Annotated in this window: 68 protein-coding genes, 1 tRNA gene and 1 pseudogene; 30 read left to right on the top strand and 40 right to left on the bottom strand. The window is 71.5% G+C overall.

Annotated features, from left to right (window positions below; all coding sequences use genetic code 11):
• The coding region (locus ABZU99_RS29415) for a hypothetical protein (RefSeq protein ID WP_356228050.1) at positions 1-346 on the top strand (346 nt) is incomplete at its 5' end.
• A gap of 235 nt (positions 347-581) precedes the next feature.
• Here ABZU99_RS29415 and ABZU99_RS29410 read toward each other — a convergent pair.
• On the bottom strand, positions 582-1,199 hold the full coding sequence (locus ABZU99_RS29410) for a hypothetical protein (protein ID WP_355955190.1): 618 nt from the start codon (positions 1,197-1,199) through the stop codon (positions 582-584).
• Between the two features lie 128 nt (positions 1,200-1,327).
• Positions 1,328-2,785 (bottom strand): adenosylhomocysteinase, encoded by a 1,458-nt coding sequence (gene ahcY / locus ABZU99_RS29405; RefSeq protein WP_356050350.1) that lies wholly within the window; start codon positions 2,783-2,785, stop codon positions 1,328-1,330.
• Between the two features lie 440 nt (positions 2,786-3,225).
• Between ahcY and ABZU99_RS29400 the strand changes: the two genes are divergently transcribed.
• On the top strand, positions 3,226-5,682 hold the full coding sequence (locus tag ABZU99_RS29400) for a fructose-specific PTS transporter subunit EIIC (protein WP_356050349.1): 2,457 nt from the start codon (positions 3,226-3,228) through the stop codon (positions 5,680-5,682).
• A 447-nt stretch (positions 5,683-6,129) separates the two neighbouring features.
• On the opposite strand, the gene ABZU99_RS29395 is transcribed toward ABZU99_RS29400, so the two are convergent.
• The 7 genes from ABZU99_RS29395 to ABZU99_RS29365 form a co-directional block, all read right to left on the bottom strand.
• Entirely contained in the window at positions 6,130-7,053 is a 924-nt protein-coding gene (locus tag ABZU99_RS29395) for a cation diffusion facilitator family transporter (RefSeq protein ID WP_355955184.1), read from the bottom strand.
• Positions 7,054-7,158: 105 nt separating this feature from the next.
• Positions 7,159-8,364 carry a mannose-6-phosphate isomerase, class I gene (gene manA / locus ABZU99_RS29390; protein ID WP_356050348.1) on the bottom strand — a complete coding sequence of 402 codons (1,206 nt, stop codon included), beginning with the start codon at positions 8,362-8,364 and terminating at the stop codon, positions 7,159-7,161.
• A gap of 107 nt (positions 8,365-8,471) precedes the next feature.
• Complete coding sequence (locus ABZU99_RS29385; protein WP_356050347.1) at positions 8,472-9,782, bottom strand: SIS domain-containing protein; 1,311 nt, start codon at positions 9,780-9,782, stop codon at positions 8,472-8,474.
• Positions 9,783-9,861: 79 nt separating this feature from the next.
• Positions 9,862-10,044 carry a Trm112 family protein gene (locus ABZU99_RS29380; protein WP_355955178.1) on the bottom strand — a complete coding sequence of 61 codons (183 nt, stop codon included), beginning with the start codon at positions 10,042-10,044 and terminating at the stop codon, positions 9,862-9,864.
• Positions 10,045-11,014: 970 nt separating this feature from the next.
• On the bottom strand, positions 11,015-12,379 hold the full coding sequence (locus ABZU99_RS29375; RefSeq protein ID WP_356050346.1) for a phosphomannomutase/phosphoglucomutase: 1,365 nt from the start codon (positions 12,377-12,379) through the stop codon (positions 11,015-11,017).
• 102 nt (positions 12,380-12,481) lie between these two features.
• The gene (locus ABZU99_RS29370) at positions 12,482-14,098 is read right to left on the bottom strand and encodes an L-lactate permease (protein WP_356050345.1); all 1,617 of its coding nucleotides are present in this window, start codon (positions 14,096-14,098) and stop codon (positions 12,482-12,484) included.
• 139 nt (positions 14,099-14,237) lie between these two features.
• Positions 14,238-14,684: a DUF3499 domain-containing protein gene (locus tag ABZU99_RS29365; protein WP_355955085.1), complete on the bottom strand. Its 447-nt coding sequence runs from the start codon at positions 14,682-14,684 to the stop codon at positions 14,238-14,240.
• Positions 14,685-15,025: 341 nt separating this feature from the next.
• On the opposite strand from ABZU99_RS29365, the gene ABZU99_RS29360 reads away from it, so the two are divergent.
• Entirely contained in the window at positions 15,026-15,436 is a 411-nt protein-coding gene (locus ABZU99_RS29360) for a metallopeptidase family protein (RefSeq protein WP_355955091.1), read from the top strand.
• Between the two features lie 44 nt (positions 15,437-15,480).
• Here the strand turns inward: ABZU99_RS29360 and ABZU99_RS29355 are convergent, their stop codons facing one another.
• From ABZU99_RS29355 to ABZU99_RS29345, 3 genes are all read right to left on the bottom strand, one after another.
• Entirely contained in the window at positions 15,481-17,022 is a 1,542-nt protein-coding gene (locus tag ABZU99_RS29355; RefSeq protein WP_356050344.1) for a DUF5719 family protein, read from the bottom strand.
• Positions 17,019-20,948 carry a glycosyltransferase family 2 protein gene (locus ABZU99_RS29350; RefSeq protein WP_356050343.1) on the bottom strand — a complete coding sequence of 1,310 codons (3,930 nt, stop codon included), beginning with the start codon at positions 20,946-20,948 and terminating at the stop codon, positions 17,019-17,021. Before ABZU99_RS29350 ends, ABZU99_RS29355 begins: the two co-directional genes overlap by 4 nt.
• Before the next feature lie 181 nt (positions 20,949-21,129).
• Positions 21,130-21,393, bottom strand: coding sequence for a WhiB family transcriptional regulator (locus ABZU99_RS29345; protein WP_004952403.1), 264 nt, complete (start codon positions 21,391-21,393; stop codon positions 21,130-21,132).
• Positions 21,394-21,945: 552 nt separating this feature from the next.
• Between ABZU99_RS29345 and ABZU99_RS29340 the strand changes: the two genes are divergently transcribed.
• Genes ABZU99_RS29340 through ABZU99_RS29330 form a run of 3 tightly spaced genes read left to right on the top strand, consistent with a single transcriptional unit; the run spans position 21,946 to position 24,951 of the window.
• Positions 21,946-22,497: a cysteine dioxygenase family protein gene (locus ABZU99_RS29340; protein WP_355955077.1), complete on the top strand. Its 552-nt coding sequence runs from the start codon at positions 21,946-21,948 to the stop codon at positions 22,495-22,497.
• 49 nt (positions 22,498-22,546) lie between these two features.
• Positions 22,547-23,533, top strand: a complete 987-nt coding sequence (cofD, locus tag ABZU99_RS29335) for a 2-phospho-L-lactate transferase (RefSeq protein ID WP_355955074.1) — start codon at positions 22,547-22,549, stop codon at positions 23,531-23,533.
• Entirely contained in the window at positions 23,530-24,951 is a 1,422-nt protein-coding gene (locus ABZU99_RS29330; RefSeq protein WP_356050342.1) for a coenzyme F420-0:L-glutamate ligase, read from the top strand. Before cofD ends, ABZU99_RS29330 begins: the two co-directional genes overlap by 4 nt.
• Positions 24,952-25,650: 699 nt before the next feature.
• On the opposite strand, the gene ABZU99_RS29325 is transcribed toward ABZU99_RS29330, so the two are convergent.
• The 3 genes from ABZU99_RS29325 to ABZU99_RS29315 form a co-directional block, all read right to left on the bottom strand.
• Positions 25,651-26,556 (bottom strand): DNA-3-methyladenine glycosylase 2 family protein, encoded by a 906-nt coding sequence (locus tag ABZU99_RS29325; protein ID WP_355955339.1) that lies wholly within the window; start codon positions 26,554-26,556, stop codon positions 25,651-25,653.
• Positions 26,557-27,447: 891 nt separating this feature from the next.
• On the bottom strand, positions 27,448-28,548 hold the full coding sequence (locus ABZU99_RS29320; protein WP_356048384.1) for an NDP-sugar synthase: 1,101 nt from the start codon (positions 28,546-28,548) through the stop codon (positions 27,448-27,450).
• A gap of 72 nt (positions 28,549-28,620) precedes the next feature.
• Positions 28,621-30,210: an N-acetylmuramoyl-L-alanine amidase gene (locus ABZU99_RS29315; protein ID WP_356048382.1), complete on the bottom strand. Its 1,590-nt coding sequence runs from the start codon at positions 30,208-30,210 to the stop codon at positions 28,621-28,623.
• 128 nt (positions 30,211-30,338) lie between these two features.
• On the opposite strand from ABZU99_RS29315, the gene ABZU99_RS29310 reads away from it, so the two are divergent.
• The 4 genes from ABZU99_RS29310 to ABZU99_RS29295 all read left to right on the top strand — a co-directional run bounded on the left by ABZU99_RS29310 (position 30,339) and on the right by ABZU99_RS29295 (position 36,168).
• Positions 30,339-31,091, top strand: a complete 753-nt coding sequence (locus ABZU99_RS29310) for a TIGR03089 family protein (RefSeq protein WP_355950517.1) — start codon at positions 30,339-30,341, stop codon at positions 31,089-31,091.
• Between the two features lie 344 nt (positions 31,092-31,435).
• Positions 31,436-32,554 (top strand): LCP family protein, encoded by a 1,119-nt coding sequence (locus ABZU99_RS29305; RefSeq protein ID WP_356048380.1) that lies wholly within the window; start codon positions 31,436-31,438, stop codon positions 32,552-32,554.
• Between the two features lie 230 nt (positions 32,555-32,784).
• Positions 32,785-34,473 carry an LCP family protein gene (locus ABZU99_RS29300; RefSeq protein WP_356048378.1) on the top strand — a complete coding sequence of 563 codons (1,689 nt, stop codon included), beginning with the start codon at positions 32,785-32,787 and terminating at the stop codon, positions 34,471-34,473.
• 117 nt (positions 34,474-34,590) lie between these two features.
• On the top strand, positions 34,591-36,168 hold the full coding sequence (locus ABZU99_RS29295) for an LCP family protein (protein ID WP_356048394.1): 1,578 nt from the start codon (positions 34,591-34,593) through the stop codon (positions 36,166-36,168).
• A gap of 61 nt (positions 36,169-36,229) precedes the next feature.
• Here the strand turns inward: ABZU99_RS29295 and ABZU99_RS29290 are convergent, their stop codons facing one another.
• On the bottom strand, positions 36,230-37,246 hold the full coding sequence (locus ABZU99_RS29290) for a glycosyltransferase family 2 protein (protein ID WP_356048376.1): 1,017 nt from the start codon (positions 37,244-37,246) through the stop codon (positions 36,230-36,232).
• A gap of 209 nt (positions 37,247-37,455) precedes the next feature.
• Here ABZU99_RS29290 and ABZU99_RS29285 point away from each other — a divergent pair, with 209 nt between their 5' ends.
• A complete protein-coding gene (locus ABZU99_RS29285) occupies positions 37,456-38,904 on the top strand; it encodes an LCP family protein (RefSeq protein WP_356048374.1) in 1,449 nt (482 codons plus the stop codon).
• On the opposite strand, the gene ABZU99_RS29280 is transcribed toward ABZU99_RS29285, so the two are convergent.
• Both ABZU99_RS29280 and ABZU99_RS29275 read right to left on the bottom strand, forming a co-directional pair.
• On the bottom strand, positions 38,876-39,406 hold the full coding sequence (locus ABZU99_RS29280; protein WP_356048372.1) for a hypothetical protein: 531 nt from the start codon (positions 39,404-39,406) through the stop codon (positions 38,876-38,878). The genes ABZU99_RS29285 and ABZU99_RS29280 overlap by 29 nt on opposite strands.
• Before the next feature lie 117 nt (positions 39,407-39,523).
• Complete coding sequence (locus tag ABZU99_RS29275) at positions 39,524-40,087, bottom strand: acyl-CoA thioesterase (RefSeq protein ID WP_355950499.1); 564 nt, start codon at positions 40,085-40,087, stop codon at positions 39,524-39,526.
• Between the two features lie 107 nt (positions 40,088-40,194).
• Between ABZU99_RS29275 and ABZU99_RS29270 the strand changes: the two genes are divergently transcribed.
• Positions 40,195-41,487: an LCP family protein gene (locus ABZU99_RS29270; RefSeq protein WP_356048370.1), complete on the top strand. Its 1,293-nt coding sequence runs from the start codon at positions 40,195-40,197 to the stop codon at positions 41,485-41,487.
• Between the two features lie 97 nt (positions 41,488-41,584).
• Here the strand turns inward: ABZU99_RS29270 and ABZU99_RS29265 are convergent, their stop codons facing one another.
• On the bottom strand, positions 41,585-42,745 hold the full coding sequence (locus ABZU99_RS29265; RefSeq protein ID WP_355950493.1) for an acyl-CoA dehydrogenase family protein: 1,161 nt from the start codon (positions 42,743-42,745) through the stop codon (positions 41,585-41,587).
• 165 nt (positions 42,746-42,910) lie between these two features.
• Between ABZU99_RS29265 and ABZU99_RS29260 the strand changes: the two genes are divergently transcribed.
• Together ABZU99_RS29260 and ABZU99_RS29255 are read left to right on the top strand one after the other, a co-directional pair.
• Positions 42,911-44,251: a UDP-glucose/GDP-mannose dehydrogenase family protein gene (locus tag ABZU99_RS29260; protein WP_355950490.1), complete on the top strand. Its 1,341-nt coding sequence runs from the start codon at positions 42,911-42,913 to the stop codon at positions 44,249-44,251.
• 59 nt (positions 44,252-44,310) lie between these two features.
• Positions 44,311-44,679, top strand: a complete 369-nt coding sequence (locus tag ABZU99_RS29255; RefSeq protein ID WP_356048368.1) for a VOC family protein — start codon at positions 44,311-44,313, stop codon at positions 44,677-44,679.
• A gap of 62 nt (positions 44,680-44,741) precedes the next feature.
• On the opposite strand, the gene ABZU99_RS29250 is transcribed toward ABZU99_RS29255, so the two are convergent.
• The 4 genes from ABZU99_RS29250 to ABZU99_RS29235 form a co-directional block, all read right to left on the bottom strand.
• Positions 44,742-46,169, bottom strand: coding sequence for an alkaline phosphatase family protein (locus ABZU99_RS29250; RefSeq protein WP_356048366.1), 1,428 nt, complete (start codon positions 46,167-46,169; stop codon positions 44,742-44,744).
• 184 nt (positions 46,170-46,353) lie between these two features.
• Positions 46,354-47,553 (bottom strand): dipeptidase, encoded by a 1,200-nt coding sequence (locus ABZU99_RS29245; RefSeq protein WP_355950481.1) that lies wholly within the window; start codon positions 47,551-47,553, stop codon positions 46,354-46,356.
• Between the two features lie 90 nt (positions 47,554-47,643).
• Positions 47,644-48,168 carry a 5-(carboxyamino)imidazole ribonucleotide mutase gene (gene purE, locus ABZU99_RS29240; RefSeq protein WP_355950479.1) on the bottom strand — a complete coding sequence of 175 codons (525 nt, stop codon included), beginning with the start codon at positions 48,166-48,168 and terminating at the stop codon, positions 47,644-47,646.
• Complete coding sequence (locus tag ABZU99_RS29235; RefSeq protein WP_355950546.1) at positions 48,165-49,355, bottom strand: 5-(carboxyamino)imidazole ribonucleotide synthase; 1,191 nt, start codon at positions 49,353-49,355, stop codon at positions 48,165-48,167. Before ABZU99_RS29235 ends, purE begins: the two co-directional genes overlap by 4 nt.
• A gap of 110 nt (positions 49,356-49,465) precedes the next feature.
• Between ABZU99_RS29235 and ABZU99_RS29230 the strand changes: the two genes are divergently transcribed.
• Positions 49,466-49,993 (top strand): GtrA family protein, encoded by a 528-nt coding sequence (locus ABZU99_RS29230; protein ID WP_356048363.1) that lies wholly within the window; start codon positions 49,466-49,468, stop codon positions 49,991-49,993.
• A 19-nt stretch (positions 49,994-50,012) separates the two neighbouring features.
• Here ABZU99_RS29230 and ABZU99_RS29225 read toward each other — a convergent pair whose 3' ends face one another.
• Positions 50,013-51,263: an ATP-binding protein gene (locus tag ABZU99_RS29225; protein ID WP_355950473.1), complete on the bottom strand. Its 1,251-nt coding sequence runs from the start codon at positions 51,261-51,263 to the stop codon at positions 50,013-50,015.
• Between the two features lie 22 nt (positions 51,264-51,285).
• Positions 51,286-51,963 (bottom strand): response regulator transcription factor, encoded by a 678-nt coding sequence (locus ABZU99_RS29220; protein ID WP_355950470.1) that lies wholly within the window; start codon positions 51,961-51,963, stop codon positions 51,286-51,288.
• 326 nt (positions 51,964-52,289) lie between these two features.
• Between ABZU99_RS29220 and ABZU99_RS29215 the strand changes: the two genes are divergently transcribed.
• A complete protein-coding gene (locus ABZU99_RS29215; RefSeq protein WP_355950467.1) occupies positions 52,290-53,819 on the top strand; it encodes an oligopeptide:H+ symporter in 1,530 nt (509 codons plus the stop codon).
• A 330-nt stretch (positions 53,820-54,149) separates the two neighbouring features.
• Here ABZU99_RS29215 and ABZU99_RS29210 read toward each other — a convergent pair.
• The 3 genes and pseudogenes from ABZU99_RS29210 to ABZU99_RS29200 form a co-directional block, all read right to left on the bottom strand.
• A pseudogene (locus tag ABZU99_RS29210) lies at positions 54,150-54,425 on the bottom strand (peptidase); the annotation flags it as partial.
• Between the two features lie 250 nt (positions 54,426-54,675).
• The gene (locus ABZU99_RS29205; protein WP_355950463.1) at positions 54,676-55,191 is read right to left on the bottom strand and encodes an ATP-binding protein; all 516 of its coding nucleotides are present in this window, start codon (positions 55,189-55,191) and stop codon (positions 54,676-54,678) included.
• Positions 55,192-55,370: 179 nt separating this feature from the next.
• Complete coding sequence (locus ABZU99_RS29200; protein ID WP_355950460.1) at positions 55,371-55,739, bottom strand: STAS domain-containing protein; 369 nt, start codon at positions 55,737-55,739, stop codon at positions 55,371-55,373.
• A gap of 261 nt (positions 55,740-56,000) precedes the next feature.
• On the opposite strand from ABZU99_RS29200, the gene ABZU99_RS29195 reads away from it, so the two are divergent.
• Complete coding sequence (locus ABZU99_RS29195; RefSeq protein ID WP_355950457.1) at positions 56,001-56,957, top strand: RNA polymerase sigma factor SigF; 957 nt, start codon at positions 56,001-56,003, stop codon at positions 56,955-56,957.
• Positions 56,958-57,139: 182 nt separating this feature from the next.
• On the opposite strand, the gene hutI is transcribed toward ABZU99_RS29195, so the two are convergent.
• From hutI to hutU, 4 genes are all read right to left on the bottom strand, one after another.
• Entirely contained in the window at positions 57,140-58,321 is a 1,182-nt protein-coding gene (gene hutI, locus ABZU99_RS29190; protein WP_356048360.1) for an imidazolonepropionase, read from the bottom strand.
• Positions 58,322-58,362: 41 nt separating this feature from the next.
• Entirely contained in the window at positions 58,363-59,694 is a 1,332-nt protein-coding gene (locus ABZU99_RS29185) for a formimidoylglutamate deiminase (RefSeq protein ID WP_355950543.1), read from the bottom strand.
• A 47-nt stretch (positions 59,695-59,741) separates the two neighbouring features.
• Positions 59,742-60,929 carry an allantoate amidohydrolase gene (locus ABZU99_RS29180; protein WP_355950540.1) on the bottom strand — a complete coding sequence of 396 codons (1,188 nt, stop codon included), beginning with the start codon at positions 60,927-60,929 and terminating at the stop codon, positions 59,742-59,744.
• A gap of 101 nt (positions 60,930-61,030) precedes the next feature.
• Positions 61,031-62,689 carry a urocanate hydratase gene (hutU, locus tag ABZU99_RS29175; RefSeq protein ID WP_356048358.1) on the bottom strand — a complete coding sequence of 553 codons (1,659 nt, stop codon included), beginning with the start codon at positions 62,687-62,689 and terminating at the stop codon, positions 61,031-61,033.
• A gap of 196 nt (positions 62,690-62,885) precedes the next feature.
• Here hutU and ABZU99_RS29170 point away from each other — a divergent pair, with 196 nt between their 5' ends.
• Complete coding sequence (locus tag ABZU99_RS29170; protein ID WP_356048391.1) at positions 62,886-63,917, top strand: NADP-dependent oxidoreductase; 1,032 nt, start codon at positions 62,886-62,888, stop codon at positions 63,915-63,917.
• 493 nt (positions 63,918-64,410) lie between these two features.
• Positions 64,411-65,766 carry a diaminopimelate decarboxylase gene (locus tag ABZU99_RS29165; RefSeq protein ID WP_356048356.1) on the top strand — a complete coding sequence of 452 codons (1,356 nt, stop codon included), beginning with the start codon at positions 64,411-64,413 and terminating at the stop codon, positions 65,764-65,766.
• Between the two features lie 291 nt (positions 65,767-66,057).
• On the opposite strand, the gene ABZU99_RS29160 is transcribed toward ABZU99_RS29165, so the two are convergent.
• The 3 genes from ABZU99_RS29160 to ABZU99_RS29150 all read right to left on the bottom strand — a co-directional run bounded on the left by ABZU99_RS29160 (position 66,058) and on the right by ABZU99_RS29150 (position 69,295).
• On the bottom strand, positions 66,058-66,645 hold the full coding sequence (locus ABZU99_RS29160) for a hypothetical protein (RefSeq protein WP_356048354.1): 588 nt from the start codon (positions 66,643-66,645) through the stop codon (positions 66,058-66,060).
• A gap of 137 nt (positions 66,646-66,782) precedes the next feature.
• Complete coding sequence (locus ABZU99_RS29155; protein ID WP_355950534.1) at positions 66,783-67,634, bottom strand: MurR/RpiR family transcriptional regulator; 852 nt, start codon at positions 67,632-67,634, stop codon at positions 66,783-66,785.
• A gap of 143 nt (positions 67,635-67,777) precedes the next feature.
• On the bottom strand, positions 67,778-69,295 hold the full coding sequence (locus ABZU99_RS29150) for an aromatic amino acid ammonia-lyase (RefSeq protein ID WP_355950444.1): 1,518 nt from the start codon (positions 69,293-69,295) through the stop codon (positions 67,778-67,780).
• Positions 69,296-69,456: 161 nt separating this feature from the next.
• On the opposite strand from ABZU99_RS29150, the gene ABZU99_RS29145 reads away from it, so the two are divergent.
• Genes ABZU99_RS29145 through ABZU99_RS29130 form a run of 4 tightly spaced genes read left to right on the top strand, consistent with a single transcriptional unit; the run spans position 69,457 to position 72,870 of the window.
• Positions 69,457-70,599 carry an ABC transporter ATP-binding protein gene (locus ABZU99_RS29145; RefSeq protein ID WP_356048388.1) on the top strand — a complete coding sequence of 381 codons (1,143 nt, stop codon included), beginning with the start codon at positions 69,457-69,459 and terminating at the stop codon, positions 70,597-70,599.
• Positions 70,596-71,237 (top strand): ABC transporter permease, encoded by a 642-nt coding sequence (locus ABZU99_RS29140; RefSeq protein ID WP_355950441.1) that lies wholly within the window; start codon positions 70,596-70,598, stop codon positions 71,235-71,237. Before ABZU99_RS29145 ends, ABZU99_RS29140 begins: the two co-directional genes overlap by 4 nt.
• Position 71,238: 1 nt before the next feature.
• Entirely contained in the window at positions 71,239-71,916 is a 678-nt protein-coding gene (locus tag ABZU99_RS29135) for an ABC transporter permease (protein ID WP_356048351.1), read from the top strand.
• A 15-nt stretch (positions 71,917-71,931) separates the two neighbouring features.
• Positions 71,932-72,870: an ABC transporter substrate-binding protein gene (locus ABZU99_RS29130; RefSeq protein ID WP_355950435.1), complete on the top strand. Its 939-nt coding sequence runs from the start codon at positions 71,932-71,934 to the stop codon at positions 72,868-72,870.
• 44 nt (positions 72,871-72,914) lie between these two features.
• On the opposite strand, the gene ABZU99_RS29125 is transcribed toward ABZU99_RS29130, so the two are convergent.
• Complete coding sequence (locus ABZU99_RS29125) at positions 72,915-74,342, bottom strand: acyl-CoA synthetase (RefSeq protein ID WP_356048349.1); 1,428 nt, start codon at positions 74,340-74,342, stop codon at positions 72,915-72,917.
• A gap of 106 nt (positions 74,343-74,448) precedes the next feature.
• Between ABZU99_RS29125 and ABZU99_RS29120 the strand changes: the two genes are divergently transcribed.
• Positions 74,449-74,889, top strand: a complete 441-nt coding sequence (locus ABZU99_RS29120) for a hypothetical protein (RefSeq protein WP_355950429.1) — start codon at positions 74,449-74,451, stop codon at positions 74,887-74,889.
• Between the two features lie 345 nt (positions 74,890-75,234).
• Here ABZU99_RS29120 and ABZU99_RS29115 read toward each other — a convergent pair whose 3' ends face one another.
• On the bottom strand, positions 75,235-76,623 hold the full coding sequence (locus ABZU99_RS29115; RefSeq protein WP_356048346.1) for a cystathionine beta-synthase: 1,389 nt from the start codon (positions 76,621-76,623) through the stop codon (positions 75,235-75,237).
• 197 nt (positions 76,624-76,820) lie between these two features.
• On the opposite strand from ABZU99_RS29115, the gene ABZU99_RS29110 reads away from it, so the two are divergent.
• The 3 genes from ABZU99_RS29110 to ABZU99_RS29100 all read left to right on the top strand — a co-directional run bounded on the left by ABZU99_RS29110 (position 76,821) and on the right by ABZU99_RS29100 (position 80,883).
• Entirely contained in the window at positions 76,821-77,846 is a 1,026-nt protein-coding gene (locus tag ABZU99_RS29110) for an SGNH/GDSL hydrolase family protein (RefSeq protein ID WP_356048344.1), read from the top strand.
• A gap of 645 nt (positions 77,847-78,491) precedes the next feature.
• On the top strand, positions 78,492-79,712 hold the full coding sequence (locus ABZU99_RS29105) for an acetyl-CoA C-acetyltransferase (protein ID WP_355950420.1): 1,221 nt from the start codon (positions 78,492-78,494) through the stop codon (positions 79,710-79,712).
• 241 nt (positions 79,713-79,953) lie between these two features.
• Positions 79,954-80,883, top strand: a complete 930-nt coding sequence (locus tag ABZU99_RS29100) for a hypothetical protein (protein ID WP_356048342.1) — start codon at positions 79,954-79,956, stop codon at positions 80,881-80,883.
• Between the two features lie 21 nt (positions 80,884-80,904).
• Here ABZU99_RS29100 and ABZU99_RS29095 read toward each other — a convergent pair whose 3' ends face one another.
• The gene (locus tag ABZU99_RS29095) at positions 80,905-81,255 is read right to left on the bottom strand and encodes a hypothetical protein (RefSeq protein ID WP_355950414.1); all 351 of its coding nucleotides are present in this window, start codon (positions 81,253-81,255) and stop codon (positions 80,905-80,907) included.
• 123 nt (positions 81,256-81,378) lie between these two features.
• Between ABZU99_RS29095 and ABZU99_RS29090 the strand changes: the two genes are divergently transcribed.
• Positions 81,379-81,609, top strand: a complete 231-nt coding sequence (locus ABZU99_RS29090) for a DUF4287 domain-containing protein (protein WP_355950411.1) — start codon at positions 81,379-81,381, stop codon at positions 81,607-81,609.
• Positions 81,610-81,767: 158 nt separating this feature from the next.
• On the opposite strand, the gene ABZU99_RS29085 is transcribed toward ABZU99_RS29090, so the two are convergent.
• Positions 81,768-82,667: a Bax inhibitor-1/YccA family protein gene (locus tag ABZU99_RS29085; RefSeq protein ID WP_355950408.1), complete on the bottom strand. Its 900-nt coding sequence runs from the start codon at positions 82,665-82,667 to the stop codon at positions 81,768-81,770.
• 398 nt (positions 82,668-83,065) lie between these two features.
• A tRNA-Leu gene (locus ABZU99_RS29080) sits at positions 83,066-83,147 on the bottom strand.
• A gap of 403 nt (positions 83,148-83,550) precedes the next feature.
• Between ABZU99_RS29080 and ABZU99_RS29075 the strand changes: the two genes are divergently transcribed.
• Both ABZU99_RS29075 and ABZU99_RS29070 read left to right on the top strand, forming a co-directional pair.
• Positions 83,551-84,342 (top strand): ABC transporter ATP-binding protein, encoded by a 792-nt coding sequence (locus tag ABZU99_RS29075; protein WP_356048339.1) that lies wholly within the window; start codon positions 83,551-83,553, stop codon positions 84,340-84,342.
• A 69-nt stretch (positions 84,343-84,411) separates the two neighbouring features.
• Positions 84,412-86,955 carry an ABC transporter permease gene (locus ABZU99_RS29070; protein ID WP_356048337.1) on the top strand — a complete coding sequence of 848 codons (2,544 nt, stop codon included), beginning with the start codon at positions 84,412-84,414 and terminating at the stop codon, positions 86,953-86,955.
• Positions 86,956-87,183: the final 228 nt, after the last annotated feature.

Here is an 87,183-nt window from a genome sequence, read left to right as displayed (position 1 = left end):
CGTTGACTTTTGGCACGCTGTTGAGTTCTCAAGGAACGGACGCTTCCTTCGAAACCGTTTCACCGGTTTCTCCGGGCGCTTCCCTTCGGTGTTTCCAACCTTACCAGATCCGTTTTCCGTTCCGTTTCCGGTTCGAATACCATTTCTGGTGGCCGCTTGGAGGGCCTTGCCTTTCGGCGTGTTTTCGACTTTAGCAGACCCGCACCTGCCGAACCTAATCGGCTTCGCGACTGTCCACGGGGGTCAAAATGCTCCGGTTGGAATTCGATTCACGACGTTCACAACCGAGCGATGCTGGATACCAACGGCTGTCGATGAGCATCTGCTGCTCATCCCCAACCGTTAAAATCTACCTCCCCACACACCCCCTGTCAAGGGGTGGCCGGGAAGGTGTACACCGTAGCAGGACGGAGAGGCCGGACGCACATCGCGCCACGCGGGGCGACGGCCCGCTCTTCCGGTGCCTGCCCACTGGGCCGGCACCCATCCACAGCGACTGTCCACTATGGACGGTATGTCCGGTTCTGTCAAGCAAGACCCTCGATCGATCGAGGGTCCGGCGCGACGAGGCCGCACTTCCCTCACGTCGCGAAGGACGACGGCGGGCTTTCCAGCTCCTCCAGCTCGATGCCGGGGGCGGCGAGCACCACGTCACCCGCGATGTGGATCGCATGCCGCTCGCCGGTGTCCAGCTCGCTGACCTGGTATTCGTCCACGGCGAGCTGTCCAGTCTCGGTGGTATGCACCGTTCTGTCAAGAAGTGCCCAGGACTGATCCAGGGTGCGGGGTGCCAGCACCGGATCGGTGAAGGCGACGAGCCGGACCCGGGTGGCGGGAGCCCCCGGCTCCAGTCGCAGCAGACGGGAGACGGCGACGAGAAAGGCCGGGGAGGCGCCGGTGAAGGAGTGGGCGCGGACGTTGCCCTCGGTCGCGTGTTGCCCGGAGGGGTCCGTACGCACCCAGGTCACACCCTCGAGCGCGGCGCCACGGACGCGCCAGCTCGCGGCGTGCAGCTCGACGCGGATGGGGCGGCCCAGCTCATCGAGGGTGAGGTCCACTGACCCCGCGTGGTCGCCCGAGGGGGCGGTGCGCTGCGCGACATAGCGCCATCCGTTGGGGCCGGGCGCGCACTGGAAGTGCTCTTCACCGAGCGGGGCGTGATCATGCGGGTCGTGTAGGGAGTAGCGGCCGCGGGGCATGGTGAGGTCCTTGACGAGCTGAGGCCCGCCCGGCCGGGTGGCGCGGACGGGCCCGGGGTCCTTGGCCCGCACGGGCCGAGGACGGTTACCCGCGCCGCCGGCCGGTGGGGCCGGCGGCGCCGATGCGATCAGTAGCGGTAGTGGTCGGGCTTGTACGGGCCCTCGGCCGGGACGCCGATGTACGCCGCCTGCTCCGGCCGGAGCGTCGTCAGCTTGGCGCCGAGGGCGTCCAGGTGCAGCCGGGCGACCTTCTCGTCCAGGTGCTTGGGGAGCACATAGACGTCCGTCGGATAGGACTCCGGCTTGGTGAAGAGCTCGATCTGCGCGATGGTCTGGTTCGCGAACGAGTTGGACATCACGAACGACGGATGACCGGTGGCGTTGCCCAGGTTCAGCAGTCGGCCCTCGGAGAGCACGATGATCTTCTTGCCGTCGGGGAAGGTCCAGGTGTGGACCTGCGGCTTGACCTCGTCCTTCACGATGCCCGGGATGGCGGCGAGACCGGCCATGTCGATCTCGTTGTCGAAGTGGCCGATGTTTCCGACGATCGCCTGGTGCTTCATCTTGGCCATGTCGGCGGCCAGGATGATGTCCTTGTTGCCGGTCGTGGTGATGAAGATGTCGGCGGTGTCCACCACGTCCTCAAGGGTGGCGACCTGGTAGCCGTCCATCGCCGCCTGGAGCGCGCAGATCGGGTCGATCTCGGTGACGATGACCCGGGCGCCCTGGCCGCGAAGCGACTCGGCACAGCCCTTGCCCACGTCGCCGTAGCCGCAGACGACCGCGACCTTGCCGCCGATCAGCACGTCGGTGGCGCGGTTGATGCCGTCGATCAGTGAGTGGCGGCAGCCGTACTTGTTGTCGAACTTCGACTTGGTCACCGCGTCATTGACGTTGATCGCCGGGAAGAGCAGCGAGCCGTCCCGCTGCATCTCGTAGAGGCGGTGGACGCCGGTGGTGGTCTCCTCGGTGACCCCGCGGATCTCGGAGGCCAGCTGCGTCCACTTCCGCGGGTTCTCCGCGATGGTGCGGTTCAGCAGCTCGAGGATGACGCGGTGCTCGTCGTTCTCGGCGGTGGCGACGTCAGGGGCGGCACCGGCCTTCTCGTACTCGACACCCTTGTGGACGAGGAGGGTGGCGTCGCCACCGTCGTCCAGAATCATGTTCGGTCCGCCGGTGGCGGTGCCCGGCCAGGTCAGCGCCTGCTCCGTGCACCACCAGTACTCCTCGAGGGTCTCGCCCTTCCAGGCGAAGACCGGGGTGCCCTGCGGGTTCTCCGGGGTGCCGTTCGGGCCGACGGCGATCGCCGCGGCCGCGTGGTCCTGGGTGGAGAAGATGTTGCAGGACGCCCACCGGACCTGGGCACCGAGGGAGACCAGGGTCTCGATCAGGACCGCGGTCTGCACCGTCATGTGCAGCGAGCCGGTGATACGAGCGCCGGCCAGCGGCTGCGAAGCGGCGAACTCCTTACGGATCGCCATCAGGCCGGGCATCTCGTGCTCGGCGAGGGTGATCTCCTTGCGGCCGAAGGCGGCCAGGGAGAGGTCCGCGACCTTGAAGTCCTGGCCGGAGACGGCTGTCGTCATGGGTGCTGCTCCTCATCGATCGTGTTGCGAGCGAGAGTGGTTTCGGCTGGGCATGCGATTCAAACGGAGCAGGTCATACCGGCCAGCGGATACATACCGGCCGGCGGGCGCACCTGTCCCGTCCTCGCACTGCGCAGTCCGTCCGGGGCCCTCTCTCCCTCGGCCGGTCCACGGGGCGGACCGCCCGACCGCCATCAGCAGCGACGTCTGGCTCGGTCACGAATCTACACCGATCGGCGCAGTGAGCCCCAGCCCGGATGGGCCCTCTTCGGCCGCGATCGGGCGCGAGCGCAGGACGAGACGGTGTGCCGGCTCCTGGTACCGGTCGCTTTGATCCCGTCCACATCTATCGCAGGATGCCGCATCTATTGCAGGATGCCGCGAGCGCGGGGACGCTTGCACACTCCCGCGCCCGCTCAACGCGTTGTAAGGAGAACCACATGACCAGTCCAGCCGAATCCCCGGGTGGTGCCGGGGCCGGCGGAGCCGGGATCGAAGCCGGGCCCGGAGCCGTGCTCAAGCTGCTCGCGGTGACCGCCTGTCCCACAGGGATCGCTCACACCTATATGGCCGCCGAGAAGCTCTCCCAGGCCGCGGAGTCGCTCGGCCACAGCATGAAGGTGGAGACACAAGGCTCGATCGGGGCTGAGAATGTGCTGTCTGACAACGATGTCAGGCAGGCCGACGGCATCATCATCGCCGCCGACAAGGACGTCGACCGCAGCCGGTTCCTCGGCAAGAAGGTGCTTGTCGTCGGGGTCGCCGAGGGCATCCACCACCCCGAGCGGCTGATCGAGCAGGTGCGGGGCGCGCCGGTGTACGAGGGCGACGGCGACTCCGGCCGGGGCGCCGCCGCGGCGGTCTCCGGTGGCGGCAGAGGCGGCGGTAAGGGGCGCAGCGTCACCTATAAGGCGCTCATGAACGGCGTCTCGTACATGATCCCGTTCGTCGTGGTCGGCGGTCTGCTGATCGCCGTCTCGCTCGCCCTGGGGGGCGATACGACGTCCAAGGGAATCGTCATCCCCGACGGCTCCTTCTGGAAGACGGTCAACGACATCGGCAGCATCGGCTTCCAGCTGATGATCCCGGCGCTGTCCGGCTATATTGCCTACGCGATCGCCGACCGGCCCGCGTTGGTGCCCGGCATGGTGGGCGGCTGGATCGCGGCCCATGGCGAGCTGTACGACAGCGAGGCGGGCGCCGGGTTCATCGGCGCGATCGTCACCGGCTTCCTGGCCGGCTATCTGGTCCTGGGGATCAAGAAGATCAAGGTCCCGAAGTTCGTGCAGCCGATCATGCCGATCATCGTGATCCCGATCGTGGCGACCTCGGCTCTCGGTCTCTTCTTCATCTCAGTGCTCGGCAAGCCCATCTCCTGGGTGTTCGAGCACCTCACCGACTGGCTCGGCGGACTGACCGGCACCAGTGCGGCGCTGCTCGGCATCGTCCTCGGGCTGATGATCGCCTTCGACATGGGCGGTCCGGTCAACAAGACGGCGTTCCTCTTCGGCGCCGGGTTGGTGTCCAAGAACCCGGAGGTCATGGGGGCGTGCGCGGCGGCCATTCCGGTCCCGCCGCTGGGCCAGGGGCTGGCCACGCTCATCCGCCGCCGGATGTTCGACGAGCAGGAGCGGGAGACCGGGCTAGCGGCTCTGTTCATGGGCTTCTTCGGGATCACCGAGGGTGCGATTCCGTTCGCCGCGGCGCGCCCGGCCCGGGTCATCCCGGCGAACATGCTCGGCGGCGCGGTCGCCGGTGCGATAGCGGGGCTGGCGTCGGTCGAGGACAGCGTGCCGCACGGCGGGCCGATCGTCGCCGTGCTCGGGGCGGTCAACGGCGTGCCGATGTTCTTCGTCGCCGTGGTCGTCGGTACGGCGGTGACAGGGCTGGTGACGGTCGCGCTGATGTCGGCCGGCGGTGGCCGTGGCGAGACCCCGGCCGGCTCGGGCGCGGGGGCGGGGGCGGCTTTGGCGGGGGCGGGCGCGGGAGCGGGCTCTGTGCCCGCCCCCGCGCCCGAGCCGGCCCTGGCCGGAGTGGCGAGCGGCGGGGCGGGTGCGGGTGCGCCGGCGCTTCGCGGCGCGGGTACGGACGGTGACGCGGGCCGCGGCCCTGGCGGGGCCGCGGCCGCGCCGACGGCGAGGCGTACGGCCACTCCCGGGACGGGGGCCGGGACGGCGCGCGAAGCCGAGGCGGGGGCCGCCTCCGTACCCGAGGGCGCGGAGGCGGGGGCCGCCTCCGTATCCGAGGGCGCGACCAAGCCCGCCGCCGCGGCTGAGGGCGGGACCGCGACCGGGACGGCGCCCGAGGCCGGGGCAGAGGCTGCCGTCGCGACGACCGTCCGCGCGAACGGGATCGGGGCCGAGGCCGAGGCTGAGTCCGACGCCGACGCCGAGGCCGACGCCAAGGGCGCGGCCGACGCCGAGGGCGCGGCCGGGCCGGGCGAGGTGCTGTCCGGTCATCTCACCGGGCAGACCGTCAAGGAGCAGCTGGCGTCGGCCGACAAGGACGCCGCCATCCGGGAGATGGCCGAGCTCCTGGCCACGACCGGCAAGGTCGCGGACGCGGCGGAGCTGGTGCGGGCCGCGCTCGCCCGGGAGGACCTGGGCACCACCGGGCTGGGCGAGGAGATCGCGATTCCGCACGCCAAGACGGACGCGGTGACCGCCCCGGTCGTCGGCTTCGCACGTTCCGCCGAGGGCATCGAGTGGGGCGCGCCGGACGGGACCAAGGCGCGGCTGATCTTCATGATCTCGGTGCCGGAGGCCGCCTCGGGCGATGAGCATCTGCGGATCCTGGCGCTGCTGTCGCGCAAGCTGATGTCCGCCGAGTTCCGGGAGCGGCTGCTGAACGCCGAGGACACGGCGGGGATCCTGCGGGTACTGGGCGAGATCGCCTAAGCGGTTACGGCGAAGTCAAGTGCTGATCCTTCTTGGCGTCCAAGCCCTCGGCCAGGCCGAACGGCGAGGGATCAGCGGCGAACTTCACCGCATCCGCTTAGCGCCCGTCAGGGCGGCGGTCAGGGGGTCAGCCCACGACGTCGGATGCGGCTCTCCGCGGCACCAGCGCCGCGGAGGTCTGCCGAGCCCTCACGGCGGAGGTCTGCCGAGCCCCCGCGGCGGAGGTCTGCCGAGCCCTCACGGCGGAGGTCTGCCGAGCCCCCGCGGCGGAGGTCTGCCGAGCCCCCGCGGCGGAGGTCTGCCGAGCCCCCGCGGCGGAGCCGCAGGGGGTATGGGCCGCAGGCGGACGTCCGGCCCGTGAAGATGGCCCGGCCGAGCATGCCCCCGAGACGGCGTCGGCCCCTCGCCTCCGACTGTGCGGAGCGAGGAGCCGACGCCGGCTTCGCATCAGGCCGAGGAGGACGTCCGGAGGATGTCCGGCTCCAGGTAGATCACCCGGGCGATCGGCACCGCCTCGCGGATCCGCGACTCCGCCGCGTCGATCGCGCGGGCGACCTCCGCCGCCGTGTCGTCGTGCTGCACCGCGACCTTGGCGGCGACCAGCAGCTCCTCGGGGCCGAGGTGGAGCGTCCGCATGTGGATGAGATCGGTGACCGTCTCGCCGTCCACGAGGGCCTCACGGATCTTGGCGACCTGCTCCGCGTCCGCCGCCTCGCCCAGCAGCAGCGACTTCGTCTCCGACGCCAGCACCAGCGCGATCACCACCAGCAGCACACCGATGCAGACGGTGCCGATGCCGTCCCAGACGCCGTTTCCGGTCAGCAGCGCCAGGCCGACGCCGCCGAGCGCGAGCACCAGGCCGACGAGGGCGCCGAAGTCCTCCAGGAGGACGACGGGCAGCTCGGGGGCCTTGGCCCGGCGGACGAACTGCGGCCAGCTCAGCTTGCCGCGGATCTCGTTGGACTCCTTGATGGCCGTCCGGAACGAGAAGCCCTCGGCAATGATCGCGAAGACCAGCACACCGACCGGCCAGTACCAGTGCTCCAGCTCATGCGGGTGCTTGATCTTCTCGTAGCCCTCGTAGAGCGCGAAGACGCCACCGATGGTGAACAGCACGATGGAGACGAGGAAGCCGTAGATATAGCGCTCACGGCCGTAGCCGAAGGGGTGCTGAGGGGTCGCGTCGCGCTGGGCCTTCTTGCCGCCGAGCAGCAGCAGCCCCTGGTTGCCGGAGTCGGCCAGCGAGTGCACGCCCTCGGCGAGCATCGACGAGGAGCCGCTGAAGGCGAACGCCACGAACTTGGCCGCGGCGATGGCCAGGTTCGCGCCCAGTGCGGCAACGATCGCCTTGGTTCCGCCTGATGCACTCATATGTGCCGGATGTCCCTTCCGCTTGCTGGCAGCTTTGCTTGTGCTTTACCGCGCACGGCGGGTCATTGTTCCAGCCCGGTTCCAGCGGTTCGAACGGGCCGTACGTCAGGCGACCAATGTGGCCCTGAACACCGTGCCCTCACCGGTCACCTCGACGTCCTCGCCCGCTGGTACGAAGGCCGACTCCCCGCGGGCCAGCCGCAGTACCCCACCGTCGTCCCCGGCGCCGCGCAGCGCGACCGCGCCCGAGGCGCACAGCAGGATCTGCGGGGTGGCGGAGGGCAGCGTGCGCGGTGCGGCGCCCTCGGCCAGCACGTAGCGCGAGAGCCGGAACTCATCGATCGGGGTGGCGTAGAGCTCCTCCCCGGAGGCGTCCGCCTCCGGCCGTAGTACGGCGGGCGCCTCGGACTCGAAGCGGACGACGCGCAGCAGCTCGGGGACGTCCACATGCTTGGGGGTCAGACCGCAGCGCAGCACGTTGTCGGAGTTGGCCATGATCTCGACACCCAGCCCGTCGAGGTAGGCATGCGGGACGCCGGCGCCCAGGTAGAGCGCCTCACCGGGCTGCAGCGTGACGAAGTTGAGCAGCATCGCCGCGATCACTCCGGGGTCGCCCGGGTAGTGCCGTGCGATGGAGGCGTACGCCGCGTACGCCGGGGCGTACGGGCCGTCGAGCGCGCCGAGCCGTTCGGCGGCGGCAGCGGCCTGATGCACGGTCTCGGCCATGGGCTCGGGGTCCGCCGTCAGGACCGCGGTCAGTACCTCGCGCAGGGCGTGCGACTCGGGATGCGCGTGCAGGATGTCGACGTACGGCTTGAGCGAGTCCACCTCAAGGGCCGCCAGCAGCCCGGCGGCCTCGTCCGGGTCGCGGAAGCCGCACAGCCCGTCGAACGGCGTGAGCGCGCATATCAGCTCGGGCTTGTGGTTGGCGTCCTTGTAGTTACGGTGCGGGGCGTCGGCCGGAACGCCGCGCCCCTCCTCGTCCGCGAACCCCTTCTTCGCCTGGTCCAGGTCCGGGTGCACCTGCAGCGACAGTGGCGACGCGGCGGCCAGCACCTTCAACAGGAACGGCAGCCGCGGTCCGAAGTGGCGTACGGCCCGCGGACCGAGCTCGCGCTCGGGATCGGCGGCGATCACTTCGGAGAGCGCGACGGCGCCCTCGCCCCGGTCGACCCGGGACGGTGCCCCGGGGTGCGCCCCCATCCACATCTCGGCCTGCGGCTCACCGGTCGGCCGGACACCCAGCAGCTCGGGGATGGCGGTGGTGGAGCCCCAGGCGTAGGGGCGCACGGTGTTGACGAGGCGGTCCATGCGGTGCGGTTTCCTGACTGTACGGACGGGAGCGTCTGCGTTCGCGGACGGTGGACGAGCGTCTGCCGTTAGAGCGTCTGCCGTTTGAGCGTCTGCGGTCTACGGGCTCATGTTCTATCCGCCGAAGCAAGCGCGAGGTAAACAGCGGCGAAATCCGTGATGGCGAGAAGCTCCGCCGCGCCCTCCAGGGGGCTGGTGCCCTCGGTCGGTTCCAGCTCGCTGAACGCCGTGTCATGAGCGAGCGCCAGCTCCCGGGCCGTCGGCACGGCCGAGAGCGGGCCCACCGGCTCCTCATGAAGCAGCACGATCCGGGCCCGTAGCGCCTCAGGCTCCTCCACCCGGTCACGGAAGAAATCATCCGGGTCCGCCCCGCCCGCGAACGCCCCCGTCAGCAGCGTGCCGTGGGTGGCGAGCGCCCCGGGGAGCTCGGAGACCAGCGCGGGACGCCCGGCGAGCGCCGCGAGCAGCCCCGCGGAACGCCGCCCCACCGCCGCCGCGACCGCACCCTCGGTCCACAGCAGTGGAAGCGACTCGGCGAGCTCGGCCGCGAGCGTCTTCGCGGGGTTGGTGTACGTGGCGATGGCCGGGCCGCAGCGCTCGGCCACCTGGTCGAGCCGGTCGGCCACCTGCTGCAGCGCGGTGGGCGGCGCGGAGACCAGGCCGATCCGGTCGACGAGCATCAGCAGTGGCGTGAGCAGGGCCCAGAGCGTGCCGGGCAGGGCCGGGTCGGTCACCTCGTCGGGCGCGGTGCCGGGCGGTTCGATGTGCTGGGGGGTGGGCGGGGCCGCCTCGTGGAGGGCGGAGGGCTCGTCCAGGGTGCCCTCGGTGTCGGGGTCGGTGGCGGCGTCCGCGGGTGTCGGCCGCTGGGCTGTGTACGGATGGGCGGTGTGCGGGCCTGTCCCGTACGGTGCCCCCGCTCCGTTCGGGGCCGTGGCCAGCGGGACCAGCAGACCGCGCGCCTGAGCGACCGCGCCGGTCAGCGGCGAGCTTCCCGGGGCGACCGCGACGATCGTGCAGCCCCGGCGGTACGCCTGCTCGGCCAGGAGCGGAAGCCCCGGCTCCGTACCGTCCGGCGTCACGATGACCAGCAGATCCGACGGGCCCGCCCAGCCGGGCAGAGCCCAGCGCAGCGCGCCCGGCGCGGGTGCGACGCCCGCGGGCGGGATCAGGCTGACCGGGCAGTTGCCGCCGCCGAGCGCGCCCAGCAGATCCGCCGTGCAGCTCCCGGCCGCCCCCGGGCCCGCGACCAAGACGGCCCGCGGCCGCCCGTCCGGCTTGAGATCGGCTATACCCGCCTCGGCCGCGTGCCGGGCGGCGGTACGGACCCGGGCACCGGATTCCGCGGCTCCGCGCAGCAGCCCGCGGGTATCGGCGCGGGCCAGGGCCTCAGGGGCGTCGAGGAGGGATTCGTCGAGCATGGTGCTTCGGCCTCCGATCGCCGTGGTGGGGCGGTTCGCGGTCGCGGTTCGCGGTTCGCCATTCGCGCGAGGGCGCCGGTCAGGAGGGGCGACGCGCCTCGTCGACAAGCAGCACCGGGATGCCGTCCCGGACGGGGTACGCGAGGCCGCACCCCTCGCCCGTGCACACCAGCTCGGGGGTCTCCGGGGTCTGCTCGTCGCGCAGCGGGGCGTGGCACGCCGGACAGGCGAGGATCTCCAGAAGACCGGGTTCGAGCGGCATGGGGTGTCCCTTCGGGTATGGGTCCGACCGGACATGACTCCGGCGTGGTCAGCGTACCGCCGGGGGCGGTCGGGGTGCGGGTGGCTCTGCGGACTGCGGGGGCTTGGGGGCGTACCGGTGCCGGGTGCGGGTGGCTTCGCCGGGTGCGGGTGGCTTCGGCTGGTGTGGGTGGCTTCGCCAGGTGCCGGTGGCTTCCCCAGGTGCCGGTGGCTTCCCCAGGTGCGGGTGGCTTCGGCGGGTGTGGGTGCCGGGGGCGCGCCGTGTGGGTGCCGGGGGCGGGGCCTCCGGGGCGGGGGCCCTGGACCGTATATTTACGGCGCCGTTGGCCGGAAGCGTGGGGTGGGCCGGAGATTGGCGCCACAAATACACGTCAGCGTCCAGGACCCCCACCCCTGCACCCCCGCCCCCTCCCGTCCACCCCCGGCCCGGCGGCCCGGCGGCCCCGGCCCACGATGCGATCCAGCTCAGCCCCGTGGGCGGGGGTGGGGGTGGGAGCACCCCCGCCCCCTCCCGTCCGCCCCCGGCCTCCGGCCCGCTGGCCCCGGCCCACGATGCGATCCGGCTCAGCCGCGTGGGCGGGGGTGGGGGTGGGGGTGGGGGTGGGAGCACCACGCCCCCTCCCGTCCGCCCCGGCCCGGCGGCCCGGTGGTCCCGGCCCACGATGCGGTCCGGCTCAGCCGCGTGGGCGGTTGGGGGTGGGAACACACCCAACCCCTCTCGTCCGTCCCCACCTGCGGCTCGCTGGTCCCGGCCCGCGATCCGGCCTGGCTCGGCCCGTGGGCGACGGCCGGGCGCGGGAGCACCCCCGCCCCCTCCCGTCCGCCCCCGGCCTGGCGGTTCCGGCCCGCGGTGCGTTTCCGGCTCAGACCGCATTCCAGCCCGTCCGGCGTTTGAGGACACGCCCGAAAGGCGTGCCGGGGAAGAGGCTGAGGTGGGCGTCCGGCCTTGATCGCTCCCCGCACCCCTGTTGTCAGGCGCGGACCGTGGCGAGGACCTCGTCGCGGATCCTGGCCACCGTCTCGGCGTCGCGTGCCTCCACGTTCAGGCGCAGGAGTGGTTCGGTGTTGGAGGGGCGGAGGTTGAACCACCAGTCGGCGCTGGTGACCGTGAGGCCGTCCAACTCGTCCAGTTCGATGCCCTCGGCCTTGCGGCCCTCGTACGCCGCCTTGACGGCCTGCATGCGTCCGGTCTGGTCGTCGACGGTGCTGTTGATCTCGCCGGAGGCGGCGTAGCGGTCGTACTGCTCGACCAGCTGGGAGAGCGGACCGTCCTGGCCGCCGAGGGCGGCGAGGACGTGCAGGGCGGCCAGCATGCCGGTGTCGGCGTTCCAGAAGTCGCGGAAGTAGTAGTGCGCGGAGTGCTCGCCGCCGAAGATGGCGCCGGTGCGGGCCATCTCGGCCTTGATGAAGGAGTGGCCCACGCGGGTGCGGACGGGGGTGCCGCCGTTCTCCTTGACGACCTCGGGGACAGACCAGGAAGTGATGCAGTTGTGGATGACCGTGCCGCCGGGGTGCTTGGCCAGTTCGCGGGCGGCTACCAGGGCGGTGATGGCGGAGGGGGGCACCGGCTCGCCGCGTTCGTCGACGACGAAGCAGCGGTCGGCGTCGCCGTCGAAGGCGATGCCGATGTCGGCTCCGGTCTCGCGGACGCGGGCCTGGAGGTCGACGATGTTCTTGGGGTCGAGGGGGTTGGCCTCGTGGTTGGGGAAGGTGCCGTCCAGCTCGAAGTAGAGGGGGTCCAGGTCGACGGGGAGCCCCTCGAAGACGGTCGGGACGGTGTGGCCGCCCATGCCGTTGCCCGCGTCCACGACGACCTTGAGGGGCCGGATGTCGGTGAGACCCACGAGCGAGCGCAGATGGGCGGCGTAGTCGGCGAGGGTGTCCCGCTGGGTGATGGTGCCGGAGGTGGCCGCGGGCTCGGGGGCGCCGGATTCGGACCACTCCTCGACCAGGGCTCGGATGTCGGCGAGGCCGCTGTCCTGGCCGACGGGGGCGGCGCCCGCGCGGCACATCTTGATGCCGTTGTACTGCGCGGGGTTGTGGCTGGCGGTGAACATGGCGCCGGGCAGGCCGAGGTGTCCGCTGGCGAAGTAGAGCTGGTCGGTCGAGCAGAGTCCGATCTCGGTCACGTCCACACCGAGGGCGGCCGCCCCGCGTGCGAAGGCCCGCGAGAGACCGGGTGACGAGGGGCGCATGTCATGGCCGACGACGATCGCGTCCGCGCCGGTCACCCGGGCGAAGGCGGCGCCGAACAGCTCCGAGAGCGGCTCGTCCCACTGGTCCGGGACCACACCACGCACGTCGTACGCCTTCACGATCTGCGACAAGTCGGGCACAGCCAACCCCTTCTGGAGGTCCTGGTGGTATGTGTCTACGCACCTCAAAACCTACCCGCCCGGGCTGGGCGCCAACTGTGAGGCCCGTCGCGCGGCGCGGGTTCACGGCAGCATCCAGCCGAGCAGGGAGGACGACTGCGCGACCACGATGAGACACATCACCAGCAGCAGGGCGAGGCTCCATGGCAGCACCTTGCGCAGCAGGTCTCCCTCGCGTCCCTTGAGGCCCACCGCGGCGCAGGCGATCGTGAGGTTCTGCGGGGAGATCATCTTGCCGAGGACGCCGCCGGAGCTGTTGGCGGCGGCGAGCAGCTCGGGTGAGAGGCCGGATTCGCGGGCGGCGGTCACCTGGAGGGCGCCGAAGAGGGCGTTCGCGGAGGTGTCCGAGCCGGAGACGGCGACGCCGAACCAGCCGAGCACCGGGGAGAGGAAGGCGAGTCCGGCACCGGCCGCGGCGACGAAGTGGCCGATGCTTGCGGCCTGCCCGGAGAGGTTCATGACGTAGGCGAGGGCGAGCACCGAGGTGACCGTGAGGATCGCATGGCGCAGCTCACGCACGGTGGCCGCCCACTCGCCGAGGGCGTCGCGGACGGACACCCGTAGTACGGCGGCCGTGGCGACGCCCGCGAGCAGCACCAGGGTGCCGCCCGTGACGATCAGCGGGAGGGTGAAGACGTTGGCGCCGACCGGCTTCCCGTCGGGGGCGGCGACGGCCAGGAACGGCCAGTCGAAGGTCCGGGTGGCCTTGGCCAGGAGCTCCTTGACCGGCCCGACCTGGGCGAGGGAGAAGACCGCGACGATGAGCGCGTACGGGGCGTAGGCGCGCAGCACCTCGGGGGGCGGGTCGTCATGGTCCAGGTCGTCGCTGCGGACGCCGGTGAGCACGGCGGCGCGCACCCGCTCCTCGGCGGGGCGCCGGGCGGCCGGTACGGCGACGAGGGCGGCGGCGCCGATCAGTGCCGCGGCGATGTCGGCGAGCTGGACGGAGAGGTGATTGGAGACCGCGAACTGGGCGGCGGCGAAGGCCACTCCGCAGGCGAGCGCGGGCACCCAGGTCTCGCGCAGCCCGCGCCGGCCGTCGACGAGCGCGACCAGCAGCAGGGGGACGACGAGGGCCAGCAGCGGGGTCTGCCGTCCGACGACGGAGGCGACGGAGTGCAGCGGCAGCCCGGTGACCTGAGCGAGCGTCACGACGGGCGTGGCCATGGCACCGAAGGCCACGGGCGCGGTGTTGGCGACGAGCGCGACGACGGCGGCGCGGACCGGGTCGAAGCCGAGCGCCACGAGCATGACCGAGCAGATGGCGACCGGAGCGCCGAATCCTGCGAGCGCCTCCAGGAGCGCGCCGAAGCAGAACGCGATGACGAGGGCCTGGATGCGGGGATCGTCGGAGAGCCGGCCGAAGGAGCGGCGCAGCACGTCGAAGTGTGCGGTGCGGACCGTCATCCGGTACACCCACAGGGCGTTGACGACGATCCACATGATGGGGAAGAGGCCGAAGAGCGCCCCCTGCGCGGCGCTGGACAGGGTCTGGCCGAGGGGCATTCCGTACGGCAGCCAGGCGACGAGGGCGGCGACGGCGAGGCCGAGGGGTCCCGCGTAGTGGGCGCGCATCCGCACGCCGCCGAGCAGGACGAGAACGGTGACGAGGGGAAGGGCGGCGACGAGGGCGGACAGGGAGAGTGAATCGGCGACGGGCTCCAACTGCTGCACGAACACACGGGCCTCCCGGCGTGGTCCATCCCTGGAAGATCACATCCGTGATGCGGAAACGGAGGACTCAGGGGTGCAGGAATGGTCGTGTCCCCGACAAGTTCCAGTCAATGCCCCGGCAGTAAGTGATCGGGGGAAAGTCGCCTCAGGAGTCGGGGGAGCGCAGGACACGGAGATGGCCGCGGCGGGCGACCTCGCGGGGGTCGGCCTCACGGCCGTTCTGGCCCGGGCCGGATCCATGCCCTCCCGCTGCGCCGGCCGCGCGCTCCTGGGGGCGGGCGGCCTCGCGCACGGCGTTGGCAAGCGCTTCCAGATCGTCGCTGCTGGGCCGCGCCGGTCCGGCGTCGATGGCGAGCCGTACGACCTCCCAGCCGCGCGGGGCGGTCAGCCGCTCCGAGTGCTCCGAACACAGGTCGTAGCAGTGCGGCTCGGCATAGGTGGCGAGCGGCCCCAGAACGGCGGTCGAGTCCGCGTAGACGTACGTCAGCGTCGCGACGGCGGGGCGGCCGCAGGCGGTGCGCGAACAGCGACGTACAGGGCTCACGACGTTGGACGGTACCGCACTCTTGAGCGGGCCGCGACGACTCTCCACCAGCTCACTCCGCCGTGTCGTCCTGGTTCGCCCCGTGCACCCGATACGTGAACTTCCCCGCTGACCAGCACGGACTCCCCGAAGGACGGAAAGCGCCGATGGAGATTTCGGTCAGCAGTCGAACCGAGAGGCGTCATCCTGGGCCAGGGAAGCTGCCCAAGAGACGTCCGTTTATGAGCGCAAGAGTGGCCGGAATGTTCATTTGGCGACATCGGCCACGGCTGTGCAGTAAGCGCGTGACGGTGGCCCGGCGACAGCTACCCTCGTGAGTGATGACCAAGCCCGTACCACCCCACCAGTCCGAGCCGCGCCCCCGTCGTCGCGATCGGCACGGGCGCGGTATGCGCGGCCCTGTTGCGCCACCCCAGGTCCCGCTGTCGATCAGCCGTGCGGAGTCCTTCGTGGATCTCGTCCAGGACTCCGCCGAGCGGCTGGAGAGACGCTGGCCACAGCTGTCGGGCGTGGACTTCACCGTGCTCGAGGTGCCGACGTCGGGCCACGGAGCCGCCACCGGCCCGGACGCGCACGGCGGGCCGGACGGATGGGACGGCGAGTCCGTACCGCTCGGCCGCTTCATCGCGGGCCGCGGGGACACCCCGGACCGGATCGTGATCTACCGGCGCCCAGTGGAAATCCGGGCGAAGAACCGGGATGAGCGGGCGCTGCTGGTGCACGAGGTCGTGGTCGAGCAGGTCGCCGAGCTGCTGGGGCTCGCCCCGGAGTCGGTGGACCCGCGGTACGGCCAGGAGTAGCGCGGCGCGCCCCGGCCTCCTTGGGCCGGGCCGGGGCGCTCGGGTCAGTCGCCGCTGAGCAGGGACAGGTCCTGGCCCGCCTCGGGGACCGCGACCATGCCCCGGTCGTCCGGCAGCGGCTGGATGGTGAACATCGGGATCCCACCCTGCGGCAGCGCCAGCATCCGGGAGGCGTGCACCGGGCCGCCCGACAGCCGCTCGACCGTCACCGCGTACCGGCCCTTGCCCGAGGCCGGGCGCGGCGCCGGCACGCTCATGCTCGTACCGCCCTTGACCTCATAGGTCTTGCTGACGGGGCTCCCGCCGTCGCTGCCCGCCGAGGCGGTGACCCGAACCTTCGCGGTCGCGCCCGGTGCCACCAGGGAGAGCGTCGAGCCCTTGGCGCGGTTGTCGGCCGCGGTGGCGCTGCGTTCGATCTGCCCGGTGGCGGGGATGAAGGCCGTCTCCTGGCCGCTGCCCTCGCCCCGGGTGACCCGGAGGGCCGCCACCACCGGCGTGGCCGCGCCCTCGCCGCCCTCGGGGGTGAGCAGCAGCGAGCCCGGTTCGCCCTTGGTTACGTCGCCGAGGTCGATCGCGGTGCTCATCCCGCTCTTGACGTGCAGCGACTCATGTCCGGCCGGGGTGATGGAGCTGGTCGGCCCGGCGAGTCTCACCTTGAGGTCCGCGTCGTTGGAGCCGGGCGCGAAGACGACCAGCCGCGCCGAGGTCGCGTCGGCCGGGATCCCGGGGAGCGCGACGCTGGTCGAGGGCGCGGCGGAGGCGGGCAGCCAGTCGCTGCCGAGCTTCTGGTCGACGGCCTGGACGGCGGCGCCGACCCTGCCGGTGCGGGCCGTCACATGGAGCGAGACGTTGGCGGCCCGCTGGTCGGTGAGGGTGGAGAGCAGCACGGGGACGGTGGAGCGGCCCGGGACCGTGATCGACTCGTCGGTCGCGGACTTGAGCCGGCCGCCCGTCCCGTACAGCTTGAGGTCCACCTCGGCCGCGCCGTCGTCCGGGTTGGTCAGATGGACGAAGTCCTGCCGGTCCCGGTCGGTGCTGGCGCCGGGGAACCAGAAGTCGGTGTCGGGCGCCGTGCACGCCGTGCCGAGGAGGCCGCGTCCGCTGCCCGCGTCGATCCTGGTGGTCTGCTGGACGGTCCAGCCGGGCGCCAGAGCGCCGTCGGCGGTGCCGATGAGCGCGGGGGCGCCGGAGCTGTCCGTGACGGTCGTGACGGGCTTGCCGGGCGCCTTGAGGGGCAGGACGGGCTTGTTCCCGCCCCGCGCCGCCTGGCCGCCCTTCTTGCCCTTGGCCCCCTCGTCCGTCCCCGACGTCTCGTCAGCAGAGCTCTGAGCGGGCAGGAGTTCGGCGGTCCCGCTCTTTGCGCCCGCACCGTCCCGCTTGGGCGTGTAGGCGGTGTAGGTGGTGGTGCTCACTTCCGAGGAGGACGGTGTCGGGCACAGCAGCGTGGAGCGTTGGACGGGCAGCCGGGTGGCCGCCTTCGCCGCCGAGCCCGCGTCGTCCGGCGAACCCGCGGTCAGGGATGCCACGCCGGTGATGGCGGCCAGCGCCGTGGCGGCGCCGATCAGGGACAGGGTGGTGCGGTTCATCGCTGCTGCTCGCTCCCGTCGCGGCGGTCCTCGGGGTCGGTGCCGCCGTACGTCGTGTCGCCCTGCGGGGGGTACGTGCCGTCGGGGTAGGGCCGCTGCTGGTCGTAGCCGTACGGATCGGCGTACTGCCCGCCGGCGTACGGGTCCACCGGGTACTGGCCGTCCTGGTACCCGGCCGGATAGCCGGTGCCTTGATAGCCGCCCTGGTGGTCACCGGCCGGGTACTGCCCACCGGGGTACTGGCCCGCGTACTCCCCGCCCTGGTACTGCTCGCCCTGGTAGGCGCCGCCCGGGTACTGGCCGTATCCGTCGTCGGCGTACGTCTGCGGGTCCCACTGCTGTCCGTACTGCTGTTGCTGCGGCACCGCCGCGTACGGATCGGCGCCGGCGCTCTGGTCGGCGTACGGGTCCGCCACCATGGGCGGCTCGGACGGCGGCCCGGGGATGCCCGCGCCCGTACCGTCCGCGTCGTGCGGGTCCGGGCCCGTGTCGGTGCCCGGCGTCTGCCCGGCGTCCGCTTCGGCCTGCGCGGCCTGCGCCTCGGCGGCGGCCCGCAGCCGCCGCGCCCGGCGCCCGTCGCCCGCCAGGTCCTCGGCGGTGATGGTCGCCGCGGCGGTGCCCGCGGTGCCCGCCGCGTCCGGCAGATCGTCGTCGACATGGCGGCGGCGCCCCGGCAGCGCGAGCACCAGCAGGACGACCGCGAGCAGCCCCTGCGTCCACACCCACGCGGTGTGGGCGATCGGGGTCTCGTAGGTGAGGTCCAAGCGGCCGCCGCCGGCCGGGAGCTCGAAGCCCTGTGCCCAGCCGTCGACGGTCGTGGCCTTCAGCGGCTTGCCGTCGAGCGTGGCCTGCCAGTCGGGGGCGGACCGGTCGGCGATGCGCAGTACCCGCCCCGCCGCGCCGTCCGGGACAGTGGTGTGCGCCTCGACGGGGCCGGACGCCACATGCACCGGCTTGGCCGCGGCGCCCGCCGACGCCGACCCGGACGCGGCCGGGACGATCGAGACCCGGGAGACCCGCTGGTCAACCCGCCACAGCACCCCGCCGTTCTCCCGGCTGAGCTGGGTGAGCCCCGGCGTCGCGTTCAGCACCCGCTCCGTCTCGCGGGGCGCGCCCTTCCGGACGTACACATAGCGCACCGCGTAGCCGCCGAGCTGACGGGTCTGATCGGCGCCGGAGCCCGCGATCAGATGGGCCACGACGTCGTCGAGCCGGGTGCCGTCGCCGCCCGCCGCGGCGAGTTCGCCGTCGCCGAGCCGGGCGCCGGAGCCGCGCACCAGGGCGTACTCGGCGTGGGCGCCGGTGCTGCCGCCGCCGAGCACCAGGGTGCGGGCCTGGTCCTTGGTGGCGCTCTCCGCCTCCACGAAGGCCGGAACCTGCGAGGGGTCGCGCCGCTCGACCGGCCCGTCGGCCCCGCTCGCCATCCAGCTGACGGCGGCGACCAGTGGGGCCGCCGCCGCAGCGACCGCGATGAGCAGCGCCACCGGCTGGCGCCAGCCGAAGCTCTGCGCGGCCACGCGCTCGCGCGCGCCCTCGGCGCCGACCACGGCGGCGGTCAGCAGCGCCAGGCCGTAGACGAGGGTCGCGGGCCCGGCCCAGCCGGAGCCGGCCGTGAGCGCCGCGAAGAGGAAGCCGGTGAGCGCCACGACCCAGGCCGTCCGGACCGCCAGCCGGCGCTCGCCGCGCATCAGGGCGGCGAGCGCGGCCAACACGAAGCCGAGCAGCAACAGCGTGCCGCCGCCCTTGGGGCCGCCGGGGCTGAGCGCGAGCAGTTCCAGGGCGGAGGCGGAACCGGCGCCCTTGCCGAGCCCGGCCTCCTCGAAGAGGCGGGCGGGGTCGGTGAGGAGACCGAGCGACCAGGGGGCGAGGACGACGACCGGGGTGACGAGCGCGATCAGGCACCGCAGTCCGTACCCCACCAGCTGCTCGGTGCCGCTTCGCCGGTAACGCAGCACGAGCACGCCGACGCCCAGGACGAGCGCTATCGGCCAGACGACCGGCGTGAAGGCCATGGTGAACGTGAGCAGCAACGCATACGCCCACGCCGGGCGCCAGCCCGGGAGCCGTGTGCTCCCATCGGCCCGCAAGCCCCCGGCGGCCGCCGCCGCGCGGGCCGTCAACGGCAGTAGTACGGCGAGCACGGCGGTGCCCAGACGTCCGCCCGCCAGCGCGCCGGTCGCGGCCGGCAGGAAGGCGTACGCGACGCTCCCCCACGCGCGCAGCAGCCGGGACTCCACCAGCGGCCGGGACGCGAAGTACGCGATGAACCCGGCCAGCGGCACCGAGCAGACCAGCAGCAGGGTCAGGGTGAAGCCGGTGGAGCCCAGGAAGACCGTCGACAGCGCGGCGAGGGCGGCGAGATAGGGCGGCGCGGTCTGCGTTCCGCCGGTGCCGACCGGATGCCAGCCGTCCACATAGCTCGCCCACAGATCGGACACATGGGCGGGCGCGGGCAGCAGATCGCCGCCCGCCAGCGCGCCGCTGCCGAGCAGGTCCCGGCAGGCGACCAGCGACACCAGCAGCAGGAGGGCGAAGAGCATCGGCCCCGGCTTGCGCGCGATCCGCTTGATCCGGGCGAACTGCTCGACCTCCAGGAAGTCGGCGTCCTCGTCGCCGGGCCCGGACTCCACCGCTCCGTGGCGCCCGCCGGAGGACAGCTCGGGCTCGGAGCGGCCGCCGATATTGCTGGCGACCTGCTCCACCGTCGCCCTTACGGTGGCGCCGGGCGGCGGGAAGAGCGGCCGCAGTTCGCTCGCCTCCACGGCGGGGCGGCCTCTGCGTTTGCGCGCGGCGAGGATCCGCTCGGGCCGCAGCAGCGTGCCGAACAGACCCGCGACCTCGTCCAGCGCCTGCCCCGGCACCTTGCCCACCAGATAGGCGAGGGTGCGCAGCAGCGTGCCGAGAACGAGGCGCAGCATCACATACGGCAGCAGGGCGCCGCGGGTGTTGACCAGCAGCGTGTAGACCGCTCCCGCCTTGTCGACCCGGTGCGGACTGGCCACCGAGCGCCCCACGCAGTCGATGGGCCGCCGCTCACGCGCGGACGCCTCCGCGTGCCGCAGTACGGCGTCCGGCGCGACCAGCACCTGATGGCCGGCCGCCTGGGCGCGCCAGCACAGATCGACGTCGTCGCGCATCAGGGGCAGTTTCGGGTCGAAGCCGCCCAGCTGCTCCCACACATCGCGGCGCACCAGCATGCCGGCGCTCGACACCGACAGCACCGGGCGCACCTGGTCGTGCTGGCCCTGGTCCTGTTCGCGCCGCTCAAGACCGGTCCAGCGGCGGCCGCTGCGGGCGATGCTGACGCCGACTTCGAGCAGTTGCCTTCCGTCGTACCACCCGCGCAGCTTGGGGCCGATGATCGCGGCCTGCCGATTGGCGGTCAGCTCGGCGTCGGCGACCCGCAGGAGTTCGGCGAGCGCGTCCGGCGCGGGCGCGCAGTCGTCGTGCAGCAGCCACAGCCACTGGATCGGCTCGCCGTAGGGAAGCTCCGGCATGTCGTACGCGCTGTCGCGCCAGGTGCGGTTGACGGGGTCCCAGCCGCTGGGACGCTTGAGGTACGTGAGCTCCTCGGGGCCCAGCACCGGGGCGGTGCGGACCGCCTCGGCGACGGCCGTACCGAAACCGCTGCGGCGCGCCAGGTGCAGCACCCGCTCCTCGCCCAGGGTCTCGGTGAGCAGCCGGGCGGAGTCATCGGCGCTTCCGGTGTCGGCGGCGATGACGTTCTGGACGGGGCGCTCCTGGCCGAGCAGACCGGACAGCGCGTCCGGCAGCCAGCGGGCGCCGTCGTGGGCGACCAGCACGGCGGTGACGACATGGCGCGGGTACTCAGGCGGCTCCGCGGGCGCGGACGCCGCCGGCTGAGCCTGGGCAAACGCGGCGGTGGCGGCCGGGTACTGGGCCGCCGAGTGGCTGTGCACGGACATCGAGGTACGGGCCCCGGTTCGCTGGACTGCGGTGGACGCGCGCGCCCCACGGGGGCGTTGGTGCGTCTCGGACGGGGCCCCACACTAACGGCTGCGTACGCGACCGGCCCGCCTCCCGTCGCCAAGGGGCGGAGGCGGACCGGTCGCGATGGCTCGCTCTGCCGTGAGCTGTGCGGATATGTCAGACGGCGGCTTTCTTCAGCCTGCGGCGCTCGCGCTCCGACAGACCGCCCCAGATGCCGAAGCGTTCGTCGTTGGCGAGGGCGTACTCGAGGCACTCGGAACGGACCTCACACGCAAGGCAGACCTTCTTCGCCTCACGCGTGGAACCTCCCTTTTCCGGGAAGAACGATTCGGGATCGGTCTGGGCGCACAGCGCGCGCTCCTGCCAACCGAGCTCCTCGTCCGCCTCTTCGACCAGCAGTTGCTGGAACAACTCGGTCATGTGCGCCCCTCGTCTGTCTTTACGTCCCCGTGCCTGTGCCGTCGGTCCATCGGCAGAACGACACGAGTGAAATTACAAGTGTGCCGATCCGGGCCAGTCAAGCCGAGATCTGCTATTGGGCCTCTTATTCACTCTGCGGAACCAAGGCGGCGCGGAAAGTGTTCAAATCGGCCTAAACGAGACACCTCCCCCGTCCGCCACAACCGGGCCCTTCTCTCTCTCGTCGAGGAGGACGCCATGGGCGCCGGTCCCGTTGCATGCGACGGCGGGTGGTGCGCCATCTGTCCGCCTAACGCGCGCACAAACCTTTCTGCCGGTACCGCAACCGGAAGAGGTGAAACATTGGCTCCAAAGGGGAGATCAAGTTGACAGGAAGGTGACGGCCCGGGTCTCCTTGTCCCCATGTCAGTGACCCACGCGCCTGAGCCGACCCGTGCCCACGGGTTCCGCTGCGCCGTGCAGGCTCGCTGTCGCTGTTCCAGCTGTTGATGCCCCCGAGCTCCAGCCATCTCCGCGCCATTCCCGCACCTTTTCCGCCGAGGAACCACGCACATGAACAGCGACGTCCAGATCGCCGGTGACCCGCTCGCCATCCCTCATCTGCTGCCGCCCGTACCCGCGCACCCCACCACCGTCGCCGCCTTCGCGGGCCTGGCCCGCACCCTCGCGGCCGACCGCGCCGGCTGGGCGCCCCTCGTCCAGTACGACGCCACCAGCCGCTGGTACCACCGGCTGCGCACCGGCCCCGGATACGAGGTCTGGCTGCTCAGCTGGGTGCCCGGCCAGGGCAGCGGCGCCCACGACCACGGACGCTCCTCCGGCGTCCTCACCGTGCTCCAGGGCGAGCTGACCGAGCGCGTCGTGCGCGGCGAAGCGGCGCGGGACGGCGCGCGGCGGGGCAGTGTGCGGCACGCGCTGCGCGCCGGCGCACAGCGGGTCTTCGCGCCCGGCTATGTCCACGACGTCGTCAACGAGTCACTCGAACCCGCCGTCAGCCTGCACATCTACTTCCCCGGCCTGACCGAGATGCCGCTGCACCCCACCCAGACCGCCGACCCGGCCACCGCGGAACCCCTCGGCCCCCTCGACGTCCTCGGCGGCTGAGCCGCCCCGAACGTCCTCGATGTCCGGGGCGGCTGACAGACTGTCCCTCATGCGCATTGTGGTTCTGGCAGGCGGCATCGGCGGCGCCCGTTTTCTCCGCGGTCTCAAGTCGGCGGCCCCCGACGCCGACATCACCGTCATCGGGAACACCGGCGACGACATCCACCTCTTCGGCCTCAAGGTCTGCCCCGACCTCGACACCGTGATGTACACCCTCGGCGGCGGCATTCACGAGGAACAGGGCTGGGGCCGGGTCGACGAGACCTTCGCCGTCAAGGAGGAGCTGGCGGCGTACGGCGTGGGACCGGAGTGGTTCGGCCTCGGCGATCGCGACTTCGCCACGCATATCGTCCGCACGCAGATGATCGGCGCCGGCTACCCGCTGAGCGCCGTCACCGAGGCACTGTGCGCCCGGTGGCAGCCGGGCGTACGGCTGCTGCCGATGACGGACGACCGCGTCGAGACGCACGTCCTCATCGACACTGCGGATATCAGCGGCTCCGCCGCGGGTGACGGCGACGGCCGCAAGGCCGTCCACTTCCAGGAGTACTGGGTGCGGCTGCGCGCCTCCGTCCCCGCCCACGCCGTCGTCCCCGTCGGCGCCGACCAGGCCAAGCCGGCCCCCGGCGTCCTCGAAGCCATCGCCGACGCCGACGTCGTCCTCTTCCCGCCATCCAACCCCGTCGTCAGCGTCGGCACCATCCTCGCCGTCCCCGGCATCCGCGAGGCCATCGCCGACGCCGGGGTCCCCGTCGTCGGCCTCTCCCCCATCGTCGGCGACGCGCCGGTACGCGGCATGGCCGACAAGGTCCTCGCCGCCGTCGGCGTCGAATCCACCGCCGCCGCCGTCGCCCGCCACTACGGCTCCGGGCTGCTCGACGGCTGGCTTGTCGACACCGTCGACGCGGCCTCGGTCGACGAGGTCGAGGCCGCGGGGATCCGCTGCCGGGCCATACCGCTGATGATGACCGACACCGAGGCCACGGCCCGCATGGCCACCGAGGCGCTGGCCCTGGCCGAGGAGGTACGGGCATGAGCGACGCCCCCTCGCTCCCCGCACCCTCGTCCCCCGCCCCCTCGTACCGGGTCTGGGCCCTCCCTGGCATGCCCGAGGTGCGGCCCGGCGACGACCTCGCCAAGCTCATCGCCGACGCCGCTACCTCCGGCGGGCTGCCGGGGCTCGCCGACGGTGATGTGCTGCTGGTCACCTCCAAGATCGTCAGCAAGGCCGAGGGACGCATCGTCGAGGCCACCGACCGCGAAGCCGCCATAGACGCCGAGGCGGTACGGATCGTCGCCCGGCGCGGACGGACCCGGATCGTCGAAACCCGCCACGGCCTGGTCATGGCCGCCGCCGGAGTCGACGCCTCCAACACCCCCGCCGGCACCGTGCTCCTGCTCCCCGAGGACCCCGACGCCTCGGCGCGGGCGCTGCGGGGCGGGCTGCGGGACGCGCTCGGCGTCCAGGTCGGCGTCCTCGTCACCGACACCTTCGGGCGTCCCTGGCGGACCGGCGTCACCGACGTCGCCATCGGCGCGGCGGGGGTCCGCGTCCTCGACGATCTGCGGGGCGGGATCGACGCCCACGGCAATCCGCTGAGCGCCACCATCGTCGCCACCGCCGATGAGCTGGCCGCGGCGGGTGAGCTGGTCAAGGGCAAGGCCGATGGGCTGCCGGTGGCCGTGTTGCGCGGGCTGCCGCATGTGGTGACAGCGGATGGCGAGCCGTCGGGTGCGGGCGCTGCGGGCGGGGGCGCTGCGGGCGGGGGCGCTGCGGGCGGGGGTGCTGAGGCTGACGAGGGTGCGCGGGCCCTGGTGCGCGGCGCCGCCGACGACATGTTCCGGCTGGGAACCTCCGAGGCCGTACGGGAAGCCGTCACCCTGCGCCGTACGGTGCGGGAGTTCACCGACGAGCCCGTGGACGGCGCGGCGGTCCGGCGCGCCGTCGCCGCCGCCGTCACCGCCCCGGCGCCGCACCACACGACCCCATGGCGCTTCGTGCTACTTGAATCCGCCGATGCCCGAACGCGGCTGCTCGACGCGATGCGGGATGCCTGGATCGCCGACCTGCGGGGTGACGGCTTCTCCGAGGAGAGCGTCGCCAAGCGCGTACGGCGCGGGGACGTCCTGCGCAAGGCGCCGTACCTCGTGGTGCCCTGCCTGGTCGCCGACGGCGCCCACACCTACCCGGACCCGCGGCGGAACGCGGCGGAGCGCGAGATGTTCGTGGTCGCGGCGGGGGCCGGCGTGCAGAACCTGCTCGTCGCGCTGGCGGGCGAGGGGCTGGGATCGGCGTGGGTGTCCTCGACGATGTTCTGCCGGTCGGTGGTGCGGGAGGTGCTGGGCCTGCCGGATGACTGGGACCCGATGGGCGCGGTCGCGGTAGGCCGGCCGGCGGCCCCGCCAGCGGTGCGGCCGGAGCGGGGCATGGAGGGGTTCGTGGTGGTGCGGTAGGGGTTGTGCGGGTGGGGTTGTGCGGGTGGGTTGTCCCGCGGGGGTGTGCGGGGGTGCGCGGGTGGGTTGTGCCGCGGGGGCTGTGCGGGGGGGTGCGCGGGTGGGGTGCGCGGGTGGGTTGTGCGCGCTGGATGCGGGGGCGCGCGTTGTGCGGGGTGGGGGTGCGGGATTGGGCGCGGGGGTGCGGCTTCTGTGGGTGGTGGATGCGGGTGGCTTCGGCGGGTGTGGGGGCCCGGGGGCGCGCCGTGTGGGTGCCGGGGGCGCGCCGTGTGGGTGCCGGGGGCGGGGCCTCCGGGGCGGGGGCCCTGGACCGTATATTTACGGCGCCGTTAGCCGGAAGCGTGGGGTGGGCCGGAGATTGGCGCCACAAATACACGTCAGCGTCCAGGACCCCCACCCCTGCACCCCCGCCCCCTCCCGTCCGCCCCCGGCCTCCGGCCCGGCGGCCCCGGCCCACGATGTAAGTGCTTGTGGCGGCGGGCGTGCGCGAGCGCGTCCGGGACGCGGCTGTCCTCGGAGGTGGCCGTAAGTTCCAGGCGGCTGGTCAGGTCGTACATCGTGCAGCGGCCCTTGAGCAGGTGCTGGGGCGGCCAGTGGGCCCCAGCCCGCGATCCGGCCAGGGTCACGTCACCCCTGTTGACGGTCGGCCGGAGTTGGGAACACCGCCGCCACCCCTTCGCGGTTCGGACGTGGCCAGACCTACATGGCGCGGAAATCCCTCACCGAGAAACGCGGTGCGCGGCGGGGTGGGGTGCGGCCGGATAGAAGGATCAGACGGGCCGCGCGGTGTCGCTGGCCCGCGTAGGGGGCCAAAAGTTCCAGCATCGTCTCGTCGTCCGAACCGAGCTCGCCCGTGAGCGCGTAGCCGACGATACGGGGCAGATGCAGATCGCCGACCGTGATCGCGTCTGGGGTGCCGTTGCTGCGTTGGAGGGTCTCCGCTGCCGTCCAGGGGCCTATGCCCGGGATGAGCTGGAGGCGGGCCGAGGCGGCGGCGAGATCCATGGTCGCCGCCTCCTCCAGCCGCCGGGCGGCCCGGACCGCCCGCAGGATCGTCGCTGAGCGCTTGGCGTCGACACCCGCCCGATGCCACTCCCACGAGGGAATCAGCGCCCAGGTACGAGGATCGGGCATCACCCGCATCCGCCCGGCCGGGCCCGGCGCGGGCTCGCCGTGCCGCTGAAGCAGCAACCGCCAGGCGCGGTACGCCTCGATGCTTGTGACCTTCTGTTCCAGGATCGAGGGGATGAGGGATTCCAGGACCAGGCCAGTGCGAATGAGACGAAGACCGGGGTGACGGCGGTGCGCCTCATGGACGAGGTGGTGGCGCGGGGTGAAGGCGGAGGGATCGTCTTCCGCGCCGAGGAGGGCGGGAAGCCCGTCGAGCAACCACTCCGCCCCCGGCCCCCAAGCGCGGGCCTCGATCTCGTTGCCACTGCGGGTAATACGGATAGTGCCGGGCCCGGCCGGCGTCCGGCTCGCTCGCCAAAACGCCCCGTCAGCGCCGACCTGCAACGCCGGATCCCCGGGCCCGCGCTGCAGTACGCCCAGACTGCGCACGAGGTCAAAGGGCCCGGAGGGACTCCAGGTACGGCTCACCAACACTCCGCCACCCTACGACCCAGCCCACCCGCCGGAGACCGCGGATGGACGGGCGGGTTCTCCCGCCCCCGGGCGCCGGCCACGGGCCGGCCCAGGCCAGAGGTCGGGGACGAGGCGGGAGGGGCCGGGGGTGCCCCCGGTGGAACCCGAACCCGTGAGCGACCCGGGCCGGACGCGGGAGCGGAGGGGCCGGCGCCCCGCCATCACCCGCGGGCGGAACCCGGAGCGGCGAGTGACCCGACCACCGGGCCGAAGGCCCGGCACGGACAGGAGGGGCGGGGGTACTCCCACCCCACCACCGCCCACGCGGCTGAGCCGAACCGCATCGTCGGCCGAGACCAGCGGGCCGCAGACAGGGGCGGACGGGAGGGGGCGGGGTGCTCCCACCCCCAACCGCCCACGCGGCTGAGCCGGATCGCATCGTGGGCCGGGGCCAGCGGGCCGGAGGCCGGGGGCGGACGGGAGGTGGTGGGGGTGCTCCCACCCCCACCCCCGCCCACGCGGCTGAGCCGGATCGCATCGTGGGCCGGGGCCACCGGGCCGGAGGCCGGGGGCGGACGGGAGGGGGCGGGGGTGCTCCCACCCCCGCCCACGCGGCTGAGCCGGATCGCATCGTGGGCCGGGGCCACCGGGCCGGAGGCCGGGGGCGGACGGGAGGGGGCGGGGGTGCAGGGGTGGGGGTCCTGGACGCTGACGTGTATTTGTGGCGCCAATCTCCGGCCCACCCCACGCTTCCGGCTAACGGCGCCGTAAATATACGGTCCAGGGCCCCCGCCCCGGAGGCCCCGCCCCCGGCACCCACACGGCGCGCCCCCGGGCCCCCGCACCCGCCGAAGCCACCCGCACCCGCCGAAGCCACCCGCACCCGCCGAAGCCACCCGCACCACGACCGGCCTACTGGTCAGAGGAGAACCGCACCGCCCCCGCCGGAATGTCCACCCCGCACCACACCCGCACCCCGTCCCGCAGTTCGTTGTCCGGTCCGACCAGCGCGCCGTCCCCGATCACCGCGCCCTCCAGCACGGTGCGGGCGCCAATGCGCGCGCCCGCGCCGACAAGTGAGTCGCGCACCTGCGCGCCCTCCTCCACGACGGCGCCTTCCAGCACCGTGCTGCCTTCGATGCGCGCGCCCGCGCCCACCCGGGCCTGGGGGCCGATGACGGTGCCGCCGGTCAGCTTGGCGTCGTCCGCCACGGTGGCGGTGTCGAGGACGAGGCGGTCGCCGCAGCGGCCGGGGACGGCCGGGGAGGGGGCGCGGCCCAGGACCAGGTCGGCGGAGCCGCGGACGAAGGCTTGCGGGGTGCCGAGGTCGAGCCAGTACGTGGAGTCGACCATGCCTTGCAGATGCGCACCGGCGGCGAGCAGCCCGGGGAAGGTCTCGCGTTCGACGGAGACGGGGCGGTCTGCGGGGATGGTGTCGATGATGGAGCGGTTGAAGACGTAGGCGCCCGCGTTGATTTGGTCGGTGACGATTTCCTCGGGGGTCTGCGGCTTTTCGAGGAAGGCGGTGACCCGGCCCGCCTCGTCGGTCGGCACCAGTCCGTAGGCGCGCGGGTCGGTGACCCGGGTGAGGTGGAGGGAGACGTCTGCGCCCGCCCGGCGGTGGGTGTCGATGAGGGCGGGGATGTCGAGGCCGGTGAGGATGTCGCCGTTGAAGATGAGCACCGGGTCGTCGGGGCCCGAGCGCAGCCGGGAGGCGACGTTGCGGATGGCGCCGCCCGTGCCGAGCGGTTCTTCCTCGGTCACGTACTCCAGGTGGAGTCCGAGGGCGGAGCCGTCACCGAAGTACGGTTCGAAGACCTCGGCGAGGTAGGACGTGGCGAGCACGATGTGCTCGACCCCGGCGGCGCGGGCGCGGGCGAGTTGGTGGGTCAGAAACGGAACGCCGGCCGCCGGGACCATCGGCTTGGGGGTGTGCACCGTCATCGGGCGCAGCCGGGTCCCCTTGCCGCCGACCAGGAGGATCGCTTCTGGCGTTGCTGGCGCTTTGGTCACGTATCGTCTCTGCTTCCTGCTGGGGCTCGCCGGTCGGCGGCCAGTGTAGGCAGATCCCCGGACCGCGCCTGGTCAGCGTCCCTGAAGCTTGGCGGCTGTGCTACGGATCGACTTGAGCTTGCCGTAGAGCTGCTTTCCGGGGCAGGCGGTGGCGAAGCCGTCGCGGTGTCCTGAGATCACATGGAGCTTTACCTTGGCGCCCTTTTTGTACCTGTTGCCGCCGCCGGACACCAGATGCGTGAAGCCGCGCGGATTCCGCTTGAACAGACCGAGCTTCCATGCGGTGAGCTTGGCTACGGCCTTGACCGCCTTGGCGGAGGGCTTCTTGCTGGAGTAAGTGCCGAGGACGGCGACGCCCATGCTGTTGGTGTTGAATCCCAGAGTGTGCGCCCCCCGTACGGCTTTGGTCACACCTCCCGAGCGGCCTTCGTAGATGTTTCCGCATTTGTCGATGGTGAAGTTGTAGCCGTAGTCGCGCCAGCCCATGCTCTGGACGTGGTAGCGGTAGATACTGCGCAGAACCGACGGCACCTGTGAGCAGCTGTACTTATTGCCCGTCACGGTGTGGTGGACGAAGGCGGCCTTGAGGGTCTTGCTGTAGACGTGCCCCTTCTCACGGATCTTCTCGTCGGCGCCCCAGCCGGCACGGGTGATGATGCGGGGCCGCGGGGCGGTGTGGGCGGCGGCGCTCACCATGGGCGCGTTCACCGGGGGTTCGGCCGGGGTCCGCGGCAACAAGGAGTCCGGCTGGGGTTCGCCGGACGGGTCGGGCGACGGGCTGGGTGTGCGGTCGGGCGAGGGGTGGGCGGCAGGCTTCATGGCGGGCTTGGCAGAGCCCGGCGTGGGCGTGGCCGCGGGGGTAGGGGTCGGTGCGGGGTGCGCGGGCAGGGCGCGGACGGCCGAGGCGGGGGCGGCGGCCTCGCCGGGGTCGACGAGTTCGAGCCGTAGCCCGGACGGCAGCCGCGAGGCCGCCCCGGACTCGCCGGTCGCCGTCCCGGGCACGGGCCCGGACTCACCGGTCGCGGGCACGGACACGGGCCCGGTCGCGGGCACGGACACGGACCGGTTCGCGGGCACGGACACGGACACGGGCCCGGACTCAACGGTCGCGGGCACGGACACGGGCCCGGACTCGCCGGTCGCGGGCGCAGGCCCGGGCAGGCCCGTGGTGTCGTCTGACGGGCCCGCGGCGTCGTCCGACGGATCCGGCGCCTTTGGGTGGACGCGGGCCTCGACGCCGTCGGAGGCGCCGACCCACAGCGGTGCCGTGCCACCGTGTGCCCGTTCGCCCCGGCGTTCGGGCGAGTCGGGGTCGGGGGCCTCGTCACCGTAGGGCTCCAGGTCGCGCCAGGGGGACCAGAGCCCGGTGTCGATCGCCCGGGTGCGGACCTGCACCTGGGCGCGGAGGTCGGCGGACGGGTGGTCCCAGACGACGCCGACGAGCGAGAAGGGCCGCACGCTCTGCGGCGCGCCCTCCTGGTCGCGGGCGGAGGCGACCACGCCCCGGTCGACTCCGCTGCCGAGGGGGAGCAGGGGCAGCGACTGGGTGCCGCCCCGCGAGCCGGCCGGCTCCGCGTGGGCGGGGACGGGGTTGAGGGCGAGCGGGAGGGCGAGGGCGGCGGTGCACACGACGCCGATCGATGATGCAAGGAATGCACGCATGATTACGATCGTGTGCATGTTGTGACAAAGCTGTCCATTCGGGAGGGGCCCGACAGACGGCCGCGACGATCGCGAAGGCTTGGCCCATCCCCTCCGCCGGCGGCCGTTCGCGGCGTACGCTTGCGCGGATGAACGCCACCGATCGCACCCCCGCCGACCTGCTGCGATCCGCGCTCGACGCGGACCCGGGCCGCCCGCTTGTGACCTTCTACGACGACGCGACCGGCGAGCGCGTCGAACTCTCCGTGGCCACCTTCGCCAATTGGGTGGCAAAGACGGCCAATCTGCTCCAGGACGATCTGGCCGCGGCGCCCGGCGACCGCGCCGCGCTGCTGTTGCCCGCCCACTGGCAGACCGCCGTGTGGCTGGTGGCGTGCTCGTCGGTCGGCGTCGTCGCGGACGTCGGCGGCGACCCGGCCACGGCCGATCTGGTGGTCAGCGGCCCGGACAGCCTGGAGGAGGCGCGGGTGTGCTCCGGGGAGCGCGTCGCGCTGGCGCTGCGCCCGCTGGGTGGCCGGTTCCCGCAGCTGCCGGAGGGCTTCGCGGACTACGCCGTGGATGTGCCGAGCCAGGGCGACCGCTTCGCGCCGTACTCGCCCGTGGACCCGGACGCGCCCGCGCTCGCTGTCGGCGGCCTTGAGCTGACCGGTGCGGAGCTGGTCGAGCGGGCGCGGGCCGACGCTGCCGCGCGGGGCCTGGAGCCCGGTTCCCGGTTGCTGTCCGGGGTGCCGTACGACTCCTGGGAGGGGTTGTCGTACGGGCTGTACGCCCCGCTGGCGTCCGGCGGCTCGGTGGTGCTCTGCCGCCATCTGGACCGGCTGGACGAGGAGACGCTGGCCAAGCGCAAGGAGAGCGAGCGGGTCACCGCCACCGCGCCATAAGCCATAAGCCATAAGCCACCGATAGCCCCACTGGTAGTCCCCCACTGGTAGTCCCACCGATAGCCCCACTGGCAGTCCCCCACTGGTAGTCCCACCGATAGCCCCGCTGGCAGTCCCCCACTGGTAGTCCCACCGGTAGTCCCGGCTTCCTCCAGCCTGACCCGTCCGGCGGACCCGAGGGCCGAGCCCACGAGCCCCGCCGCCGACCCCGCGCGATGATCGACGGATACGTACAACCCTGTGCGGGGTTCGCATGTCTGTCCCATTGTCGGCCCAGCACGCGCTGCCGCTCCGCCGGACCGGGCGGGGAGGGGTGGGAGGACGACGGGTGGGAGGACGTGGACGTGACGATTGACAGCCCTGAGCCGGCGCCGGGACCAAGGCGCCGCTGGCTGCGCGTGCTCGCGCTGGGCGCGGCCGTGCTGGGGCTGTCCGTCGGCGGGGCGGGGTGGTGGTTCTACGACCATCTCGACGGCAATATCCGCACCGACACCCGGACCGCGAACGAGCTGAGGAAGTACGAGGCCGAGCGGCCGGTGTCGGTGGTGCGGGACGCGCAGAACATCCTGCTGATCGGCTCCGACACCCGGGGTGGCAAGGGAAACGGCAAATACGGCAAGGACACCGGCACCCAGCGCTCGGACACCACGATCCTGCTGCACCTCCAGGCCGGGGGGAAGAGCGCGACCGCCGTCTCCATCCCGCGCGATCTGATGGTGGACGTCCCGGCCTGCGACCGGGCGGACGGCAAGCGGGGAACCGCTCGATTCGCCCAGTTCAACTCGGCGTTCGAGATCGGCGGCGCGGCCTGCGCGATCCGTACGGTCGAGAAGCTGACCGGGATCCGCGTCGACCACCATGTGATCGTGGACTTCAGCGGCTTCAAGAAGCTGGTGAACGCGGTCGGGGGCGTCGAGGTGTGCCTGAAGGAGCCGGTCGACGATGACGACGCGCATGTGAAGCTCTCCGCGGGGCGTCATGTCCTGCACGGCGAGAAGGCGCTCGGCTTTGTCCGGGCCCGGTACAGCATCGGCAACGGCAGCGATACGGAGCGTATCGGCAGGCAACAGGAGTTCATGAGCTCCCTTGTGAAGAAAGTGCAGAGCAATGGTGTGCTGCTCAATCCGGCGAAGCTGTATCCCGTGCTCAACTCGGCGACCTCGGCGCTGACCACGGATCCGGGTCTGGATTCGCTCAGGGATCTGTACAACCTGGTCCGCGGGGTGCGGAACATCCCACGGGATCAGATCCGTTTTCTTACGATTCCGCGACAGCCCTATACGTACAACAAGAACCGTGATGAGCTCGTGCAGCCCGACGCCGACCGTTTGTTCAGGCAGCTGCGGCTGGACCATCCGGTGTCGGTGTCGCGCACCGTCACGGCCACGACGGGCGAGGACCCGAAGGGCGGGACCGGCAGCCCCTACCAGGGGACGACGGCAGCACGCGACATCTGTGAATAATCGCACCAAATGGTGCGCCAAGCGACTCGTGAAGGGTCTCGAAAGGATTGGGCAGATTGCCCAGTTGTAGGGAAGTGGGATTTGTCATCGGCGTCGCCTGACGCTGAACTGGGCGGATAGTGTGAGCGATCCGGTGCGCTCTACGAGGTGGCCGCGCACTGCACAGAAGACGGATATGAGCGCCTTGAGGGGGAGGCGCCGCGTGGCACCGACGGAGGACACAGGGGACCGTGGACGCGCAAGGCCATGGGCGGGCGGGCGACATCGATCCCGCCGATCAGTGGGTGTTCGACCCGAACACCGGCAGCTATGAGCTGCGGCTGGACTCTGCCGGGACCTCGGCGGACGCCGCCGTTCCCGGCCCGGCCCCAAGATCCGCGGGGCGTCGTCGCGCGGCCGAATCCGAGCAGCGGGGGCGCCGCCGGGCGACGGGCAAGCGGGAGCCGGAGAAGCCGGCGGGCCCGGTCAGCCGCCGGAAGCCGAAGCCGCAGAAGTCAAAGACCAAGAAGGCGCTCTACTGGGGCAGCGGCACCCTGGCGTTTGTGCTGGTGGGTGGCTCGGCGGCGGCGTACTTCGTCTATCAGCACCTCAACGGCAACATCAGCAAGGTCGACGTCGGCGAGAACAACGCCGCGGTCTCCGACGGCCCGATGAACATCCTGGTCATCGGGACCGACCGGCGCGACGGCAAGGGGAACGAGGGCTACGGCGACGCGGGCAGCGTCGGCCACGCCGATACGACCCTTCTCTTCCATGTCTCCCGGGACCGTACGAACGCGACCGCGCTGTCCTTCCCGCGCGACATGATCACCGACATCCCGAACTGCCGTACGAAGCAGAAGGACGGTTCGTTCAAGAACATCCAGGGTGAGAAGGAAGTGCGCTTCAACACCAGCCTGGGACAGGAGGGGCGTGACCCCGGCTGCACCTGGCGCACGGTGGAGAAGCTGACGGGCCTGCAGATCAACCACTTCATGATGGCCGACTTCAACGCGGTCAAGGAGATGTCGTCGGCGGTCGGCGGGGTCGAGGTGTGTCTGGGCAAGGACGTCGACGACCCCAAGTCGCATCTGAAGCTCAGCAAGGGCCGGCACACGGTCAAGGGCGAGCAGGCGCTGGCCTTCGTCCGGACCCGGCACGCCGTCGGCTTCGGCGGTGACCTGGACCGGATCAAGCTCCAGCAGCAGTTCCTCAGCTCCCTGATGCGCAAGGTGAAGTCGAGCGGCTCGCTCACCAACCCGGGCAAGACCTGGGACCTGGCCCAGGCCGCCACCAAGGCGCTCACGGTGGACACCGGGATCGGCACCGTCTCCAAGCTGGCCTCGCTGGGGAAGAACCTCAGCAAGGTCGACCTGAAGAACGTCACCTTCGCGACGGTCCCGGTGGTCGACAACACCGACGGTGCGACGGTGCTGCTCGACAAGACCAAGGCCGAGCCGCTGTTCTCCATGGTCCGCCAGGATGTCTCGCTGACCGAGGTCAAGAAGAAGCAGAAGGCGGCCAAGGACAAGCAGGCAGCCCGGCTCAAGGGCCCCAAGGCGGACCCCGCGAACGTGCGGGTCCAGGTACTCAACGGCAGCGGGAAGTTCGGCGCCGCCCAGGAGACCGTCGACTGGATGCAGAACACCGAGGGGATGCTCCGCACCAGTAACGGCGGAAACGCTCCGGCAGAGCTGAAGAAGACGACGCTGGAGTACGCGCCGAACCAGGCCGACCAAGCCCGTCGGCTGGCGGACAGCATGGGACTGCCGGCTTCCGCGATGAAGGAAGGCACGAAGGACGCCGCCCCGATGGCGGAGATGACCCTGACGCTCGGCGGAGACTACAAGGGCGCCGGCGTCCCCATCTCTGCTCCGGCCAAGGCGCCGGAAGGCATCCAGAAGGTCGAGGCCGACGACAAGAACGTCTGCGCCAAGTGACCCACGCCGGCCGCCGGATCCACGCATGTCCAACGGGCCGGACCCAATCATCAGCAAACCGGGGAGGGCCCGTTGCGGCAGAGCAGCGTGCGGGGGGAGAGCGGACGGCGCGGCGCCGTGCCCGGGCCCCGCGAACACGGTGAGGGTGACAGCCCGCCGGAAGGAGATGGCCCCGCGCCGGACGGCGCGGGGCATCGCAAGGGCGGTCAACGCCGACCGAAGCGGAGCCGGGGGGTGCGCATCATGCGCTGGAGTGCCCTGACGCTCGCCGTGCTGATACTCGGCGCGGCCGGCGTCGGCTATTTCTACTACGAGCATCTGAACGGCAATCTGAAGAAGGAGGAGCTGGACCTCGGCGACAGCAAGCTCGGCAAGCCCGAGCCCAACGCGGCCGGCCAGACCCCTCTCAACATTCTTCTCATCGGCTCCGACAGCCGTAATACGGCGGAGAACGTCAAGCTGGGCGGCGCCAAGCAGGACGCCGACCGCAAGCCGCTGGCCGATGTGCAGATGCTGGTGCATGTGTCGGCCGACCGCAGCAATATGTCGGTGGTCAGCATTCCGCGGGACACCCGGGTGACCATCCCCAAGTGCACCGACCCGAAGGACGGCCACGTCTATCCGAAGACCGTGGCGGCGATCAACCAGTCGCTCCAGCACGGCGGGGCGGGGTGCACGGTCGCCACCTGGAAAGAGCTCACCGGGATCTACATCGATCACTTCATGAAGATCGACTTCTCCGGTGTGGTGACGATGGCGGACGCCGTGGGCGGCGTCCCGGTGTGCGTGGACAAGAACGTCTACTCGCACGACAAGTCGGGGCACGGCTCCGGGCTGAATCTGACCAAGGGCACCCACTCCGTCAAGGGTGTCCAGGCCCTCCAGTGGCTGCGGACGCGCTACGGCTTCGAGGACAACACCGACATCGGCCGGGCCAAGGCCCAGCACATGTACATGAGCTCGATGATCCGTCAGCTCAAGTCGGGCACCAAGCTCAGCGACCCCGGCAAGCTGATGGACCTCGCGGAGGCGGCTACCAAGGCGCTGACCGTCGACCACGGCCTCGGCACCGTCAAGAAGCTCTACGACCTGGGGAACGACCTCAAGCGGGTGCCGACCAAGCGCACCACCATGATCACCATGCCCTGGGAGTACGGGGGCGGCGGCGAGTTCGTGGTGCCCAGGCCCGGCGACGCGGAGCAGACCTTCTCACTGCTGCGCAATGACGTAGCGCTGGACGGCAAGGACAAGAAGAAGCCCGACCACACTCCGGCGCCCACCGCGCCCAAGGGCGAGGTCCCGGTGATCGTGCAGAACGGCACCGGCAGCACCGTCCTCGGGCCCGTGTCGGGCCGCGCCGGAGTCATCACCAGTGAGCTGGTACGGCTGGGCTACACCAAGGCCACCGCGAACACCGTCCTCATCTCGCAGGCCGACACCACGGTCGCGTATCCGAGCGAGGCCGAGCAGGGCGACGCGCTGGCTGTGGCCAAGGCGCTGAAGCTGCCGAAGTCCGCGGTGAAGTCGTCGAAGTCGGTCCAGGACGTCACGGTGGTCGTCGGCAACGACTGGCGCGAGGGCACGGTGTATCCGAAGGCCGCGGCGCCGGACGACGACAAGACGCCGAAGAGCGCGGACGCCCTCAACGGCGAGGAGAAGAAGTGCATGAAGGTCAACCCGGCCTACACGTTCTGAGCGGGTGACACAAGGGCCGGACCCGCCGGGTCCGGCCCCTTCGTCGTACGCGTGACGACGGCTACCGCGCCAGCACCGCCGGGCGGCGACTGGCGATGACCTTCTTGGCCAGCGACCTCGGGCTGGTCAGAAAGCCCCAGCCCCACGACATGTGCATGGTCGCGAGCGCCACCGGGATCCGAAGCCGGGCCTTCAGCGGAAGCCCCTTGCCGGCCGGCACCGAGCCGGCCACGATCGCCGCCAGATACCCGCCGGGGACCAGGAAGCCCCACGGGGTGACGGCCGCGCCCACCACGATGCCCGCCGCGATGGCCACGACGGCGGTCGGCGGGGCGAGGTAACGCAGATTGATCGAGCCCTGGTGGAAGCGGGCGACGACATGGCGCCAGCGTCCGTAGTCCTTGTACTGCTTGGCCAGCGCCCGCACGTTCGGCCGCGGCCGGTAGGAGACCTTGAGCTCGGGCGAGAACCAGATCAGCCCGCCGGCCTCGCGGATCCGGAAGTTCAGCTCCCAGTCCTGGGCGCGGATGAACTCCTCGTTGTAACCGCCCTGCCGCTCCAGCGCCTCGCGCCGGAAGACGCCCAGGTAGACGGTCTCAGCGGGGGCCGCCTCGCCACCGGTGTGGAAGGCGGCGTTGCCGACCCCTATCTTCGACGTCATGGCGGCGGCGACGGCCCGCTCCCAGTCGTTCTCGCCCTCGGCGTGCATGATCCCGCCGACGTTCTGCGCGCCGGTCTCCTCCAGGAGCCGCACGGCGGTCGCGATGTAGTCCGGGGAGAGCATGCCGTGCCCATCGACCCGGACCACCACCGGATGGCGGGATGCCTTGATCGCCGCGTTCAGCGCGGCGGGAGTGCGGCCGGTCGGGTTGGGCACCGTATGTACCCGGGAGTCCTCCGCGACCAGCTCGGCGGCAATCTCGTCCGTACGGTCCGTGGACGGGCCGAGGGCGATCACCACCTCCATCTCGCCGGCGTACTCCTGCTCCAGGATGTGCCGTACGGAATTGCGCAGATGGCGTTCCTCATTGAGCACCGGCATGATCACAGAGACGGCCGGGAGCTGATGCGGGGGCATGGCACCTCGGGGTTTTCGGGGGTCGAGCCCCCAGAAGACTGCAGTATCGGGGCCACGGTACCGCGAATGGGGGACACCGGAGCGCGCCGCCCGGGTGGCAGCGGGCGGCACGGGCGGCGTGGGGCCGCCAAGGCGATCGTCATATCGGCCTACGGTGAGGCGATTCCGCCGCGCGACCCGCCCCACCAGCCGTTACGGAGGTTCCCGGAGTGAGTGCACCGGCCCGATCGCCGCGCCCGCCGCGCCCCCGCTCACGCCGCCCCCGCTCACGCCGCCCCCGCTGGGGGCTGCGGCTCGCCACGGGAGCCGCCTGTCTGGTGCTGGTGGTCAGCGGCATCGGGCATCTGCTGGTCCGGGAGCTGGAGTCCGGCATCCACCGGGTGGATGTCTTCGGCGGTCTGGACAACCGGCCCAGGAGCGGCGGCGGGGGCATCAACTTCCTGGTGGTCGGCACGGACGGCCGGGACAAGATCACCCCGCAGGAGAAGGCGCTCTACCGGCTGGGCGGCGCCCCCTGCCACTGCACCGACACGATCATGCTGGTGCATCTGTCGGCGGACCACCGCCGGGCCAGCGTGGTCAGCCTGCCCCGCGACTCGTACGCCGACATCCCCGCGTACACGGACGCCACCGGCAAGCGCCACCCGGCGCATCCGCAGAAGCTGAACGCCGCGTACGCCGAGGGCGGGCCGAGCCTGACCGTGCGGACCGTCGAGCATCTGACCGGCATCCATATCGACCACTACCTCGAGGTCGACTTCACCAGCTTCATGAAGACCGTGGATGTGGTCGGCGGGGTCAAGATCTGTACGGCGCGGCCGCTCAAGGACGACCACACCGGGCTCGACCTGCCGGCCGGCAGCCACATCCTCAATGGCGGCCAGGCGCTGCAGTACGTCCGCTCCCGCCATATCGACGGCACCTCGGACCTGGGCAGGATCCAGCGCCAGCAGCGTTTTCTGGCCGCTGTGATCCACCAGACCACGGCCGACGGCATGCTGTTCAACCCGGTCCGGTTCAACAAGGTGGCCGGGACCCTGCTCGGCTCGGTCCGCGCCGACCACGGCTTCGGCGCGGCGGACATGGTGACGCTGGGCCGGGCGATGAACGGGCTGACCCCCGCGTCCTCGGAGTTCGCCTCGGTTCCGGTGATCCTGCCGGGCACCCCGGTCAAGGGCGTCGGCTCCACACTCCGCTGGGACCGCGCCAAGGCCGAGCGGCTGTTCACCACCCTCCGCGAGGACCGGCCGCTCACCGTCCACCATCCCAGGCGCCCCCACGCCGTCCCGGTCGATGTGGACCCCGGCCAGGTCCGGGTCCATGTGCTCAACGGCACCAGGACGGCGGGGCTCGCCCGGCGGGCGGACCGCGCCCTGCACGCCACCGGCTTCGCCACCACCGGGTCCCCCGCCGACGCCGCGACCCATGGCGCGCGGCACACGATCATCGCCTACGACCCGGTCTGGGACCGCTCGGTGCGTTCGCTGGCGGCCGCGCTGCCCGGTGCGAAGCTGCGGCCGGTGACCAAGCAGGGGGCGGTGATGCAAGTCACGATCGGCGCCGACTACAAGGGGGTTCAGCGGGTGCGGGCCGAGGAGCCGCACCCCGGCGGGAAGGGCATCGAGGCCGTCACCGGCGACGAGGTCGCCTGCCCCTAGGCGGCTGATCGGTGGGCCTGACCCGGGCAGGGCGGGCGGGCCGCTCGTCCTGCCCGGAGGCGGCGGCCTCACGGCGCCGGGTCCCGGTGAAGATCCCGATCAGTCCCGTCATCAGACCGAGGACCTGGCCGATGAAGCCGAGCCAGGCCGTCAGCAGGGCGGCCGAGTTCTCCTCGACCCGAGGCGGCTCGGCGGCCCGAAGGCCCGGGCCGAACATTCCGCTGGGGCTCGGCGTCGGCTGCGGGGCAGAGGTGGGCGGGGAGGTCGGCGGCTGGGTGGGAGTCGTCGGCGGGGGTGTCGTGGGAGGGGTCGGCGAGAGGGGTGATTCGCTGTCCGAGTCGGTGGGGTCCGGGGTGACGGTCCGCACCGGCTTCACCGTCAGCGTGGTCAGACCGCCCGCCGTGAGCAGGGTCCCGGAGACGAGCAGCCCGAGGGCTGCCAGCAGCACGGTGGCCTGGATGTGGAGAACGGCGAGAGTACCGGGTCGCGGAAGGCGGCTCATGGGGCCACTGTACGAACGCTCCGCAACTCTTCGGCCACTCCACGCTACGCCTGTCGGGGCAACGGGGCCCTATTTTTGGGGCAACGGGGCCCTGTTTTCGGGGCAACGGGGCCCTGTTTACGGGAGCCCGCCAGCCGCCTCGGCGGCTTCGGCGGCGCGGCGGGCGCGCAGTTCCTTGATGGCGCGGCGCCGGGCGAGGCGGTGGGTGCGCCGGATCTCGGCCTCCTGATAGCGCTGCTTGTCCCGGTCGGTCTCCGGTATCACCGGCGGCACGGGCCGGGGCTTGCCCTCGCCGTCGACCGCCGTGAAGACGAGATAGGCACTGCCGACCTGGGTGGCCGGCATGGATTTGTTCCACCGCTCGGCCAGTACCCGCACGCCGATCTCCATGGAGGACCGCCCGGTCCAGTTGACCTGGGCCTTCACATGGACGAGGTCGCCGACCCGGACCGGCTCCAGAAAGGCCATCTCGTCCATCGACGCGGTGACCGCCGGGCCCTCGGAGTGGCGTCCGGCGACCGCTCCGGCCGCGTCGTCCACCAGCTTCATGATCACGCCGCCATGCACGGTGCCAAGGAGGTTGGTGTCACTCTGGGTCATGATATGTGACAGCGTGGTACGTGAAGCGGAGGTGGGCTTGCCCGGAAGCTCCGCTTCCGCACCCTGGGCCTGATTGGTCATGCCGTCCACCCTATGCGGCCGGGGTTCTTATCAGGTCTGCAACAGCCATGCCCCGATCCGGCACCCGCCCTGTATAGCGACCCGTCCGACCAGGCACACTGCTGTGCATGAGCGATTGGCCCCAGGGATGGACCGGCGACCGCAGCGGCCGGTATGGACGTGGCAGCAGCAGCGCCGAGCCCGAAGGGGCCCGCGCAATGCCCCAGGTCAGGCGCGCGGCGCCGGGTGCCGGCGGCCCGCCGCACCGCGGTGAGCCGCCGCTGCCGCCGGAGCTGTCCCCGCATGGGAATGTTCCCCGGCAGCAGCCCTCACCGGGCTATGACGACTATGACGATGGTTACAACACCGGCCGGGTCTACGGCAGCGGCGGACCGGGCGGCCCCGGCGGCCCTGGGCCGCGCCCGGCGCGGCCCAGGAACTGGAAACGCCGGATAACCGTCGGCCTGGTCACCCTGCTCGTTCTGCTGCTGGCCGTCGGCATCGGCACGTACTTCTGGGCCGACTCCAAGCTCCGCCGCGAGGTCAACCTGAGCAAGGTGGAGGACCGGCCGAGCGGCGGCAAGGGCACCAATTATCTGATCGTCGGCTCCGACAGCCGCGAGGGCCTGTCGGACGCGGCCAAGAAGAAGCTGCACACCGGCTCCGCCGACGGCCGGCGCACCGACTCCATGATCATCCTGCATGTCGGTGACAACGGGAACACCATGATCAGCCTGCCGCGTGACTCCTGGGTCACCATCCCGCCCTTCACCGGCCCGGACACCGGCAAGCGGTACAACCAGACGCAGAACAAGCTGAACGCGTCCTTCTCCATGGCGGGCCCCGAGCTCCTGGTCCGCACGATCGAGTACAACACCGGTCTGAAGATCGACCACTATGCGGAGATCGGCTTCGACGGCTTCGCCAAGATCGTGGACTCGGTCGGTGGCGTCGAGATCGACGTCCCGCAGGACATGAAGGAGAAGCACGCCGGCACGGACCTGAAGAAGGGCAAGCAGACGCTGGACGGCCAGCATGCGCTCGCCTTCGTGCGGCAGCGCTACGGCTTGGCGGGCGGCGACCTGGACCGCACCAAGAACCAGCAGAAGTTCCTGTCCGCGCTCGCCAACAAGGCCGCGACCCCCAGCACGCTCCTCAACCCCTTCAAGCTCTACCCGACGATGGGCGCGGGCCTGGACTCGCTGATCGTCGACAAGGACATGAGCCTGTGGGACGTGAAGGACATGTTCTTCGCGATGAAGGGCGTCTCCAACGGCGACGGCAAGCAGATGAACATGCCCATCTCCAACCCCGGCCTCTCCACCCCCCAGGGCAGCGCGGTGCAGTGGGACATGACCAAGGTCAAGCAGCTGATGGGCGAGCTGAAGAACGACGAGAAGGTCACCTTCTCGGGCAACTGATCCGCCCAGCACGCGGCACCCACGGAAAACGACCGCTGCCGGGCCCCTCCCCTGGGGCCCGGCAGCGGTCGTTTCGCTCGATACCTCGCCCCGCGGGCTACGGCAGGTTGCGTGCCATCACGATGCGCTGGACCTGGTTCGTACCTTCATAAATCTGGGTGATCTTGGCGTCGCGCATCATCCGCTCCACCGGGTAGTCCCGGGTGTAGCCGTAGCCGCCGAGCAGCTGGACCGCGTCGGTGGTGATCTCCATCGCGGCGTCGGAGGCGTAGCACTTGGCCGCAGCGCCGAAGAAGGTCAGATCGGAATCGACCCGCTCGGACTTGGCGGCCGCCGCGTAGGTGAGCTGACGGGCGGCCTCCAGCTTCATCGCCATGTCGGCGAGCATGAACTGGACGCCCTGGAAGTCGGCGATCGCCTTGCCGAACTGCTTGCGCTCCTGGACATACCCCTTGGCGTAGTCCAGGGCGCCCTGGGCGATGCCGAGGGCCTGGGCGGCGATGGTGATGCGGGTGTGGTCGAGGGTCTTCATGGCGGTGGCGAAGCCGGTGCCCTCGGCGCCGATCATCCGGTCGGCGGGGATCCGGACGTTGTCGAGATACACCTCACGCGTCGGGGAGCCCTTGATGCCCAGCTTCTTCTCCGGGGCGCCGAAGGAGACGCCCTCGTCGGACTTCTCGACGACGAAGGCGGAGATGCCCTTGGAGCGCTTCTCGGGGTCGGTGACGGCCATCACCGTGTAGTACTCGGAAACCCCGGCGTTGGTGATCCAGCGCTTGACGCCGTTGAGGACGTAGAAGTCGCCGTCGCGCACGGCCTTGGTCTTCATGCCCGCCGCGTCCGAGCCCGCGTCCGGCTCGGAGAGGCAGTACGAGAACATCGCGTCGCCCTTGGCGAGCGGGCCCAGGTACTTCTTCTTCAGCTCCTCGGAGCCGGAGAGGACGACCGGCAGCGAACCGAGCTTGTTGACCGCGGGGATAAGGGAGGAGGAGGCGCAGACCCGGGCGACCTCCTCGATGACGATCACGGTCGCCAGCGCGTCGGCGCCGGCGCCGCCGTATGACTCGGGGACGTGCACGGCGTGCAGATCGTTGGCCACCAGGGCCTCCAACGCCTCCTGCGGGAAGCGCCCTTCTTCATCGACCTCCGCCGCGAAGGGGGCTATCTTCGCCTCGGCGAGCGAGCGGACCGAGTCGCGGAGCATGTCGTGCTCCTCGGACGGCCGGTACAGGTCGAAATCATTTACCGAGGACGCCAAGGCCTTCTCACTCCCCTGAGTGCTAACTACCGTTAAGTAACTGAATTCTAGGGGCGGCGCCTCGACAGGTACAGGTGAGCTTGCTGACAGACTCGGCGGAGCCTGCCGCGCCGTCCCTACTATGCTCAGGCTGCGCACCTGACCGAACGCCTTCTGGAGCACCGCATGGCCCTCAAGATCACCGTGATCGGCACCGGCTACCTGGGCGCCACGCACGCCGCGGCCATGGCCGAGCTGGGCTTTGAGGTGCTGGGGCTGGACATCGTGCCCGAGAAGATCGAGATGCTCTCGGCGGGCAAGGTGCCCATGTACGAACCGGGCCTGGAGGAGCTGCTGCGGCACCATGTCCGGGGCATCGAGGGCTCGACCGGGCGGCTCCGCTTCACCTCCTCCTACGAGGAGGCCGCGGAGTTCGGTGACATCCACTTCGTCTGTGTGAACACCCCGCAGAAGCACGGCGAGTACGCGTGTGACATGAGTCACGTGGACTCCGCCGTGGAAGCGCTCGCCCCGCATCTGCGCCGGCCGGCGCTGGTCGTCGGCAAGTCCACGGTGCCGGTCGGCAGCGCGGACCGGCTCGCGGCCCGGCTGGCCGAGCTGGCCCCGGTGGGGGCCGACGCCGAGCTGGCATGGAACCCGGAGTTCCTGCGCGAGGGCTTCGCCGTCCGGGACACCCTGCACCCGGACCGCATCGTGGTCGGGGTCGCCGGTGAGCGGGCCGAGAAGCTGCTGCGCGAGGTGTACGAGACGCCCATCGCCGAGGGCGCGCCCTTCGTGGTCACCGACTACCCGACCGCCGAGCTGGTGAAGACCTCGGCGAACTCCTTCCTCGCGACGAAGATCTCCTTCATCAACGCCATGGCCGAGGTCTGCGAGGCGGCGGGCGGCGATGTGGTCAAGCTCGCCGAGGCCATCGGCTACGACGAGCGGATCGGAAAGAAGTTTCTGCGGGCCGGAATCGGCTTCGGCGGCGGCTGTCTCCCCAAGGACATCCGCGCCTTCATGGCCCGCGCCGGTGAGCTCGGCGCGGACCAGGCGCTGACCTTCCTGCGCGAGGTCGACTCGATCAACATGCGGCGCCGCGGCCATATGGTCGAGCTGGCCCGCGAGGCCGTCGGCGGGAGCTTCCTCGGTAAGCGGGTCGCGGTGCTGGGCGCCACCTTCAAGCCCGACTCGGACGACGTACGGGACTCCCCCGCGCTCAATGTGGCCGGCCAGATACAGCTCCAGGGCGCCCAGGTCACCGTCTTCGACCCGAAGGGCATGGACAACGCGCGGGCCCTCTTCCCCACCCTCGCCTACGCGCAGAGCGCCCAGACCGCGGCGCGGGGCGCGCACGCGGTGCTGCATCTGACCGAGTGGCGCGAGTTCCGTGAGCTGGACCCGGCGGCCCTCAGCGACGTGGTCGCGGTGCGCCGCATCCTGGACGGGCGCAACGCACTCGACCCGGACCTCTGGCGCGAGGCGGGCTGGACCTACCGCGCCCTGGGCCGCCCGCTGGCCTGAAGGACCCGGTTCATGCCTCGCCGCACGGTCAACCCGGGACCGGACTGTGAGGAGGAGCCATGGCCGTTGCCCATGTGAAGGTCATCGTCATCGACTGCCCGGATCCCACCGCGCTCGCCCGCTTCTACCAGCAGGTGCTGGGCGGGGAGATCGAGAACGAGGGTCGGCGCTGGGTCGATCTCCATCTGCCCGACGGGGCGCGGCTGGCCTTTCAGGAGGCGCCCGGCTTCGTGCCCCCGACCTGGTCTCCGGAGCACAGCTCGCTGCAGCAGCATCTCGATCTGGGTGTGACGGACATCGAGAGCGCACAGGAACGGGTGCTGGCGCTGGGCGCCCGGCCGCTGGATCTGGATGACGACGGCGGGAAGCGGGACTTCCGCGTCTACGCCGATCCGGCGGGGCATACCTTCTGCCTCATTCGCCCCTGAGGCTTCTCCGCCCCCGCCGGAAGGCGTCCGGCGGGGGCGGAGGCGGGGCAGGGGACGGGGACTCAGCGGCGTGGGCGGGAGCCGGGCTCCTGCCGCGGCGGGGTCTGGTCCTTGCCCGGCAGGGTCGGCTCCGGGAGGGTCTCGACCTCCTTCTTCGCCTTTTCCAGCTGCTCGGCGGTGTCATCCGGCAGCCGCGGCGGCTTCGGCGCGGCCTGCGAGAAGCCGAAGGCCGAGGTGAGGTCGCCGAAGGTGCGGCGGCGCCACTGGCTGATGTTGGGCTCCTCCACTCCGGTGAGCCGCTCCAGGAACTGCAGCACCGAGGTGTGGTCGAACGCCTGGCCCGCGGCCCAGCCGCCCACGGTCCAGGGCGAGACGATGAGGCAGGGCACCCGGAAGCCGCCGCCGATGGGCAGGCCCTGGACGTACTCGTCCACGGTCCCGGGCCCCGGGACGGGCGGCGGGACGTGGTCGAACAGCCCGTCGTTCTCGTCGTAGTTGAGGATGAAGGCCGTCTTGCGCCACACCTCGGGGTTGTCGGCTATGGCCTCGATCTTGGAGGCCACGTAGTCCGCGCCGGCGGCGGGCAGATAGTCCGGGTGCTCGGACTGGGTGGAGGTCGGGATGATCCAGGAGACGGTCGGCAGCCGGTCGTTGCGGGCGTCGTCCTCGAAGGTCCCGGCGGGGCTCACGGTCATGCCGCGGTCGTACAGCGGATCGCCCGGCTTGGCGTCCCGGAACCGCTGGAACTGCTCCAGGAGGTTGCAGCCGTAGTCGTCCTCCTCCTGGTAGACCTTCCAGCTGATCCCGGCCTTCTGGAGGCGCTCGGCGTAGGTCGTCCAGCGGTACGGCTCGGGCGCGGTGTTGTCGAGGACCGGGCCGCCCCGGGCGCCGCCCGGGTCGATCGTGCCGGTCATCCAGTACAGGCGGTTGGGCCAGGTGGGCCCGAAGACCGAGCAGAAGTAGTTGTCGCAGATGGTGAATGCCTCGGCCAGCGCGAACTGGAACGGGATGTCGTCACGGGTGTGGTAGCCCATGACGTACGGACCGTTCTTGCCGTCCGCCTTGCGGTGGGCGGGCAGCCACTTGTCCATGGCCCCGTTGTTCCACGCCTCGTGCTGCACCGACCAGGCGTGGCTGGTGGAGGGGATCGCCTGGGCGCTGGTGGAGTGGGTGTCCAGGTGGAACGGCAGCAGATAGCCGTTGGGGTTCTCGGCGTCCGGCTGGTGGAAGACGGACTTGCCGGTGGAGAGGGTCAGGGCGTCCGGGTCGGCGAACCCGCGCACTCCCTTGAGGGTGCCGAAATAGTGGTCGAACGAGCGGTTCTCCTGCATGAGCAGGACCACATGCTCGATGTCGTGCAGCGAGCCCTGGCGCGGCGGCCCCGCTGCGATGGCCTGCTGCACGCTCTCCGGCAGCAGATTCAAGGCCGCGCCGGCACCGAGCGAGCCGGCGGCGGCCCCGAGGAGTCGGCGGCGGGTGAGATCGGGCATATCGCCCCTTTCCCTCTACCTACATGAGAGATCGTCAGACCGCTTACGACTCTCTCGTCACGAGGGAAAGGGGAAGAGGCGAATTGGATGAACGATGCATCAAGGCATCGCAAAGCTCTTATGCGGCGGTAAAGGAACCGTCTGGAACACCGGCACCGGCACCAGCACCGGCACCGGCACCGGGTCAGCTGTGCGCGGCCTCGTCCAGCTGGTCGATCGTCGCGATGGACGGGCCCCGGGACGCCCGCAGCCCGCGCGCCGCGTCCTCGGCGGAGCGCAGCGTACGGACCGCGTTCTGCCAGGTCAGCTTGGCCAGATCGGCCGGCGACCAGCGGCGGTCGAGCAACTCGGCGATGAGGTTGGGGTAGCCCGCGACATCCGCGAGGTCCTCGGGGGTGAAGGCGGTGCCGTCGAAGTCCCCGCCGATGCCGATGTGGTCGATGCCCGCGACCTCCCGCATATGGTCGAGGTGGTCGGCGACGGTCGCCGCGGTGGCCATGGGGCGCGGGTTGACCGCCTCGAAGGCGCGCTGGACCTTCATCGCGGCAGGGGTCATCTCCAGCGGATACAGGCCGTGGGCCCGCATGTTCTCGTCCGCCGCCGCGGTCCAGGCGACCGCCTCCGGCAGCACGAACTTCGGCACGAAGGTGACCATCGCCACGCCGCCGTTGGCGGGCAGCAGTTCCAGCACATCGTCCGGGACGTTGCGCGGATGGTCGCAGAGGGCGCGCGCACAGGAGTGCGAGAAGACGACGGGCGCCTCGGTCACCCGGAGCGCGTCGCGCATGGTGTCGGCCGAGACATGCGAAAGGTCGACGAGCATGCCGAGCCGGTTCATCTCGCGGACGACCTCCTCGCCGAAGCGGGTGAGGCCATGGGCCTTCGGCTCGTCGGTCGCCGAGTCCGCCCAGGGGACGTTGTCGTTGTGGGTGAGCGTCATATAGCGCACCCCGAGGGCGTACAGGGCGCGCAGGGTGGCCAGCGAGCTGTTGATGCTGTGGCCGCCCTCGGCGCCCATGAGGGACGCGATCCGGCCCTCGGCCCGCGCCGCCTCCATGTCGTCGGCGGTCAGCGCGGGGCTCAGCTCGTCCGCGTGGCGCTCGGTGAACCGCCGGACGACATCGATCTGCTCGAAGGTGGCGCTGACCGCCGTGTCGCCGCTGTAGTGCGAGGGGACGTAGACGGACCAGAACTGCGCCCCGACGCCGCCCGCCCGCAGCCGGGGAAGGTCGGTGTGCGTGTGCTCGCTCAGATCGGCCGCGATGTCCCGCCGGTCGAGGTCATAGCGGACCTGTTCGCGCAGGGCCCAGGGGAGGTCGTTGTGGCCGTCGACGACGGGGTGGGCGGCCAGCAGTTCACGGGCTCGGGCGAGACGATCGGTCATGGCCACATCTTGCAATGGGACATGACCGAAGTCACGCGCCGTCAGTTCACTTGCCGCTCACCCGGGCATCGCTTGCCGGTGACCCACTGATCACTTGCCGAAGCCGAAGGAGTCCGCCCCGTCGACCTTGGCGCGCAGCCGCTTGCCCTTCTCGGTGGCCTGCGCGTTCAGCTCGACCTGGAACTCCCGCATCCGCGCCTGGAGCTCGGCGTCGTGCGCGGCCAGTATCCGGGCGGCGAGCAGCCCCGCGTTACGGGCTCCGCCGATGGAGACGGTCGCCACAGGCACACCGGCGGGCATCTGGACGATCGAGAGCAGCGAGTCCATGCCGTCGAGGTACTTCAGCGGCACGGGCACGCCGATCACCGGCAGCGGAGTGACGGAGGCGAGCATGCCCGGAAGATGGGCGGCGCCGCCCGCGCCCGCGATGATCGCCTTGAGCCCGCGGGGCGCCGCGTTCTCACCGTAGGCGATCATCTCCTGCGGCATCCGGTGCGCCGAGACGACATCCACCTCGTACGGGATCTCGAACTCGTCGAGGGCCTTGGACGCTTCTTCCATGACGGGCCAGTCGGAGTCGGATCCCATGACGATGCCGATCGCAGGAGCGCTCATTCGGTGATGGTCCCTCGGAGGTAGTCGGCGGCATGGCGGCCGCGCTCGCGCACGTCGGCCAGGTCGTCGCCGTAGGTGTTGACGTGGCCGACCTTACGGCCGGGCTTCACATCCTTGCCATACATATGGATCTTGAGCGCTGGGTCGCGCGCCATGCAGTGCAGATACGCCGCGTACATATCGGGGAAGTCGCCGCCGAGGACATTGGTCATCACGGTCCACGGGACGCGCGGGCGCGGGTCGCCGAGCGGCAGATCGAGCACGGCGCGCACATGGTTGGCGAACTGCGAGGTGACGGCGCCGTCCTGGGTCCAGTGGCCGGAGTTGTGCGGGCGCATCGCCAGCTCGTTGACCAGCAGCCGCCCGTCGCGGGTCTCGAAGAGCTCGACGGCGAGATGGCCGACGACCCCCAGCTCCCCGGCGATGCGCAGCGCCAGCTCCTGTGCCTGGGCGGAGAGCTCCTCGGGCAGTCCGGGGGCCGGGGCGATGACGGTGTCGCAAACGCCGTCGACCTGGATCGACTCCACGACGGGGTAGGCGACGGCCTGGCCGTGCGGGGACCGTACGACGTTGGCGGCGAGCTCGCGCGCGAAGTCGACCATCTCCTCGGCGAGGACCGGCACTCCGGCGCGGAACGGATCGGCCGCCTCCTCCGTGCCGCGGACGACCCACACCCCCTTGCCGTCGTAACCGCCGCGCACGGTCTTGAGGACGACGGGGAACCCCTCGCCCTCGGCCGCGAATCGCCCGACGTCCTCCGGGTCCGTCACGATGCGGTGGCGAGGGCACGGCACACCGGCCTCGCGCAGCCGCTCGCGCATCACGCCCTTGTCCTGGGCGTGCAGCAGGGCCTCCACACCGGGGCGGATGACGACACCCTCCGCCTCCAGGGCGCGCAGATGCTCGGCCGGGACATGCTCGTGGTCGAAAGTGACCACATCACAGCCTTGTGCGAACGCACGAAGGGTGTCCAGGTCGCGATAGTCGCCGATGACGACATCGCTGACCACCTGGGCCGCCGAGTCCTGAGGGGTGTCACTGAGCAGCTTGAACCTGATGCCGAGGGGGATGCCCGCCTCGTGGGTCATACGGGCGAGCTGGCCGCCGCCGACCATGCCGACTACCGGGAATGTCACCCTCCCAGGGTAACGTCCGGCCCCGACCGCCCCTGACCTGCATTGGAGGATCCTCCAGTTATCCACACCACCGCGTGTCCGCGCCCTGCGAGCGGCGGGCCCGGCCGCTGGTTAGCATGGGGTGGTTGACTTTGCCGACCGGACGGGGCTGAACGATCACCATGAGTGAACGGCGCATGCTCGGCGGGCTGTCCACCCGAGTGGGGCAACTGGCCCGTGAGATCACGAAGTTCGGGGTGGTCGGGGGCGCCGGCGTCTTCGTCAATCTCGCGGTCTTCAACCTGGTCCGCGGCCTCACCGAGCTGCCCGTGGTGCGGGCCAGCATCGTGGCGACGGTGGTCGCCACCGGCTTCAACTACGTCGGATACCGGTACTTCACCTACCGGGACCGCGACAAGCAGGGGCGCACCAAGGAGCTCAGCCTCTTTCTGCTGTTCAGCGCGGTCGGCCTGGTCATCGAGAACGGGGTGCTCTACACGGCGACGTACGGCTTCGGCTGGGACAGCTCGCTGCAGAGCAACATCTTCAAGTTCCTCGGCATCGGCATCGGCACCCTCTTCCGCTTCTGGTCCTACCGGACCTGGGTGTTCCGGGCGCTGCCCGCCCGAAAGGCCGTGGAGCGTGCCGAATCCTTCCTCTCCGAGGCGCCGCCCGCCCAGGCCACCCGTAAGCAGCCGGTCAGGAAGTAGCCGGTCAGGAAGCAGCCGGTCAGGAAGGATCGGAATCCTCGCTCTCACGGCTGAGGAAGAGCGCGAAGACCGGCGGATGCCCCTGCAGCAGCTCCAGACGGCCGCCGTCGGCCTCCGCCAGATCCCGGGCGACCGCGAGTCCGAGCCCGGTGGAGTTCCGCCCGCTGACCGTCCGCTCGAAAACCCGCGCGCCGAGGTCCGACGGCACTCCCGGCCCCTCGTCGGAGACCTCGACCACCGCCTGGTTGCCGGTGACCCGGGTACGCAGCGCGACGGTGCCGTCACCGTGCATCAGCGAGTTCTCGATCAGCGTCGCGAGCACCTGGGCGACCGCGCCCGGCGTGCCGACCGCCCGCAGCCCCTTCTTCCCCGAGCGCACGATGGCGCGGCCCTCGCTGCGCGAGGCCGGGCGCCACTCCTCGATCTGCTGCTTGACCACCTCGTCCAGATCGAAGGCGACCGCGGAGCCCGAGCGGGGATCGCGCGAATTGGTCAGCAGCCGCTGGACGACATCGGTGAGCCGCTCGACCTGGCCCAGCGCGATCGTCGCCTCCTCCTTGACCGTGTTCAGATCGTCGGTGAGCGTGATCTCCTCCAGCCGCATGGACAGCGCGGTCAGCGGCGTACGGAGCTGATGCGAGGCATCGGCCGCCAGCCGCCGCTCGGCCGTGAGCATCCGGGCGATCCGCTCGGCGCTCGCGTCCAGCACATCGGCGACCCGGTCCAGCTCCGGCACCCCGTAGCGGCGGTGGCGCGGCCGCGGGTCCCCCGAGCCCAGCCGCTCGGCGGTCTCGGCCAGGTCGGTGAGCGGTGCGGAGAGCCGGTGGGCCTGGCGTACGGCGAGGAAGACCGCGGCGACCACGGCCAGCAGCGCCACCGCGAGGATGATCAGCATGGTGCGGCCGATCTCCCGGCTCACCGTGGAGCGGGACGCCTCGACCCGCACCGTCTCCCCCTGCTCGCCCGGCTCCTCGGCGGAGATGATGCTGCCGGTGGGGCGCTTGCCGATCTCCACGTCCCGGTGGTCCGGGAGCGTGATCCGGGCGTAGCGACCGGGCTCGATCTGCTCCCGCAGCACCTTGGCGGTGACTCCCTCGCCGCCCAGCAGCCTGCTGTCGACGATGCTGACCAGCCGCACCGCGTCCGAGCGCACGCTCTCCTTGGCGCTGTTCTCGATGGTCCGGGTCTCCACGATGACCAGCGACAGGCCGAAGACTGCGATGACGACGAGCACCACGGCAAGCGTGGAGTTGATCAAGCGACGGCGCATGGCCCTACCGTGTCAGCCCTCGTCAGCTTTTCTCGAATCTGAAGCCGACACCCCGCACCGTGGCGATGTACCGGGGGTTGGCCGCGTCGTCGCCGAGCTTCTTACGCAGCCAGGAGATGTGCATGTCGAGGGTCTTGGTGGAGGACCACCAGGTGGTGTCCCACACCTCGCGCATCAGCTGATCGCGGGTGACGACCCGGCCGGCGTCCCGGACCAGCACACGCAGCAGATCGAACTCCTTGGCGGTGAGCTGGAGCTCCTCCTCGCCCATCCAGGCGCGGTGCGACTCGACGTCGATCCGCACGCCGTGCGTGGCCGGCTGCTGCTGGGTCTCGACCGCGCCGCGCCGCAGCAGGGCCCGCACCCGCGCGAGCAGCTCGGCGAGCCGGAACGGCTTGGTCACGTAGTCATCGGCGCCCGCGTCCAGCCCGACCACCGTGTCCACCTCGTCCGCGCGGGCGGTGAGCACCAGCACCGGGAAGCCATGGCCCTCCGTACGGAGGCGACGGCAGACCTCCAGTCCGTCCATCCCCGGCAGGCCGAGATCGAGGACGAGCAGATCGACGCCTCCCTGCAGACCGGCGTCGAGCGCGGTGGGTCCGTCCTCCCGCACCTCGACCTCGTAACCCTCACGGCGCAGGGCGCGAGCGAGCGGCTCCGAGATGGATGCGTCATCCTCGGCGAGCAGTACTCGGGTCATGGGGTGATGGTAGTCCGCCGCGGTTGGCGCACGGGGCGCGCACGGGACCACGGACGGAGCACGAAGGAGTGCGCACGCCGTCGTGAGCTATCTCTCACTGCCTCCAAGTTTGTCAAGAGGGTGTCGTATGGTGAGACAAGGTCTGTAGCACTCCCTCCGGGACCTTTGGTGGCTGGACGCGCCGAAGGTCTCTGTCGTGTCCGGCATCGGACAGAGTCGGCAGTCGGCACCACCGGCCCGGCCCCGCCCGGCGCTCAGTCGCTCAGTCTCCCCCCGGGCGCTGCCCCGCGCGGCAGCGCACCCTGAGCACACAACAAGGAACCACCATGGTGTCCCCCCTCACGAAGGGCGCATCCGCGCAGGCAACCCCTGAGAGCGGCGGCAAGACCTTCTTCGGCCACCCCCGCGGTCTGGCCACACTCTTCATGGTCGAGATGTGGGAGCGGTTCAGCTTCTACGGCATGCGAGCGCTTCTCGTCGTCTATCTGATCTCCGGCGGCCCTGACGCCGGCAGTGGCGGCCAAGGCGGCGGGCTGGGGATGACCCAGGGCAACGCGGTGGCCATCTACTCCGTCTATCTGGCGCTGGTCTATCTGCTGGCCATGCCGGGCGGCTGGTTCGGCGACCGAGTCTGGGGGCCGCGCAAGACCGTGGTCATCGCGGCCGGCATCGTCATGGCCGGACATCTGGCGCTCGCCGTCCCCGGCCAGGCGACGTTCTTCGTCGGCCTCGCCCTGGTGGCTCTCGGCTCCGGTCTGGTGAAGGCCAACATCTCCACCATGGTCGGCCAGCTCTACGACGGTCCGCAGGACCCGCGCCGCGACGGCGGCTTCACCATCTTCTACATCGGCATCAACCTCGGTGCCTTCGCCGCGCCGCTGGTCATCGGCACCGTCGGCCAGTCCTACAACTGGCACCTGGGCTTCGCTCTGGCGGCGCTCGGCATGGCGCTGGGCCTGGTCCAGTTCCTGATCGGCACCCGCCACCTGAACCCGGAGAGCAGCGTTGTCCCCACTCCGCTGATGACCGAGGAGCGCCGCTCCTGGCTGCGCAAGGGGATGATCTGGACGATCGTCGCCGCGGTCTTCTACACCGGCGTGGTGCTCAGCGGCAGCTGGACCCTCAACTGGGTGCTGATCCCGATCACCATCCTCGGTCTGATCATCCCCACCGGGGTGCTGATCAGGATCAAGCGCGACCGGGATCTCTCGGCGGTCGAGCAGACCAAGGTCAGCGGCTACATCTGGTTCTTCGTGGCCGCCGCCGTGTTCTGGATGATCTACGACCAGGGCGGCTCGACGCTGTCGGCCTTCGCCGAGACCAAGACCGCGGGCTCGGCCTTCGGGATGCACTTCCCGTCCTCGTGGTTCCAGTCGCTGAACCCGCTGATGATCATGGCGCTGGCCCCGGTCTTCGCCTGGCTGTGGCTGTGGCTGGCGCGGCGCGACCGGGAGCCGAACACCACGTGGAAGTTCGCGATGGCCCTGGTCCTGATCGGTGCGTCGTTCTTCGTCTTCGTCCTGCCGATGGGGATGGCCCAGGACGGCACCAAGGTCAGCCCGCTGTGGCTGGTGTCGATCTACCTGATCCAGACGACGGGCGAGCTGTGCCTGTCCCCGGTCGGACTCTCGGTGACCACGAAGATGGCGCCGGCGAAGTACGCCAGCCAGATGATGGGCGTGTGGTTCCTCGCCGTGACCGCCGGTGACTGCGTTACGGGCCTGCTGTCCATCGCGGGCGTCGACCTGAGCGGTGTCGGCGTGATCGGCCTGGAGGCGGCCATGGCGGCGCTGGCGGGCTTCGCGGTCTTCATGTACCGGAAGAAGGTCGTGGCGCTCATGGCGGACGTGCACTGACGTCACTCGTCTCGCGAAGGCCCGGCGCGTCTGGCGACGCTGTTGGTCAATTCGGGCCTTGGTTGCTTCGCCCCGTCGTCATGCGGCGGGGCGAAGTGCTGCCACCGGGCTGGTGCGAGTGCGGGCGTGCGGTTTGCCGGTGAGCTGGTGCTCACCGTCCCGGACTCGGCGCCGCCGAGCTTTATGAGCGCCCTGGGGTGCACGGCGCCTTGGGGCGCATGGCGCCTTGGGGTACACGGCACCCTGGGGTACACGGCACCCTGGGGCGCACGGCACCCTGGGGTACACGGCACCCTGGGGTACACGGCACCCTGGGGCGCACGGCACCCTGGGGTACACGGCACCCATGCCGAGCTCAACGGGGCTGGACGAGACGCCTTTCGTGAAGGACATCGTGGGCTTGTAGCCGTTGCCGCTCGGGGTGCTCGTGATGTCCATGGGCCGATACGGCACCCTGCCGCCGATCGGGGTTTTGCACCGGTAGTCGACATCGACGGTGGTGGCGTGCGCCGCGGGCGCGGTGAGGAGGGCCGCGGAACCGGCCACGGCCACGGTGAGCGTGAGGGCGCCGCCACGGCCGGCCGTGCGGCGTTGGGTGTGCGACACCACGGGATTCCCGCTCGTCAAGCGCCGCAGCCGCAGGTAACTGACGGCACATCAGATCGGACGCTGACAGTACGCCGGGGACCTTGTCGAGGGAAGACAAAGAACGCGCCGGATCGGCGCGCGGCGGGTGATGGCAGGGCTCACCGGAGGGACGGCCGCGGCGGCACGGCGGATCAGCCGGCCCCTACGGGGCGGAGCACGGCCCTACGGTGTGGAGCGCACGGGGAGCGAGGGACCCCGGCCGTGCTCTTCAGCCGGGGGCGGCCAGCTCCGCCCAGACCGTCTTGCCGGATTCGTCCGCGTTCCGCACGACGCCCCAGTCGAGGCACAGCCGCTGCACGATGAACATCCCGTGCCCGCCGGGCCGCCCGGCGCGGTGCGGGGTGCGCGGCGCGGGCGTGCCGGCGCCGACGTCCACCACCTCAAGGCGGAGCACCTTCGCATTGCAGCTGACGCGCAGCTCCTCGGGGCCGTCGGCGTGCAGGCACGCGTTGGTGACGAGCTCGGAGACAACGAGCAGGACGTCCTCCGCCGCGGCCCGCTGGTCGGCGGTCGCGGCCGGAAGCCATCCCCAGTCGCGCAGCGCCTCACGTGTGAAATCCCGGGCGCGCGGCACGGCACCGCTGGCTCCGACCAGATGGAGCCTGCGGACCTGGCTGATCCGCCCGGCGGAGGGAGTGGCCGGTGGGGTGGCCGAAGCGGAGGCGGCAGGGCCGTCCGAATCCGGGCCGCGGTCGCCCGGCGGGTACGGCCGCGTGGTGCTCATCAGCGCTTCACCTCACCGATTCACCCATTCAGGGACAAGGAATCCTGATCTCAACAGTTTCAGCCTGTCTCCTGCCCGGCCAAAGCGTGAGAACACCCACTTCTTCGACCCCACTGATGTGACGCGGGCAACGCATCGGTGACCTGCCGATGACACGCCGGAAACAGGAGTGACGGATATCACTCGGCAAGCGCCGCGTCGAGCGACTCATGGACCGTGAAGACGGCCTCCGCGCCCGTGATCTCGAACACCCGGGCGACGATCGGCTGCATCCCGGCGAGGTGGACACCCCCACCCTCGGCCTCGGCCTTGAGACGGGCACCGAGGAGGACATTGAGGCCCGTGGAATCGCAGAACTCCAGCTTCGAGCAGTCCACCACCAGCCGGACACGTCCCGCCTCCACGCACTTCTCCAGCGGCTCGCGCAGCACTTCGGCGGTGTGGTGATCCAGCTCACCCGCCGGTGTGAAGACAGCACTCGACCCGTGGTGCCGAACCTCGACCTGGAGTCGGCCCTTGCTGGCACTGCCGACCATCCCGCGGTCCATCTGCGCACCTCTTTTGGTGTCTCGTTGCTTTCGATTGCGCGGATCGAACCCTAGCCTTCTACCCGCGATTCCGGTAGCCGAACATTTCGCATAGTTCGGCAAATTCGTCAAATATGGACAACGCGGACTTGCCACGCGGTAGTCAATACAGGTAGGCGTAGTAGCGACCACAACCGAACCGTACCGGCCTTGGAGGCGCCGCTCACCGGAGCAGCACGTTATGGCACCGGCAGCCATATGCCGAGAACGATGGAGGAGACTATGTCACCCCAGCTCGACGACTCGCGTACCGAACCGTCTTGGAGTACCCGGACCGCCGCATCGTCGACCCCCGTACCCGAACAGTTCGTACCCGAGGTGGACGTCCAGGCGGTGGCCGGACACTCCCTCGATGAACTGCCGGAACTGTCTGATCTGCCCGATCTGCCGGAGATTCCCCCACATGAGACGGTGGGCCCGGTAGACGCGAGGGCTCTTTCGAAGACCCTCTTCGAACGTCTCGAGGTGCTGGAGGAAGGCACCCACGAGTACGCCTACGTCCGCAACACGCTGGTCGAGCTCAACCTGGCACTCGTCAAGTTCGCCGCCTCCCGGTTCCGCTCCCGCAGCGAGCCGATGGAGGACATCGTCCAGGTCGGCACCATCGGCCTGATCAAGGCCATCGACCGCTTCGAGATGGGCCGGGGCGTCGAGTTCCCCACCTTCGCGATGCCGACGATCGTCGGCGAGATCAAGCGCTTCTTCCGGGACACCAGTTGGTCCGTGCGCGTGCCGCGGCGGCTGCAGGAGCTCCGCCTCGACCTGGCCAAGGCCGGCGACGAACTGGCGCAGCGGCTCGACCGCGCCCCCACCGTCGGTGAGTTGGCCAAGCGGCTGGGCATCACCCCCGCCGAGGTCGTCGAGGGCATGGCCGCGAGCAACGCGTACACCGCGAGCTCGCTGGACGCCCAGCCCGACGAGGACGACTCCGAGGGCGCCCTGGCCGACCGGATGGGCTATGAGGACCACGGGCTCGAAGGCATCGAGTACATCGAGTCCCTGAAGCCGCTCATCGCGGAACTGCCCCCGCGTGACCGGCAGATCCTCTCGCTGCGCTTCGTCGCGAACATGACCCAGTCGGAGATCGGCGAGGAGCTGGGCATCTCCCAGATGCACGTCTCCCGACTGCTGTCGCGCACCCTCCGTCGGCTCCGCAAGGGGCTCACGATCGAGGAGTAACGCCTCCGCAGACGGATAAGGGCCCGCCCCCACGTCGCCGGGACGGGCCCTTATTCGCGTCCCTTACCCGGTCCCTGCCGTGCTGGTCGCCGGTGCCGGGTCCACAGCCCCCGGCCAGGGCAACACCCGCTGCGGCGACACGCCTCGTCATGCTCTCATCGCCGCCCCCGTAGATCTGATGATCAGAGGAGAGTGCCGCCCTGCCAGACGGCCGAGACCAGCGGAACGCCGGGGCGATAGGCGAGATGGACATGGGACGGGGCGTCCAGCAGCGCCAGATCGGCGCGGGCGCCGGGCGCCACCTGGCCCACATCGGTGCGGCGCAGTGCCTGGGCCCCGCCGGCCGTCGCCGCCCATACGGCCTCATCGGGGGTCATCCCCATGTCCCGTACGGCCAGGGCGACGCAGAACGGCATGGAGCTGGTGAAGGACGAGCCCGGGTTGCAGTCGGGCGAGAGCGCGACCGTGACGCCCGCGTCGAGGAGACGGCGCGCGTCCGGATACCTCGCGCGGGTGGAGAACTCCGCGCCCGGCAGAAGCGTGGCCACCGTCTCGCCCTGGGCAAGGGCGTCGATGTCGTCGTCGGTCAGATGGGTGCAGTGATCGGCGGAGGCCGCGCCGAGCTCCACGGCGAGCTGCACTCCGCGGCCGTAGGAGAGCTGGTTGGCGTGGACCCGGGGGATCAGCCCGCGCGCCTTGCCCGCGGTGAGGATGGTGCGGGCCTGGTCGCCGTCGAAGGCGCCCTGCTCGCAGAAGACATCGATCCAGCGGGCGTGCGGGGCGCAGACGTCCAGCATCGGGCCGGTCACGAGATCGACATAGGCGGCGGGATCGTCGGCGAACTCGGGGGCGACGATATGCGCACCCAGGTAGGTCACCTCGTCGGTGTGGGCACCGGCGATGGTCAGGGCGCGGGCCTCGTCCTCCGAGGTGAGGCCGTAGCCGGACTTGATCTCGATCGTCGTGGTGCCCTGGCGGCGCGCCTCGGCCACATAGCGGCCGACGTTGGCGTGCAGCACATTGTTCGAGGCGGCCCGGGTGGCGGCGACGGTGGTGCGGATTCCGCCGGCGCTGTAGGGACGGCCCGACATCCGGGCGTTGAACTCCTCGGTCCGGTCGCCCGCGAAGACCAGATGGGAGTGGGAGTCCACAAACCCCGGGATGACGGCGCGGCCGCCCGCGTCGACCCGGTTGTCGGTGCCCGGGACCTTGCCGGACTCACCGACCCAGGCGATGTGGTCGCCGTCGATGACGACGGCCGCGTCCCGGACCAGCCCGAGAGGGCCTTCACCGAGGGAGGGGTCGTTGGTGACCAGGCCGGCGATATTGGTGATGGCGGTCGTCGTGGGGCTCGCGGTCGTCATCGTGGGGAGGTTCTCCTTCATTGCCCGCGGCGGACGGATGCTCAGCCATGGAGAGCTGCGATGGATTCGGTCAGCGCTTCGGGGACGCGGGGCACGAGCTGATGGGCGCCGTCCCGGACGACATGGCGGCCGCCGACCACGGTGTGCCGGACGTCGGCGTTGGTCGCCGCGAACATGGCGATCTCGGCGCCCAGCCGGGGCGGCGGCCCGGCCGTACGGACCGAGTCCAGCGCGATCGTGGTGAGGTCGGCGAGCGCACCCACGGTGATGCGGCCCGCCTCCTCGCCCCAGCCGAGCGCCGCATGGCCGTCGAGGCTGGCGGCGCGCAGCAGCTGGGGGGCCGTCCAGTGGCCGCGGGTGCGGCTCTGCAGCCGCTCGCCGAGCTCCATGGCCCGGGCCTCTTCCAGGATGTCGATCACGGCGTGGCTGTCGCTGCCCAGGGAGAGCGGGGAGCCCGCGCGCTGCAGCTCGGCGGCCGGGCCGATGCCGTCGGCCAGGTCCCGCTCGGTGGTCGGGCACATGCACACGCCCGTGGACGAGTGGCCCAGGAGCCGGATGTCGCCGGGGGTGAGATGGGTGGCGTGCACAGCGGTCGTGCGCTCGCCCAGCACCCCGTGGTCGGCCAGCACCCGGGCGGGGGTGAAGCCGTATGCCTCCACGCAGGCGTCGTTCTCGGCGGTCTGCTCGGACAGATGGACATGGAGGGGGGCCGCCCGGTCCTCGGCCCAGCCGGCGACGGTCCCCAGCTGATCGGCGGGAACGGCCCGCACCGAGTGGACCGCCGCGCCGATGCGGGTGGTGCCGTCGTCCTTCAGCGCGGAGACGCGCTCGGCCCAGTCCTCGGCGGTCCCGTCGGAGAACCGCAGCTGGTGCTGGTCGGGGCCCGCGCCGAAGCCGGAGGACAGATAGCAGGTGTCGAGCAAGGTGATCCGGATCCCTGCCTCGGCCGCGGCCGCGATCAGCGCCTCCCCCATGGCGTTGGGGTTGCTGTAGCGGGTGCCGCCGGGGCCGTGGTGGAGATAGTGGAACTCGCCGACGCAGGTGATGCCCGCCAGGGCCATCTCCGCGTAGACGGCGCGGGCCAGCTCGAAATAGCTGCCCGGGGTCAGCCGGTCGGCGACGGCGTACATCACCTTGCGCCAGGTCCAGAAGGAGTCCGGCGCCCCCGGCCCGTGGTTCCGGCCCTGCTTCGCCGCGCTTCCGGCCTGCACAAAGCCGCGCAGTGCCCGGTGGAAGGCATGGCTGTGCGCGTTGGCCAGGCCGGGGATCGTCAGACCGTGCAGGGAGACCGAGCCGGGGGGCGGTACGGGGCTCCCGGGCCGCACCGCCGTGATCCGCCCGTCGTTCGCGGCGACGATGACGACATCCGCCATCACCCGCCCCTCCAGCCACGCGTACTCCGCCCAGTAGGTCTGCGCCGCTAGTGACACGCCAGGCCCTCCAGTACATCCGCGAGTGCGGCCACACCGGCGAGGCAATCATCCTCGCCCGCCGTCTCCGCGGGTGAGTGCGAGACGCCGGTGGGGTTCCTTACAAACAGCATGGCGGTCGGAACGCAGGCGGACAAAATGCCCGCGTCGTGTCCGGCGCCGGTGGGCAGCACCGGAACCCCGCCCAGCAGGCCCGACACCTGGTCACGCAGGCCGTGGGCGAATTCGACGACCGGAGTGAAGGACTCCCGGGTGACCCGGACGTCCACCCCGTCGCGCCGCCCGCGCTCGACGGCGGCGCGCTCGATCTCGCCGACGACGGCGGCCAGCGTCTCCTCGTCGGCGGCGCGCGAGTCCAGCCAGCCGCGTACCAGGCTCGCGATGGCGTTGACCCCGTTCGGCTCGACGCTGACCTTGCCGAAGGTCGCCAGCGCCCCGGCGATCCGGGCCTTCTTACGGGCCGCGAGCACGGTGTTGGCGTAGGTGAGCATCGGATCGCGGCGGTCCTCGATCCGGGTCGTCCCGGCGTGGTTGGCCTCGCCGTGGAAGTCGAACCGCCAGCGGCCGTGCGGCCAGATCGACGAGGCGACGCCCACGGGGTCCTCGGTGTCGGCGAGGGCGCGTCCCTGTTCGATATGCAGTTCGACGAACGCGCCGATGCGGGCCAGGCGCTCCGGGTCGGGGCCGATGGCCTCCGGGTCGTACCCCGCGCGCTCCATGGCCTGCGGAAGGCTCACCCCGTCGCCGTCACGCAGCGTATGCGCCTGCTCGACGCTGAGCTGCCCGCTGGCCAGCCGGGAGCCGACGCAGGCCGGCCCGAAGCGGGCGCCCTCCTCGTCGCCGAAGTTCACGATCGCGAGCGGCTTGGCGGGGCGCGCCCCGCGGGCCCGCAGCTCGTCCAGGGCGGCGAAGGAGGAGACGACGCCGAGCGGGCCGTCGAAGGCGCCGCCGTCGGGGACCGAGTCGAGGTGCGAGCCGGTCACCACGGCGCTTCCGGCCGTGGGGTCGCCGAGCCAGGCCCATTGGTTGCCGTTGCGGTCGGTCTCGTAGGTGAGGCCGCGGGTTTCTGTCTGGGCCTTGAACCAGGCGCGGCAGTCCGCGTCGGCCTCTGTCCAGGCGTAGCGGCGGTAGCCGTTGGTCGTTGTGCTGCGGCCGATGGGGGCGAGGTCGCGCCACATCTCGTGGAACGACGGGGTTTCGTTGGCGGGTGCGGGCCGGTGGGTGTGTTGTGCCCGCCCGTCCCGCCCCGCGGGGCGATTGCCCGCGAAGCTGCCCTCGCTCACTGCGACTCCCGCATCGGGATGCGGACCTCGCGGTCCCGGGCCACCTCGTCCGCGCGGTCGTAGCCCGCGTCCAGGTGGCGGATGACGCCCATGCCCGGGTCGTTCGTCAGCACCCGGCGGATCTTCTCGCCCGCCAGCGGGGTGCCGTCGGCGACCGTGACCTGTCCCGCGTGGATCGAGCGGCCCATGCCGACGCCGCCGCCGTGGTGAAGGGAGACCCAGGAGGCGCCCGAGGCGACGTTGACCATGGCGTTGAGCAGCGGCCAGTCGGCGATCGCGTCCGAGCCGTCGAGCATGGCCTCGGTCTCGCGGTACGGAGAGGCCACCGAACCGCAGTCCAGGTGGTCCCGGCCGATGGCCAGCGGCGCGGCGAGCGTGCCGTCGGCGACCATCTCGTTGAAGCGCTCGCCCGCCTTGTCGCGCTCGCCGTAGCCCAGCCAGCAGATCCGGGCGGGCAGGCCCTGGAAGTGGACCCGCTCCCCCGCCATCTTGATCCAGCGGGCCAGTGACTCGTTCTCGGGGAAGAGGTCGAGGATGGCCTTGTCCGTGGCCGCGATGTCCTTGGGGTCGCCGGACAGCGCCGCCCAGCGGAAGGGGCCCCTGCCCTCGCAGAACAGCGGCCGGATGTAGGCGGGGACGAAACCGGGGAAGGCGAAGGCGCGCTCGTAACCCGCGAGCTTGGCCTCGCCGCGGATCGAGTTGCCGTAGTCGAAGACCTCGGCGCCCGCGTCCATGAAGCCGACCATGGCCTCGACATGCTCGGCCATGGCCTCGCGGGCCCGCTGGGTGAAGTCGGCCGGCTTCTCGGCGGCGTAGGACGCCATCTCGTCGAAGTCCACACCGATCGGCAGATACGACAGCGGGTCGTGGGCGCTGGTCTGGTCGGTGACGATGTCGATCGGGGCGTTCATGGCGAGCAGCTGCGGAACCAGCTCGGCCGCGTTCCCCAGGACGCCAATCGACAGGGGCCGCCTGGCGTCGCGCGCCTCGACGGCCAGCTGAAGAGCATGGTCCAGGCCGTCGGCCCGGACATCCAGATAGCGGTGCTCGATGCGGCGCTCGATGGCGCGCGGGTCGCAGTCGATACAGATAGCGACGCCGTCGTTCATGGTGACGGCCAGCGGCTGGGCGCCGCCCATGCCGCCGAGGCCCGCGGTGAGCGTGATCGTCCCGGCCAGGGTGCCGTTGAACTTCTTGGCCGCCACGGCCGCGAAGGTCTCATAGGTGCCCTGGAGGATGCCCTGGGTGCCGATGTAGATCCATGAGCCCGCGGTCATCTGGCCGTACATGGTCAGGCCGAGCGCCTCCAGGCGGCGGAACTCCTCCCAGTTGGCCCAGTCCCCGACCAGATTGGAGTTGGCGATCAGCACCCGCGGCGCCCACTCGTGCGTCTGCATCACGCCGACCGGACGGCCCGACTGGACCAGCATGGTCTCGTCCTGCTTCAGCGTCCGCAGCGTACGGACCATGGCGTCGAAGGAGCGCCAGTCGCGGGCCGCCTTGCCGGTGCCGCCGTAGACGACGAGCTTGTCGGGGTGCTCGGCGACCTCGGGGTCGAGGTTGTTCTGGAGCATCCGCAGGGCGGCTTCCTGCTGCCACCCCCGGGCACTGAGCTCCGTACCGCGCGGTGCCCGTACGGGTCGCGGACCTGACATGGGCCGTGCCTCCCTGCCATCGACTGGATTGAGATATTCACATCTTGACGTTCGTGAATATAGCTAGTCAATAGCGCCATGGGACGCATACACCCGGGTGGTTCACCCGCGAGCCGCGCGGAAGCGCGGCTGACACGCGGTCGCAGGACTTAGCGTCCGTGTCCGCGCCCCGACCACCAAGGAGCCGTCCATGTCCATGCCGTCCGCCGCCGGCCCCCTGCCCGCCACCCACCGGGAAGTCCGTCTCGCGGCCCTGCCCAACGGGGCGCTCGCCACCGGCCACTTCGAGGTGGTCAGCGCTCCCATGCCCCGCCCCGGCCCCGGCCAGGTGCTGGTGCGCAACCGGCTGATGAGCGTCGCCGCCGTGATGCGCCCCCTCAACCTCGCCGACCACGACGGCTCCGGCCTTTCGCAGCTGCTGAACCAGGTCGGCGACGTGATGATGGGCCCGGCCATCGGGGAGGTGATCAGCGCGCCGGGGACGAACCTGGCCCCGGGGACCCTCCTCCGCCACTACGCCGGCTGGCGGGAGTACGCGGTCCTCGAGGCCGCCGAGGCGCTGCCGCTCAACACCGCCGTGCTGGCAGACCCCGCCGCGTATCTCTCGCAGGGCTTCCCCGCCTGGCTGGGGGTGGTACGCGGCGCCGAGGTGCGGCCCGGGGACACGGTGTTCGTCACCGGCGCCGCGGGCGGAGTGGGGTCGCTGGCCGGGCAGTTCGCCCGGCTGCACGGCGCCGCACGGGTCATCGGCTCCACCGGCTCCCGGGAAAAGGCCGACCGGCTCATCGACGAGCTGGGCTACGACGCGGTCGTGATCCGCGGCGCGGGGCCGATCGAGGAACAGCTGCGCGCGGCGGCCCCCGACGGCATCGACGCCCTCTTCGACAACGTCGGCGGCGAACAGCTCCAAGCCGCCCTGGCGCTGGCCCGCCAGGGTGCCCGGTTCGCCATCGTCGGCGCACTGGCCGCCCAGATGTCCGACGACGCGATGGCCCAGACCGGCATCAGCACCCTCACCCTCATCCTCCGGGGCATCACCCTGCGCGGCATCACCCTGCTCGAACACCTGGACGCCGTGCCCGAGTACGCGCGCGAGTTCGGCCGTGCCCTGCGCGAGGGCACCATCAGCTATCCATACACCCGGCTGACAGGAATCGACCAAGCGCCGTGCGCACTGGTCGAGTTGGCCGAGGGCCGTCACTTCGGCGCGGTACTGGTGGAGCTCTGAGGGCATCGCGCGGTGGGCTCGCCGCGGCTTGTACGGTCCAGGGCCCCGCCCCGGAGGCCCCGGCCTCGCACCCCGCACCCCGCACCCGCACCCGCACCCGCACCCGGCAACGTCCTCCCGCACACCCGCACCCGCACCCCGCACCCGCACCCGCACCCGGCACCCCGCACCCCGCACCCCGCACCCCGCACCCGGCAACGTCCTCCCACGCACAGGCACCCACACCCACACCCACACCCGGCAACGTGCACCCACACCCGCACCCACACCCACACCCGCACCCACACCCACACCCACACCCGGCAACGTCCTCCGGCGCACCCACACCCGCACCCGCACTGGTCTCCCACCCACCCGGCAACGTCCTCCCCCGCACGCACACCCGGCAACGTCCTCCCGCGCATCCGCACCCCGCACCCCGCAACGTCCCCCCGCGCACCCGCACCCACACCCGCACTGGTCTCCCACCACCCCAGAATGGTTGGCTGACGGCATGACTTCGACACCGGTTGCGGCGGCCGTCCGGCGTGAGTGGGCCGTGCGGGCCGCCGTGGAGCAGGGGCTGCTCGGCCATGATCAGCCCGTCGTCGGGCTGCTGGACGTGGCCGGAATCCGCGCCGCCGCGGCCGAGCTGCGGGCGGCCTTCGACGAGGTCGTCGCGCCCGGCACCCCCGTTCTGCACGCCTTCGCGGTCAAAGCTTCCGCGCTCGTCCCCGTCCTCCGGCTGCTGGCCGACGAGGGGCTGGGCTGCGAGGTGGCCAGCCCCGGTGAGCTGGCGCTGGCCCGCGCGGCCGGGGTGGCGCCCGATCGGATCGTCCTGGACTCCCCCGCGAAGACCACCGCCGAACTGCGCGAGGCCCTGGACCTGCGGATCGCCGTCAACGCCGACAACCCGCAGGAGCTGGACCGCCTCGGTGCACTCCTCGAGGCGCGGACAGACCCGCCCGGACCGCTGGGGCTGCGGGTCAATCCGCAGGTGGGCGGGGGCAGCATCGGGATGCTCAGCACGGCCACCGCGACGTCCAAGTTCGGCGTCGCGCTCCAGGACGAGGGGGCGCGCGAATGGGTCGTACGCGCCTTCGCCGCGCGGCCGTGGCTGACCCGGCTGCATGCGCACGTCGGCTCCCAGGGCTGTCCGCTGGAGCTGATGGCGGCGGGCGTACGGGCGACGTACGAGCTGGCCGAGGAGATCAACGAGACGGTCGGACGGCAGCAGATCGAGACGCTCGACATCGGCGGCGGGCTGCCGGTGAACTTCGGCTCCGACGAGGTCACGCCGACCTACCGGGCGTACGCGCGGTTGCTCCGTGCCACCGTGCCCGGGCTCTTCGACGGCCGGTACGGGCTGGTCACCGAGTTCGGGCGGTCCTTGCTCGCCAAGGCGGGCCTCGTCCTGGCCCGGGTGGAATACGCCAAGTCGGCGGGCGGCCGTCCCATCGCCGTCACCCACGCGGGCGCCCACGTCGCCACCCGTACGGTCTTCGCGCCCGAGTCCTGGCCGCTGAGGGTCGAGACCTACGACCCCGAGGGCCGTCCCAAGGCGGCGGGAACGGACGGGCCGGTCGCCCAGGACATCGCCGGGCCGTGCTGCTTCGCAGGCGACCTGGTGGCGCGGAACCGGCCGCTGCCGGCCCTGGCCGCGGGGGATCTGGTCGGCCTGCTGGACACGGGGGCGTACTACTTCTCCAACCACTTCGCGTACAACAGCCTGCCGCGGCCGGGGGTGTACGGCTTCACGACCGCCGGGGAGGGCGAGGTGCGGTTCGCGACGGTGCGGGAGCCGCAGACGGTGGAGGAGATCGTGACGGAGAGCGGGGCCGCGCACGCGACGGGGCTCACCGGGCTGTAGCCGCCCGTCCCGTCCAGCGGCCCGCCCCGGCGGCGAGGACGCACCGACGGGCATTCGGGGGCCCAGGTGCGCACGCCGATCGCCCTGCCGCGCGACGACCCACACCGGCCCTCGGCCCAGCCGCGGAGGGGGACCGGCCGGGCCCCGCGCCGGGGCTTGAGCCCTGCCAAGGGCTCAGCTCCGCAAGAAGCCAACCCGGTCGGCGCACCCGGAGGCAGCCCCCGTCGGGCGCAGGGGCCGGCCCCGGCCCGGGGGTCGGGGCCGCCGGCCCCGGCCCGGGGGCCCGGATCCTCAGGGCGCGGCGACCGGGACCGCGCGCCCGCGCCTCGCGCCGCCCGGCCCCGCGTCACCGGCCACGATCCCCGTCGTCTGGTAGGCGCGCACCGCCTTGCCCGCGGGCCGGCCGCCCGCCACCCACTGGGTGCGTACCCACAGCAGCACCTCGTTCGCGCGCTCCCAGCGGCCCAGCCACAGCGCCTTGGCCCACAGCCCGGCGCCGGCCCCCGCCATGGCCGTCCCGGCCGCCGCCGGGACGGCGAAGGACGAGGCCACCGCGGCGACGAAGGCCACCAGGAGCCACCAGCGCAAGCCGCGCCGGCGGTTCCGCAGGGTCACGGCACGGTCCTGGAGGAAGACCGCCTTGCCCGCGCGGGAGGCCTCACGCGCGAGCTCCAGATACCGCTTGCGGCGCACCGCGAAGACCGCGACCGCCGTGATCAGGAGGAGCGCCGCCCCGGCCAGTAGGCCGATCCGCCGCCCCGTCAGACCCGGCACCAGCGCTCCGACACCGGCGGCGAGCACACCCAGCCACCACAGCCATCCCGCGGGCGCCCGCACGATCACCGCTACCCGTGCCAGCGCATACGCCCCGCGCCCCACACCGACCTCCTCGTCCCGGCGGAACCGAACCGGACTGAGCTCAACTGAACCGAACCCCCACACACTTACCGCCGTTCGGCGGGGGACTCCAGAGAGCACGCCTGAGAATTCGGTGAGACCCGCAGGGCCGGGCCCGCTCACTCCACGAAGAGCCCCCGCGCGGCGGCGTTGGCGTCGAACTCCTCCAACCGCGCCTGTGCGTCCGGCAGCGCGTCGCACATGGCTTCCAGCAACACCCGCCCGAGCAGCATCGGCGCGCAGGCCGTGTCGAAGGCGAGTGCCGTGCCGACCGCCGCGGGCAGCAGCAGATCGCTGTGGTGGGCGACCGGGGCGAAGGCGCTGTCGGCGACGGTCACGACGGTCAGGCCCGCCTGCCGGGCGTACTCCAGGCCCTGGACGACCTCTCGCGGATGGCGGGGGAGCGCGAAGCACAGCAGGGCGGTGGCGCCCGCGCGCTTCGCCGCGTCGATGCGGTCGGCGAGCATGGTGCCGCCCTCGTCGAGCAGCCGGACGTCCGGATGGACCTTGCGCGCGAAGTAGGCGAAGCCACCCGCCTGCGCGGATGCGGCGCGCAGGCCGAGGACCGCCAGCGGGCGGGACGCGGCGAGCAGCCGGCCGGCGCGTACGACGGGGGTGGGGTCGGCGAGCAGGGAGGCGAGGTGGCGCAGGTTGTCGATCTCGGCCTGCACCGCCTGCTGGTACTCGTTGACCGAGCCCTCGCCCGCCCCCCGCTCGGCGGGGGCGACCTCGCGCAGATGCTTGCGCAGAGCGGGGTAGCCGTCGAAGCCGAGGGCGACCGCGAAGCGGGTCACGGACGGCTGGCTGACGCCCGCGAGTTCGGCCAGTTCCACGCTGGACAGGAAGGGCGCGTCCGCCGCCCGCCGCACCATGCAGTGCGCGATCCGCCGCTGGGTGGGGGTGAGCCGGTGGCCCTCGAAGAGCGCCTGCAGCCGCGCGGCGGTGGAGGCGGTGGAGGCGGCCGGGGCCATCGAGGCAGTGGAGGAGGTGGTCGAGGCGGCCGAGCCCTGTGAGACGGCCGAAGCGCCGGGTACGGCGGCCCCGCCCCCCGGCGCCGCGACCGCGCCAGGCACCCCGTTGTCCGTACTCATCCCGTCCTCCTGACCCTTGTCGCTCATGACTCCGCCAGCCGGTCGAGCAGGCCCGCGGCCACCGCCACATCCTCCGTCAACGGCCGGTCCTCCATGCGCGGATCGAGCACTTCCGACGCGAGGGCGAAGGCGGCGCCCACCGGTAGCGCCGGGTCCGGTTCCAGCCCGCGCTGGCGCAGGGCCCGTACGGCGGCGACGAGTTCACAGCCCAGCACCTGCCGGTAGTGGTCGGCGACCCGGAGCGTCTGCCGGGCGCCGAGCGAGGCGAAGCTGGCCTGTTCCTCGACGCCGCGCGAGAGGACGGCGTGGCCGAGGGAGGCGGGGTGGGAGACCGCCCGCATCTCGCCGAGGGCCGCCCCGGCGGCGTACTCCAGGATCATCACGCCGGAGCTGGCGGGCGCGGCGTCGCCGAGGAAGGGGCGCAGCCGGGTGAAGTCGGGCTCGCTGAGCGCGGAGAGCCGGGCGGTGGAGAGCCGGGCGGTCTGCAGGGCGGCGAGCCGGAAGTGGTCGAGGGCGAGGGCGGTGTGTGCGGCGTAGAAGTTGCCGTGGTGGTAGGCGGCCTCGTCGGCGGCGCTGATCAGCGGGTTCTCGGCGGCCGCGTTGAGTTCGACGGTCAGCACCCGCTCCAGCGCGTCGGCGGCGTCCAGCGCCGGGCCGTGGATCTGTGGCAGACAGCGGAAGCCGTACGGGTCCTGTATGCGGCCGAGCGGAGGGGTGGGCCGGGCGGGCGCGCCGAGCAGGGTGCGCATCCGGGCGGCGGCGTGGATGGAGCCGGGGTGGGGGCGGGCGAGCTGTACGGGTTCGGCGTACGCCTCGTACGAGCCGCCGACCGCGGTCAGCGAGAGCGCGGCGACGACGAGCGAGGCGGACAGCAGCCGCCGCAGTTCGGCGAGGGCGAGCGCGGACTGGCCGAGGGTGAGGGCGTTGCTGCTGATGAGCGCGAGGGCGTCGTTGCTGTCGAGGGCGATGGGGTCGGGGGCGCGTCCGCCGGGGGCGACGTCGGTGAGGTCCCAGGGGTGTTCGCCGACGAGCGCGAGCCCGGTCTGGGCGAGCGCGGCGAGGTCGCCGGTGCCGACCGCGCCGTATTCGTTGACGACCGGGTGGGCGCCGCTGTCGAGCGCCTCGACCAGGCTGGTGACGACGGCGGGGCGCAGCCCGGCGCCGCCCGCGAGCAGCTGGTTGGCGCGGACGGCCATCATGGCGCGCACCTCACGGCCGGGCAGGGCGGCGCCGATCGCGCCGGCGTGGCTGCGCAGCAGCCGCAGCCCGTGGTCGGCGTCGGGACCGACGTCCTCGGTGCGGTTGGCTCCGACGCCGGTGCTGCGGCCGTAGACCCGTCCGGTGGCGGCGAGCCGGTCCGCGGTCTTCCAGGCACGCTCGGTGAGGGCGAGCGCCGCGGGATCGGGTGCGGTGGGCCTGCGCGTAAGGTCGGCGAGGCGCACGACCTCGGCCACGCGCAGGCTCCGGCCGTCCAGCGTGATCCGCGTTGTGGCGTCCGCGTTGTCAGCCGCCGCCGTCGAATCCACGATGTGAGACAACATCCAGGGCAACCCCTCTCGAACACACCCTTTTCGGGCAGCCGCCATGCCTTCCGTCCCATATTGCGAGCAGAAGTAACCGGTGATTAACGCAGAACTATTGACTTCTATTCACTCGACTATGACTGTGCATGACTATATGCAGGCAGGGCAAGGGGAAGCGGATGATCGGCTTCAAGCGCGTCAGCAAGCACTATCCGAACGGCACCACCGCCGTAAACGATCTCAATCTCGAGCTCCCGGAAGGGGGCATAACCGTACTTGTCGGCTCGTCGGGCTGCGGCAAGACCACCACCCTCCGGATGGTCAACCGCATGGTCGAGCCCAGCAGTGGCACGGTCAGCGTCGGCGGGCGTGACGTCCTCAAAGCGGACGCCGCCGAGCTGCGGCGCGGCATCGGCTATGTGATCCAGCAGGCCGGGCTCTTCCCGCACCGCACGATCATCGACAACATCGCGACCGTCCCGCTGCTGCTGGGCTGGGGCCGCCGCAAGGCGCGGGCGCGCGCCGCCGAGCTGCTGGAGCTGGTCGGGCTGCCCGCCGACTCCGGCAAGCGCTACCCGCACCAGCTCTCGGGCGGTCAGCAGCAGCGCGTCGGAGTCGCCCGCGCGCTGGCCGCCGATCCGCCGGTGCTGCTGATGGACGAGCCGTTCGGCGCCGTCGACCCGGTCGTCCGCCAGCAGCTCCAGAACGAGCTGCTGCGGCTGCAGAGCGAGCTGCGCAAGACGGTCGTCTTCGTCACCCATGACATCGACGAGGCGGTACGGCTCGGCGACCGCATCGCCGTCTTCCGCACCGGCGGCCACCTGGTCCAGTGCGCCCCGCCCGCCGAGCTGCTGGCCAGTCCGGCCGATGACTTCGTCGCGGGCTTCCTCGGCGCCGAGCGCGGGCTGAAGCTGCTGTCACTGTCCACGCTCGCGGACGTGCCGCAGGAGCCCGCCCCGGTCGGCGACGCGGCGGCCGGCCGCTGGCGGCTGGTCACCTCCGGGCGCGGCGAGCCGGTGGGCTGGCGCGACGGCGAGGGTCCGGACGGGGACGACGCCCCGCTGCTGCCGGTGCGCCCGCTGCGGGACGGCGACTCGCTGCTGACCGCCCTCGACGAGTCGCTCGCCTCCCCCGCCGGCCTGGTCGCCCGCGTGGACGCCGACGGCGTGCTCACCGGGGTGACCGGCCGCGAGCGGATCCATGAGCACGCGGGGCGCCGCCATGCGGAGGCGGGCCGCGCGGCCGCCGCCGTCGTCACCAAGGACGCGCCCGTCGCCGCCCTCAAGGACACCGGGGACGCCGACGCGAGCGTGACCGCATGACCATCGACTGGGGCTGGTTCCCCGAGCATCGCGACGATCTCACCACGCTCACGCTCGACCATCTCTCCACCGCCGTCCCGGCCGTCCTCTTCGGCCTGCTGATAGCCGTGCCGCTCGCCGTCGTCGCGCACCGCGTGCGGCGGCTGCGCGGACTCCTCCTCGGCATCTCGAACGTCCTGTTCACCATCCCCTCCATCGCGATCTTCGTGCTGTTGCTGCCGGTCACCGGCCTCACCCGCACCACCGCGATCACCGGACTCACCGTCTACACGCTGGTCGTGCTGCTCCGGAACACCGTCGAGGGCCTGGACAGCGTCCCCGCCAAGGCCCGCGAGGCGTCCACGGCGATGGGCGCCCGTCCGCTGCGGACCCTGCTCACCGTCGAGCTGCCGCTCGCCTTCCCAGTGATCATGGCGGGCGTACGGGTGGCCACGGTGATGGCGATCTCACTGGTCAGCGTCGCCAGCTACATCGGGTACGGCGGCCTCGGCCAGCTGTTCACCGACGGCTTCCAGCGCAACTACCCCACCCCCGTGGTCGCCGGAGTCGCCCTGTCCCTGCTGCTCGCGCTGGTCGCGGACGCCGTGCTGGTCGCCGTCCAGTGGCTGTGCACCCCGTGGCTGAGGAGGCGTGCCTGACATGATCGAACTGCTGAAGAACCTCGGCCGCTGGCTGACCAGCGGCGCCCAGTGGTCCGGTCCCGAGGGCATCGCCACCCGCCTGCTGGAGCACCTCCAGTACTCCCTGTTGGCCACCCTGGTCGCCGCCCTCATCGCCCTCCCCGTCGGGCTGTTGATCGGCCACACCGGGCGCGGCGCGTTCCTCGCCATCAACCTCTCCGGCTTCGGGCGCGCGCTGCCCACCGTCGGCCTGGTCACCCTCGTCTTCCTGGCCAGCGGGCTGAGCATGTGGCCGGTCTACATCTCGCTGGTCGCCCTCGCGATCCCGGTGATCGTCACCAACGCGTACGCGGGCATGGCGGCCGTCGACCCGGAGGTCAGGGACGCGGCACGCGGCCAGGGCATGCGCTGGTACCAGGTGCTGTTCCAGGTCGAGCTGCCGCTCGCGCTGCCCCTGATCATGACCGGGCTGCGGCTGGCCACCGTCCAGGTCGTGGCCACCGCCACCATCGCCGCGTACGTCAGCTTCGGCGGGCTCGGCCGCTACGTCTTCGACGGGCTCGCCCAGCGCGATCTGGTGCAGGTACTGGGCGGAGCGGTGCTCGTCGCCGTCCTGGCCATCGCCCTGGACCTGGCGCTGGCCGGAGTGCAACGCCTGCTGTTCCGCAACCGCCCCCCGCGCGCCCACGCCCACTGAACGAGGAGAAGACCCTTGAACCGCAGGAAACTGCTCGGCGGCCTGCTCGCCGGCGCCTCCGTGCCCGCGCTCGCCGCCTGCAGCGGCGGCATCACCTCGCTCAAGGGCGACGCCGCGGGCAGCGGCTCGGGCGGCGGCAGCAGCGCGGGCGGCCTGGTCATCGGCACGGCCAACTTCACCGAGAACCAGCTCCTCGGCTATCTCTACGCCGAGGCGCTGAACGCCGCGGGCGTCAAGACGAGCGTCCGGCCGAACCTCGGCTCGCGCGAGATCGTCATCCCCGCCCTGCGGCAGGGCGACATCGATCTCCTCCCCGAGTACCAGGGCAATCTGCTCCTCCACTTCGACGAGAAGGCCAAGCAGACCCAGGCGGGCGACCTCCAGAACGCCCTCACCGTCGCCCTCCCGAACGGTCTCGAAGCCCTTCCGTACGCCGCCGCCGAGGACAAGGACGTCTTCTGCGTCACCGGCGAGGCCGCCGACAAGCACGGCCTGCGCACCCTCGCCGATCTGAAGAAGCTGGACGGCAAGCTGGTCTTCGGCGGTCCCGCGGAGGACAAGAAGCGGGTCGTCGGACTGGTCGGGCTCGCGTCCGTCTACGGCGTCACCTTCAAGGAGTTCAAGGCCCTCGACGCCTCCGGCCCCCTGGTGAAGGGCGCGCTGAAGAAGGGCGACGTCGATGTCGCCAACCTCTTCAGCACCGACCCCGACATCGAGTCCAACGGCTGGGTGATCCTCACCGACCCCAAGGCGCTGATCCCCGCCCAGCACATCGTCCCCGTCATCCGCGGCGCCAAGGCGGACGCCACGGTCCGCAAGGCGCTGGCCCGCCTGGGCGGCGCGCTCACCACCCATGAGCTGGCCAAGCTCAACAAGCTGGTCAGCGTGGACAAGAAGGACCCGGACGACGTCGCCGCCCAGTGGTCCAAGGACCACGGCATCGCCAAGAAGTAGACGGTCAGCCGGTCAGGCCGTCAGGCCGTCAAGCCGTCAGGCCCTCAAGCCGGGGGCAGAAGCTTCTTCTGGGGCTTGCCCATGGCGTTGCGGGGCAGGGCGTCCAGGAAGCGGACCTTACGGGGGCGCTTGTGGACGGAGAGCCGCGCGGCGACGAAGTCGATCAGCTCCTGTTCGCCGATGCCGTCGGCGACGACGTAGGCGACGATCTGCTGGCCGAGGTCGTCGTGCGGGGCGCCGATGACGGCGGCCTCCTGGACGGCGGGGTGGTCCAGGAGGGCGTTCTCCACCTCGCCGGCCCCGATGCGGTAGCCACCGGACTTGATCATGTCGATGGAGGCGCGGCCGACGATCCGGTGGAAGCCGTCCGGCTCGATGGCGGCGATATCGCCCGTACGGAACCAGCCGTCCTCGGTGTAGGAGCCGGCGGTGGCTTCGGGCCGGCCCAGGTAGCCGTCGAAGAGGGTGGGGCCGGTGAGCTGGAGCTCGCCGATCTCGGCGCCCTCCTCGGCGGCGATACGGGTGCGGATACCGGCCACCGGTCGGCCGACGGAGCCGGGGCGGCGCTCCCCGTCCGCGCGGGTGGAGACGGTAATGAGGGTTTCGGTCATGCCGTAGCGCTCGACGGGGCGCCGGCCGGTGAGCCGTTCCAGATCGCGGAAGACCGGGGCGGGAAGCGGGGCGCTGCCGGAGACCAGGAGACGCGCGCCGGACAGCGCGCGGGCGGCGTCCGGGTCCCGGACGACGCGATTCCAGACGGTCGGCACCCCGAAGTAGAGGCTGCCACCGGCCGCCGCGTACGCCGCCGGGGTCGGCTTGCCGGTGTGCACCAGACGGCTGCCCACCCGCAGCGCCCCCAGCACGCCGAGTACCAGACCGTGCACATGGAACAGCGGCAGGCCATGCACAAGCGTGTCGTCCGCCGTCCAGGCCCATGCCTCGGCGAGCGCGTCCAGATCGGCCGCGACCGCCCGGCGCGAGATCAGCGCGCCCTTGGGGGCGCCGGTGGTGCCCGAGGTGTAGAGGATGAAGGCGGCCGACTCCGGATCCGGCTCCGGCTTCGACCACGCCGCCCGCTCGGCCAGGTCCACCCGTACCGTCTCGACCGGCGCCTCGCCCGCCTCGGCCGCCTCGCCCGCCTCGGCCGCCACGGCGGCCTCCCCGGCGGCCTCCCCGGCCAGAAGCAGCGCCGCGCCCGAGTCCCGCAGTATGTGATCCCGCTCCGCGGGCCCGGAGTCCGGCGGCACGGGCACCACCGGCACCCCCGCGAGCAACGCGCCGACCACGGCCACCACCGTCTCCGGCGTCGCGGACGCCCGCACCGCGACGACCGGCGCACCCGCGATACGAGCGGCGACCGCACCCGCGGCGCCGAGCAGCTCCTCGCGCGAGAGGGAACGGCCGCCGACGGTCAGCGCGTCGGCACGGTCACCGCCCGGCGCGGCGAGGGACGTCAGGAGGGGTGCGGTCACGGAACTGGCTCCTTCCACGGAGGGCCGGGGGTACCTGCGGCCCCCTCTTCCATTCGGGGGCCAGCCCTACCGACAAAGCGTCCCCGCGACCGTACCGTCATAAAGCATGGATGCCCGTGACCCCGATCTGAAAAAGGAACTCGACGCGACCCTGCAGATCCGCAAGGAGCTGGGCGCGGAATACGAGTCGGAGCTGGTCGACTCCTTCATGGCGAAGGTCGAACAGCGGTTCAACGATACGGCCGACCGGCAGGTGCGGCGGCAACTGGCCGAACAGCAGATGGCGGCGGCACGCGGCACCCGCCCGTACGCGACCGGAGCACAGCCGGGAGAGGCCCATGGCCTCGGCGTCGGCGAGCGGTTCGCCTTCGTCGGGGTCTCCCTGGTCCTGGCGGTGCCGCTGTCGGCGATCGGCGTCGTCAACGCGGGTCTGACCGGGCTGCTGATCACCTGGGCGGGGATCTTCGGGGTCAACGCGGTGCACGCGTCGGGCGGCTTCTCGTGGCTGCGGCGGGGCCGCAGGTCCGGCGAGAAGTGGGAGGACTGAGGGCGGCACGGAGGCGACCGAGCCCTGAAAGGAGGCGAACCGAGCCCTGAAAGGGGTGGGGAGCGCGGGGACCACCGCACCCCGGTGAAAACCACCGAGGGCGGGACGACGGCGGTCCCCGCGTGGGACGCGGCGCCGGGTCGGGCCGGGCCTTCGCGTCCGGGCGACCATGGAGGTCCGGGAGCCGCTCCGGAGGTCCTGTCGCCGCAGGTGGGTGTCGGTGCCGTCCTTCCGACACCCACTAATCTGCCCGAGCTGTGTTAACCCTGTGCTGCGAGCGCGTGACACGTACGTACCACTTGTCCGAAACCCGAGCGGGCGCCGTTCATGGGCCGGTCGGCTCCGTTACTTGGTGGTGCCGCGGGCCAGGTAGGCGAGCAGGTCCTGACGGCTCACCACACCGGTCGGCTTGCCGTCGACCAGCACGATCGCCGCGTCGGCCGTGCCCAGCACCGCCATGAGGTCCTCGACCGGTTCGCCGGAGCCGACGTGCGGCAGCGGCGCGCTCATGTGCTTCTCCAGCGGGTCGGTCAGCTGGGCGCGCCGGGCGAACAGGGCGTCCAGCAGTTCGCGTTCCACCACGGAGCCGATGACCTCGGCGGCCATCACATCGGGGTGTCCGGCACCCGGCTTGACGATCGGCATCTGCGAGACGCCGTACTCCCGGAGCACCTCGATGGCCTGGCCGACGGTCTCGTCCGGGTGCATATGGACGAGCGAGGGCAGCCCGCCCTCCTTGCCCTGGAGCACGTCGCCGACGCGCACCGCGGAGCCGTCCTCCTCGAGGAAGCCGTAGTCCGCCATCCACTCGTCGTTGAAGATCTTGGAGAGGTAGCCGCGGCCGCTGTCGGGCAGCAGCACGACGACCACGTCATCCGGGCCGAGGTCCTTCGCGACGCGCAGCGCGCCGACGACCGCCATGCCGCAGGAGCCGCCGACGAGCAGCCCCTCCTCCTTGGCCAGCCGCCGGGTCATCTGGAAGGCGTCCTTGTCGGAGACGGCGACGATCTCGTCCGCGACCTTCGGGTCATAGGCGGTGGGCCAGAAGTCCTCGCCGACGCCCTCGATGAGGTACGGGCGGCCGGAGCCGCCGGAGTAGACGGAGCCCTCCGGGTCGGCGCCGATCACCTTGACCCGGCCGTCGCTCACATCCTTCAGGTAGCGGCCGGTGCCGCTGATCGTGCCGCCGGTGCCGACGCCCGCCACGAAGTGGGTGATCCTGCCCCGGGTCTGCTCCCACAGCTCGGGGCCGGTGGTCTCGTAGTGGGAGCGCGGGTTGTTGGGGTTGCTGTACTGGTCGGGCTTCCAGGCGCCCGGCGTCTCGCGCACGAGGCGGTCCGAGACGTTGTAGTACGAGTCGGGGTGGCCGGGGTCGACCGCGGTCGGGCAGACCACGACCTCGGCGCCGTAGGCCCGCAGCACGTTGATCTTGTCGGTGGACACCTTGTCCGGGCAGACGAAGATGCACTTGTAGCCCTTGCGCTGGGCGACCATCGCAAGGCCGACGCCCGTGTTGCCGGAGGTCGGCTCGACGATCGTGCCGCCGGGCCGGAGCTCGCCGGATGCCTCGGCCGCCTCGATCATCCGTACCGCGATCCGGTCCTTCACCGAACCGCCTGGGTTGAAGTATTCGACCTTGGCCAGGACGGTCGCCCGGATGCCCTCGGTCACGGTGTTGAGCTTCACCAGCGGGGTGTTGCCGACCAGCTCAATCATCGATTCGTAGTACTGCACGCCAGCTCCTGGTCCGGTTCCGCGGGATCTCCGCGTCGGGGCGCCGCCGTGACGGGCCCGTGCTGTCAGCTTATTGCGCGCCGGAGCCGTCCGACCGGCGCGTTGGGAGGAACGCTGCACCGGGCAACAACTTGGTGACAAGGCGTACAAAGAAGCAATGAGGCGCATGCGCGTGCGGACGGAGGTGGGCTGGTCCCATGTCGATGTCGAGGGCGAGAGTTGCGCGGCGAATCGCGGCCGCGGCGGCGTACGGGGGCGGCGGGATCGGACTGCTGGGCGGGGTCGCCGCCGTACTGGTGCTCACCGAGGTCTCACTCGCGAAGCGGGTCGTCGGCGGTTCCGAGACGGCCCCGCCGCGCGCGGACGGGCGATACGGCTTCGCCTTCGCCCGCAGGACCGGCCAGCCACCACTGCGGCTGGCCTTTCTCGGCGACTCCACGGCCGCCGGGCAGGGGGTCCACCGCCCTAGTCAGACGCCCGGCGCGCTGCTCGCCTCCGGGCTGGCGGCGGTGGCGGAGCGCCCGGTCGACCTGCGGAACGTGGCCCTGCCGGGGGCCCAGTCCAGCGATCTGGAGCGCCAGGTCACGCTGGTGCTGGAGGATCCCGTGACGCGGCCCGACGTCTGCGTCATCATGATCGGCGCCAATGACGTCACCGGCCGGATGCCGCCCGCCAAGTCCGTGCGGCTGCTGTCGGACGCGGTGCGGAGGCTGCGCGAGAGCGGCTGCGAGGTGGTGGTGGGCACCTGCCCTGATCTGGGCACGATCGAGCCCGTCTACCAGCCTCTGCGCTGGATCGCCCGCCGCCTCAGCCGTCAGCTCGCGGCGGCGCAGACCATCGGGGTGGTCGAGCAGGGCGGGCGTACGGTCTCGCTGGGCGATCTGCTGGGCCCCGAGTTCGCGGCGAACCCGCGCGAGCTGTTCGGCCCGGACAACTACCACCCGTCGGCGGAGGGGTACGCCACGGCCGCGATGGCCGTGCTGCCCACCCTGTGCGACTCGCTGGGCCTGTGGCCGGAGGAGGCGCCGGAGACGCGCGACGAGGGCATCCTGCCGGTGGCCACGGCGGCGGCCGAGGCGGCGGCCGAGGGCGGCTCCGAGGTCACAGCGGCCCGCGGCCCCTGGGCCCGCCTGCTGCGCCGCCCCCGCCTCGCCGAGGAGGCCCGCGGGGTCCTCACCCCGGACCCCGCAGCCCCGGCCTGCCCCCCGGGCTCCGGCCGCTGACGCCACCGGCCACCGGGCCCGGCGCCGCCCGCCGGACCCAACCCCCGACCGCCCCAACGCGAGGCCGACCGCCGGGGCCGGGGGGCCGACCGCCGGGGCCGGGAGCCGACCGCCGGGGCCGGGAGCCGGGCGGCGGTCGGGGCACAGCGGAACGCCGAGGGCCCCCGCGTCCGGCTGCCGGTCGAGCCGACCCCCGAGGACCGGCATCGGTCGGCGGGCGCGGCAGCCGACCGCCCCCAGCGTGGGGCCGACCGCCGAGGGCCCGGCCTCGGCCGTGGGGGAGAGCCGAACGCCGAGGGCAGAGGTTCGGCCGCCGAGGGGCCCCGCCTCGGCCGTCGGGACCGCGGCGCCGAGCCCGGCGCCGGCCGCCGACGCGGGGCTCAGGCCGCCCCCAGGGCCGAGCGCGGCGCCGGGAACGGCACCCGGCCACCCGGTGCACAGGCCGGCCGCCGGGGGCCGGGCGACGGGCGCGCAAGACCGCCGCCCGGACCGGCCGGGGGCGGCCGGGCTCGGCTTGCTCAGACCGCCTGAGCGTACGCTTGGAAAAAAGAGTCCCGCGTCACAGCCCGCGCCTCGTGACCCCCCGCGGTACGTGCGGGTAACTTCCCTCGAGTCGAGCCATATCTTCCGCCCCTTGGAGCCGTGATGCCCGAAGCCGTGATCGTCTCTGCCGCCCGTTCACCCATCGGCCGAGCCTTCAAGGGGTCGCTCAAGGATCTGCGTCCGGACGACCTGACCGCCGAGATCATCCAGGCCGCGCTCGCCAAGGTTCCCGAGCTGGACCCGCGCGAGATCGACGACCTGATGCTCGGCTGCGGTGCGCCGGGCGGTGAGCAGGGGCACAACCTGGGCCGGATCGTGGCCGTGCAGATGGGGATGGACCACCTGCCGGGCTGCACGATCACCCGCTACTGCTCCTCCTCCCTCCAGACCTCGCGGATGGCGCTGCACGCCATCAAGGCGGGCGAGGGCGACGTCTTCATCTCAGCGGGTGTCGAGATGGTCTCCCGCTCGGTGAAGGGCACCTCGGACGGTCTGCCGGACACCCACAACCCGCTCTTCGCGGACGCCGAGACCCGTACGGCCGAGTGCGCAGCGCAGGAGGGCACCGACTGGCACGACCCGCGCGAGGACGGCCTGCTGCCGGACGTGTACATCGCGATGGGCCAGACGGCCGAGAACCTCGCCCGGCTCAAGGGGATCACCCGCGAGGAGATGGACGAGTTCGGCGTGCGGTCGCAGAACCTGGCCGAGCAGGCCATCGAGAAGGGCTTCTGGGAGCGCGAGATCACCCCGGTGACGACGCCCGACGGCACGGTCGTCTCGAAGGACGACGGCCCGCGCGCGGGCACCACGCTGGAGGCGGTACGCGGCCTGAAGCCGGTCTTCCGCCCCGACGGTCTGGTCACCGCGGGCAACTGCTGTCCGCTCAACGACGGCGCCGCCGCGCTGGTGATCATGTCGGACACCAAGGCGCGTGAGCTGGGCATCACCCCGCTGGCACGGATCGTGTCGACCGGCGTCTCCGGCCTCTCCCCCGAGATCATGGGGTACGGACCGGTCGAGGCGTCCAAGCAGGCGCTGGCCCGCGCCGGGCTGACGATCGACGACATCGACCTGGTCGAGATCAACGAGGCGTTCGCCGCGCAGGTGATTCCGTCCTACCGGGATCTGGGCATCGACCTGGACCGTCTCAATGTCAACGGCGGCGCGATCGCCGTGGGCCACCCCTTCGGCATGACGGGCGCCCGGATCACCGGCACGCTGATCAACTCGCTCCAGTTCCACGACAAGCAGTTCGGCCTGGAGACGATGTGCGTGGGCGGCGGCCAGGGCATGGCCATGGTGATCGAGCGGCTGAGCTGAGCGTGCGGCGGGCCGCGCCGTCCCGCCGCACGGGTCGGGCATGAGTTGTGACCGAATCTCCCCCAGGATGTGACAAACGTCCTGGGGGATGCTCATCCCCCCAGCTCAGCAGCGGTGCCCCACCCCCTTCCCGTCCTTGCCGCCCGCCCGATTAGCGATGATTTGCACTGACGCCGGGAGGCGGCACGCGTCAAGCTGAGGTAGGAATTCGGGGGATCCAAAGCAATCGGGAGTTAAGTCAGTGAGCCCCATGAACCTTGCCGTCCTCCTGGCCGCGGCCATCGCCACGGCCGTGGGGGCCGCCGCCCTGCACGCCACACGCGGGGTGCGCCGGCAGATCGGCGAGCTGCGCGCCGAGCTCGCGGCCACGGTCGCCGCCGTGGGCGATCCGGCGGGCCGGGGCGGCCAGGAGGGCACCGTGACGGTGCCCTCGGCCCGTGCGACCCCCGCCGCCGAGATACGCGCTGCCGTCGCCGACGCGCTCGCCGAGGAGCGGGAGCGCGAGCTGGCCGAGGCGCGGGCGTTCTGGGCCGCACAGGAGGCCAGGGAATCGGCCGGCTCGGCCGATGCGCATTCACTGCTGGGCGGGTCGGCCGGGTGCGGCGAGGACGCCCCCCACGACGCGCAGCTCTTCGTGCCCCGCCAGGCCGATCTGGCCGGGCTCGAACCGCTGCTCGGCCTGGACGCGCTGGGCCCCGAGACCCTTGACTGCGCCGGGGAGCGGGAGCCCGAGGCGGAGATGGAGCTGGAGCTGACCGCGGAGCTGGGCGCCGAGGCGGAGCCGGAGGCCGAGCCCCTGGAGTCGGCCGAGCTCGCGGCGGCACGCCGGCGCCATCCCTCCCATCCGGACTTCACGCCGTCGTCCCCCGTCGCCGACCACGACCGGACCGTGACCCGGCTCACCGAACTGGCCGACGCCCGTACGCCGCTGGCCGATGTGCGCCCCGGCCCGCTCGGCACTCTCGATGTGTATGTCTTCACCGACGGCACCACGATCTGCATGACGCCGGGCCACCGCGAGACGGCGGAGCGGCTCGGGAACGCGGTGCGCGAGGGCACCGCCCCGGTGCTGCTCGGCGGCTCGGGCGTCTCCGGTGCGTACGCGCTCACGTTCGGCTGCGGGGACGAGAAGGTCTACGTCCTCGCCGACCGCCTCATCGCCTCGCTGTAACCGGCGCGGGCGAACCACTGGTCAGACCCCGCAACGCGCCGCCGCCTCCTCGACGAGGGCCACCGCCGCGGCGAGCTCCCCCGCGGCACGCCCGCTCCCGCCGTCCCCGGTGCCGCCCGGCGCACGCACCAGCGCGTGCGCCAAGTCATGGCCCGCCACCGCGACCTGGTCGGCGACCACGAACAGGCCGGCGTCCGGGACGGTCAGCGGCGCGGCTCCCGGGTCCTCCAGACGCTGGGCGCGCAGCGACAATTCCCTTGCCAACGCGAGTCCTTCGGCCGCCGCGCCCGCGCGCAGCCTGGACTGGGGCAAGGCGCGCAGCCGGTCGGCGAGCCGGTCGACGGCGGTGAGCAAAAAGGTCACATCATCCACGCTCCGAGCGTATGCGCCACCGAGGGACTGTTGCCAACAGCCGAACACTCAGGCACGGTGAGCTGAAGGACCCCACCCGGGCCGCGCAGCCCGGGCCCGGCACGGACGCATCCGGAGGCGCCGATGTCCCAAGTCTTCTCCGACGAGACTCACCGGAACCTACTCTCCCGCATTCCCCAATGCACCGGCCGCGAAGTCGCGGACTGGCTGCGCACGGTGGACGAAGGCCCCGCTCTCTTCCGCTTCGAGGAGAAGGTCAGCTGGCTGCGCGGCGAGCATCAGCTCGCCTATGGCCACGCCAAAGCGATCATCCATGAACACGACTTGAGGCGAGCGGCACGCAAATTGCTGTAGCCGCTGCCGGGAGGCAGCGTGTCTGACAGACGGACCGAACGGGGCGGGTCATCCCGAATAATGGCGAAGGGCCCGCGGAGGCGATCGCCTCCGCGGGCCCTTGTGCTGTGGGGTGTGCTGTCGGGCGCCTTACGGCCCTGACGCCGGTCCCTGAAGGGCTAGTCCCTGAAGATGGAGATCAGCCGGAGCAGCTCCAGGTAGATCCACACCAGCGAGAGCGTCAGACCGAAGGCGGCCAGCCACGACTCCTCGCGCGGAGCGCCGTACCGGACGCCGTCCTCGACCTGCTTGAAGTCCATCGCCAGGAACGCCGCGCCGAGCACGACGCCGACAATGCCGAAGACGATGCCGAGGCCACCGCTGCGGAAGCCGAGGCCGTCACCGCCGCCGAAGGCGGCGAACAGCAGGTTGACCGTCATCAGCAACAGGAAGCCGATCGCGGCGGCGAGCACAAAGCGCTGGAATCGCGCGTTCACCCGGATGAGCCGGGTCTTGTACGCGGCGAGCACACCGACGAAGACGGCCATCGTGCCGAGGACCGCCTGCATCGGGATGCCGGACCAGCGCTCGTTGTACACCTGGCTGATGACGCCGAGGAAGAGCCCCTCGAAGAGGGCGTAGCTCATGATCAGCGCCGGCGAGGCCGTGCGCTTGAACGACTGGACGAGACCGAGCACCATCGCCACGAGCGCGGCGCCGAAGCCCACGCCCACGGGAAGCTGCGCGATCCAGGCGACGGCGGCGGCGACGACGACCGTGCCGAGGGTCATACCGGTGCGCATGACGACGTCGTCCATCGTCATCCGGTTGGCTTGCAGCGGGCCCGCCGGCGGCGCGCCGTACATTTGCTGCAGCTGCTCGGGCGTCAGGCTCTGCTGGTCACCGGCTGCGTAGGGATTCGTCGTCGGCGCCTGCGCCTGCGCGTACGGGTTACCACCGGCGTAGGGGTTGCCCTGACCTGCGGCGGGGCTCCCGGCCTGCGGCGCCGCGCCGAAGCCGGCGTAGCCGCCGGCGCGGCTGAATCCCCGTCGCGAGAAGACCGGGTTGCTGCTCCTCATCTCACTCCTCCATGGCCGCCCTGCGCGACCTTGACTCAAGAGTAATGGGTAAGCAAAGAAAGCACCCTAGTGCCCAAGGAGGATCTTTTCACGCATACAGAGGCCGCGCGAGACCCGCCCGGACCCCGCCCACGGCACCGTGGGCGACGAGATCGGCACATTGAGTGCTCCCAGGGACCCATGTCCTCCCTGTGCCCACCCCGGACGGACGTACGCCTAAAGACCGTTGTTCCGGAGCGTCGGTCCGGCGCGGCCCCCGTCTGACGCACGACCAGCCCGACTGCTCGGTACGTCATTCAACGAAAAAAGGCGCCGCGTGTTCCCACGGTGTTCAAGCCGTGAGAACATAGCGGCGCGTCCCCGCCATTTGCGCTGGTCAACGCGGCACTGTGACGAGGTGCCCGGAACCGGACTTGAACCGGTACGCCCGCGAGGGCAGCGAGGTTTAAGCTCGCCGTGTCTGCATTCCACCATCCGGGCAGGGGCTCTCCTGGGCCGCACGGAGCGCATACGACCCTCTTCCCCTTGAAGAGAGCAGCACGAGCCTATCCGGGGACATGCCCCCGCACAGCGAATCCGCGGACCGATGTTGTCTTATTTTATTGGCAACTGAGGGTCCATCAGCATCGGTGCGGGGGCTCGTGGATGCCGTCGGGCGACCGGACCTGCCCATATGTCCAGAACCGTGCGTAACAGGGGATTGACGCAATCTCGACGCCCCCGTCCGGGGGCCCTCTCCTACCCAAGGAGGACTCCGGCCCGCTCGCCTACGACCCGAGTCGAGGGCAGAACGGGAGCACGGGCTGATCCCGCCCCTCCGGGCACAAGGAAGCATGGAATGACGTCGCACCAGTCCCGCAGAGCACGACAGGAGTCCTCCACCGTGACGACCGTTTCTTCCGGCTCTTCCGGCGTTGAATCCGCCACCCGCTCGACCGTGGCGGCCGCCCGGGCCACGGACCTCTCGAAGGTCTACGGCCAGGGCGAGACCCAGGTGATCGCCCTGGACCAAGTCTCCGTCGAGTTCCGGCAGGCCGAGTTCACCGCGATCATGGGCCCCTCCGGCTCCGGCAAGTCGACGCTGATGCACTGCATGGCGGGGCTCGACTCGGTGTCGCAGGGCTCGGCCCGGATCGGCGACGTCGAACTGACCTCGCTCAAGGACAAGAAGCTCACCCAGCTGCGCCGCGACAAGATCGGATTCATCTTCCAGGCGTTCAACCTGCTGCCGACGCTCAACGCGCTGGAGAACATCACGCTCCCGATGGACATCGCGGGCCGCAAGGCCGACAAGGCGTGGCTGGACCAGGTGGTGGACACCGTCGGGCTGTCCGGGCGGCTCAAGCACCGTCCCAACCAGCTCTCCGGCGGTCAGCAGCAGCGCGTCGCCGTGGCCCGCGCGCTGGCGGGCAAACCCGAGATCATCTTCGCGGACGAGCCGACCGGAAACCTCGACTCCCGCTCCGGCGCCGAGGTCCTCGGCTTCCTCCGCAACTCGGTGCGCGAGCTGGGCCAGACGGTCGTCATGGTGACCCACGACCCGGTCGCCGCGTCCTACGCCGACCGGGTGATCTACCTGGCCGACGGCAAGATCGTCGACGAACTGCTCGACCCCAGCGCCGAGGCGGTCCTGGACCGCATGAAGCGTTTCGACGCCAAGGGCCGCACGAGCTGATCCGGGGCGCGCGCCCGTCCCCGTACGCCGCCCGGCATCCGCATCTCCCATCCCAGGACTGACACCCCCATGCTCCGTACCGCCCTGCGCAATGTGCTCGCGCACAAGGCCCGGCTGCTGATGACCACGCTCGCCGTTCTGCTCGGCGTGGCGTTCGTCTCCGGCACCCTGGTCTTCACCGACACCATCTCCGCCGCCTACCAGAAGAGTTCGGAGAAGGGCTTCTCCGGCGTCGACGTCGCCATCACCCCGCACAAGTCCGACGACAGCGGCGGCAACCCCGGTGCCGCGCCCCGGCTCGGCCGGCAGGTGCTCGACCGGGCGGCCAAGGTGCCCGGCGCCGCCTCGGCGACCGGTGTCGTGCGCGGCTTCACCGCGCTGTCCAAGAAGAACGGCGACCAGCTCGGCAGCGGCTTCTCCAACCTGGGCGGCAACTACTACCCGGGCGCCGACGGCAAGGACCCCCGCTATGTGATCACCGACGGCCGGGCACCCAAGGCCGAGGGCGAGATCGCGCTTGACGCCAAGTCGGCCCAGCGCGGCCACTACAAGGCCGGCGACACCATCCGGGTGTCGGTGGACGGCCCGGTGCGCACCGAGAAGATCGTCGCCATCTTCACCACCGACGACGGCAATGTGGCGGCGGGCGGCAGCCTCGCCCTCTTCGACAACGCCACCGCGCAGCGGCTGTTCGCCAAGCCCGGCCAGTTCGACGAGATCGACGTGAAGGCCGCCGCGGGCACCTCGCAGACCGCGCTGAAGTCCGCGATCGACAAGGTCCTCCCCAAGGAGGCCGAGGCCCAGACCGGTCAGAAGCTCGCCGACGACCAGGCCGAGCAGATCAAACAGTCCATGAGCGGGATGCAGACCGGCATGCTGGTCTTCGCCGGTATCGCTCTGTTCGTCGGCATCTTCATCATCGCCAACACCTTCACCATGCTCGTCGCCCAGCGCACCCGTGAGCTCGCCCTGATGCGCGCGGTCGGCGCGTCCCGCCGCCAGGTGACCCGCTCGGTGCTGATCGAGGCCGTTGTCGTCGGCGCCGTCGCGGCCGTCACGGGCTTCGCCGCCGGTATCGGCATCGGCGCCGGGCTGCGCTCGCTGCTCAGCTCCACCGGGGCGCTCATCCCGGACGGCCCGCTGATCATCGAGCCGACCACCGTGGCGGTCTCCCTGGTCGTCGGCATCGTGGTGACGGTGCTCGCCGCCTGGCTGCCCGGCCGCCGCGCCGCCAAGATCCCCCCGGTCGCCGCGATGAACAGCGTGCACGCCCCGCCGACCACCCGCGGTCTGGTCGTCCGGAACTCGATCGGCGCGGTCCTGGCCGCGGCCGGTACCGCCCTGGTGCTGTACGGCGCGGGCCAGGGCAGCGACGGCAAGGGCCCGATGGGCCTGGGCGCGGCCGTGCTGGTGGTCGGCGTGTTCGTCCTGACCCCGCTGCTGTCCCGGCCGCTGATCGCGGCCGCCGGACCGGTGCTGCGGGTGTTCGGGATGCCCGGCAAGCTCGCACGGCAGAACGCGGTGCGCAATCCGCGCCGTACCGCCGCCACCGCCTCCGCGCTGATGGTCGGCCTCACCCTGATCACCGGCATGACCGTGATCGCGGGCAGCGTCCAGAAGGGCATCAGCAAGATGGCCTCGGACGGGCTGAAGTCCGACTACGTCGTCAGCATGGGCGGCTTCGAGGGCCAGCGCCCGCTCTCGCCGAGCGTGGAGAAGACCCTGAGCAAGCGGTCCGATGTCACCGCGATCAGCCCGCTGCGCAACTCCGCCTCCCGGGTCGACGGGGACATCGAGTACCTGACGGGCGTCAACGGCGAGTCCATCGGCGACCTGGTGAGCGTGGACTTCACCCAGGGGTCCTTCGCGGGGCTCGGCGGCGACAAGGCGGTCGTCGACGACAAGACCGCCGAGGACCACGGCTGGAAGACCGGCTCCACCATCCCGGTGACGTACGAGGACGGCCGCAGCGGCCAGCTGACCGTCCAGGGCGTGTACGAGGGCAACGAGATGATCCGCGGGATCATGCTCGACAACGCCACGCTCACCCCCCACATGTCCACCGTCACCGACTTCCAGGTGATGCTGAAGACCAAGGGCGGGGCCACCGACGCCACGAAGGACGAGCTCAAGAAGGCGCTCGGGAACAACCCGGCGATCCAGGTGCAGAACAAGAAGGACATCTCCGACGGCATCGCCAAGTTCTTCACCCTGATGCTGAACATGCTCTACGGCCTGCTGGCCATGGCCGTGATCGTCGCGGTGCTGGGCGTCATCAACACCCTGGCGATGTCGGTGTTCGAGCGGTCCCAGGAGATCGGGATGTTGCGGGCGATCGGCCTCGACCGACGCGGCATCAAGCGGATGGTGCGGCTGGAGTCGCTCGTCATCTCGCTCTTCGGCGGGGTGCTCGGCCTCGGTCTCGGCGTCTTCTTCGGCTGGGCGGCCGGTGAGCTGATCGCCACCGGGCTGCCGACGTACGAGCTGGTGCTGCCGTGGGGCCGGATGGGCCTGTTCCTGGCGCTGGCCGCCTTCGTGGGCGTGCTGGCGGCGCTGTGGCCGGCCCGGCGGGCGGCCAAGCTGAACATGCTGGCGGCCATCAAGGCCGAGTAGCGCGGACGGCTTTCCCGCGGCGGGACGTCCCCGCCCCGCCCCGGTGCGGGGCGGGCGGGGACGTCCCTTTGGGTCCCTTTGGGTCCCGTTGGGTCTCGTTGCGAACCCGTTGCGAACCCGTTGGATCCCCTCGCGAACCCGTTGGATCCCCTCGCGAACCCGTTGGATCCCCTCGCGAACCCGTTGGATCCCCTCGCGAACCCGTTGGATCCCCTCGCGAACCCGTTG

The sequence above is a fragment of the Streptomyces sp. NPDC005266 genome (genome assembly GCF_040607655.1).
Lineage (GTDB): Bacteria > Actinomycetota > Actinomycetes > Streptomycetales > Streptomycetaceae > Streptomyces.
The sequence above is the reverse complement of the archived record's forward strand: the minus strand, read 5'-3'. Positions and strand labels throughout refer to the sequence as shown.

What these genes read in the sequence shown, in the direction of transcription:
- ABZU99_RS29410 (WP_355955190.1), bottom strand. Translation starts at nt 1,199, where the DNA reads ATGCCCCGCGGCCGCTACTCCCTACACGACCCGCATGATCACGCCCCG.
- ahcY (WP_356050350.1), bottom strand. Translation starts at nt 2,785, where the DNA reads ATGACGACAGCCGTCTCCGGCCAGGACTTCAAGGTCGCGGACCTCTCC.
- ABZU99_RS29400 (WP_356050349.1), top strand. Translation starts at nt 3,226, where the DNA reads ATGACCAGTCCAGCCGAATCCCCGGGTGGTGCCGGGGCCGGCGGAGCC.
- ABZU99_RS29395 (WP_355955184.1), bottom strand. Translation starts at nt 7,053, where the DNA reads ATGAGTGCATCAGGCGGAACCAAGGCGATCGTTGCCGCACTGGGCGCG.
- manA (WP_356050348.1), bottom strand. Translation starts at nt 8,364, where the DNA reads ATGGACCGCCTCGTCAACACCGTGCGCCCCTACGCCTGGGGCTCCACC.
- ABZU99_RS29385 (WP_356050347.1), bottom strand. Translation starts at nt 9,782, where the DNA reads ATGCTCGACGAATCCCTCCTCGACGCCCCTGAGGCCCTGGCCCGCGCC.
- ABZU99_RS29380 (WP_355955178.1), bottom strand. Translation starts at nt 10,044, where the DNA reads ATGCCGCTCGAACCCGGTCTTCTGGAGATCCTCGCCTGTCCGGCGTGC.
- ABZU99_RS29360 (WP_355955091.1), top strand. Translation starts at nt 15,026, where the DNA reads ATGCGCGGCCCTGTTGCGCCACCCCAGGTCCCGCTGTCGATCAGCCGT.
- ABZU99_RS29355 (WP_356050344.1), bottom strand. Translation starts at nt 17,022, where the DNA reads ATGAACCGCACCACCCTGTCCCTGATCGGCGCCGCCACGGCGCTGGCC.
- ABZU99_RS29350 (WP_356050343.1), bottom strand. Translation starts at nt 20,948, where the DNA reads ATGTCCGTGCACAGCCACTCGGCGGCCCAGTACCCGGCCGCCACCGCC.
- ABZU99_RS29345 (WP_004952403.1), bottom strand. Translation starts at nt 21,393, where the DNA reads ATGACCGAGTTGTTCCAGCAACTGCTGGTCGAAGAGGCGGACGAGGAG.
- ABZU99_RS29340 (WP_355955077.1), top strand. Translation starts at nt 21,946, where the DNA reads ATGAACAGCGACGTCCAGATCGCCGGTGACCCGCTCGCCATCCCTCAT.
- cofD (WP_355955074.1), top strand. Translation starts at nt 22,547, where the DNA reads ATGCGCATTGTGGTTCTGGCAGGCGGCATCGGCGGCGCCCGTTTTCTC.
- ABZU99_RS29330 (WP_356050342.1), top strand. Translation starts at nt 23,530, where the DNA reads ATGAGCGACGCCCCCTCGCTCCCCGCACCCTCGTCCCCCGCCCCCTCG.
- ABZU99_RS29315 (WP_356048382.1), bottom strand. Translation starts at nt 30,210, where the DNA reads ATGCGTGCATTCCTTGCATCATCGATCGGCGTCGTGTGCACCGCCGCC.
- ABZU99_RS29310 (WP_355950517.1), top strand. Translation starts at nt 30,339, where the DNA reads ATGAACGCCACCGATCGCACCCCCGCCGACCTGCTGCGATCCGCGCTC.
- ABZU99_RS29290 (WP_356048376.1), bottom strand. Translation starts at nt 37,246, where the DNA reads ATGCCCCCGCATCAGCTCCCGGCCGTCTCTGTGATCATGCCGGTGCTC.
- ABZU99_RS29280 (WP_356048372.1), bottom strand. Translation starts at nt 39,406, where the DNA reads ATGAGCCGCCTTCCGCGACCCGGTACTCTCGCCGTTCTCCACATCCAG.
- ABZU99_RS29275 (WP_355950499.1), bottom strand. Translation starts at nt 40,087, where the DNA reads ATGACCAATCAGGCCCAGGGTGCGGAAGCGGAGCTTCCGGGCAAGCCC.
- ABZU99_RS29270 (WP_356048370.1), top strand. Translation starts at nt 40,195, where the DNA reads ATGAGCGATTGGCCCCAGGGATGGACCGGCGACCGCAGCGGCCGGTAT.
- ABZU99_RS29260 (WP_355950490.1), top strand. Translation starts at nt 42,911, where the DNA reads ATGGCCCTCAAGATCACCGTGATCGGCACCGGCTACCTGGGCGCCACG.
- ABZU99_RS29255 (WP_356048368.1), top strand. Translation starts at nt 44,311, where the DNA reads ATGGCCGTTGCCCATGTGAAGGTCATCGTCATCGACTGCCCGGATCCC.
- ABZU99_RS29250 (WP_356048366.1), bottom strand. Translation starts at nt 46,169, where the DNA reads ATGCCCGATCTCACCCGCCGCCGACTCCTCGGGGCCGCCGCCGGCTCG.
- ABZU99_RS29245 (WP_355950481.1), bottom strand. Translation starts at nt 47,553, where the DNA reads ATGACCGATCGTCTCGCCCGAGCCCGTGAACTGCTGGCCGCCCACCCC.
- purE (WP_355950479.1), bottom strand. Translation starts at nt 48,168, where the DNA reads ATGAGCGCTCCTGCGATCGGCATCGTCATGGGATCCGACTCCGACTGG.
- ABZU99_RS29230 (WP_356048363.1), top strand. Translation starts at nt 49,466, where the DNA reads ATGAGTGAACGGCGCATGCTCGGCGGGCTGTCCACCCGAGTGGGGCAA.
- ABZU99_RS29225 (WP_355950473.1), bottom strand. Translation starts at nt 51,263, where the DNA reads ATGCGCCGTCGCTTGATCAACTCCACGCTTGCCGTGGTGCTCGTCGTC.
- ABZU99_RS29220 (WP_355950470.1), bottom strand. Translation starts at nt 51,963, where the DNA reads ATGACCCGAGTACTGCTCGCCGAGGATGACGCATCCATCTCGGAGCCG.
- ABZU99_RS29215 (WP_355950467.1), top strand. Translation starts at nt 52,290, where the DNA reads ATGGTGTCCCCCCTCACGAAGGGCGCATCCGCGCAGGCAACCCCTGAG.
- ABZU99_RS29205 (WP_355950463.1), bottom strand. Translation starts at nt 55,191, where the DNA reads ATGAGCACCACGCGGCCGTACCCGCCGGGCGACCGCGGCCCGGATTCG.
- ABZU99_RS29200 (WP_355950460.1), bottom strand. Translation starts at nt 55,739, where the DNA reads ATGGACCGCGGGATGGTCGGCAGTGCCAGCAAGGGCCGACTCCAGGTC.
- ABZU99_RS29195 (WP_355950457.1), top strand. Translation starts at nt 56,001, where the DNA reads ATGTCACCCCAGCTCGACGACTCGCGTACCGAACCGTCTTGGAGTACC.
- hutI (WP_356048360.1), bottom strand. Translation starts at nt 58,321, where the DNA reads ATGACGACCGCGAGCCCCACGACGACCGCCATCACCAATATCGCCGGC.
- ABZU99_RS29185 (WP_355950543.1), bottom strand. Translation starts at nt 59,694, where the DNA reads ATGGCGGATGTCGTCATCGTCGCCGCGAACGACGGGCGGATCACGGCG.
- ABZU99_RS29180 (WP_355950540.1), bottom strand. Translation starts at nt 60,929, where the DNA reads ATGTGGCGCGACCTCGCCCCCATCGGCCGCAGCACAACGACCAACGGC.
- hutU (WP_356048358.1), bottom strand. Translation starts at nt 62,689, where the DNA reads ATGTCAGGTCCGCGACCCGTACGGGCACCGCGCGGTACGGAGCTCAGT.
- ABZU99_RS29170 (WP_356048391.1), top strand. Translation starts at nt 62,886, where the DNA reads ATGCCGTCCGCCGCCGGCCCCCTGCCCGCCACCCACCGGGAAGTCCGT.
- ABZU99_RS29165 (WP_356048356.1), top strand. Translation starts at nt 64,411, where the DNA reads ATGACTTCGACACCGGTTGCGGCGGCCGTCCGGCGTGAGTGGGCCGTG.
- ABZU99_RS29155 (WP_355950534.1), bottom strand. Translation starts at nt 67,634, where the DNA reads ATGGCCCCGGCCGCCTCCACCGCCTCCACCGCCGCGCGGCTGCAGGCG.
- ABZU99_RS29150 (WP_355950444.1), bottom strand. Translation starts at nt 69,295, where the DNA reads ATGTTGTCTCACATCGTGGATTCGACGGCGGCGGCTGACAACGCGGAC.
- ABZU99_RS29145 (WP_356048388.1), top strand. Translation starts at nt 69,457, where the DNA reads ATGATCGGCTTCAAGCGCGTCAGCAAGCACTATCCGAACGGCACCACC.
- ABZU99_RS29140 (WP_355950441.1), top strand. Translation starts at nt 70,596, where the DNA reads ATGACCATCGACTGGGGCTGGTTCCCCGAGCATCGCGACGATCTCACC.
- ABZU99_RS29135 (WP_356048351.1), top strand. Translation starts at nt 71,239, where the DNA reads ATGATCGAACTGCTGAAGAACCTCGGCCGCTGGCTGACCAGCGGCGCC.
- ABZU99_RS29120 (WP_355950429.1), top strand. Translation starts at nt 74,449, where the DNA reads ATGGATGCCCGTGACCCCGATCTGAAAAAGGAACTCGACGCGACCCTG.
- ABZU99_RS29110 (WP_356048344.1), top strand. Translation starts at nt 76,821, where the DNA reads ATGTCGATGTCGAGGGCGAGAGTTGCGCGGCGAATCGCGGCCGCGGCG.
- ABZU99_RS29105 (WP_355950420.1), top strand. Translation starts at nt 78,492, where the DNA reads ATGCCCGAAGCCGTGATCGTCTCTGCCGCCCGTTCACCCATCGGCCGA.
- ABZU99_RS29090 (WP_355950411.1), top strand. Translation starts at nt 81,379, where the DNA reads ATGTCCCAAGTCTTCTCCGACGAGACTCACCGGAACCTACTCTCCCGC.
- ABZU99_RS29085 (WP_355950408.1), bottom strand. Translation starts at nt 82,667, where the DNA reads ATGAGGAGCAGCAACCCGGTCTTCTCGCGACGGGGATTCAGCCGCGCC.
- ABZU99_RS29070 (WP_356048337.1), top strand. Translation starts at nt 84,412, where the DNA reads ATGCTCCGTACCGCCCTGCGCAATGTGCTCGCGCACAAGGCCCGGCTG.